General features: G+C 61.4%; 98 protein-coding genes, 2 tRNA genes and 1 other RNA gene (1 of these 101 running past the window's edge). 53 read left to right on the forward strand and 48 right to left on the reverse strand.

Annotated elements, in window-relative coordinates; all coding sequences use genetic code 11:
• Window positions 1-682 precede the first annotated feature (682 nt).
• Window positions 683-1,300, forward strand: a complete 618-nt coding sequence (locus tag AC1RTQ_RS12475; RefSeq protein ID WP_492876138.1) for a flavin reductase family protein — start codon at window positions 683-685, stop codon at window positions 1,298-1,300.
• A gap of 380 nt (window positions 1,301-1,680) precedes the next feature.
• Here AC1RTQ_RS12475 and AC1RTQ_RS12480 read toward each other — a convergent pair whose 3' ends face one another.
• From AC1RTQ_RS12480 to AC1RTQ_RS12510, 7 genes are all read right to left on the reverse strand, one after another.
• Window positions 1,681-2,025, reverse strand: a complete 345-nt coding sequence (locus AC1RTQ_RS12480) for a DUF4148 domain-containing protein (RefSeq protein WP_492876140.1) — start codon at window positions 2,023-2,025, stop codon at window positions 1,681-1,683.
• Window positions 2,026-2,304: 279 nt separating this feature from the next.
• Window positions 2,305-3,399 carry a porin gene (locus AC1RTQ_RS12485; RefSeq protein ID WP_492876143.1) on the reverse strand — a complete coding sequence of 365 codons (1,095 nt, stop codon included), beginning with the start codon at window positions 3,397-3,399 and terminating at the stop codon, window positions 2,305-2,307.
• A gap of 107 nt (window positions 3,400-3,506) precedes the next feature.
• Complete coding sequence (locus AC1RTQ_RS12490) at window positions 3,507-4,310, reverse strand: SRPBCC family protein (protein ID WP_492876145.1); 804 nt, start codon at window positions 4,308-4,310, stop codon at window positions 3,507-3,509.
• Window positions 4,300-4,779 (reverse strand): (2Fe-2S)-binding protein, encoded by a 480-nt coding sequence (locus AC1RTQ_RS12495; RefSeq protein ID WP_492876147.1) that lies wholly within the window; start codon window positions 4,777-4,779, stop codon window positions 4,300-4,302. Before AC1RTQ_RS12495 ends, AC1RTQ_RS12490 begins: the two co-directional genes overlap by 11 nt.
• Window positions 4,776-5,657, reverse strand: a complete 882-nt coding sequence (locus AC1RTQ_RS12500) for an FAD binding domain-containing protein (protein WP_492876149.1) — start codon at window positions 5,655-5,657, stop codon at window positions 4,776-4,778. The genes AC1RTQ_RS12495 and AC1RTQ_RS12500 overlap by 4 nt, the downstream gene beginning before the upstream one ends.
• Window positions 5,650-7,956 carry a xanthine dehydrogenase family protein molybdopterin-binding subunit gene (locus AC1RTQ_RS12505; RefSeq protein WP_492876151.1) on the reverse strand — a complete coding sequence of 769 codons (2,307 nt, stop codon included), beginning with the start codon at window positions 7,954-7,956 and terminating at the stop codon, window positions 5,650-5,652. Before AC1RTQ_RS12505 ends, AC1RTQ_RS12500 begins: the two co-directional genes overlap by 8 nt.
• Window positions 7,957-8,071: 115 nt before the next feature.
• Window positions 8,072-9,055, reverse strand: coding sequence for a Bug family tripartite tricarboxylate transporter substrate binding protein (locus AC1RTQ_RS12510; RefSeq protein WP_302091510.1), 984 nt, complete (start codon window positions 9,053-9,055; stop codon window positions 8,072-8,074).
• Window positions 9,056-9,233: 178 nt separating this feature from the next.
• Between AC1RTQ_RS12510 and AC1RTQ_RS12515 the strand changes: the two genes are divergently transcribed.
• On the forward strand, window positions 9,234-9,758 hold the full coding sequence (locus AC1RTQ_RS12515; protein ID WP_409812759.1) for a MarR family winged helix-turn-helix transcriptional regulator: 525 nt from the start codon (window positions 9,234-9,236) through the stop codon (window positions 9,756-9,758).
• Between the two features lie 507 nt (window positions 9,759-10,265).
• Here the strand turns inward: AC1RTQ_RS12515 and AC1RTQ_RS12520 are convergent.
• Window positions 10,266-11,417: an FAD-dependent monooxygenase gene (locus tag AC1RTQ_RS12520; protein ID WP_492876154.1), complete on the reverse strand. Its 1,152-nt coding sequence runs from the start codon at window positions 11,415-11,417 to the stop codon at window positions 10,266-10,268.
• A 143-nt stretch (window positions 11,418-11,560) separates the two neighbouring features.
• On the opposite strand from AC1RTQ_RS12520, the gene AC1RTQ_RS12525 reads away from it, so the two are divergent.
• Entirely contained in the window at window positions 11,561-12,532 is a 972-nt protein-coding gene (locus AC1RTQ_RS12525; protein ID WP_492876155.1) for an AraC family transcriptional regulator, read from the forward strand.
• 146 nt (window positions 12,533-12,678) lie between these two features.
• Here AC1RTQ_RS12525 and AC1RTQ_RS12530 read toward each other — a convergent pair whose 3' ends face one another.
• From AC1RTQ_RS12530 to AC1RTQ_RS12550, 5 genes are all read right to left on the reverse strand, one after another.
• Window positions 12,679-14,865 (reverse strand): TonB-dependent siderophore receptor, encoded by a 2,187-nt coding sequence (locus AC1RTQ_RS12530; RefSeq protein WP_492876157.1) that lies wholly within the window; start codon window positions 14,863-14,865, stop codon window positions 12,679-12,681.
• 78 nt (window positions 14,866-14,943) lie between these two features.
• Complete coding sequence (locus AC1RTQ_RS12535) at window positions 14,944-15,660, reverse strand: TonB-dependent receptor (protein WP_492876159.1); 717 nt, start codon at window positions 15,658-15,660, stop codon at window positions 14,944-14,946.
• A 337-nt stretch (window positions 15,661-15,997) separates the two neighbouring features.
• Window positions 15,998-16,357, reverse strand: coding sequence for a DUF3325 domain-containing protein (locus tag AC1RTQ_RS12540; RefSeq protein WP_492876161.1), 360 nt, complete (start codon window positions 16,355-16,357; stop codon window positions 15,998-16,000).
• 3 nt (window positions 16,358-16,360) lie between these two features.
• Entirely contained in the window at window positions 16,361-18,073 is a 1,713-nt protein-coding gene (locus tag AC1RTQ_RS12545; RefSeq protein WP_492876163.1) for a PepSY-associated TM helix domain-containing protein, read from the reverse strand.
• Complete coding sequence (locus tag AC1RTQ_RS12550) at window positions 18,070-18,378, reverse strand: DUF3649 domain-containing protein (protein ID WP_492876165.1); 309 nt, start codon at window positions 18,376-18,378, stop codon at window positions 18,070-18,072. Before AC1RTQ_RS12550 ends, AC1RTQ_RS12545 begins: the two co-directional genes overlap by 4 nt.
• Before the next feature lie 954 nt (window positions 18,379-19,332).
• Here AC1RTQ_RS12550 and AC1RTQ_RS12555 point away from each other — a divergent pair.
• Entirely contained in the window at window positions 19,333-20,313 is a 981-nt protein-coding gene (locus tag AC1RTQ_RS12555; protein WP_492876167.1) for an alpha/beta hydrolase, read from the forward strand.
• 21 nt (window positions 20,314-20,334) lie between these two features.
• Window positions 20,335-21,192 carry a GNAT family N-acetyltransferase gene (locus tag AC1RTQ_RS12560; protein ID WP_492876169.1) on the forward strand — a complete coding sequence of 286 codons (858 nt, stop codon included), beginning with the start codon at window positions 20,335-20,337 and terminating at the stop codon, window positions 21,190-21,192.
• A gap of 280 nt (window positions 21,193-21,472) precedes the next feature.
• On the opposite strand, the gene AC1RTQ_RS12565 is transcribed toward AC1RTQ_RS12560, so the two are convergent.
• From AC1RTQ_RS12565 to ygfZ, 4 genes are all read right to left on the reverse strand, one after another.
• Complete coding sequence (locus tag AC1RTQ_RS12565) at window positions 21,473-21,979, reverse strand: GlcG/HbpS family heme-binding protein (protein WP_302091499.1); 507 nt, start codon at window positions 21,977-21,979, stop codon at window positions 21,473-21,475.
• A gap of 118 nt (window positions 21,980-22,097) precedes the next feature.
• Complete coding sequence (locus AC1RTQ_RS12570) at window positions 22,098-22,679, reverse strand: response regulator transcription factor (RefSeq protein WP_409812770.1); 582 nt, start codon at window positions 22,677-22,679, stop codon at window positions 22,098-22,100.
• 7 nt (window positions 22,680-22,686) lie between these two features.
• Window positions 22,687-24,171: a sensor histidine kinase gene (locus tag AC1RTQ_RS12575; RefSeq protein ID WP_492876172.1), complete on the reverse strand. Its 1,485-nt coding sequence runs from the start codon at window positions 24,169-24,171 to the stop codon at window positions 22,687-22,689.
• Window positions 24,172-24,220: 49 nt separating this feature from the next.
• Entirely contained in the window at window positions 24,221-25,177 is a 957-nt protein-coding gene (gene ygfZ / locus AC1RTQ_RS12580; RefSeq protein WP_492876174.1) for a CAF17-like 4Fe-4S cluster assembly/insertion protein YgfZ, read from the reverse strand.
• 44 nt (window positions 25,178-25,221) lie between these two features.
• On the opposite strand from ygfZ, the gene mltG reads away from it, so the two are divergent.
• The 6 genes from mltG to AC1RTQ_RS12610 all read left to right on the forward strand — a co-directional run bounded on the left by mltG (window position 25,222) and on the right by AC1RTQ_RS12610 (window position 30,130).
• Window positions 25,222-26,214 (forward strand): endolytic transglycosylase MltG, encoded by a 993-nt coding sequence (gene mltG / locus AC1RTQ_RS12585; protein ID WP_409812776.1) that lies wholly within the window; start codon window positions 25,222-25,224, stop codon window positions 26,212-26,214.
• A gap of 89 nt (window positions 26,215-26,303) precedes the next feature.
• On the forward strand, window positions 26,304-26,993 hold the full coding sequence (gene tmk / locus AC1RTQ_RS12590) for a dTMP kinase (protein WP_492876177.1): 690 nt from the start codon (window positions 26,304-26,306) through the stop codon (window positions 26,991-26,993).
• Window positions 26,990-28,015, forward strand: coding sequence for a DNA polymerase III subunit delta' (gene holB / locus AC1RTQ_RS12595; RefSeq protein WP_492876179.1), 1,026 nt, complete (start codon window positions 26,990-26,992; stop codon window positions 28,013-28,015). Before tmk ends, holB begins: the two co-directional genes overlap by 4 nt.
• Before the next feature lie 90 nt (window positions 28,016-28,105).
• Window positions 28,106-28,462, forward strand: a complete 357-nt coding sequence (locus AC1RTQ_RS12600; RefSeq protein WP_492876181.1) for a PilZ domain-containing protein — start codon at window positions 28,106-28,108, stop codon at window positions 28,460-28,462.
• A gap of 112 nt (window positions 28,463-28,574) precedes the next feature.
• Complete coding sequence (locus tag AC1RTQ_RS12605) at window positions 28,575-29,405, forward strand: TatD family hydrolase (protein WP_302091491.1); 831 nt, start codon at window positions 28,575-28,577, stop codon at window positions 29,403-29,405.
• Window positions 29,402-30,130, forward strand: coding sequence for an ankyrin repeat domain-containing protein (locus AC1RTQ_RS12610; protein ID WP_492876183.1), 729 nt, complete (start codon window positions 29,402-29,404; stop codon window positions 30,128-30,130). Before AC1RTQ_RS12605 ends, AC1RTQ_RS12610 begins: the two co-directional genes overlap by 4 nt.
• 113 nt (window positions 30,131-30,243) lie before the next feature.
• Here AC1RTQ_RS12610 and msbA read toward each other — a convergent pair whose 3' ends face one another.
• Window positions 30,244-32,112: a lipid A export permease/ATP-binding protein MsbA gene (gene msbA, locus AC1RTQ_RS12615; RefSeq protein WP_492876185.1), complete on the reverse strand. Its 1,869-nt coding sequence runs from the start codon at window positions 32,110-32,112 to the stop codon at window positions 30,244-30,246.
• 300 nt (window positions 32,113-32,412) lie between these two features.
• Here msbA and tolB point away from each other — a divergent pair, with 300 nt between their 5' ends.
• The 5 genes from tolB to AC1RTQ_RS12640 all read left to right on the forward strand — a co-directional run bounded on the left by tolB (window position 32,413) and on the right by AC1RTQ_RS12640 (window position 36,093).
• Complete coding sequence (gene tolB, locus AC1RTQ_RS12620) at window positions 32,413-33,732, forward strand: Tol-Pal system beta propeller repeat protein TolB (RefSeq protein WP_302091489.1); 1,320 nt, start codon at window positions 32,413-32,415, stop codon at window positions 33,730-33,732.
• Window positions 33,733-33,799: 67 nt separating this feature from the next.
• A complete protein-coding gene (gene pal, locus AC1RTQ_RS12625) occupies window positions 33,800-34,327 on the forward strand; it encodes a peptidoglycan-associated lipoprotein Pal (RefSeq protein WP_003061517.1) in 528 nt (175 codons plus the stop codon).
• The gene (ybgF, locus tag AC1RTQ_RS12630) at window positions 34,327-35,088 is read left to right on the forward strand and encodes a tol-pal system protein YbgF (RefSeq protein WP_492876189.1); all 762 of its coding nucleotides are present in this window, start codon (window positions 34,327-34,329) and stop codon (window positions 35,086-35,088) included. The genes pal and ybgF overlap by 1 nt, the downstream gene beginning before the upstream one ends.
• Window positions 35,088-35,912, forward strand: a complete 825-nt coding sequence (locus tag AC1RTQ_RS12635; RefSeq protein ID WP_302091487.1) for a tRNA threonylcarbamoyladenosine dehydratase — start codon at window positions 35,088-35,090, stop codon at window positions 35,910-35,912. Before ybgF ends, AC1RTQ_RS12635 begins: the two co-directional genes overlap by 1 nt.
• 105 nt (window positions 35,913-36,017) lie before the next feature.
• Window positions 36,018-36,093 (forward strand) — tRNA-Lys (locus AC1RTQ_RS12640).
• 767 nt (window positions 36,094-36,860) lie between these two features.
• Here the strand turns inward: AC1RTQ_RS12640 and AC1RTQ_RS12645 are convergent.
• Window positions 36,861-37,046: a hypothetical protein gene (locus tag AC1RTQ_RS12645; RefSeq protein ID WP_003070780.1), complete on the reverse strand. Its 186-nt coding sequence runs from the start codon at window positions 37,044-37,046 to the stop codon at window positions 36,861-36,863.
• 886 nt (window positions 37,047-37,932) lie between these two features.
• Between AC1RTQ_RS12645 and AC1RTQ_RS12650 the strand changes: the two genes are divergently transcribed.
• From AC1RTQ_RS12650 to AC1RTQ_RS12660, 3 genes are all read left to right on the forward strand, one after another.
• A complete protein-coding gene (locus AC1RTQ_RS12650; protein ID WP_492876192.1) occupies window positions 37,933-39,168 on the forward strand; it encodes a sensor domain-containing phosphodiesterase in 1,236 nt (411 codons plus the stop codon).
• 1,087 nt (window positions 39,169-40,255) lie between these two features.
• Window positions 40,256-41,695, forward strand: a complete 1,440-nt coding sequence (locus AC1RTQ_RS12655) for a TolC family protein (protein WP_492876194.1) — start codon at window positions 40,256-40,258, stop codon at window positions 41,693-41,695.
• Window positions 41,692-42,507 (forward strand): efflux RND transporter periplasmic adaptor subunit, encoded by an 816-nt coding sequence (locus tag AC1RTQ_RS12660; RefSeq protein ID WP_492876196.1) that lies wholly within the window; start codon window positions 41,692-41,694, stop codon window positions 42,505-42,507. Before AC1RTQ_RS12655 ends, AC1RTQ_RS12660 begins: the two co-directional genes overlap by 4 nt.
• Before the next feature lie 23 nt (window positions 42,508-42,530).
• Here the strand turns inward: AC1RTQ_RS12660 and AC1RTQ_RS12665 are convergent, their stop codons facing one another.
• Together AC1RTQ_RS12665 and cysC are read right to left on the reverse strand one after the other, a co-directional pair.
• Window positions 42,531-43,361 carry a sulfotransferase family protein gene (locus AC1RTQ_RS12665; protein ID WP_492876198.1) on the reverse strand — a complete coding sequence of 277 codons (831 nt, stop codon included), beginning with the start codon at window positions 43,359-43,361 and terminating at the stop codon, window positions 42,531-42,533.
• A gap of 9 nt (window positions 43,362-43,370) precedes the next feature.
• On the reverse strand, window positions 43,371-43,895 hold the full coding sequence (cysC, locus tag AC1RTQ_RS12670) for an adenylyl-sulfate kinase (RefSeq protein WP_492876200.1): 525 nt from the start codon (window positions 43,893-43,895) through the stop codon (window positions 43,371-43,373).
• 397 nt (window positions 43,896-44,292) lie between these two features.
• Here cysC and AC1RTQ_RS12675 point away from each other — a divergent pair, with 397 nt between their 5' ends.
• The 3 genes from AC1RTQ_RS12675 to AC1RTQ_RS12685 are packed head-to-tail and all read left to right on the forward strand — an operon-like array spanning window position 44,293 to window position 54,746.
• The gene (locus tag AC1RTQ_RS12675; RefSeq protein WP_492876202.1) at window positions 44,293-51,225 is read left to right on the forward strand and encodes an Ig-like domain-containing protein; all 6,933 of its coding nucleotides are present in this window, start codon (window positions 44,293-44,295) and stop codon (window positions 51,223-51,225) included.
• A gap of 36 nt (window positions 51,226-51,261) precedes the next feature.
• Window positions 51,262-52,626 (forward strand): efflux RND transporter periplasmic adaptor subunit, encoded by a 1,365-nt coding sequence (locus AC1RTQ_RS12680; RefSeq protein WP_492876204.1) that lies wholly within the window; start codon window positions 51,262-51,264, stop codon window positions 52,624-52,626.
• Between the two features lie 5 nt (window positions 52,627-52,631).
• Window positions 52,632-54,746 (forward strand): site-2 protease family protein, encoded by a 2,115-nt coding sequence (locus tag AC1RTQ_RS12685; protein ID WP_492876206.1) that lies wholly within the window; start codon window positions 52,632-52,634, stop codon window positions 54,744-54,746.
• 174 nt (window positions 54,747-54,920) lie between these two features.
• On the opposite strand, the gene AC1RTQ_RS12690 is transcribed toward AC1RTQ_RS12685, so the two are convergent.
• Entirely contained in the window at window positions 54,921-55,508 is a 588-nt protein-coding gene (locus AC1RTQ_RS12690) for an NAD(P)H-dependent oxidoreductase (RefSeq protein WP_492876208.1), read from the reverse strand.
• A gap of 75 nt (window positions 55,509-55,583) precedes the next feature.
• Complete coding sequence (locus AC1RTQ_RS12695) at window positions 55,584-55,967, reverse strand: MerR family transcriptional regulator (RefSeq protein ID WP_492876210.1); 384 nt, start codon at window positions 55,965-55,967, stop codon at window positions 55,584-55,586.
• 891 nt (window positions 55,968-56,858) lie between these two features.
• Between AC1RTQ_RS12695 and rimO the strand changes: the two genes are divergently transcribed.
• Window positions 56,859-58,265, forward strand: coding sequence for a 30S ribosomal protein S12 methylthiotransferase RimO (gene rimO / locus AC1RTQ_RS12700; protein ID WP_304350279.1), 1,407 nt, complete (start codon window positions 56,859-56,861; stop codon window positions 58,263-58,265).
• A gap of 313 nt (window positions 58,266-58,578) precedes the next feature.
• Here the strand turns inward: rimO and ffs are convergent.
• Window positions 58,579-58,674: signal recognition particle sRNA small type (ffs, locus tag AC1RTQ_RS12705), an RNA gene on the reverse strand.
• Window positions 58,675-58,777: 103 nt separating this feature from the next.
• Here ffs and dnaX point away from each other — a divergent pair.
• The 3 genes from dnaX to recR all read left to right on the forward strand — a co-directional run bounded on the left by dnaX (window position 58,778) and on the right by recR (window position 62,029).
• Window positions 58,778-60,949: a DNA polymerase III subunit gamma/tau gene (gene dnaX, locus AC1RTQ_RS12710; protein WP_492876212.1), complete on the forward strand. Its 2,172-nt coding sequence runs from the start codon at window positions 58,778-58,780 to the stop codon at window positions 60,947-60,949.
• 27 nt (window positions 60,950-60,976) lie between these two features.
• Window positions 60,977-61,309 carry a YbaB/EbfC family nucleoid-associated protein gene (locus AC1RTQ_RS12715; protein WP_003066189.1) on the forward strand — a complete coding sequence of 111 codons (333 nt, stop codon included), beginning with the start codon at window positions 60,977-60,979 and terminating at the stop codon, window positions 61,307-61,309.
• Window positions 61,310-61,438: 129 nt separating this feature from the next.
• Window positions 61,439-62,029 carry a recombination mediator RecR gene (recR, locus tag AC1RTQ_RS12720; protein ID WP_003066191.1) on the forward strand — a complete coding sequence of 197 codons (591 nt, stop codon included), beginning with the start codon at window positions 61,439-61,441 and terminating at the stop codon, window positions 62,027-62,029.
• A gap of 127 nt (window positions 62,030-62,156) precedes the next feature.
• Here the strand turns inward: recR and AC1RTQ_RS12725 are convergent, their stop codons facing one another.
• Together AC1RTQ_RS12725 and gloB are read right to left on the reverse strand one after the other, a co-directional pair.
• Window positions 62,157-63,683, reverse strand: a complete 1,527-nt coding sequence (locus AC1RTQ_RS12725; RefSeq protein ID WP_492876215.1) for a transglycosylase SLT domain-containing protein — start codon at window positions 63,681-63,683, stop codon at window positions 62,157-62,159.
• Window positions 63,683-64,456, reverse strand: coding sequence for a hydroxyacylglutathione hydrolase (gene gloB, locus AC1RTQ_RS12730; RefSeq protein WP_492876217.1), 774 nt, complete (start codon window positions 64,454-64,456; stop codon window positions 63,683-63,685). The genes AC1RTQ_RS12725 and gloB overlap by 1 nt, the downstream gene beginning before the upstream one ends.
• A gap of 19 nt (window positions 64,457-64,475) precedes the next feature.
• Here gloB and AC1RTQ_RS12735 point away from each other — a divergent pair, with 19 nt between their 5' ends.
• From AC1RTQ_RS12735 to AC1RTQ_RS12765, 7 genes are all read left to right on the forward strand, one after another.
• Window positions 64,476-65,309, forward strand: coding sequence for a class I SAM-dependent methyltransferase (locus AC1RTQ_RS12735; protein WP_492876649.1), 834 nt, complete (start codon window positions 64,476-64,478; stop codon window positions 65,307-65,309).
• Entirely contained in the window at window positions 65,306-65,752 is a 447-nt protein-coding gene (rnhA, locus tag AC1RTQ_RS12740; protein ID WP_492876219.1) for a ribonuclease HI, read from the forward strand. The genes AC1RTQ_RS12735 and rnhA overlap by 4 nt, the downstream gene beginning before the upstream one ends.
• A 225-nt stretch (window positions 65,753-65,977) precedes the next feature.
• On the forward strand, window positions 65,978-67,063 hold the full coding sequence (locus AC1RTQ_RS12745; RefSeq protein ID WP_492876221.1) for a porin: 1,086 nt from the start codon (window positions 65,978-65,980) through the stop codon (window positions 67,061-67,063).
• 25 nt (window positions 67,064-67,088) lie between these two features.
• Window positions 67,089-67,535, forward strand: coding sequence for a (2Fe-2S)-binding protein (locus tag AC1RTQ_RS12750; protein ID WP_492876223.1), 447 nt, complete (start codon window positions 67,089-67,091; stop codon window positions 67,533-67,535).
• Complete coding sequence (locus AC1RTQ_RS12755) at window positions 67,513-69,762, forward strand: xanthine dehydrogenase family protein molybdopterin-binding subunit (protein ID WP_492876225.1); 2,250 nt, start codon at window positions 67,513-67,515, stop codon at window positions 69,760-69,762. Before AC1RTQ_RS12750 ends, AC1RTQ_RS12755 begins: the two co-directional genes overlap by 23 nt.
• Window positions 69,763-69,812: 50 nt before the next feature.
• Window positions 69,813-70,634, forward strand: coding sequence for a TauD/TfdA dioxygenase family protein (locus AC1RTQ_RS12760; RefSeq protein ID WP_492876227.1), 822 nt, complete (start codon window positions 69,813-69,815; stop codon window positions 70,632-70,634).
• 54 nt (window positions 70,635-70,688) lie between these two features.
• Window positions 70,689-71,666 carry a Bug family tripartite tricarboxylate transporter substrate binding protein gene (locus AC1RTQ_RS12765; RefSeq protein ID WP_492876229.1) on the forward strand — a complete coding sequence of 326 codons (978 nt, stop codon included), beginning with the start codon at window positions 70,689-70,691 and terminating at the stop codon, window positions 71,664-71,666.
• Window positions 71,667-71,711: 45 nt separating this feature from the next.
• Here the strand turns inward: AC1RTQ_RS12765 and AC1RTQ_RS12770 are convergent, their stop codons facing one another.
• From AC1RTQ_RS12770 to AC1RTQ_RS12800, 7 genes are all read right to left on the reverse strand, one after another.
• The gene (locus tag AC1RTQ_RS12770; protein ID WP_492876231.1) at window positions 71,712-72,452 is read right to left on the reverse strand and encodes a TetR/AcrR family transcriptional regulator; all 741 of its coding nucleotides are present in this window, start codon (window positions 72,450-72,452) and stop codon (window positions 71,712-71,714) included.
• Window positions 72,453-72,491: 39 nt separating this feature from the next.
• A complete protein-coding gene (locus tag AC1RTQ_RS12775) occupies window positions 72,492-72,824 on the reverse strand; it encodes a thioredoxin family protein (RefSeq protein WP_492876233.1) in 333 nt (110 codons plus the stop codon).
• Window positions 72,825-72,877: 53 nt separating this feature from the next.
• Window positions 72,878-74,251: a molybdopterin molybdotransferase MoeA gene (gene moeA, locus AC1RTQ_RS12780; protein WP_492876235.1), complete on the reverse strand. Its 1,374-nt coding sequence runs from the start codon at window positions 74,249-74,251 to the stop codon at window positions 72,878-72,880.
• Between the two features lie 85 nt (window positions 74,252-74,336).
• Window positions 74,337-75,002 (reverse strand): molybdenum cofactor guanylyltransferase MobA, encoded by a 666-nt coding sequence (gene mobA / locus AC1RTQ_RS12785; RefSeq protein ID WP_492876237.1) that lies wholly within the window; start codon window positions 75,000-75,002, stop codon window positions 74,337-74,339.
• Window positions 74,995-76,137: a GTP 3',8-cyclase MoaA gene (gene moaA, locus AC1RTQ_RS12790; RefSeq protein WP_492876239.1), complete on the reverse strand. Its 1,143-nt coding sequence runs from the start codon at window positions 76,135-76,137 to the stop codon at window positions 74,995-74,997. The genes mobA and moaA overlap by 8 nt, the downstream gene beginning before the upstream one ends.
• 97 nt (window positions 76,138-76,234) lie before the next feature.
• A complete protein-coding gene (locus AC1RTQ_RS12795; RefSeq protein ID WP_492876241.1) occupies window positions 76,235-76,816 on the reverse strand; it encodes a DUF2889 domain-containing protein in 582 nt (193 codons plus the stop codon).
• Window positions 76,817-77,005: 189 nt separating this feature from the next.
• On the reverse strand, window positions 77,006-77,767 hold the full coding sequence (locus AC1RTQ_RS12800; RefSeq protein WP_492876243.1) for a Crp/Fnr family transcriptional regulator: 762 nt from the start codon (window positions 77,765-77,767) through the stop codon (window positions 77,006-77,008).
• A gap of 112 nt (window positions 77,768-77,879) precedes the next feature.
• Here AC1RTQ_RS12800 and AC1RTQ_RS12805 point away from each other — a divergent pair, with 112 nt between their 5' ends.
• The 4 genes from AC1RTQ_RS12805 (at window position 77,880) to AC1RTQ_RS12820 (ending at window position 83,263) form a co-directional block, all read left to right on the forward strand.
• Entirely contained in the window at window positions 77,880-78,404 is a 525-nt protein-coding gene (locus AC1RTQ_RS12805; RefSeq protein WP_492876244.1) for an Mpo1 family 2-hydroxy fatty acid dioxygenase, read from the forward strand.
• A 227-nt stretch (window positions 78,405-78,631) separates the two neighbouring features.
• Entirely contained in the window at window positions 78,632-79,159 is a 528-nt protein-coding gene (gene ppa, locus AC1RTQ_RS12810) for an inorganic diphosphatase (protein ID WP_182286454.1), read from the forward strand.
• A 140-nt stretch (window positions 79,160-79,299) separates the two neighbouring features.
• A complete protein-coding gene (locus AC1RTQ_RS12815; protein WP_492876246.1) occupies window positions 79,300-81,063 on the forward strand; it encodes a methyl-accepting chemotaxis protein in 1,764 nt (587 codons plus the stop codon).
• A gap of 430 nt (window positions 81,064-81,493) precedes the next feature.
• On the forward strand, window positions 81,494-83,263 hold the full coding sequence (locus AC1RTQ_RS12820; RefSeq protein WP_492876248.1) for a methyl-accepting chemotaxis protein: 1,770 nt from the start codon (window positions 81,494-81,496) through the stop codon (window positions 83,261-83,263).
• A gap of 60 nt (window positions 83,264-83,323) precedes the next feature.
• On the opposite strand, the gene AC1RTQ_RS12825 is transcribed toward AC1RTQ_RS12820, so the two are convergent.
• A complete protein-coding gene (locus AC1RTQ_RS12825) occupies window positions 83,324-84,685 on the reverse strand; it encodes a GNAT family N-acetyltransferase (RefSeq protein WP_492876250.1) in 1,362 nt (453 codons plus the stop codon).
• Between AC1RTQ_RS12825 and AC1RTQ_RS12830 the strand changes: the two genes are divergently transcribed.
• The gene (locus tag AC1RTQ_RS12830; protein ID WP_304350264.1) at window positions 84,684-86,330 is read left to right on the forward strand and encodes an NAD+ synthase; all 1,647 of its coding nucleotides are present in this window, start codon (window positions 84,684-84,686) and stop codon (window positions 86,328-86,330) included. The two genes, AC1RTQ_RS12825 and AC1RTQ_RS12830, sit on opposite strands and share 2 nt — an antisense overlap.
• Window positions 86,331-86,380: 50 nt before the next feature.
• On the forward strand, window positions 86,381-86,719 hold the full coding sequence (locus AC1RTQ_RS12835) for a P-II family nitrogen regulator (protein ID WP_003056652.1): 339 nt from the start codon (window positions 86,381-86,383) through the stop codon (window positions 86,717-86,719).
• Between the two features lie 133 nt (window positions 86,720-86,852).
• Here the strand turns inward: AC1RTQ_RS12835 and AC1RTQ_RS12840 are convergent, their stop codons facing one another.
• From AC1RTQ_RS12840 to AC1RTQ_RS12865, 6 genes are read right to left on the reverse strand one after another with little or no spacing between them, the layout of a single operon-like run.
• Window positions 86,853-87,446, reverse strand: coding sequence for an LOG family protein (locus AC1RTQ_RS12840; protein WP_034356985.1), 594 nt, complete (start codon window positions 87,444-87,446; stop codon window positions 86,853-86,855).
• A complete protein-coding gene (locus AC1RTQ_RS12845) occupies window positions 87,443-87,844 on the reverse strand; it encodes a diacylglycerol kinase (RefSeq protein ID WP_304350263.1) in 402 nt (133 codons plus the stop codon). The genes AC1RTQ_RS12840 and AC1RTQ_RS12845 overlap by 4 nt, the downstream gene beginning before the upstream one ends.
• Window positions 87,845-87,856: 12 nt before the next feature.
• On the reverse strand, window positions 87,857-88,405 hold the full coding sequence (locus AC1RTQ_RS12850; protein ID WP_304350262.1) for an RDD family protein: 549 nt from the start codon (window positions 88,403-88,405) through the stop codon (window positions 87,857-87,859).
• Between the two features lie 59 nt (window positions 88,406-88,464).
• The gene (locus tag AC1RTQ_RS12855; RefSeq protein WP_492876254.1) at window positions 88,465-89,280 is read right to left on the reverse strand and encodes a DUF3106 domain-containing protein; all 816 of its coding nucleotides are present in this window, start codon (window positions 89,278-89,280) and stop codon (window positions 88,465-88,467) included.
• 22 nt (window positions 89,281-89,302) lie between these two features.
• Window positions 89,303-89,758 (reverse strand): DUF3619 family protein, encoded by a 456-nt coding sequence (locus AC1RTQ_RS12860; protein WP_302091431.1) that lies wholly within the window; start codon window positions 89,756-89,758, stop codon window positions 89,303-89,305.
• Window positions 89,755-90,324, reverse strand: a complete 570-nt coding sequence (locus tag AC1RTQ_RS12865; RefSeq protein ID WP_492876256.1) for an RNA polymerase sigma factor — start codon at window positions 90,322-90,324, stop codon at window positions 89,755-89,757. Before AC1RTQ_RS12865 ends, AC1RTQ_RS12860 begins: the two co-directional genes overlap by 4 nt.
• A 264-nt stretch (window positions 90,325-90,588) precedes the next feature.
• Between AC1RTQ_RS12865 and AC1RTQ_RS12870 the strand changes: the two genes are divergently transcribed.
• The 7 genes from AC1RTQ_RS12870 (at window position 90,589) to pbpG (ending at window position 100,062) form a co-directional block, all read left to right on the forward strand.
• On the forward strand, window positions 90,589-92,376 hold the full coding sequence (locus tag AC1RTQ_RS12870) for an acetolactate synthase 3 catalytic subunit (protein WP_492876258.1): 1,788 nt from the start codon (window positions 90,589-90,591) through the stop codon (window positions 92,374-92,376).
• Window positions 92,377-92,533: 157 nt separating this feature from the next.
• Complete coding sequence (gene ilvN, locus AC1RTQ_RS12875) at window positions 92,534-93,025, forward strand: acetolactate synthase small subunit (protein ID WP_003056638.1); 492 nt, start codon at window positions 92,534-92,536, stop codon at window positions 93,023-93,025.
• Window positions 93,026-93,098: 73 nt separating this feature from the next.
• Window positions 93,099-94,115 carry a ketol-acid reductoisomerase gene (ilvC, locus tag AC1RTQ_RS12880; protein ID WP_003080801.1) on the forward strand — a complete coding sequence of 339 codons (1,017 nt, stop codon included), beginning with the start codon at window positions 93,099-93,101 and terminating at the stop codon, window positions 94,113-94,115.
• Between the two features lie 201 nt (window positions 94,116-94,316).
• Window positions 94,317-95,186, forward strand: coding sequence for a CDP-diacylglycerol--serine O-phosphatidyltransferase (gene pssA, locus AC1RTQ_RS12885; protein ID WP_302091428.1), 870 nt, complete (start codon window positions 94,317-94,319; stop codon window positions 95,184-95,186).
• A 231-nt stretch (window positions 95,187-95,417) separates the two neighbouring features.
• A complete protein-coding gene (gene leuA / locus AC1RTQ_RS12890) occupies window positions 95,418-97,091 on the forward strand; it encodes a 2-isopropylmalate synthase (RefSeq protein WP_302091427.1) in 1,674 nt (557 codons plus the stop codon).
• 105 nt (window positions 97,092-97,196) lie between these two features.
• Window positions 97,197-98,735: a 2-isopropylmalate synthase gene (locus AC1RTQ_RS12895; RefSeq protein WP_492876261.1), complete on the forward strand. Its 1,539-nt coding sequence runs from the start codon at window positions 97,197-97,199 to the stop codon at window positions 98,733-98,735.
• Between the two features lie 112 nt (window positions 98,736-98,847).
• On the forward strand, window positions 98,848-100,062 hold the full coding sequence (gene pbpG, locus AC1RTQ_RS12900; RefSeq protein WP_492876264.1) for a D-alanyl-D-alanine endopeptidase: 1,215 nt from the start codon (window positions 98,848-98,850) through the stop codon (window positions 100,060-100,062).
• A 110-nt stretch (window positions 100,063-100,172) separates the two neighbouring features.
• Here the strand turns inward: pbpG and AC1RTQ_RS12905 are convergent, their stop codons facing one another.
• From AC1RTQ_RS12905 to AC1RTQ_RS12930, 6 genes are all read right to left on the reverse strand, one after another.
• Entirely contained in the window at window positions 100,173-101,006 is an 834-nt protein-coding gene (locus AC1RTQ_RS12905) for an IclR family transcriptional regulator (protein WP_302091424.1), read from the reverse strand.
• Window positions 101,007-101,104: 98 nt separating this feature from the next.
• Window positions 101,105-101,875, reverse strand: a complete 771-nt coding sequence (locus AC1RTQ_RS12910; protein WP_302091423.1) for an arginyltransferase — start codon at window positions 101,873-101,875, stop codon at window positions 101,105-101,107.
• 28 nt (window positions 101,876-101,903) lie between these two features.
• Entirely contained in the window at window positions 101,904-102,653 is a 750-nt protein-coding gene (aat, locus tag AC1RTQ_RS12915) for a leucyl/phenylalanyl-tRNA--protein transferase (protein ID WP_304350256.1), read from the reverse strand.
• Window positions 102,654-102,823: 170 nt separating this feature from the next.
• On the reverse strand, window positions 102,824-103,378 hold the full coding sequence (efp, locus tag AC1RTQ_RS12920; RefSeq protein ID WP_003056627.1) for an elongation factor P: 555 nt from the start codon (window positions 103,376-103,378) through the stop codon (window positions 102,824-102,826).
• A gap of 194 nt (window positions 103,379-103,572) precedes the next feature.
• A complete protein-coding gene (gene earP, locus AC1RTQ_RS12925; RefSeq protein WP_492876268.1) occupies window positions 103,573-104,694 on the reverse strand; it encodes an elongation factor P maturation arginine rhamnosyltransferase EarP in 1,122 nt (373 codons plus the stop codon).
• A 4-nt stretch (window positions 104,695-104,698) separates the two neighbouring features.
• Window positions 104,699-105,613, reverse strand: coding sequence for a LysR family transcriptional regulator (locus AC1RTQ_RS12930; RefSeq protein WP_304350254.1), 915 nt, complete (start codon window positions 105,611-105,613; stop codon window positions 104,699-104,701).
• A 175-nt stretch (window positions 105,614-105,788) separates the two neighbouring features.
• Between AC1RTQ_RS12930 and AC1RTQ_RS12935 the strand changes: the two genes are divergently transcribed.
• From AC1RTQ_RS12935 to AC1RTQ_RS12965, 7 genes are all read left to right on the forward strand, one after another.
• Complete coding sequence (locus AC1RTQ_RS12935) at window positions 105,789-107,021, forward strand: CaiB/BaiF CoA transferase family protein (protein ID WP_492876270.1); 1,233 nt, start codon at window positions 105,789-105,791, stop codon at window positions 107,019-107,021.
• Window positions 107,018-107,998 (forward strand): hydroxymethylglutaryl-CoA lyase, encoded by a 981-nt coding sequence (locus AC1RTQ_RS12940; RefSeq protein ID WP_492876272.1) that lies wholly within the window; start codon window positions 107,018-107,020, stop codon window positions 107,996-107,998. The genes AC1RTQ_RS12935 and AC1RTQ_RS12940 overlap by 4 nt, the downstream gene beginning before the upstream one ends.
• 164 nt (window positions 107,999-108,162) lie before the next feature.
• Complete coding sequence (locus tag AC1RTQ_RS12945; protein WP_302091417.1) at window positions 108,163-109,149, forward strand: Bug family tripartite tricarboxylate transporter substrate binding protein; 987 nt, start codon at window positions 108,163-108,165, stop codon at window positions 109,147-109,149.
• A 205-nt stretch (window positions 109,150-109,354) separates the two neighbouring features.
• Window positions 109,355-111,307, forward strand: a complete 1,953-nt coding sequence (uvrC, locus tag AC1RTQ_RS12950; protein WP_492876274.1) for an excinuclease ABC subunit UvrC — start codon at window positions 109,355-109,357, stop codon at window positions 111,305-111,307.
• Window positions 111,308-111,367: 60 nt separating this feature from the next.
• Window positions 111,368-111,931: a CDP-diacylglycerol--glycerol-3-phosphate 3-phosphatidyltransferase gene (gene pgsA, locus AC1RTQ_RS12955; protein ID WP_003066269.1), complete on the forward strand. Its 564-nt coding sequence runs from the start codon at window positions 111,368-111,370 to the stop codon at window positions 111,929-111,931.
• 407 nt (window positions 111,932-112,338) lie between these two features.
• Window positions 112,339-112,611: an HU family DNA-binding protein gene (locus AC1RTQ_RS12960; RefSeq protein ID WP_003056615.1), complete on the forward strand. Its 273-nt coding sequence runs from the start codon at window positions 112,339-112,341 to the stop codon at window positions 112,609-112,611.
• A gap of 14 nt (window positions 112,612-112,625) precedes the next feature.
• Window positions 112,626-112,701: transfer RNA gene (locus AC1RTQ_RS12965), tRNA-Val, on the forward strand.
• A gap of 561 nt (window positions 112,702-113,262) precedes the next feature.
• On the opposite strand, the gene AC1RTQ_RS12970 is transcribed toward AC1RTQ_RS12965, so the two are convergent.
• Both AC1RTQ_RS12970 and AC1RTQ_RS12975 read right to left on the reverse strand, forming a co-directional pair.
• On the reverse strand, window positions 113,263-113,517 hold the full coding sequence (locus tag AC1RTQ_RS12970; RefSeq protein WP_302091358.1) for a hypothetical protein: 255 nt from the start codon (window positions 113,515-113,517) through the stop codon (window positions 113,263-113,265).
• Between the two features lie 286 nt (window positions 113,518-113,803).
• Window positions 113,804-114,359, reverse strand: the 3' portion of a protein-coding gene (locus tag AC1RTQ_RS12975) for an alpha/beta hydrolase (protein ID WP_492876278.1). It continues 398 nt past the right edge of the window; only the last 556 of its 954 coding nucleotides appear in the window; the start codon falls outside the window, past its right edge — the gene reads right to left on this strand; its stop codon occupies window positions 113,804-113,806.

Consider the following 114,359-nt stretch of genomic DNA (forward strand, 5'->3'; position numbering starts at 1 on the left):
GCCGCGCAAGACGCTCGGCTTCCATAGCCCTGCTGAGATGTTCAGCGCATGTGTTGCATCGACCGGTTGAATCCGCCGGCGGTAACGCCTGTTCATGAGCCGCAGTGCGGACTTCCAGCAAAGTCACTAGGATCCACTGATGCTCACTGTCGGCTGCTCACCTGAAACCTGCCGTTGAGCAGTCACCAGCCTTGGATCTCAGATGACCGCTATGTAGCTGTGACCGATCGGTCACGATGCAGCCATCAGCAGCAACAATCTCTGCAAAGCAGGAGTTGCTGCATGAATACATGCTTGGTTGGTTGCCAGCGGTCAAGACTTGCTTACCGTGTGGCCATCGCCTTTCAAACCGTTCCTTCTGCAGGTACGGGGGCAGGTAGCTGCTCAGCATCCAAGACCAGTCGTTCGGCCAGAATTGATCATATGCCGCCCAGGAGCGGCTACTTGCTCGGGGTAGGGGCTGGTCTCCCGATTCAAAGGGACGGCTTTTAAACGCAAAATCAGGCGCTCATCGTTTGTGCTGAGGCGCCAGCACCTTACCAGTGCGAGTCGGCTATAGCGACGGGTTAGACCTCGGAGCCACCAGCAGCCCGATCTCCTCCAGCGCGCCGTTAGACTTGCACTATCGCCCATGAATGCAGTTGGGCACTTCCCGACAGGCCAGACGCTAGAACAACCAGCGATGAAAACTGACGCGCACACCTATGAGCCCCGCAAAGGGCACGGACTACCGCATGATCCCTTCAACGCCATCGTCGGCCCGCGACCGATCGGATGGATTTCGAGCAGGAGCGCGAGTGGGCATGTCAATCTGGCACCCTACAGCTTCTTTAACGCCTTCAACTACGTCCCTCCCATCATCGGATTTTCCAGCATCGGCTGGAAAGACACGGTGCGTAATATCCAGGAGACTGGCGAGTTCGCGTGGAATCTGGCCACGCGTGAGCTAGCCGATGCCATGAACCAGACTTGTGCTGCCGTCCGTCCAGAGGTGGATGAGTTCGAGCTGGCAGGGCTGGAAGCCGTGGATTCGGAGTTGATACGGGTGCCCAGAGTCGCTCAGAGCCCGGTGACCTTCGAATGCCGATTGACCGACATCCATCAGTTGCGTGCCGCTAGCCACGAGTCAATTCCGTCTTGGCTCGTGCTTGGGGAGGTGGTGAAGGTCTACATCGATCATCGGCTTCTCAAGGACGGTGTGTTCGACACGGCCAATTCCGGGGTGATACTGCGCGCGGGGGGCCCGGCAGACTATTTCTCGATTGGCGATGAGCAGAAGTTCCGCATGTATCGTCCCTAGTAGCAGACGGTAATCCCCCGAATTTCGCAGTTCTGAGAAGTAGAGCTATGCGGCCATGGCCAGCCGCTGTTTTGGGGGTAATGCCGCCCCATGCCATTTTTGGACGTTCATGGTTGCAGCGCCGCATCCACTGCGTAGCGAACTCCCGCACCTCGTCGAAGTCGCACCAACCAGGTTTCGGGCGCCGTCAGTGGTTCAGGCTTATCACGCACCAATCGCTTACTTGGACTGGGTGATGCCGGCATTTCAAGCATTGATCATCGCAACTCGACAGGCAGCAATGGGGCAGTTGCTGCCGGTGGTCAGGTCACGCAGCCGGTCATCGCATTGCGCAATGCTGGTCAAGGAAGACCGGCTCCCCAAGAAGGCCTCTATGGGCCTCAGCGAGCGATGGACTGCAAACGAGCTTCCCGCGCTGCTGGAGATTCGCGCAGGAATTCGTTAATCACTTCTTCGCGTGTTTTACCGGGACCTGCAGGGGGTGCAAAGTTGGGAAAGTTGCTTTCTCCATACGACAGGTGGCCGTTTTTCATCGCCTCTGCAGTTTCGGCCCTGACTTGAGCACGTGTCTTCTGGCTCACGAAATGTTCCGGATGAATAGTCACACCTTGCTCGTTATTGGCTGGGTGTTCGTAGGCTGCCGAAGCTATCCCCGGCATGGCCAGTACAGCTACTGCTGCTGCGCTTGCCAATACGGACGCGATGGACAGAGGACGTTGAGACATGGTGGTAGCTCCTAAGAAAGTCGGTGAAACACAATCTCCCTGGCCTTGAGAAAGGTAAGGAGGAGATGTGTGGATCTTAGAAATCCGACCCCAACAGAAGCGGGACAGCGAGGTGACATTGTTGTCAGCTTCTTCTCGTGCCGACCTGGACTGTCCTTTAGGCAGGTAGGCATGTCCCATCTATCTTGGTGAACGAGCCCCGCATGGGGGACTGTCGCCTCTTTTGAAAAGCGGGTGCAGGTCACCAGGCTACCCGCACCCGCAGTATCGGCACCGGTTTTAGAACGTATGGCGCAAGCCTATGCCAAAGCCAGTCTGGTTGACGCCAGGCAGCGGTGTTCCACCAGCTTGAGCGCTACTTGCTCCAAAGGCAGCATTGCCGCTGTTTTTCATATAGCCCAGCGATGCATAGGCCGCAGTGCGCTTGGACAGGTTGTAGGTACCGCGCAGTACCAGCAGCTGACCCTTGTCCGCGTTGTCCTTGTACTTGAGCTGGTTGTACTGGGCGTCCACGGTCCATTGACCAAGGGGGTAGGTCAGGCCCACAAACCACAGGTCGTTGCGCGGCGATGCGATATAGCCGTCATTCTTGCGACGCATATAGCCACCACCAATCTTTGCGCCACCAAGCTTCACATAGCCGTTGAGCATGGTGCGCTTGTCGACCTTGTCGCTGCTGGTCAGTCCCGCGAAAGCACCGGGGCCGCCGCGCAGTTCGTCATGCGCCAGCGCCGCCCCCCATGTCGTGGTGTCGTACTTGAGCATGGCCGACCACTCGCGGCAGGTCTTGGCGTCGGTGCTGCTTTCACCTGCGCAGTTGGTACCGCCGGGGCTGGGGCCCGCATTGACGGCATCGCGGCCGAAGCTATAGGTCGCGCCAACGGTTAGGCCCGAAAACGTACCTTTGTAGGAGATCGCATTGTCGGCACGTGCATTGGGAAAGTAGTTGTCCAGACTGGCCATGCTGTGCAGGCTCGGACCGATCACGTCAGCGTCGAGTACGGACCAGAACAGCATGGTGTACTGACGGCCCAGCCCCAGCGATCCCCAGGGGCCATTGAGGCTTACGAAGGACTGGCGGCCGAAACCGCGACCGCCCTGGTTGAGAGCTCCGCTGTCGGGGCCGATACCCATCTCCAGCGTGAAGGATGCGCTCAATCCGCCTCCCAGATCCTCGCGGCCGCGAAAGCCCAGGCGGGAGGGAACGCTGCCCGTCAGATTGGGCATGCGTGTGAGGTTGGACTTGGTTGCGCCCACGTTGTTCATGGTTTCGACAGCCGTATCCATGATGCCGTAAATCTGTACGGACGATTGTGCATGTGCCAACCCTCCCACCCCCAGAAGCGCAATGGCGCTCGCTAGCTTCTTCAGCATGAATGTCTCCAATTTTTAATTTCGTTCAGTATTTTTTGCAGGCGTGGCTTGATGTGATTGAGCTGTTGAGTCGTGAGCCTCCTTCTTGGTCGGTGCAAAAACAGTGCTTACTTGTGCAGAGACTGGAGCCATTCCCGGCATTCAGACGCAGCTGTTGAAGGCCACTCGACACAGATCGTCTTGTCCATCTGACGCACTTCTACGCGTATGACCTGGCCGGCCCTGCGTGCATTGCGGGCACCTCCGAAGATACGGGCCCACCAGCCGGCTTCGCTGTATGTGTCCTGCGTGGAGGCTGTGATGGCTGCTTCCATCCGACCCTGCGGCACTGCGCTAGAACAGACTCTCGACGCAGGGGCAGGCTTGATCTCGGGGCTCGCGACAGCTGGCTTGGCCAATGAAGGCATGGTGGGCGCTGTCGAGGGGCCGGCGGATGAAGGTGGTGCGGCATCAACGATCAAGCCACCAGCTTCGATGCGAGCAGCCAGATTGCTGCCAAACTCTTCCCAGAGACGATCGGCCTTGGTCTTCATGACCGACAGGCCAAAGGCGCCCAGGCGGCCCAGCACATCCACCTGGACCTTGATGCGCAAATCCGTGCCTCCGTTGGCAGCGGGCGTCAGAAACACTTCGCTGGTCTGCTTGAGCGAACTGGCCACCGAGGCATCCTCGCCGGTGCCTTCCACGCGCATGTATTCCGGAGCGTTCTGCTCGACGATCTTGGTCTTGAGCTTGAACCTGGCGCTGATGAAGGAAATCTTCTGGTGCATCTCCGCCACGTATTCCGTGGGACTGATGACATCGATGGACTTCATCCCCGGCACGGCGCCGGCCATGATCTGGGGATTGAGGAGCAGATCCCAGACCTGCTGGGGAGGGGCCGAAACGGTCAGGGTTTTTTCAATTTCCATGATGCATCTCCTGTGCTGCATGCAGCACCGATTCCACGATTTGGGTGTAGCCGGTGCAGCGGCAGAGATTGCCGCTGAGGCCGTGGCGCACTTCTTCGCAACTGGGCTGCGGAGTGTTCTTGAGCAGGTCGCAAGAGGCCATGATGAAACCCGGCGTGCAGTAGCCGCACTGCAGTCCGCCGCATTGCATGAAGTTCTTTTGCAGTGGATGCAGCTTGTCCCCAGCGGCCAGCCCTTCGATGGTGGTGATGCTGCGTCCATGAACCTGTACTGCCAGCATCAGACAGGATTTGATGACTTCGCCGTCCAGCAGCACCGAGCATGCGCCGCAAGTACCGGTTTCGCAGCCTCGCTTGGTGCCTGTCAGATGCAGGTCGTCTCGCAAAAAGTCCGATAACAGCCGCCGCGCCACAACCTCAACGCTATGCGATTCGCCGTTGATCTGGCATTCGATGCGATGCGTGCTCATGCGGTAACTCCTTCATTGATATCAATTCCAAACAGCGTGGCTACCGTGCGGCGGGTTACCGTACGCACCATTTCTCGGCGGAACTCGCTGCTGCCCCGCAGGTCGGAGATCGGCTGGATGTCCTCAGCCACGATGCTTGCGACCTCTGCAGCGAGCTGCGCATTCACGGTCTTGCCTCGTAAGCAGTCCTCCGCGCGGTGCAGCCTTGCGGGAATGGGGGTGGATGCACCTACGGCCAGGCGTGCCTGATGGCATATTTGCCCGTCCATCTGGACGACCAGAGCCACGCTGGCCAGTGGGCGGTGTTCCGCGGCTGTGCGCAGGAAACGCGTATAGATCCCCTGGGTGCCAGGAGCCTGCAGCGGAACACGAATTTCAAGGAGTACCTCATCGGGCTCCATGGCCGTTGCGTAGTAGTCGACCAGGAACTCTTCCATCGACAGCACGCGTTCTCCGCGTGTGCTGCCCAGAACGACCGAGGCGTCGAGGGCCATCAGACAACCGGGCGGGTCCGTGGACGGGTCCGCATAGCAAAGATTGCCGCCTATCGTGCCCTGATTGCGCACCTGCGGATTGGCCACCTGGCCGGCCATCCGGGCAAGCACCGGTGCATGCTTGTTCACCAGTTCGGAGCGAGCCACGTCGATATGGCGGCTCATGGCCCCGATACGAAGACCTTTGCGCTGATCAAAGTCAATGCCATGCAGTCTGGGCAGCTTCGCCACTGAAATCAGGTGCGTGGGCGCGAGCATGCGTTGGCGCATGGCCAGCATCAGCGCCGATCCGCCCGCAATGATGCGTGCATCGTCGCCGTATTCAGCCAGCAGCTGGCTTGCTTCCTCGATGGAGTGAGGCTCTGCAAAATCAAATTCACGCATGGCTTGTTCCTTGTTGCTGCTTGTCGCGCAATGCAGCCAGCACTTTTTCCGGGGTGATTGGCAGATCTGTGATGCGCACGCCAATGGCGTCATAGACAGCGTTGGCAATGGCTGGTGCGCCGGGCAGGATGGCGGTTTCGCTGGCACCCTTGGCGCCATAGGGACCATTGGGGTCGTTGGATTCCACGAGGCCGCCACGCAACATTGGCACAGCATCGGCGGTGGGCATGTTGTAGTCCGCGAAATTGCCGTTCGCCAAGCGCCCGTTCTCGTAGTGCAACTGCTCATACAGCGTCCAGCCGATGGCCTGAGCGGTGGCACCATTGGTCTGACCGTGAATCGCAAGGGGGTTGAGTGCCTTGCCGCAGTCGTCGGCGACGTAACTGTCGATTACGCTGACCTGGCCGGTTTCAATGTCCACCTCCACTTCAACGGCCTGGGCGGCGTAGGAGTAAGCAGCGGCAATATTGCCGTAGAGCTTGTCGTCATGCATGACGGTCTTGGGGTCCCAGGTTCCGGTGACCTGAATGCCTCCTCCTCCGTGGCGCCAGATATGCTGGCGCGCCAGATCGGCCAGGGTGACGCGGCGTTCAGGCTCGGCACTTACACAAACAGCACCGCCTTCCAGCGTCAGTGCGTCTGAGGGGGCATTCAGGCGCTCGGCAGCCAGGCTCAGCAACTCTTGCCGCGCCTTGCGCGCGGCGATGATGGCCGCATTGCCACCCGACATGGTGACGCGTGAAGCCAGAGTACCTACGGCCACCGGCGCGACATCGGTGTCGGGCACAAGCACATGAATATCGGCCAGAGGCAAGTCCAGTTCATGGGCCACGATCTGGCTGAGCATGGTGCTTGCCCCCTGGCCCATATCGCATTCACCGCTGATGAGGAAGACGCGACCGTCCTCATTGATCTTGATGACCAATGTCGAGCCATCCCAGTTGCCGATGGTTCGGTTGCCGCTCACATGCATGGCCGCTGCCATGCCCACGCCGCGGCGCTTGACGCCGCTGGCCTTGGCGCATTGGCGTTTGTGGGTCCAGCCTATAGCCTCGGTTGCCATATCTATGCATTCCCGAAGCCCGGTGCTGCCGATATGCCAGCCGTGAATCGAGACATCACCGGCCTTGAGCGCGTTGATCTTGTGAACCTGCACCGGGTCCAGGCCCAGTTTCTCCGCCATGGTGTGGATATGGCTGTTGAGCGCAAACTGCATCTGGGTTCCGCCAAAGCCCCGGAAAGCACCGCGTGGCGGATTGTTGGTGTAGTACAGCGTCGCTTCCGAACGCACATTCGGATTGCAGTGCATGTTGTCGCTGCGCATGGCACTGACGTGCATCACATCACCGGCAAGGCCTGCATATGCACCGCATTCGGCAATGATGCGAACCTGCTTGGCGACAATGCTGCCGTCCTTGAGCATGCCTAGCTTGAGGGTGATGCGCTCGGGCACGCTGGCGCATGCGGCCTGGAAGTCCTCCAGCCGGTTGTTGACCAGTCGCACCGGACGCTGGGTATGCAAGGCCAGCAGGCTGGCAAGCAACTGGTTGTCGTCCTCTACGATCTTGCCGCCGAAGCCGCCACCGGTCGCCGCCTGCACCACGCGCACGCGGGAAATGGGCAGACCGAGGGTCATGGCCACCTGCATGCGCACCAGATTCACTGCCTGGGTTGAGGTGTAGAGCACAAGCCGGCCATCGGGGTCCAGCGAGGCCACCGTGGCCATGGGCTCCATATAGCCGGGGTATTGAGAGTGCGTGGTGTAAGTGGCTTCGTGGATCAGATCCGCGGCGGCAAAGCCTGCATCCACATCCCCGCGCTCGAACTGGATATGGTGGCCCACATTGTTGCGGCCTGGATGGATGCCGAAGGCTTCCTCATCCATGGCTTCCTCGGGCGTCAGAATGGCGGGTAGTTCTTCGTACTCCACCCGGATGAGATCCAGCGCGTCGCGTGCGATCTCATCGGAAACAGCGGCCACTGCGGCTACCTCTTCGCCGCAATAACGCACCACGCCTTTGGCCAGGACGGCACGTTCCTTGTGATGCGCCCCCCAAAGATTGGCGGGAGCATCCTCGCCGGTCAGAACCGCCTTGACGCCAGGCAGCGCGCGCGCCTCGGTGGTGTCTATGCGAGTGATGCGCGCATGCGGATAAGGGCTGCGCAGAACCTTGCCATGCAGCATGCCGGCGAGCTTGAGATCTCCTGCGTAGATGGCCCGGCCAAGTACCTTTGCCTTGGCCGTCACCTGTGGAGTGTCCATGCCCAGCGTGGATCGAGATGAAAGAGCAGATGTCATATCCGTACCTCGCGGAAGAAGACCCGGGTCACTGCGGACCACGGGCTTGTGCCACGTCAGTCATGTAGAGGTCAGTTCGAATCGCCCAGGCCTGTGCCTGCGCGATTCATCGGTTTCACTCGGCCACGATGCCGAGTTCCTTGATGGCCTTGCCCATCACCATGTACTCGCGCTGATTGAGATCGCTGAGCACCTTGGGAGAGCCGCCGGCTGGCAGGGCTCCGAAGACGGCGAGCTTTTCCACGACTTCGGGCTCTCGCAAAATGGCATTGAGGTGCTCGTTGAGCAGATTGATCACCGCTGCCGGAGTCTTTTTCGGCGCGAAGAAGCCGTTCCAGGCGCTGACCACCACATCCTTGTAGCCCAGCTCGGTCAATGTCGGCACGGTAGGTGCAAGCGATGAGCGCCTGGTATCGCCGATGGCCAGCGCCACCAGCTTGCCGGAGTCCAGATACTGGCGCACAGGGCCGAAAGTGACCCAGGCAGTATCGACATGGCCCGCCACGACATCGGTCACCGAGGGGCCGACACCGCGGTATGGAACATGGGACAACTTGACGCCAGCGGCCTTGTTCAGCCATTCGCCAGCGATGTGCATGGGCGAGCCGGCACCCGGACTGGCATAGGAGACGGTGGCCCCACTCTTGGCTCTGGCAATCAGCTCGGGCAGGTTTTTGACGCCCAGCTTGGGGCTCGTGACCAGCACCAGGGGCTGGGTGGCGGTGTTGATGATGGCTTCGTAGCCGTTGAGTACGTCGTAGGCTGCAGCGCCCGATAGCTTCATGACCAGGGGGGCGGTGGTGAAGGGGTTGGGAGTGAACAGCAATGTGTAGCCATCGGAGCGTGCACGCCCCACCATGCCGTTGCCTATCGCACCGCCAGCACCTGGACGGTTGTCAATCAGCACGGTCTGCTTGAGTCTGTGACTGAGCTTGTCGGCAAAGAGGCGGGCGATGGCATCGGTATCCCCGCCTGGCGGGTAGGACACGATCACCGTGATGGGCTTGCTGGGATAACTTTCTTCGGCAAGCACCGGCTGCGCAAGCAGCGTGCCGCAGGCAAGAGCAGTAAAGCAAAACTGGCGTCGATCAACTGACATGGTCGCCTCTCCTTGGGCCGTGGGTATAAATCTCATATGCAACCTCTGATGTTTCAATAGTGAATCAATGGATCGCAAAAGAAACAATTAATGGAGTTATACGCCTATAGTTGATTGATCAAATTGCTGTTTTCACTATTGACATTGGATTTTGTTAATTCAGATGAAACAATGGCGCATGAACAAGAAAACGAGTGAAACGCCCTGGTCGCACTTGAACGCGCAAGGTGATGGGCTGACGGTGGACGACTTCATCACCACATTGATGAGCCAGGTGGGCAATGCTCTGCGGCGCACCATTACCGTTCCCTACGCCGAGAAACACGATCTGACGGTCTCGGAGTGGCGCTTGCTGGCCTTGATTGCCCACGCCGGACGGCTGGCCTTCTCGGATCTGGTCATTCAGTCCACCTCGGACAAAGCCTTGGTGAGTCGCGCTCTCAAGCGGCTGCAGGCCAAAGGCCTGGTGGATCTGCAGGGTGAAGGCAATACGCCGCGCAAAAAGATTTTTTGTCAGGTCACCGAACAGGGCGAGGCCCTGCATGCGCAGGTCATGCCCTTGGCGCGTGCCAGCCAGGCTGCTGCCATTCGGGCATTGCCTGAAGATGAGCGCAATGCCATGTACAACGCGCTGATGCGCTTGCGTGCACATTGCGAGAGAGCAGGCGCTTTGTGCGGCGAGGATGAAGCAGGTCTGGAGTAGTTCCTGAGGCCCTGCGTTGGATAGCCGCCTGGATGCTGTTGCAACACATATAGACAGACGCACGAATTTCCGCGTGCTGCAGGCGGGGTCATCCGCACATTACATGTGCTTCGCCCGTTGATGCGCCATTTTGAGAATGAGGGCTGGAGCCGGCAACCTCCAAAGCCGTGGCCGGGTGTCACAGGCCCACACTTTCTCGCCTGGCTTCCGAGGTCGCTCGTCACCGTCCTCGGATAGGTCTCGAAAGTCTGTAGCGCTTGGCGAGATCCGGATCCGCCATGGCAGAGATGCACTCTCGCAGACTCCTGCCTTCTTGCTCATGGATGGAGGCAGGCCCCATGCAATGGGCCAAGCAGCGCATGGGCTCCTGCCAGCCATGCACCATGCTTTGCGCCAGATGCCGACAGCGCCACGATGCCCGCTCAAGGCAGAACCATCGGCCTCAGTGGCGCAGCGCAGGGCAACACTGCCGGGGTGTGCTGCCGCTCAGATGGAACAGGCAGCAGGTTAGGCCGTCAAAGCAACTTGCCACGCGTCATAGCCATAGACCCAGTCGGCATTGCCTCCGGCACGCAGCCAGTTATTGCCCCGCGAGCCGATCTGGATCTGACTGGTGCGCTGCTTGCGCATGGCCTCGTAGTTCTGCAAGGCTTGCGCAACGTCTTCGGCATCCTGCACTGCATCAAGATTGCGGGCCAGTACTACGGCGTCCTCGATCGCCATGCCGGCACCCTGGGCCATGAACGGCATCATGGGATGGCTGGCATCTCCGAGCAGCGACACTCGCCCCTGCGACCAGTGCGGCAGCGGGTCGCGCTCATATAAAGCCGTCTTGAGCACGCTGTCACACGCATCCAGCAAGGCTCGGGCATGTGGATGAAAGCCAGCATAAAAGCTGCGCAGTTCGGCCACGCTGCCCTCGGTGGTCCAGGATTCCTCATGCCAGGACTCCTGCGCCGTGGTGGCGAAGATAAAGGTGTCGCGGCCCTGATTGAGCGGAAAGGTCACGATCTGGCTGTCCGGAGTCGGTCCCCACCATTTGGTGAAGGCACCGATATCGGGAACATGGTGCACGCGCTCGGTGGGAACCACGGTGCGAAACGCCACCACACCGGTAAAGCGCGGGCTCTCTGCGCCAAACAGTGATGTGCGCACCACCGAATGAATTCCGTCCGAGCCTATCAGCGCATCCAGTCCATCGACTCGCGCACCGTCGGAAAATTCCACGGCAACATCGGCATCGGCTTGCACAATCCGGTTGACGCGTTTGGCGAACTTCACCTGCTCATGGGGAAAGGCGTCGGCCAGCGCAGCCAGCAGGTCTGCGCGATGGATAGTGAGTTGGGGCGCACCGTATTGACGCTCGGCCTCATCGCCCATGGTCAGGCGCGATGTTTCCTCGCCGTTGTCCCAGGTGCGGCTGATACGGTGCGTTGGGCGGGCAGCCGAAGCCCGCACGGCAGCCGCAATGCCGTCGCCCAGTCCGTCTAGCGCGCGTACTGCATTGGGCGTCAGATTGATGTCGGCCCCCACGCGCAGGTATTGCCGGCTCTGCTCGAACACCGTCACCTCGTGTCCGTTGCGGTGCAGCGCGTTGGCGGCGGCCAGGCCACCAATGCCGCCGCCCACAATGCCTATTTTCAATCGTGTCTTGGACATGTTTGCTCCTTGATATGGGTATGGTTTGCGCGTTCCGGGCTGCGCTGGCAGCCCGCTTACGGTGCCAGCCAGTGTCGACAAGGCCGCCTGTCACGTGAAGCGCAAAGCATCCATAAAATGACACAAATCGTCCGGAATCTTCCATGAAACAAAGCAGCGACCATTTAAGCGACGTGCTGGCCATCTGCCGAGCCGAGCGCGCGGTGACGGCCAGCTTTTCATTGGGTGAGCCTTGGGCGCTGGCGTCCGAGGGAGTGCCGGGGACCATGATCCGCGTTGCCCAGGGGCAGCCGTATTGGCTGCAAGTACAGGGCCAGTCACCGCTGCAGGTCTTGCCTGGCGATCTGGTGGTGCTGCCGCTGGGCAGTCCGCACGTAATTGCGTCGGACCTCGCGCTGGCTCCGGTTCCGTTCGCACGCATGATCGAGCGCTTTGCCCAGGGGCCGAAGGACGAGAATCCTCTGACGTTCGAGCATGGCGGAGGCGGGGCCCAGACCTGCATCGATTCGGTGCTGCTCTGGATATCGGCCTACTGCCGGCACACCATATTGACTCTGCTGCCGCCGCTGCTGCACATCCCTGCGGCGCAGGCCGCACCACCGGCCATGCTGGGCAGCATGCTGCAGACTCTGATTGAGGACTCGCTGGCGCGACGCGCCGGCTGGCGCTTGGCAGCCGCGCGCCTGGGTGAGTTGGTCCTGATCCATGTGCTCAGCAACCATTTCGCCGCACAGCAGCAGCACGCTCAAGGCTGGGTGCGCGGCCTGGCCGATGTGCAGATTGCCAGGGCCATGGCCGCCATCCACGGCCGCCCCAGCCATGGCTGGACCTTGCAGGCCCTGGCCAGGGAGGCGGCCATGTCGCGCTCACTCTTTGCCGAAAAATTCAAGATGCTGGTTGGAGAATCGCCCATGGCCTATCTGCAGCAGCAGCGCATGGCACATGCCGCCCAGCAACTGGAATCGGGTTTGCCGCTGGCCCAGATCGCCGAGGATTGCGGCTACGAGTCAGAGCGTGTTTTTGCCCGCGCCTTCAAGCGCTGGTGCGGTCTGCCGCCGCGCGCCTATCAGCGCAACACCAAGGCGCTCAGAAACGAATTTGCTGCGCTGAAATGAGATCCTCCAGCCGCTTGCGTGCGGCACCTCAATCAAGCGCAACCTGCCTCGCCAGCTGCCCTCGCAAACCAAAGAGCAGGTGCCTTTGACGCCTTCACCTCGGATTTCATAGTGGTGGCTGGACATGGTTCGCATTGCCTGTCCGCTCAATAACGATAGGTGGCCGTCAGCAGAAAGTTGCGGCGTTCGCCGTAGAAGCAGTCGCCGCGCGACAGGCATTGGGTGATCACCACCTTGTCACCGATATTGTTGGCGTGCAGAGCCAGGCGCCAGTCGCCAGCGTCATACGCCACCATCGCGTCTGCCAGCAGGGATGAGGGCGTGCTGATGGCAGAAGTACCGCTCCACTGTGGTCCGATATAGCGCAGACCGGCACCGAGACTCCAGCCTCCGCGGCCCTGAGCGGCAAATCGATGCATCAGCCAGCTGGAGGCCATATGGCGCGAGACCGAGGCCACGCGCTGCCCCTGGTCGCCAGCGTTGCTGCGGCTGATTTTTGCGTCGGTATAGGCATAGGCCAGCGTCCAGTCCCAGTTTCTGGCCAGGCTGGCGATCAGCTCGGCTTCAAAGCCCTGGGTTTTGACCTCGCCCAGCTGCAGGCTGTTGAGAGGGTTGGCCGGATCATTGGTCTTGCGATTCTGTTCACGCAGGCCGTATACCGCAGCATAGCCAGAGATGCCTTTGCCCTCAGGAATCCATTTCACGCCGGCTTCCAACTGCTTGCCGCGCTGGGGTTTGAACGGCGTGCCGTAGAAGTCCACGCCGCCCAGAGGCTGGAAGGATTCGGTGTAACTGACATACGGGCCCCAGCCGCCACCGGCCTGGTACGTCACGCCCAGGCGTTTGGTGGTGGCAGAGTCGTCGGCGGCCGCTGCCGGGCGACCTTCGGTCTCGGTTTTTGCCTTGTCGTGACGCAAGCCTACTGTCGCGGTCCAGGGGCCCCAACGCAACTGGTCCTGCAGATAGACACCGAGCTGGCGCTGTGCCACGTTGGGCGCACGTACCAGTTGGGAGGCAGAGGGCGGCGTGAACGTGCCATACACGGGGTTGTAGACATCCAGCGCTGTGCCTGGTCCGCGCCAGTTGGATTGGTTGCTGGTGTTGCGCTGCCAGTCCATGCCGGCCAGCAACTGGTGCTGAACCTCACCGGTTTGCAGCAGGCCTTCGAGCTGCGTGTCGATCAGCAGCATGCGTCCGCCATTGATCTGCCACACGGCATCGCGCTGTACGGTGCGGCCGTTGGCGTCAAACACCGGGCGCGCTGGACGGCCCGTGGCAGCGTTGGCTGCAAAACTGGTGTAGAGCGTACGGTAGTCGACTTCGCTGATGGTGCGGCGCAGGTTCTGACGCAGTGTCCATTGAGGGCTCAGACGATGGCTGAACAGATAGCCAAATGACTTGTTTTCGGAGTCGTACTTGTCCCAGCCCGGTTCGCTGATAAAGGTGCGGGTCGGAATCTGTCCGTAGGGGCTGGGCAGGCGCGTTCCCTGCCAGGGAAAGAACTGGGTGATGGAGCCGCTCTTGTCCTTTTGGTACAGGGCTTGCAGCGTCAGCGAAGTATCGGTGCTGGGACGATAGGTCAGGGAGGGCGCAATCACCACGCGGTCGTCCTTGACATGATCGACCTGGGTGTTGCTGTCGCGGCCCACGGCCACCAGGCGATACAGCCACTTGCCTTCCTCGTCCATGGCGCCGGTCATGTCGCTGGCAATCTGCTTGCGGCCGTGGCTGCCCAGCTGTATCTGCACCTCACGCATGTGCTCGGCCTGGGGCCGTTTGCTGGTCAGGCTGAGCACACCGCCCACGCTGCCCTGGCCATACAGCACGGAGGAGGGGCCGCGCAGGAATTCCACGCGCTCCAGCGTGTAGGGCTCGACCTTGATGTTGTTGTAGGTGCCGTAAGTGCGCAGCAGCCCGTCCTGGTACTGACTGACATCACCGCCGCGGGCCTTGAAAGAGTCCACGCGGTTGTCGAAATAGCTGGAGTTGATGCCCGCCGTGTAGCGCGTGGTTTCGCGCAGGGTGGTCACGCCCTGGGCTTCGAACTGGTCGCGCGTGACCACGCTGATCGATTGCGGCGTTTCGATCAGGGGCGTATCTGTCTTGGTGGCCGAAATCGCCCGCCGTGCGACAAAGCCGGTGACCGGGCCTGTGGCGGTTTCACCGGCCAGGCTGTCTTGCACGGTAACGGGGGCCAGCATGACTTCGGTACTGCCGTCTGCGCTGGATGCGGGAGGCGGGGTCTGTGCCTGAGTGCCCAGGCTCAGGCAGGCCAGAGCGCTGAGCAAGGCCAGCGAACGTCGGTCGGTCAGACCGGGATGAGAGGAGTTCATGATGCGTTTGTCAAATGGCTGGCCCTGCAAAAAGCGTCGGGGCCTTTGTGTTGGCGGGGTTCGAAGCGCGGCTGCGCATCAGGGCTTGGAGGCGGCGGGCAGGGCGGGCGATGGCATGCCGTCCTTGACGCTGAAGCTCAACGTGGTTACATAACTGGCTTCGCCATAGCGCTTGCCCTGCGCTTCGCCGCCTTGCTTGTCGCTGTGATGCACTTCGGCCACGTACAGGCCCTTCCAGGGCAGGGCAAAGTTGACCCGGCCTTGCTCGTCGCTTTGCGCCTCGCGCGACCAGCCCGAGGGGGCGACGATTTGCACTTTGGCCTTGGGCAGTGCCAGACCGTTGAAGCTCACCATGAATTGACCCGGCTGGCCCGTGGGCACCAAATCCAGGGCCTGGGCATTGACGGCCACGGCCTGTGTCGGCGTGGCTACCCAGCGGGCCGCAGGTACCCACAGCAAGGCTGGCTCATTGCGCGTGCTGCGGTCAATCAAGGGATAGGCGGCGCTGGCAAAAAGGGTTTGGGCCTGGCTTGCCGCGTTGTAGCTGAAGCCCGTGGCGTTTCGCTGGCCGCTTAGTTGTTGCGTGCCGCCGGCTGTTTGCTGGGCCAGCGTGGGCGTGGCCAGGAATTTGTCCAGCGCCCCAGGCGAGGTCTCGCGCAGGTTGTCATTGAACTCGCCAAAAAACAACTGGGCCTGGCCGCCATCGTTTTCCAGCCAGACTTGATGAGCGTGGGCTGTGCCCAGGCTGGCAAGCAGCAGAGTGGCGAGAGCTATGGGGTGATAAAAATGGCGCATGAAAATCTCCTTGGATGCTGGATAGGTGAATGCATTGCTCTGCACGAGTGAAGGTCGTCTGCCCGATATCCAGACTCAAGTGCCGGTCTGGATTCCACGAAAAGTGAGCCTGTTGATTTCTTGTATGGCCTGTGCTCTTTCCTCGCACCTCTTGTTCAATCGATGGTCCACGGCCAGCCATGCAAGGGCCGAGGCGGCTGCTGCACCGCGATGCGCATGCCATGTCCTTGCCCGGTCATGCTCGGGATTCCTGTTGCATCAATAGCTGCTTGGGTCCAGTCATTGATGCTCAGCGGCTCTCTGATTCGCGACCCCTGCGGGCTGTGAGTGCAGTCCGTCAAGGACCGAGGCAGTCGAAGGTAAAAACCAGTATTCCCAGTGTCAGTGCCATCAAGCCAAGCACGGGCAGGCGCTGCGCTTGCCAGGTCGCCATGCTGGTGGCAGCCAGAGCCGCCAGGCAAAGTGCGGCCGTCCACACCGTGGCCGACATGGCTGCGGTGGTTGCGCCCGCAAAGCCCAGAGCAATGCCCAGTGACAAGGCCAGTAGGATCCAGCCGGCTTGGAACAGGCGCTGGCGGCGCAGTACTGCGGCGGGCGCGTCACTCTCGACACCCGGCCAAGCGTCTTCATGATGCCGTTCCATGGCCAGGGCCAGGGCCGTCCAGGCAGCAAAGCACAGCAGAAAATCGAGCAGCATCTCCTAGGCCTCCTGTGCCGCGTTGTCGCCCGAGATCAACTGGGCGCTGGGCTTGTGTCCGGGAGCTGCCGCGCCCTTGGCGGGGCCTGCATGTCTGGCTGCAGGCTGGGGCCTGGCCCGCAGCAGGTGCCGGGTGAGAGCGGCAAGCATCAGCCCCATGGCTGCAAAACTCAGGTCCATGCCGGCCCAGCTCCAGTCCTTGGCGGGCAGGCTGATGCCCAGATGAGTGGAAGTGGTCAAGGCATTGACCCAAGGCAATAGCAGGTATGCGGTGGCGGCCATACCCAGCACCAGCGCCCAGCCTTGCCGCATGGGCCGTATCAGACCCAGCAGCAAGGCCAGCGCCCAGGTGCCGAAGAAGCAGGACAGTTCGGCATCGGGGCGGCCTGGCATCTCCAATGGCAGCAGCCGGTTGGCCAGCAGATAGGCCGCGATCGCCAGCGGCAGGCCGCCCATGAGGCCGATATTGAAACTTGCCACCAGCCGTTCGCCAAAGGGCAGGGGGGCAGCAGGTGTCTTGCGCAGGGCCTGGGCGCGGCGCTTGACCGACCACAGTATCAGGCCCGAGGCAATCATCAGCGAGCCCATGACGCCAAAGCCAAACAGCGCCCAGCGCATCCCGATATCGGCGAAGCGAGCCAGATGCAGGCCATAGAGCACGCCATAGGTCTTGATGGCCGGGCTTTGTGGATCGACCTGGGTTTGCAGCTGGCCGGTGCGGCCATCGAAGCGCAGCCGCGCTGGTCCGTACTGCAGCCTGTCGCCGTCGTGGCGGGTGATTTCCACCAAAGGGCCCTGGCTGTCGCTGCGCACGGTGATGCTGCCGACACGGCCGCCCCGCCACAGCTGACCGGCCTGGCTCAGCATGGGGGCCAGATCCAGCATAGGCAGGGGTTCTGCCTGTGCGTTGCTGCCACGCCTGGCGCTTCGCGCGCCGGGAGCGTCGCCCTGCAATTCGGAAAAATAGCTTTGAGTGTCCGTTCCTTTCGCGCCAGGGTAGACGGCAGCGATGCCGGCCGGCATGTACATGACGTGGAAAATCATCAGACCGCTGAACGTAATCATCAGATAGAACGGCAACACCAGTACCCCCGAGACGTTGTGTGCGTCCAGCCAGGCGCGCTGTCCTCCCTTGCGCGGGCGAAAGGTGAAGAAGTCCTTGAAGATGCGGCGATGTGTGACCACGCCAGTCAGCAAGGCAATGAACATCATCAGCGTCGCCACGCCCACCACCCAGCGGCCCTGAATCGTCCAGCGGCCCTTGTGAGCGGTGCGAAGCTCGAAATGAAAGCGGTAGAAAAATTCTCCGCCGGCGGTCTCGCGGGCTTGCAGTGTTGCGCCGGTTTGCGGGTGCAGCAGCAAAGCCTCGAAGCGGCTGTTGGGCTTGTCGCGCCACAGCACATTGACGGCCGGCGTACGTTCATCGGGCAGACGCATGATGAAGTTGCTGACGCCTGGGGCGTGCCTGTGCAGCGCAGCCTGGGCGCGTTGCGCCACATCACTGTCGGGTGGTGGCAGGCCATGAAGTTCGGGCCGCATCCACATATTGAATTCGTTCTTGAAGAAGCTCAGCGTGCCGGTGACGAAGATCGCAAACAGAAGCCAGCCCAGAATCAGCCCTGACCATGTATGCAGCCAGGACATGGCCTGGCGGAAACCCTCTTGTTCGGGCTGGCGCGTGGTTTTGGCGCTTGTCTTGGTTTGAGGTGGGGTCATGCTTCCACTCCCAACCACAATGGCCCATACAGCACTGCGCTTAGGGCTAGGGCCGGAAGGAGTACACCGGCCCAGGCAAGCCAAGCCGTGCGTGCATAGAAGGTCCAGGCAATAGCTATGGCGTAGATGACCCAGGACAGCAAGGTGGCTGTCATTGCTGCCTCCACGCGACTCATCCAGAAGTTCAGCAGCAGACTCAAGGCAGCAGTACTGACGGCGGCCAGCGCATAGCCTCCAAGCACGGCAGCCACACTGCGCGAGGCAACCGCAAGGCGGTAGTGAATCAGGGGCGATGTGGCTTTCATACCGCCTCCTGATGTGCTGGCGCCGGGCGGCAAAGATGGCCGCAGACAGGAGCTGCAACGACAAAGCGCGGGTGAATCACCCTTGGCGAGGAAAAGCAGGTAGACGGAAAGCTCAGCATGACAGACAAGCAAACGATGTGGCAGATTCGCTGGCTGGCTTGTGTCAAGAAATCATGCGGGCGTGCGAAGAAATGTAAAGTTGATTATAGATGCAATTAAGAATGATTTGTATTTATTTCCAAGATTCGACTTGCGTGGCCTAAAAAACGGCATCTGAAGTTCTTCCCATCATTGGCCATTGCCTGCCTGGCGGACGTCTCAAGGCCCTTCCTGGCGCGTTGGGCGAGTCATCGGCGGAGGGGAGGCCGTTCTTCCCCTGAGTCACAGCTGATGTGCAAGCTAGTTCTTCTTCTTCTGTTCTACACACGCTCTACTGCGATCACCACGGATGGCTGGTGAACTGGCTGAAGCGGCCCGTGCATTGTGTGAAGGATGCTTCGGATCAGGCACAGGACACCTATATGCGTCTTCTCAGCCAATGCGCCTCTGGGCTGAAAGTCCTGGGCCGATCCCGATCTGCGCGAACAGAGGGAGTGATCGGTGGCTATATCGTCACCCGGGCATACCGGCTCGGGCTTCTGGGCGCAACCCTTGGCACCTTGAACAGCTGCCGAAGCCCACTCGCCAAGCGGTGAGCGGCTGCCGCGAACTGCCAGCAGCCGCGATGTGATGCTGGCGGGCCTTGCCGATGCCATGAGCCCGCCCTGACGCTCCTTGCCGCACCCATGCATGCTGCCGACTGCCTCGGGCAGGGCTGGGAGCAAGCACCGGCATGGGCCGGCTCACGGGAATGCGTCTGCGACGGTATCGATTCCGAACAATTGCCTCCACTTGCATGCAGACTCCGAAGTTGCAACGCACAATGCCAGCCTGTGTTTTTTATTCATCGTGATCATGTCCGATTCCTCTGCGGCTTTGCCAGTCAGCCTGACACCTTCCATGCGCGATGTGCTGCGCCGCATGGAGCGGGCCGCGCGTAAGCCCATGTACCAGCTGGGGGCTGAAGCTGCCAAGGCCGCCTATGAGGCCGGCGCCGGCGTGCTGGAAATACCCAGACAGGCCTTGCCCCGTGTGGAGGACCTGCAGATTCCCGCACGCGACGGAGCGAATCTGCCTGCCCGCCTTTATGCACCGGTGGCCCGGGATGAAGCTCCCGCAGCGGGCCTGCCTGTGCTGCTGTATCTGCATGGCGGCGGCTTTACCGTGGGCAGCGTGGCCACGCATGATCCGCTTTGCCGTCAGCTCGCGCATCTGGCGGGTTGCATGGTCGTGTCGCTGGACTATCGCCTGGCGCCGCAGTTCCAGTTTCCCGTTGCACATAACGATGCCTGGGATGCGCTGCAGTGGCTGGCGGCCCATGCGGCAAGCCTGGGAGCGGACGGCAGCTGCATGGCCATCGGCGGCGACAGCGCAGGCGGTACGCTGGCGGCAGCCTGTGCGATCCAGGCACGCGATGCCGGGCTTCAGCTGGCTTTGCAACTGCTGATCTATCCAGGCACCACGGCGCATCAGGATACCGACTCCCATCGCCGCTTTGCCCACGGACTGGTGCTGGAAGAACCTTCCATCACCTGGTTTTTCGCGCAATATATTGCCAACCCCCAAGACCGCGAGGATTGGCGCTTCGCGCCCTTGCTGGCGCCCGATGTCGACCATGTCGCACCCGCCTGGATCGGTCTGGCCGAGTGCGATCCCCTGGTGGACGAGGGTGTGGAATATGCTGACAAGCTGCGCATGGCGGGCGTGCCTGTGGATTTGGAAATCTACAAGGGCGTGACCCATGAGTTCGTCAAGATGGGCCGCGTGATTGCCGAGGCGCGTCAGGCGCACCGGGATATGGCGCAGGCCTTGCGCGGTGCGTTTGGATTGAATTGAATTGCAACCAGAGTAAGAACCATGAATCGACAGGACTTTCGCAGCTTTACCCGTATCGAGGTGCGCTGGGCCGAAGTGGACGCGCAGAAGATTGTCTTCAACGCCCACTATCTGATGTATGCCGATGTGGCCATCACCAACTACTGGCGCCAGCTGGCCATTCCTTATGAGGCAGGTTTTGCATCACTGGGCGGCGAGTTGTTTGTGAAAAAGGCCAGCACGATCTATCACGGCTCGGCCACCTTGGGCGATGTGCTGGATGTCGGCATCCGCTGTGTCAAACAGGGCAATACCTCGCTGCAGTTCGAGGCCGGCATCTTCCGAGGCATGGAGCTGCTCAACACCGTGGAGCTGGTCTATGTCTTTGCCGACGCCCAGACGCAGACCCCCAGGCCCGTACCCCAGGCCATGCGGGATCTGCTCACGGCCTATGAAACTGGGCAGGAGATCGTCACGCTGCGCTCGGGCAGCTGGAACGATCTGGGGCGCGACGCCGAGCGCCTGCGCCTGGCCGTGTTTGTGCGCGAGCAGGGTGTGCCGCGCGAGATAGAAATAGACGAGTTCGACCCTGTGGCGCGCCATGTGGTCCTGTTCAATGGCCTGAACCAGCCCGTGGCCACAGGCCGGCTGGTCAGCGATGCACCGGGCGTGGCACGTATCGGCCGCATGGCCGTGGATCGCAGCGTGCGTGGCGGCCGCTGGGGGCGCATGGTGCTCGAGAGCCTGATCGATGCTGCGCGCGAGCGCGGCGACCAGGAAATCGTGCTGCATGCTCAGCGGCATGCCGAAGCCTTTTATCTGCGTGCAGGTTTTACGCCGGTAGGCGAACCTTATGAGGAGGCCGGCATTCCCCACATCACCATGTGCCGGGTGCTTTGAAACTTCTGTTTTGATAGCTTGTCACGCTTTATATATAAGCGTTCAGGCCTGATTTGATGCTTTGTTCTAAGGAGCGTCCATGGCAAGAATCATGACCGTCCTCAGTCTGATCGGGGTGGCGGCGGCCGCCTATGTGGCTTATCGCTACGGGGTTTTCTGAGTCCCAGGGGCTGAAGGTGGGCGCCACCCGCTGGCGGGAGCGCTCTGCGGCGGCCTGCTTCGCGGCCCTTGTGGCACGCAGGCTCGAGCCCTGTGCTTTCTCACCTGCGTGCGGGAGGCATTACTGCAACTGATCCTTCAGCGCGGTGATGGCCTTCTGGGCGCAGGCTTCGTCCAGGTGGCCGCCCGGCGCACCGGCCACGCCAATGGCACCAATGGTTTCATTGCCGATCTTCAGCGGCACGCCGCCGCCCAGCACCAGGAAGCCGGGGATATTCGCCATGCCGGCTGCATCGGGATTGGACTGAATGGCCTTGGCGATGCCGCTGGTGGGGTTGCGCGACGATGCCGAGGTGAAGGCCTTGGCACGCGAGGCTTCGACGGTATGAGGGCCGGCGCCGTCGGCACGCACCATGGCCAGCAGCACGCCCGAGCGGTCCAGCACCGAGGCGCTGACGTTATAGCCCTCGGCGCTGCAGGCGGCCACGGTCTGCTGGGCCAGCTGCAAGGCAGTGGCGCTGGCGATGCTGCGGGTGGAGGTGGTCGCAGCAGAGGCGGTGCTGGTGCCGGCCATGGCGGCAGTCAGGGTCAGGGTGCACAGGGCGATGTTGCGCAGGCGTTGGTTCATGTCAAAGCTCCTTGAAGACGGGGTGAACAAGCGATGACAGAACTGTAAGAACGGCCGTCCTCGGCGCCCATTCGCAAGGCAACGGATGGCCATCGGTAATCCTACCGAGTCGGGCTGTTCAGCAGGCCGCAGTCAGCAGCAGCCGCGTCTGCTCGGCGACCGATCCCGTGCCCAGCTTTTCGGCCAGCTTGGCACGGTGCGTGTCCACGGTACGCACCGATATATCGAGCGCCGCTGCGATTTCCTTGCTGCCCAGTCCCTTGGTGATCAGCTCCAGCACCTCGCGCTCGCGCTCGGTCAGGCCGCGCAGGCTTTGCCGGGCCTCGTTGCGCTCGGCCTGCTGGTCCAGCCGGGCCTGCGCCGACTCGATGGCCTGCAGCAGGGTTTGCTCTTCGATGGGTTTGGTCAGGAAGTCGGTGACCCCCGCCTTGAAGGCGCGGCGGCAGGCATGCAGATCGCCGTGGCCGGTGATCACGATCGTGGGCCAGTCCACGCCCTGGGCCATGAGCTGCTCGTGCAACTGCAGGCCGGACATCATGGGCATGCGCAGGTCGGTGATCAGGATGCCGGGCCGGCCGCGATCCAGATGGGCCAGGCAATCGGCGGGAGATTCAAAGCAGGTCACGGGCAGCTCATAGGTCTGCAGCAGCAGATGCAGAGCGTTGCGCACCGACGGGTCATCATCGATCAGATAAATCATGTGCAGGCTAATCGGTTCCATCCAGCGGCAGATGCATGACAAAGCGGGCGCCATGCGGGCCGGGCACATATTCCAGACGCCCGCCCATGCGCTCCATCAAGGTGGCGCAAAGCGGCAGGCCCAGCCCCATGCCGTCGGACTTGGTGGTGAAAAACGGCTCGAAGATGCGCTGTGCCGTGGCCGCAGTCATGCCCGGGCCGTTGTCCTGCACTACGAGCAGGGCCTCGCCACCGCTTTGCTCCAGCGTGATGCTGATGGCTGCTTGCGCGTCCTGCGTCTGGCCAAGCGCATCGAGCGCATTGCGCACCAGGTTGTGCAGCACCTGCTCCAGCGCCACGGGGTCGGCCCAGGCGCTGCAAGGCTGCAGCGGTGCCTGCCAGTGCAGCGCCACCTTGGCCTGGCGTGCCGGGCCTTCCAGCAGAAGCAGGGCCTGATCGACGACCTGGGCCAGATCCAGTCTCTGCGGCTGGCTGGGGGCGTTGCTCACATAGCTGCGCATGCGATCCAGAATGGCGCCTGCGCGCCTGGCCTCGCGCACATTGGCCTGCAGGGCCGCCGCCAGCAACTCGGTCTTGCCCAGCTCGTGGGCGCGCAGCGCGGCCTGGCTCTGGCTGAGCAGGGCGGTGACGGGCTGGGCCAGCTCATGCGCGATGCCCGAGGCCATCTCGCCCATGCCGTTGACGCGCGAGGCATGGGCCAGCTGTGCTTCATTGGCCAGCAACTGGGCGCGCCGCTGGTGGCGCCTGGCCTGCTGGCGGCTTTGCCAGACCAGTTGAACCGCACCGACCAGCGCGGCGCTGATCAGGGCGCTGATCAGCACCATGCTCCAGCTCACCAGGCTGCGGGGACGGCTGAGCAACTGCACCTGCAGAGGCTGGTCATAGCCGGCGAGAGTGAATTCGCCAAATCTGTGGCTTTGCTGCAGCTGAGCTGCCGGCTCCAGCAAGGTGCGGCCATGAAGGCGGATGCGCAGCCCGCTGTCGTCGGGCAGGATTTTGTCGTCCAGCAAGTGGGAAGCATCAATGCGAACGCAGAGCCAGCCTTCGGGGTCTGCTATCTTTTTGAGGAAAAGATAATGGCCCGGATGCACTGAGTCAGGCAGGCTGGCGCTGGCTCGCGGCGCCAGAGGAGCGGCAGTCTGAGCCACGGCCGGGTCCCGGCAGCTGCCTGTGACGGGTGTGGCCGCGGTGACCAGCTGAATTTCCTGCACGCGCGGGTAAATGGTCTGCACCGATTGCGCAATATGCTGCAGAGCCGATGACTCCTTGGCTGCATCCAGCGGTGCCACGGCAGTCAGGGCGGTAAGGTGGGCCTTGTGCTGAGCGACTTTCTCCAGCATCTGGCGTTGCACGGTCTGGGTCAACTGCAACTGCTCCTGCTGCTGCCGGACATGAGCCTGCCACCACTGCAGGGCCAGGATCAGGGCGCACAACAGCCCCCAGGCCAGGGCCAGCAGCCAGCGGTGGCGGTAGTCCGGGGGCGAGTTGCTCATGCGCCGAAGTGTAGCGGTGGCCGGGCAGGCAATGCCGGGCCCGAGAGGTTCAGATATCCGCCAGCAGCTCGTAGGGCAGGGGCAGGACCTGCAGCGCAATGCCCTTGCCCGCATCGGCGCTCTGGCCTTCGGCCAGCGCCGCGTGGGCAAACAGATCGTCGCGCGAGGCGGAGGCAATCTGCATCGAGACGATGGCATCCCAGCCGCCTTGCACAGCTGCTGCAGCCTGCACCACGGAGCCGGTTGCCTGCTCGAGGTCTTCGGCGCTGAAGACTTCCTGGCCGACGCTCAGAGCCTGCTCGGCATGCACCAGATAGGCGCGGCGCTTGAGCGTGCCGCGAAACTGGCTGCGGGCCACCACTTCCTGACCGGGGTAGCAGCCCTTCTTGAAGTTGACGCCGCCCAGGGATTCGTAGTTCAGCATCTGGGGCACGAAGGCATCCACCACGGGTGCCGACAGCGTGGCCACGCCGCTTTGGACTTCTGACCATTGCCAGAGGTCTTCGCTCAGCAACTGTCCTTCGGGAGCCTGGCCCGCAGGGCCCATCCACAGCGCACGCTGTTTGCCTGCGCCGGGGTAGAGCGCCAGCACATGGGCATCGCCTTGCTGCTTGAGCGTCCAGGCCGCCGCATTCTTGCCGACAAGTTGCTCGGCCGCCTGGCCCGTCAGTCCGTAGAGGGCGAAGTCAGCCGTCGCATCGCTGAGCTTGCACTGGGCGCGCAGCACAAACATGGACAGGCGCTTGAGCGTGGGCGCCAGCAGGCTGCGGTCACAGACCAGCACAATCTCATCAGCGCTGCGCCTGAAGCCGATGAAGCTGGCCAGCATGCGGCCCTTGGCCGTGCAAAAAGCCGCGAGGCGGGCCTGATCGAACTTGAGCAGCGCGAAATCGTTGCTCAACTGGCCATGGAGAAAGCTGGCTGCGTCGGCGCCAACGGCGCGGATGACACCAAGGTGGGAAATGGGGGTAATGCCGTTCAGGGGCAGCGTCTTGGGCTGGGTCATGGCTGAATTATGATCGTCGCTCTGTGTACTGATGGATCTAGCTTGTGCGTGCCCTTATTCGAGCACTGATATTTTTGCTGCTGCTGGCTGCCCTGGCGGCAGGAGGCGCCTGGTGGTGGCTGAACCAGCCGCTGCAACTGTCCGACTCCAGTCTGGAGCTGGAGATAGAGCCCGGCACCACGCCGCGTGGCGTGGCGCAGAACGTGGTCAAGGCCGGGGTGCAAACCGACGCGCGCCTGCTCTATGCGTGGTTTCGCCTCTCGGGCAAGGACCGCGCCATCAAGGCCGGCAACTACGAACTGAGCACGGGGCTCACGCCCTATGTGCTGCTGCAAAAGCTGGCGCGGGGCGAGGAAAGCCTGCGTGCGCTGACTCTTGTCGAAGGCTGGAACTGGCGCCAGGTGCGCGCGGCGCTGGCGCGTGAGGAGTTCCTCAAGCAAGACAGCGCAGGGCTCAGCGACGAAGCCGTGATGACGGCCCTGGGCCGGGTGGGCGTGCCGCCCGAGGGGCGTTTCTTCCCAGATACCTATACCTATGCCAAGGGCAGCTCGGACATGGCCGTGCTGCGCCGTGCGCTGCATGCCATGGATCGGCGCCTGGCCGATGCCTGGGCCATGCGGGCGGCCAATACTCCGCTCAAATCCGCCGACGAAGCCCTGACCCTGGCCAGCATCGTGGAAAAGGAAACCGGCCGCGCTGCAGACCGCGCGCAGATTGCCGGTGTTTTCTCCAACCGCCTGCGCATAGGCATGCGCCTGCAGACCGATCCTTCGGTCATCTATGGCGTGGGGGCCAGCTTTGATGGCAATCTGCGCAAGCGCGATCTGCTGGAAGACACACCCTGGAACACCTATACCCGTGCAGGCTTGCCCGTCACGCCGATTGCCATGCCCGGCAAGGCGGCGCTGATGGCGGCCGTGCAGCCTGATCAGACCAAGGCGCTGTACTTTGTCGCCAGGGGTGACGGCACCAGCCATTTCAGCGCCTCGCTGGACGAGCACAATAGGGCCGTCAACCGCTACCAGCGCGGTCAGTAAGCAATCTTTGAGGGCGGCAGGCCCTGGCCTGTGCCCTGTGTCGAATCAAACAACTGGTGCCGCCATGCGCTGCACTAGAGGAAATATCAGTGAGTACAGCTTTATCCAAGGGTCTGTTCATCAGTTTTGAAGGCATCGACGGCGCGGGCAAGTCCTCGCATATCGAGGCCCTGGCTCAGGCTTTTCGCGACCAGGGCCGGGTGGTCACGCTCACGCGCGAGCCTGGTGGCACGCCGCTGGCCGAAAAGCTGCGGGCCCTGATGCTGCATGACGCCATGGATCCGCTGACCGAGGCGCTGATCGCCTTTGCGGCCCGACGCGACCATCTGGTGCAGGTCATAGAGCCGGCGCTGGCGCGTGGCGAGGTGGTCATCAGCGACCGCTTTACCGACGCCACTTTTGCCTACCAGGGCGCTGGCCGCGGCTTCAGCTGGGAGCAACTATCGGTTCTGGAGCGCATGGCGCAGACCGGTACTGCGCTGCAGGCAGGGCAGGCCCCGGATTTCATGCGCGAGCCCGACATGACGCTATGGTTTGACCTGCCCGCCGAAGTGGCAGCCGAGCGCCTGGCCACGGCCCGTGTTCCCGACCGTTTCGAAGCCCAGCCCGGCGAGTTCTTTGCCCGTGTGGCCCAAGGCTATGCCGAGCGCGCCCGGACGGCACCTCAGCGCTTTGTGCGCATCGATGCCCATGCCAGCCGCCACGCCGTGTGGCAGCAGATCACCCAGGCCGTGGTGCGCAAGGGCTGGCTGGCCATCATGGTGGGCAGCAAGCCATGAGTGCCTCCGATCTCGAAGCACCCTGGATCGCTGCGCAGCGTGGCCGCTTGCTGGCCCAGCGCGGTCATGCCTGGCTGCTGCAAGGGCCTTCGGGTCTGGGTCAGTACGCACTGGGCTTGTCGCTGGTGCGCGCCTGGCTTTGCGAGCAGCCGTCTGCGCAAGGCGCTTGCGGCCACTGCGCCAGCTGCCATGCCATCGAGGTGCGTGCCCATGCCGATCTGTGCGTGCTCATGCCCGAGGTGCAGATGATGGCGCTGGGCTGGCCGCTGCCGGAAAAAGCCCAGGCCGACATTGACGACAAAAAGCGCAAGCCCAGCAAGGAAATCCGCGTGGATGCCATGCGCGATGCCGTGGAGTTCTGCCAGCGCACCAGCGCGCGCGGACGTGGCAAGGCCGTGCTGGTCTACCCGGCCGAGCAAATGAATGCCATTACCGCCAATGCCTTGCTCAAGACGCTGGAGGAGCCGCCCGGAGACACCCGCTTCGTGCTGGCCAGCGAGGCCGCGCACCAGTTGCTGCCCACCATTCGCAGCCGCTGCCTGACGCACACCATGACCTGGCCTGCCGCGGCCGAGGCCGCGCAGTGGCTGCAGGCGCAAGGACTGAACGAGCCCGATGCCGCAGCGGCCTTGCAGGCTGCCGGCGGTCGACCCGGCGATGCGCTGCGCATGGCGGCGGACGCGGGCAAGGCCGCCGCCTGGGCGCAGTTGCCAAGGCAGCTGGCCAAAGGGGATGTGGCTGCTCTGGCGGCTTTTGCGCCGGTGGATGCCGTGCAGGCGCTGCAGAAAATCTGCCACGACCTGATGGCTCTGGCCGGCGGCGGCGAGCCCCGGTATTTCTCGCCTGCCGATCTGCCGGGCAAGCCGCTGCCCATGGCGCTGCTGGCCGAATGGTCGCGCGAGCTGGTGCAGGCGGCGCGCACGGCCGATCACCCCTTCAATGCCGGGCTGATGACGGAGGCCCTGGCTTCCAGGGCACGGGCGGTGCTGATCTCGGGCAAAGCCGCCAGAGCCGCTCGCTAGGTAATGCGGCACGGGCTTGGTCAAAATTTTCTCGGGTGTTAACCTTGCGATTTGCGCCGCCCGGCCGTCACAAGAATTCTGCTACCCACTATGAACGCAATTACCACCCCTCGTCCCAGCGTGATGCAGCTGGCGATCAAGGAGAAGGCGGCGCTGTATGCCGCCTATATTCCGTTGTTCACCGAAGGGGGGATTTTTGTGCCCACGCAGCGCGACTATCGCTTGGGCGATGATGTCTACGTGCTGCTGACCCTGCCCGACGATCCGCAGCGCTACCCGGTCGCGGGCCGTGTGGCCTGGGTGACACCCGAGCGTGCTTCCGGCAATCGAACCCAGGGCGTGGGTATCCAGTTTCCCAAGGATGCCAAGTCCGCCGAGCTCAGGGCCAAGATCGAGCAGATTCTGGGCACGGCCCTGAACTCCGAGAAGCCGACCCAGACAATCTGATTATTAATACTGGCGCGCTCCCACATCAGAGACGCCGAGCAATAGCTGTCTCGCCGCGATGGCGTCGTTCCCTGGGGGAAGCGGCGCGGCGCTCAGGGGCGGTCCAATTTCTATGTTTACCGATTCCCACTGTCACCTGAATTTTCCCGAACTGAGTGCCAATATCGCGCAGATCCGCGAAGCCATGGCTGCTGCCAAGGTCACGCGCGCGCTGTGCATCAGCACGACGATGGAAGAGTTTCCCGAAGTGCACCAGCTGGCGCTGGACTACGACAATTTCTGGGCCACCGTGGGCGTGCACCCCGACACCGAAGACATGACCGAGCCCAGCGTGCAGGACCTGGTGGAGCGCGCGGCACTGCCGCGTGTGGTGGCGATCGGCGAGACCGGGCTCGATTACTACGGCATGGAAGATCGCAAGGGCGGTCGCACGATTGCCGATCTGGAATGGCAGCGCGAGCGTTTTCGCACGCATATCAGGGCTGCGCAGATCACGCAAAAGCCGCTGGTCATCCACACCCGCAGCAGCTCCGACGACACCCTGGGCATTTTGCGCGAGTGCGGCGAGGCGGATTCCGGCACCCAGGCCGGAGGTGTCTTTCACTGTTTCACCGAAACCGCCGAAGTGGCCCGTGCCGGTCTGGACATGGGTTACTACATCTCTTTGTCAGGCATTGTGACCTTCAAGAATGCCCAGCACCTGCGTGACGTGGCGGCGTTCGTGCCACTGGACAGGCTGTTGATAGAAACCGACAGTCCCTATCTCGCTCCCGTGCCCTATCGCGGCAAGACCAATAATCCTTCCTACGTGCCCTTTGTGGCCAAGCAGATTGCCCAGGTGCGCGGCATCTCCATCGAGGAGGTGGCTGCCGCCACCAGTGCCAACTTTGACCGCCTGTTCAAGGGAGTGACCTTGTCAGCGAACTCTGGAGCGAGTGCATGAGCCTTTTTGCTGCCCCATCGATTGCATCGTCATTGAGCCGCCGCCAGAGTCTGCGCTGGGCCGGTGCTGCTGTCGTCGGGGTGGCGGGCCTGCCAGGGCCGGCCCTGGCCAATGACTACGAGGACTATTCGCGGGCGCTGGTCAGCGACAACGCCCGTGTCATGGTGAATCTGATCTTTCGCGGCTTCAATGCCAACACCCTGGATTCGCGCGGGCGCCCGGGGCTGGTGGCGGCCCTGCATCAGGACTCGCTCCAGGTCTTCGATGTGCTGCTCAAGGCGCCTCGCATCGACGTCAATCTGGCCTCGCGCCAGAACGAGACGCCGCTGATGATGGCCTGCATCAAGGGGCACCTCGATATCGTGCGCGAGCTGATCAAGCGCGGCGCCGACGTCAATCGCGAGGGCTGGGCCCCACTGCACTATGCGGCCTCGGCCGATACGCCGCAGACGCTGGACATCATCAAGCTGCTGCTCGAAGAAAGCGCCTATATCGATGCCGCTTCGCCCAACGGCAGCACGCCGCTGATGCTGGCCGCCCAGTACAGCAGTGAAGCCGTGGTCAGACTGCTGCTGCAGGAGGGCGCGGACATCACGCTGCGCAACCAGCGCAATATGACGGCAGCGGACTTCGCCAGGCTCGTGGACCGGCAGTACATGGTCGATCTGCTGGGCAAGGCGCTGCAGCACGAGCGCCGTACCCAGCCCCCGCGCGGGAGCTGGTAGCGAATGGGGTTCAGCAACGGCTAATTCTATTTTGATAGCTGCTAGCACCCAATGAAAAAGGACTTCAGGGTCATTTGACTCTGAAGTCCTTTGTTTACATGCGGTAGCAGCTATTAAATTTGAGGATCTCCGGGGGTCGAGCTGCGCACCTGGTTGTGCAGGCGGGCATAGAGGCCGCCCAGCTCCATCAGCTGCGCATGCGAGCCTTGCTCGGCGATCTGGCCGCGCTCCATGACGACCACGCGGTCCGCATGCTCGATGGTGGACAGGCGGTGGGCGATCACCAGCGTGGTGCGGCCCTGCATCAGCCGGTTCAGGGCCTGCTGGACCAGGCGCTCGGACTCGTTGTCCAGCGCCGAGGTGGCTTCGTCCAGAATGAGGATCGGCGCGTCCTTGTAGAGCGCACGGGCAATGGCCAGGCGCTGGCGCTGACCGCCCGAGAGCTGGCTGGCATTGTGGCCCACCAGGGTGTGCAGGCCCTGAGGCAGATTGCGCACAAAGTCGCCCAGATTGGCGGCTTCCAGCGCGGACCAGACGCGGGCCTCGTCAATATCCTTGCCCAGCGCCACATTGGCCGCGACGCTGTCGTTGAGCATGACCACGTCCTGGCTGACCATGGCGAACTGCTGGCGCAGCGTGTTCAGGTCCCAGTCGGCCACGGGCACGCCTTCCAGCATGATCTGGCCGCTGGTGGGCGAGAAAAAGCGGGGCAGCAGATTGACCAGCGTGGTCTTGCCGGCACCGGACGGGCCGACCAGGGCAACGACCTCGCCGGCCTTGACATTCAGGCTCAGGTGCGAGAGGGCTGGAGCCTTGTCTGGGCCGAACTGCACGCTCACATCGCTCAGCTGCAGTGCGCCGCTGACCTTGGCGGTGGGCTTGAAGCTGCCGCCTTGCTCGTCGGTGGAGCCTTCGAGCAGGGCCAGGCCACGCTCCAGTGCGGCCACGCCGCGCGTGATGGGGTTGGCCACATCGGCCATGCGGCGGATGGGCGCAATCAGCATCAGCATGGCCGAGATGAAGGCGGCAAAGCCGCCCACGGTCACATCCTGCACGCTGGCCGAGCCGATGGCGGCGCCGCCTTCGCGGCTTTGCCACAGGGCGATGCACAGAATCACTGACAGCGCAATTGCCGCCAGCACCTGGGTCAGCGGCGTCATGGCGGCCGAGGCGATGGTGGCCTTGGTGTTCAGGCCGCGCAGCTGACGGCTCAGCTCGCCAAAGCGCGACTGCTGCGAAGCCTGGGCGCCATGCAGGCGCACCATGCGGTGGGCCAGCACGTTCTCCTCCACCACATATGCGAGTTCGTCGGTGGCTGTCTGGCTGGACTTGGTGATGCGGTACAGACGGCGCGACAGCGTCTTCATGACCCAGGCCACACCCGGCACCATGAAGGCCACGATCAGCGTGAGCTGCCAGTTCAGATAGATCAGGTAGCCGAGCAGGGCGATCAGCGTGAAGCCGTCGCGAGAGATGCTCATCATGGCCTGCACCAGCTGCTGGGCGCCGGTCTGCACCTCGTAGACGATGGTGTTGGACAGCGCGGAGGCCGATTGCCTGGAAAACAGGCTCATATCTGCGGCCAGCAGGCGCTCGAAGAGCTTCTGGCGCAGACCCAGCATGCCGTCATTGGTGATGCGTGCCAGCGCGTACTGTCCCGTGAACTGGGCCAGGCCGCGAACGACGAACAGGCCGATCAGAAACACCGGCACCGTCCACAGCGGCAGCGAGCCAGCCGTAAAACCGCTGTCGAGCAAAGGCTTGAGCAGTGCCGGCATGGCGGGCTCGGTCGCTGCCCCCACCAGCGTGGCCAGGATGGCCAGACCCCAGGCCCAGCGCTGGCCCGAGAAATAAGGCGTCAGGCGCTTGAGGCGCTGCATCAGCGGCAGCTCGGATGGATGGACGGGGGCTGCTTGAGCGGGAGCTGGGGCCGTGACGGCCTTGGAGGTCTCGCTCGGCGATGGGGGCGGTGTGGCTTGCATAAGCGCGTGATTTTAGGGCTTGTGCTTTTGGAGTCGGCAGTGATCTCAATAGATGAAATTCGGGATGAAGTTGTAACCAACTATGCCTGTTTGAATATAAAGCGCCAGCCTGCGGCAGAATCGGCGAGGGGATTGCCTCTGCGCTCATGCAGACTCTGGCATGCTCCCGTTCTGAAAATTTTGGGACACTTGCGTTTGATCACCCTACTGAGCACGTTCTTACATCAGGAATCCGTCAGTGTGTGTAACATTCGCGCTTGTGTTTGTACCCGGCAATTCCGGAAATTTTGATGGCTGCCAATGACTATTGACCGACTTCCATCCCTGACAACCTGGGCGGCAGGGCCGCGCGCTTCCCGCAGAGCCATGCTGGCAACGTTAGCCGCCACGCCGGCCCTTCCGGCACTGGCCCAGTTCAGGGTTGAGGTAACAGGCGTGGGCCTGACACAGTTGCCGATCGCAATTGCCCAGTTCAAGGGGGAAGGCTCGGCCCCACAGAAGATTTCCGCCATCATCCAGGCCGACCTGGAGCGCAGCGGACAGTTCCGCGGCGTGGATGCCTCAGGCATGGCGCTTGACGAGACCTCCCGTCCCGATGTGGCCCTGTGGCGCCAAAAGGGTGCCGATTCGCTGGCGACCGGCAGCATCACGCGTCTGGCCGATGGCCGCTGGGATGTGCGCTTCCGCCTTTGGGATGTGGTCAAGGGCCAGGACCTGGGTGGTCAGGGCTTCGCAGTCACCACCGGCGATCTGCGCCTCGTGGCCCACCGCATTGCCGACTACATCTATGAAAAGCTCACGGGCGAGAAAGGCATTTTCTCCACCCGCATTGCCTATGTGACCAAGGCCGGTGCTCATTACCGCCTGTGGATTGCCGATGCGGACGGCGAGAATGCCCAATCTGCGCTGTCCAGCCCCGAGCCCATCATTTCCCCAGCCTGGGCGCCCAACGGCACGCAACTGGCCTATGTGTCCTTCGAGTCACGCAAGCCCGTGGTCTACGTGCACGATGTTGCCAGCGGCCATCGTCGTCTGCTGGCCAACTTCCGCGGCTCCAACAGCGCTCCCGCCTGGTCGCCCGACGGCAGCCGTCTGGCCGTGACGCTGAGCCGCGACGGTGGCTCGCAGCTGTATCTGCTCAGCGCCCAGGGCGGTGAGCCCCGCCGTCTCATGCAAAGCAGCGGCATCGATACCGAGCCCTGCTTCTCCAGTGACGGCCGCACCATTTACTTCGTCAGCGATCGCGGCGGAGCGCCTCAGGTCTACAAGGTCTCGTCCTCGGGCGGCAGTGCCGAGCGAGTGACCTTCACCGGCAACTACAACATCTCGCCGGCCATCAGCCCCGACGGCAAATGGCTGGCCTATGTCTCCCGCGTGGGCGGTGGCTTCAAGCTCCAGGTCATGGATCTGGCGACAGGCACAGTGAACTCCGTCACGGACACCACGGCAGACGAAAGCCCGAGTTTTGCGCCCAATAGCCGTCTGATTGTTTACGCCACCATTCAGGGAGGCCGTGAAGCGCTCATGACCACCACGCTGGACGGCAAGATCAAGGCGCGTCTGGCAGGTGCAAGTGGAGACATACGTGAGCCCGACTGGGGCCCGTTCCAAAAACAGTGATCTGAAGTTTGCTTTCCCTCTTTCTTTCTAGTGATGAAGTCCATTGTGGACTGTTCGGAGAAATCTCATGTTGACTATCAAACGTCTTTCCCTGGCTTTGGCTGTGACCGCGCTGGTCGCAGGTTGCAGCTCTGGCGTCAAGCTGGACGACAAGCCCGTTGACGGTTCGCTGTCCAGCCAGGGTGCAGGCACCAGCGGCCAGGGCCAAAGTGGCGTGTCGGGCGTGGACCTGACAGGTTCCGCAGCGTCCAAGGCCGGCCCTCAGGGCGTCAGCCGCATCGTCTACTTCGACTTTGACAGCTACTCTGTCAAGGCTGATGCACAGCCCCAGATCGAAGCCCATGCCAAGTTCATCAAGGCCAACCCCGCGGCCAAGGTGCAGCTGGAAGGCCATACCGACGAGCGCGGCGGCCGTGAATACAACCTGGCCCTGGGTCAAAAGCGCGCTGAAGCCGTGCGCCGCTCTCTGGGCCTGCTGGGCGTGAACGACGCGCAGGTTGAAGCGGTGAGCTACGGCAAGGAAAAGCCCGCTGCTGAAGGTCATAGCGAAGACGCTTACGCCCAAAACCGTCGCGTTGAAATCAACTACCGTTAATGATGAAGCAGGCCTTGTTGACTCTCCGTCACGCAACGCTGCCTCGCCTGGTAGCGGCCGGCCTGCTGGCCGGCTCTGCCATCAGCGCCCATGCAGCCCTGTTTGGTGATGACGAGGCGCGCCGCGCCATCATCGAACTGCGCCAGCGCGTTGACAGCCTGCAGCAATCGCAGGAGCAAACCCGCCGCAGCCTGCTGGACTTGCAGTCGCAGATCGAGTCGCTCAAGTCGGACCAGGCCAAGCTGCGAGGTCAGAACGAGCAACTGACACGCGACGTCGCAGAGTTGCAGCGTGGCCAGAAAGATCTGGCCAAGGGCTTTGACGAGCGTCTGCGCCAGTTCGAGCCCGTCAGCGTGACTGTGGACGGCGTGGAGTTCACTGCCGATCGCAATGAGCAGCAGGAATTCGAGCAGGCTCTGGGCATGTTCCGTTCGGGCAAGTTCCCCGAGGCCGGTCAGGCCTTCGCCGCTTTCCTGCGCCAATGGCCCAATAGCGGCTATACGCCGTCGGTACGCTTTTGGCTGGGCAACTCGCAGTACGCCACGCGCGACTACAAGAATGCCATCGCCAATTTCCGTTCGGTCATGACCAATGCGCCCATGCATGCTCGTGCACCCGAAGCGGCCCTGTCCATCGCCAACTGTCTGGTGGAACTCAAGGACACCAAGGCAGCTCGCAAGACCCTGGAAGAGCTGCTGCAGGCCTATCCGAACTCGGAAGCCGCAGGGATTGCCAAGTCCAAGCTGGCGACACTTAAATAATGGCCGAATATTCTCAGCCTCAAGCGGAAACAGCGCCCCAATCCGGCGCTGTTTTTTCTATGGAAGAAGCAGATGTGCAGCGCCGCTTTGGCGGTTTGGAGCGCCTGTACGGCGTGCAGGGGGCAGCGCAGATTCGCGCGGCCCATGTAGTGGTGGTCGGTGTGGGCGGAGTCGGTTCATGGACGGCCGAGGCGCTGGCGCGCAGCGGCGTGAGCCGCTTGACGCTGATCGATATGGACCATGTGGCCGAGTCCAATATCAATCGCCAGATCCACGCGCTGACCAGCACTGTCGGTCAGGCCAAGATCGATGCCATGCGTGATCGCATCGCCGAGATCAATCCGGCCTGCGCGGTCAATTGCATCGATGAATTTGTCGATCCGGACAACTGGCAGCAACTCTTGCCGGCCGATGCGGATGCGGTGATTGATGCTTGCGATCAGATCAAGGCCAAGGCCGAAATGGCGGCACATGCGCGCAAAACCAAGCAGTGCTTTATCTCTGTTGGTGCTGCAGGCGGCAAGCGCATGGCCCACTTGGTGGACATCGCAGACCTGAGTGCGACGACCCATGATCCGCTTCTATCGCAGCTGCGCTACCGATTGCGCAAGCAGCATGGCGCTCCCAAGGATGGCAAGCGCATGGGGGTGACTTGTGTGTTCAGCCGCGAGGCCGTGGCACCACCTGATGCGTCTTGCTCGATCGAAGGCGGTGATGGCAGTCTCAACTGCCACGGCTATGGCTCGGTCGTGGCTGTCACAGCGACCTTTGGTCAGTGCGCAGCAGGCTGGGTACTTGATCAATTGGCTCGCAAACCCAGCTAACCTAGCTAATCCAACTAATTCAAGAATTAGGCAAAGAGCCGGGGAAAATAGATTACAATAACGTCATTCCACTGATTAGGCAACTACTGCTTTTGATGTGTGGCAGGGTCTTTAGCTCAGTCGGTAGAGCAGCGGACTTTTAATCCGTTGGTCGCGAGTTCGAATCTCGCAGGACCCACCAGAATGCATAAGCCGCTACAGCTATTAAAGTTGTAGCGGCTTTTCTGCTTTATTCCCACGGTGGGAATATTCGTGACTCCAAGGAATTGCGGTTTGCGCTCCTTGAGCGTTCATGGACACGGCTGCTCTTGCTCTGTCGGCCTACAGTTCGGGCAGCGCTCAGTATCGATTCTTGTGTCGGGCCGTGGAGTATGCGTGCAGACCTGGAACCAGGGCCGGTGCGAGATCACGCCTTTCCTCATCGCGTCGGCCACGATCCGCTGCCAGCGCGAAGTGAAGCCCGATGGGGTCGGCAGCCTTGATGATTGGTGCATTTGTGCCGCGAGGTTTCTGGGGGCGTTAATGCAGGCCGGCGAACGACCGGGATATGTGTGGACTGTGCTCTCATTTCTGCAAGGTCAGCGAACTCTGCCATCAAGGTAAACAAGGGGCGCTGCCGAGTTGCCAGTCGCGACAGGCTCGCCTGGCGTTTGCTGGCATAGATGCCAAAGCGCGCTCATGGCCCCTTGGATCAAGGCTTGCGTACTCAACGCGAGAACTTCGGGGCCGCTTAACCAACGACTTTGCCCGTCAGAGTAGCGAAGCTGCTTTCCTCTGGACGGGCTGCAGCTCAGCAGATCGGTCAGTTGAAATGATGGTCAAGCCAAGCCTTGTCTTCCGGCAGGTCAGCGGTGCTGGCGCTGCTCGCCAGGTGTTTGCCGCAAAAGCAGAACCCCGCTCAGTGAACAGTGGCGGGGTTCGTCAGGAAGATTGGAGGCCGAGTTGCTGTTACGGGGTTTTGCTTCTTCCCCGGTAGTTCAGGTCAGTGGCCGAGTAGTTCTCACGCTTGCGCCAGTCCATTTGAATCGGGCCGGCATGGTTGGCAGGATAGGTGATGCGCTCTTTTTCGCGATTGAGTTCCCACTGCTTTGCATCCACGATGCGATGGACTGTGGACTCTTTGGATTTACTCATGGAGAAGGCGGCCTTCAATCAAGTTTCTGAACCTAAAGAAGACGGTACAGCTGCCGGGATGGCGAGTCCAGCAAATTCACCTGATGAATGACGGATCGCTTGGATTGCGTTGGAATCACGACTACTAGAGGATATTTTTAGGGTAGATGCGGATAGTTGCTGCTTGGGGGATGGGCCTGTGCTCCCGTCAAGGCGTCAGCCTTGAAGCGGCCCGAGCCTTCCTTGTGTGGCAGCTCAAACGCTGCAAACAGAGCGCCGGGGAATTCTCGTTCGGCTGGGTGTTGATCTGTGTCGTGTGCAGCTTGTCGCACAGTAGTTCAAGCACTGCAGCGATATTTTGCAAAGCGGCAGCAAAAGGCACAGGACTTGGCGAGCACAAAGCCGGCCCATGCTGCGCTCAGTCTGAAGGCCGTCAATTCATGTTTGGCGTCATGGCGTGGGACTGTGAGTACTGTCGTCCTGGATGCCCAGACCGTTGTCCCATTCGCCTTGATTGCTGCTCGGCAATGTGTCCAGGTGGGCGATGTCTTGGACTGTGACTGCTCGACACCAATAAATGCAGCCTGCGATCTGTCGTCCACACTCCACCTCGATGCGTATTCCGATTGAGCTGATTGCTCGCGCCGGAGGCGAGGTATGGTCGTTGCAACGACCGGTTGAGTCCGTTCCACGAAGCCGTCATACAGAAAAACTCACCGAGGGCCCATACCTGGAGCAACAGCTGGAATCCAGGTGGATGGTGAAACTACTGGATCGATTGACATTTTTGCCACGGCCGCTGCTGAGACACTTGTTGGATATCGATGAGCATCGCTTCACATTGCATGCTTTTCCAGATTAAATGTTGACAAAAGCCGTGTGAGTCGACTGTATGTAAGAGGGGGGCATGCAGATGAACGATCTGGAGGTTGATGGGAATCGCCATCTCAATCATTTGATGAGATCAGGTGTGTGTGCAGAAGGAGTGGATCGCATACTGCGTGCTGTTCGCAAGCACCTTGGAATGGATATCGCCTTTGTCTCACACTTCGGCGCTGCCGAACGCGTGCTCAAGCATTTGGACAGTGTTTCGGGTGGGCCGCTCTATCAAGGCCAGAGCATTCCCATGCAGGAGGGATACTGCCTGAAGGTCGTTCATGGCGAGCTGCCCGAATGTATTCCGGACACAAATCATGTGCCGGCTGCTCAGCACATTTCTGCAACACATGCCATTCCAATTGGGTCCCATTTGAGTGTTCCTGTCCGTCTCACAGATGGGCATGTGTATGGGACGCTTTGCTGCTTCAGCTACCTCCCGAATCCAACGCTAGGGGAGCGCGACATGCAATTGCTGCGCGCATTTGCAGAGATACTGGCAGACCGCATCGAAGAGCAGGCTGCCGAGGAGCGAGTCAAGGCACGGTTGGTCGCAGAGGTCCAGTCCGCTTTGGCGCACGGCGATCCGAGGATGGTTTTCCAGCCGATCTGCAGTCTGCGTGACAAGTCCATCTGTGGCTTTGAGAGCCTTTCGCGTTTTGATGTCGAGCCCAGACATGCGCCGGATTATTGGTTCGATGTGGCAGACAAGGCAGGTTTGGGCATTGAGCTGGAGTTGTGCGCTGTGTCCAAGGTGCTGCCAGCGCTGGAGCGGCTTCCCGCCAACAGCAGCGTAAGTGTCAACTGCTCGCCACAACTGCTGCTTAGCAGCAAATTTCATCAACTACTTGATGGCATTGATGATCTCTCCCGTCTGGTCCTGGAAATTACAGAACATGCTGCGGTCAAGGATTACAAGGCTCTTGTCATTGGGCTGGAGCCTTACCGTCGCCGGGGCGCAAAACTGGCGGTTGACGATGCTGGTGCGGGCTATTCCAGCATGCGGCATATCCTCAATCTCGAGCCCGAGATCATCAAGCTGGATATGAGTCTTACTCACTCAATCGATAAAGATGAGAAACGGCGTGCACTGGCCAGAGGCCTCATCAGCTTCGCACATGAAATAGGAAGCCTGGTGATTGCAGAGGGCGTTGAACGGCCGGAAGAGCTGGATATGCTGCAAAGGCTTGGAGTGGATTGCGCTCAAGGGTATTTGCTTTCCAGGCCACTTGAGATTGATGCCGCAGCGGTGTTCTCGCTTCACTAGTCGGCGTGCCGTGGGATGTGTCGCTGCATGGGCGGTCGCATCGTTTAAGTGTCTGGCAACTGATTTCGTCAGCAGACCGGTGGCTTAGCTGGCTTCGTTCGCCTGCATCGAGCAGGCTTTGGCTCTTCTCGTGACTCCTTTGCACAAGGCCAGAGCCCATAAGGAGCCTCGGGTGACAGGTGCAAACATCTATCCGGTACCGTCAATCAATGGGCGCGTACTGCTTGCAAATATGAATTGAGCGAGGTTGCCATGAAATGGCTGCTTGTCAGTTTGCGCTCATGGTATTGATGCTCTGCGTCAGCCTTGTCGATTTGGTCGCGGACGACCCGAGGCAAGGTAGCGATCAGGATTGACTGCCGGGGTTTTCACAACCCCTTATGAGGCATTTCCGCACCATCGACTGTAGTTGTCACGCCCATGACGCTGCGCTCGATTTCCATTGGGCGTCCGAATCTCTCAAACTTGACGATGGAGCTGCTGTGATTGAGCTGCCTGGTTTTGCAGGGGCAGTTTGATGTGCCTGGAGCGTTGTTGTGCGTCTTCCAATGCCTCGTGATGTGTGGCAAGCGCGCTTGTGAACGGTGTTGATCTGAAATTCATAGATCAGGGCTGGAGCTTCCAATAGCAATCAGCAATCTTGCGCCAATGGCTCTTGGAGAGTACTTGAGGCGGTGTCTTGCTGTCTCCAGCTGGAAGCTGCCTCAGGCAGCTACGCACTGCATCACAAGCGAACCGCTTGACCAGTCACCGCCAAGGGCTCATTGCACCAATTGGGGGCAAAAAAGAGTGCAACAGCATGGTGCTTCTGGCAGAAGAAATACCTGATTTCAGTGATTGCCTTTGCAGTCCTTGCCCGGTTAATATCTTTGGAACACTTTTTGACAATTAAGACTTTTGCATACTTTTTGAAAGTTTGTTTTTGTTGCTGGAGCCCTCCGGTGTCTTCTTGTCAAACCGCCTTTGCCACTATCCCCCTGCAGATATGAACGTCCTTACTTACCACCGGTCTGAGACAAATTTTCGTGACCGTGTCCGGCTCACTGCCCTGCTAGGCTCGGTCATTTGGCTCAGCGGTTGCGCCAATTTGACAAGCCAGGCACTTTCCACGGAAGAAATTCAGTCGCAGGTTCAGGCTGATCGCCAGAGTCTCGGTAAGGGCGTGGCTCCTCTGGCCGGGCCCGTGAGCCTTGAAGAGGCCATTGCGAGAGCCATCAAATACAACTCAGCCCAGCGCCTGCGTGGCATGGAAGAGGCGGTGGCGCAGGGCACGGCCAATGTTGCCAAGTTCGACATGCTGCCCAAGCTGGTGGCCTCGGCCGGCTATCGCTACCGCGACAAGGACCTGATCAGCCGCAGCACGGACTCCGTCACAGGCGCGCCGTCCCTGGCCCATCCCTATATCTCGTCGGATCGTGAATCGACACTGACATCGCTGAGCTTCTCGTGGAGCCTGCTGGACTTCGGTCAAAGCTATTACGCCGCTCGTCAGCATGCGGATCGCGCCCAAATTGCGGCTGAGCGTAGCCGCAAGGCCATACACACGCTGATCCAGGATGTGCGCATCGCTTACTGGCGTGTGGCTGCGGCCCAGGCGCTGGAGTCTTCTTTGCAGACCGCAGGCCAGGATGCAGACAAGGCCCTGGAGGACTCGCGCAAGGTCGAAGCGGAAAAACTGCGCTCTCCTATGGAGCCGCTGCGCTATCAGCGTCAGTTGCTCGAGAACATCCGCCTGCTGGAGGCCATTCAGCAGGAGCTGTCCTCCTCGCGCATCGAACTGGCTTCGCTGATGGGAGTGTCTCCTGCCGAGCTGAACCAGCCGCTGCGTGTGATCGAGCCTGTAGCCTCGAATGCCCAGCGCTGGCTGGAGCAGCCCGTGGACAAGCTGGAAGACCGAGCCCTGATGCTGAACCCGGATCTGCGCGAGAGCCTGTACAACGCCCGTATCGCCAATGAAGAGACCAAGCGCGTCATGCTGCGCATGTTCCCCGGCCTTTCCTTCAACTACGGGGTCAACAAAAGCAGCGACAGCTATCTGATCAACGATCGTTGGCAGGATGCGGGCCTGCAGATCTCCTTCAATCTGCTGGGGCTGCTGTCACTGCCTGCACAGCGTCAACTGGCTGACGCAGGTGTCCAGCTGGCCGATCAGCGTCGCCTGGCTACCCAGATGGCGGTATTGACTCAGCTGCATGTGGCCCGCCTGCAATTTGCGAACGCCGTGCGCCAGTATGAAAGAGCGCAGACCATCGCGTCCGTGGACCAGCGCCTGTCTGAGCATGTAAACAACCAGGTGCAGGCCGACAAGCTCAATGCGCTTGAGCGCGTCTCCCAGCAGACCGCCACCATTCTTTCCGTGCTGCGCCGCTACCAGGCTCAATCCAATATGCAGGCCGCCAGCTCCCGCCTGCAAGCCACCCTGGGCATGGAGCCCATGATCGAAGGCTCGGACAACATGCCCTTGCCCGAACTCACGCAGGCCGTGGGCAAATCGCTGCAAAGCTGGGATGCGGGTCAATTCCAATGAAGTCTTGCGTGTCTCCTTTGATGTTGGGTCTGGTGCTGGGATTGTCTATGGGCCTGCCTCTGGGCGCTCAGGCCCAGACAGGCCCGGCAGCCCACAGTCTTCCGAGGACTCAGGCCTCCTTGCCCAGCGTGCTGGATCAGCGCGAGATCCGCGCCCAGCTCGCACCGCGCCGCTACACCACCTTGGCGGCCGAAATCGGCGCCAAGGTGCAGCGCCTGCCGGTGGTGGAGGGCGGGGCCTTTCGCCAGGGTCAACTGCTGGTGCAGTTTGACTGCAGCCTGCCGCAAGCCCAGCTGAACAAGGCCCAGGCGGGCGTGGATGCCACAGAGAAGACCTGGAAGGCCAACCAGCGCCTGGCCGAGTTGAACTCCGTTGGCAAGGTGGAGCTGGATGTCTCGCAGGCCGAATGGAACAAGGCGAGAGCCGAGGTCGCCGCCAACCGCAGCCTGCTGAGCAAATGCCAGATCACCGCGCCCTATGCGGGGCGGGTGGCCGAGCAGAAAATCCGCGAGCAGCAATATGCACAGCCGGGCCAGGCGCTGCTGGACATTCTGGACGACTCCACGCTGGAGCTGGAGTTTCTGGTGCCCTCGCGCTGGCTCAGCTGGCTGCATGCAGGCTCGGAATTCCAGGTGCGCATCGACGAGACCGGCAAAACCTATCCCGCCAAGGTGCAGCGCCTGGCCGCGCGCGTGGACCCGGTGAGCCAGTCCGTGAAAGTCAATGCGGCCATCCACGGAAAATTCAACGAGCTGATCGCCGGCATGAGCGGGCAGGTGTTGATGTCCGCGAAGGCTGACGATAGGAAATAGTCTTCTCAGGGATTCAATTGATCTCAATTTTTAACCGTAACTACATTCGCTCGACTGCTTGATTGATTATTCCAGAACGAAAGCTTTCCATATTTTTCAAATAAATCAGGTGGCAAAATTGTTGCCCTGGAATTCAGAACAACTTTTTGCTGAACTTTATGCATGCCATGAATACCTAATGCTTGATCAAATTCTGGAGCATCGTAATATACATTGGAAAAATCATGTTCAAAATACGGCTCGTCAATGAATTCATATATCAATGGGATTACTTTTTCTGGCGCCTTCGCCAAGAATTCGTAATCAACAATTAACAATGAGTTGGCATGCTTTCCATAGTACGCTTCTTTCAAAGCAGACCAAGAATATCCAACCAGTCTATTTGGCATTGCCAATGCTTCTATGCGACTATATACGGTGTTTCGCTCAACTCCGTTATTGAATAATTTTGTAATTTCAAAAGGATTTGCAGCATATAGGCGCTCGATGCTATCCATGATCCAAGCAACGTTCCTGACGCAAGCAATTACCTTTGACTGTGGAAAAATATCTGCAATCAAAGGCATGTTTGCACTCCATATTCGGTTCGTGTCAAAAATGGTTTCTTTATCTTCTTGGTCTGAGTAATAACTATCAAAAACACCTTTGACCAAACGCCGCCGTTTGTCTTTTGAAATAACCGGGCCAAATTCACTGCCGGCGCCAAATTGTTCAAGCATATTATGAATCAGTGCTCCAACTGGACTTGACATCCCGGCATAGAACTTTGGGTTCTGCAGCAATATTGCAGACAATAATGTTGAGCCTGATCGAGGAAGTCCAGTGATGAAGTGGTATTTCAAAGAGCTATTCATGAGAGAAATTTATTTGTTGATGAGGTCGATTAAATTTCGAATGGAAATGGATAAGTCTTCACGGCTTGTGTCAATTGTCAGGCTTGGTTCACGCGGGGCTTCATAGGGGGAGTGGATTCCGGTCATGAGTGTGTTTGAGCCGCTCCGAGCCCTGGCATAAAGGCCTTTGGGATCGCGCTTTTCACAAATTTCTAATGGCGTGCTTACATAAACTTCTATGCACCGGTCTTTTCCAATAATTTCATAGGCCATCTCTCGATCTTCCGCATAAGGTGAGACCATGGCGACCAAAGCATAAATTTCATTGTTATTTAGTATTTTTGCGATGTGAGCGGCTCTGCGCATATTTTCTGCACGGTCGAGCTTGTCAAAACCCAAATCTTGGCATAAGCCGGAACGTAACTCATCGCCATCTATGATGCAAACATTCTTTCCATTCTTTCGCAGACTATCTGAAAAAGCTTTTGAAATAGTGGTTTTTCCTGATCCAGGTAATCCTGTGAACCAGAGTGTCTGAAATGAATTTTTGCTCATTTTGACGATAATGAATATTAAATGACGAAGATAAATTATGATTCAAAATGTAGTCAAATTCAATAGTGCCTGGCTATTGAATTTAAGAATTCATATTAAAAATTCAATTTTATGTTTTTAAATAAATATTTTAATATGTAAAATTTGTAATTCTGTTATAAATAATTAAATTGCAATAATGATATTGGCAATTATTGAGTATTAACTATCGGTTGTTGAAATCTGAGGAAGTATTATGAATTTTATAGACAAAAATTTATGGCGGCGTGTCTCAGGCATTCTGACCTCCACAAAGAAAAGTCAAATAAAATTTGATGTAACTTCAGATGTGTTGCGCCAAAGTTCAGCATTTCGACCAAGTAGTTCTGTAAGGCCATTGGCATTAGAGCAACGCTTTATGTTTGATGGCGCTGCAGTTGCCGTCGCTGCTGACCAGTTTCACTCGGCAACTCCTGATACGGCCCTAGACCATACAGCCAAAGTTACGGACAGCTCACAGCTTCACCCTATTGCACTGGACTCCTCACCTCCAGCAACCGCCCAGCAGACCGTTGTGTTTGTGGACGACCGGGTGAGAGACTATCAGCAGCTGGTTTCCATCCTTGCTGCGGATACACAGGTGGTCGTTTTAAACAGCAGCCAGGATGGCTTGCAGCAGATCGCCAACTATCTGGCTCTGCATTCGGGCACGACCACGGCTGAAATTCTCGCTCACGGCAATGCTGGTGAACTATGGCTGGGCAGTAGTTATCTGTCGACGGCTAATCTAAGCACGCATGCGGAGAGCTTGGCACGTATCGGAAACGGTTTGGTCGCTGGCGGCGATATCCTCATTTACGCTTGCAACACGGCGGAGGGAGAGGCGGGGCTGCAATTTGTTGATTCATGGGCTGCATTGACCGGCCGCGACATTGCAGCATCTAGCAACCGCACCGGCGTGGGCGGCGACTGGGACTTGGAGATCACTACCGGCAGCATCGAAAGCGCCAATGTGCTGTCGGCCAAGTCCATGAGTGAGTACCAGTGGGGCCTTGCGACCTGGACGGCCACCAACAATGCCAACACCGGGGTCGGATCGCTGCGCGCGGCGCTGGCATCGGCGCAGAACGGCGACATCGTCACGTTCAGTTCCGGCATGACGGTGCAATTGACCGCGGAGTTGCTGATCAACAAGAACATCACGGTTGACGGCGACCTGAACAACGACGGTGTTGCTGACGTCACGCTCGATGGTCAATACCGGACGCGGGTGGTGGAAATCACCTCCGGCAGTACGGTGACCCTGGATGGTCTGGTCATTACCCGGGGCCTGGTCTCGGGCAACGGCGGCAATGGTGGCTACGGCGCAACCGGCGCCATGGGGGGCGGGATTTTCAACGCCGGCACCCTCACGTTGAACAACGTCTCGGTCACGGGCAACGCGGCAGCGGGTGGCGGTGGCGGTGGTGGCGTCACGGGCGCCAACTACGGCGGCGGCGGTGGTGGTGGCGGTGGTCTTGGCGGTCAGGGCGGCGGCCATGGCGGTACTGCCGGGCCGGGCACCGGTACGCTGGGCGGCCAGGCTGGCAGCGGTGGTGTCGGCGGCTACGGCGGTGGCTACGACGCGACGCACATGGGCGGGCGCGGCGGCTCCACCACGGGCGGCGCCGGCGGTGCCGGCGTGTCCTATTACAGCAACGGCGGCAATGGCGGCACCGCCAACAACGGCACGATTTCCATTGGCGGCGGCGGTGGCGGCTCCGGCTGGGACAAGGTCGGCGGTGTCGGTGGCAACGCGGCCGGCGGCATTTACAACGCTTCCACCGGGACCCTGAAAATCGTCGGCACCTCGGTCATCAGTAACAACATCGGCGCTGGCGGTGGTGGTGGTGGCGGCAGTGGCCAGGGCAGCAACAACCTGAACGGCGGTGACGGCGGACGAGGTGTCGGCGCGATCTGGAACCAGGGCGGCACGGTGCTGATCACGGCCTCCAACTTCAGCTCCATCACTGGCAACGCGGCGGGCAGCGGCGCCGGTGGCGCAGAACTGGGCGGCGGCGTGACGGGCTCTGTACCGTTGGCCTTCGCGGCGATCTACAACAATGGCGGCACCCTCAACACCGCTTATGTGGAACCACCGGCCGCCACCATCGTGATGTCCGATACCGCACTGAAAATCGGCGAAACCTCGTTGGTGACCATCACCTTCAGCCGCGCCGTGACCGGTTTCACCAATGCCGACCTGACGATTGCCAACGGCACGCTGTCGGCCGTCTCCAGTGCTGACGGCGGTATCACCTGGACCGCGACCTTCACCCCGACCAACAACATCACCGACTCCACTAACCTGATCACCCTCGACAACACCGGGGTGACCGCGATCAGCGACGGCGTGGCGGGCGTCGGCACGACCAGCTCCGTCAACTACGCGATCGACACCGCGCGGCCAACCGTGACCATCGTGATGTCCGACACGGCGTTGAAGATCGGCGATACCTCGCTGGTGACCTTCACGTTCAGCGAGGCGGTGACCGGTTTCACCAACGCCGACCTGACCATCGCCAACGGCACGTTGAGCGCAGTGAGCAGCAGCGATGGCGGCATCACCTGGACCGGGACCTTCACCCCGACCGCCAGCATCACCGACACCACCAACCTTATCTCCCTGGACAACACCGGTATCGCCGACCTGGCGGGCAACGCCGGCAGCGGCACGACTGATTCGGCCAATTACGTGATCGATACCGTGCGGCCGACAGCGACCATTGTTGTGGCCGACACCAATCTGGCAGTGGGTGAAACCTCACTGGTGACCATCACCTTCAGCGAAGCGGTCAGCGGCTTCACCACCGCCGACATGACAGTGGCCAACGGTACCCTGACCGGCCTGAGCAGCAGCGACGGCGGCATCACCTGGACCGCCACGTTGACGCCGACCACCAACATTACCGACACCACCAACCTGGTCACCCTGGATAACACCGGGGTCGTCGATCTCGCCGGCAACGCCGGCAGCGGCACCACCAATTCCAACAATTACGCGATCGACACCGCGCGTCCGACCGCGACCATCGTGGTGGCGGACAACGCGCTGAAAATCGGCGAGACCTCGCTGGTGACCATCACCTTCAGCGAAGCGATCACCGGTTTCACCAACGCCGACCTGACGATTGCCAACGGCACCTTGACGGCGGTCAGCAGCAGCGACGGCGGTATCACCTGGACAGCGACGTTCACGCCGACCGCCAGCATCACCGACGCGACCAACCTGATCACGCTGAACAACACCGGCATCGCGGATATGAACGGCAACGCCGGCAGCGGCACCACCGACTCCAACAACTACGCCATCGATACCGTGCGCCCGACCGCGACCATCGTGGTGGCCGACAACAACCTGCGGATCGGTGAAACCTCACTGGTGACCATCACCTTCAGCGAAGCGGTCAGCGGTTTCACCAACGCCGACCTGACGGTCGCCAACGGCACGTTGAGCGCGGTCAGCAGCAGTGATGGCGGCATCACCTGGACCGCGACGTTCACCCCGAGCGCCAGCGTCACCGATACCACCAACCTGATTACCCTGGACAACACCGGCATCGTCGACCTGTCGGGCAACACCGGCAGCGGCACTACCGACTCCAACAATTATGCAATCGATACGGTGCGGCCAACCGCGACCATCGTGGTCGCCGACAGCAACCTTACTGCCGGCGAAACCTCTTTGGTGACCATCACCTTCAGCGAAGCGGTGAGCGGCTTCACCAACGCCGACCTGATCATTGCCAACGGTACGCTGACCGCCGTGAGCAGCAGTGACGGCGGCATCACCTGGACGGCAACGTTCACACCGAACCTGGGCGTCAACGACGCGACCAACCTGATCGTGCTGGCCAACACCGGCATCGCCGACCTTTCGGGCAACGCCGGCAGCGGCACGACCAACTCCAATAACTACACCATCGACACCGTGGTGCCGACCGCGACCATCATCGTGTCCGACCCCAGTCTGAAAATCGGCGAATCCTCATTGGTGACCATCACCTTCAGCGAGGCGGTCACCGGTTTCACCAACGCTGACCTGACGATTGCCAACGGCACGCTCAGCGCGGTCAGCAGCAGCGACGGCGGCATTACCTGGACGGCAACGTTCACGCCGACCAGCAACATTACCGACGCCACCAACCTGATCACGCTGGACAATACCGGTGTGCAGAACCTGTCGGGCAATGCCGGCATCGGCACCACTGATTCGAACAATTACTCAATCGACACGGTGCGTCCGACCGCCACCATCGTGGTGGCTGACACGGCACTGGGCGTCGGCCAGACCTCACTGGTGACCATCACCTTCAGCGAAGCGGTGACCGGTTTCACCAACGCCGACCTGATCATCGCCAACGGTACGTTGAGTGCGGTCAGCAGCAGCGACGGCGGCATCACCTGGACCGCGACGTTCACGCCGGCGGCGGGTATCACCGACACCACCAACCTGATCACGCTGGACAACACCGGCATCTCCGATCTGGCGGGCAACGCCGGCAGCGGTACCACCGATTCCAACAACTACGCGGTCGACAGTCAGCGTCCGACGGCGACCATCGTCATGACCGACAGTGACTTGCGTCCCGGCGAAACCACGCTGGTGACCATCACCTTCAGCGAGGCGGTCACCGGATTCAACAATTCCGATCTGAGTGTCGCCAACGGTACCTTGAGCAATGTTTCGTCGAGCGACGGCGGCATCACCTGGACGGCCACGTTCACGCCAAACATCGGCATCACCGACCTCACCAACCTGATTGTCCTGAACAACACCGGCATCACCGACCTGGCCGGCAACACCGGCACCGGCACCACCAGTTCGGCCAACTATCAGATCCATACCCAGGTGCCGACCGCCACCATCGTGGTTGCCGACACATCGCTCAGGGCCGGGGAAACCTCGCTGGTGACCATCACCTTCAACGAAGCGGTCAGCGGTTTCGACAACAGCGACCTGACCATCGCCAACGGCACGTTGAGCAACGTCAGCAGTAGCGATGGCGGCATCACCTGGACCGCGACCTTCACGCCGACCAACAACATCACCGACAGCAGCAACCTGATCACCCTGAACAACGCCGGGGTGGCCAACCTGTCGGGCAACAGTGGCGTCGGCACCACCGATTCCAACAACTTCGCGATCGACACTGCGCTGCCGACCGCCACCATCGTGGTCGCCGACAACCGCCTGGGCATCGGTGAAACCACCACGGTGACCATTACTTTCAGCGAAGCGGTGAGCGGGTTCGATCTGTCGGACATCAGCGTCGCCAACGGTGCGCTGTCGAACCTGACCAGCAGCGACGGCGGCGTGACCTGGACCGCGACCTTCACGCCGACAGCCAACGTCAACGACCCGACCAACCTGATCCTGATCGACACCGCCGGTGTCCAGGATCTGGCCGGCAACCTCGGGGCGAGCATCGCCATCTCCAACAACTACATCCTCGACGCGACCCGGCCGACCGTGAACATCGTGGTCGCCAACCCGCATCTGGGTATCGGCCAGAGCACCACGGTGACCTTCACCTTCAGCGAGGCGGTGAGCAATTTCGACCTCTCCGACCTGAGCGTGACCAACGGTGACCTGAGCAATCTGAGCAGCAGCGATGGCGGCAAGACCTGGACCGCGACCTTCACGCCGACTGCGAATGTCACCGACCCGAGCAACTTCATTGCGCTGGACACCAGCAACGTCACCGACCTTGCGGGCAACGCCGGCAGCACGGTGGCGGTGTCGAACAACTACGCCCTCGACAGCGAACGGCCGACCGCCACGGTGGTGATCGCCAATCCGAACCTGGGCGTCGGCCAGACCTCGCAGGTAACCATCACCTTCAACGAGGCGGTGAGCGGTTTCGACCTGTCGGACCTCAGCGTGGCAAACGGCACCTTGTCCAACCTGAGCAGCAGCGACGGTGGCAAGACCTGGACCGCGACCCTGACACCGACGGCTGATATCACCGACAGCACCAACCTGATCACCCTGAGTAACGCTGGCGTCACAGATGCTGCCGGAAACGCCGGCAGTGGCACCACCGATTCCAACAGCTACGCCATCGATACCGTGCGTCCGATCGTGACCATTGTGGTAGCCGATACTGCGCTGAAAACCGGTGAGACCTCGCTGGTGACTATTACCTTCAGTGAGGCGGTAATGGGGCTGGATATCGGCGACTTCAGCGTTGAGCATGGAGCCCTGAGTAACCTGATGTCCAGCGACGGCGGCAAGACCTGGACGGCGACCTTGACACCGACGGCAGGCATCACCGACACCACCAATGTGATCACGCTGAACAACACCGGTTATGTGGATGCGGCGGGCAACAGCGGAACGGGCACTACGGCATCCAATGTCTATGCCATCGATACCCTTGATCCGGTTGCGCCAGAAATCACTCTGGATCAAGCCACGCTGGTGAATGGGCGGCAAGTCTCGCCAACGGGCGTGGTCTTCATTTCTGCTCTGGAAGCAGGAGGCAGTTGGCAGTATTCCCTGGACAATGGCGTTTCCTGGATTGAAGGCCGCGGCAACTCCGTCCAGCTACCGGGTTTCGGGGCGTTCAGCATCTGGGTTCAGCAAAGGGACGTGGCAGGCAATGCCTCCCCGGTGACGTCACTCAACGCAGTTGTTGAGCCCCTGGTTCCTCCGGCGGTGCAGCCTCCAGGTCTCCCGGCCATGAATGATTTGCCAACGGGACTTGGTCTCGCACCATTTCAAGCTTCAGAGGTGTCAGAGCCGAATGCAGATTTTCTGCAGTCCACCTCGGCGGCGCTCAATACCTCGTCTCAACGCGGCGGGGCGCAGGGTTCTGAACATTGGTCCGGGCACGGAATTCCACAGTCAATTGCAGGCCTCAATGACTGGATAGGGATGTCTCTTTTTGCACCCACAGAAGCCATCCGCTACGGATTTGATCCGGCGCCGGCGCAGTTCTCCGTTTCGACGGGAGCCAGCATTCTGGATCTGAGGCCCGTACTCCTTGCGTCGGATAGCCCATGGGATATCGCGTCACTCCGGTTCAGCTTCGCCGACCGGCAGGAGTTGCCCGGATGGGTGCGCCTGGATCGTCAAAGCGGCCAGCTAACCATCAATGCCCCCAAGGATCTCAGCACAACGCTTGTCCTGCAGATCAAGGTCAGCGATGGAAAGGGCCACGAGTCGGTGCGTACGCTCAAAGTGGTCGTCGGCGATGCAAGGGTCACGTCCAGCGCACCCGCAGGGCGGGCTGGGCTGAGTGAGAAGATGGCCAATGCAGCGAATCAGCAGGCGGGGAAAAGGATGTCCCAGTATGTCCATGGTTGATGGAGTCATGAGTACAGCATATGAGGCGGTTGTGCGATGAATGCAGCCGTTTCTCCTCAGAACGCAAATCCGGCAATGGTGCTGCTCGAGCTTGGGCATCGAGCCAGGGCCGCACGCAGCAGCGCCGAACTGCGTTTTTTGCTGGTCAACGACAGCCGTTTGCTCGTGCCTTACCGTCAAGCATGTTTGTGGCTGGACAAGGAGGGTGTGACGGCGCTGTCCGGCGTGGTCGAGACAGACAGGAACACTCCTTATGCGCAGTGGCTGCACGGGGTTGGCCAGTTTCTCCAGGCGCAGCCATCCGTCCAGGTTCGGCGCATTGAACCGGCTCAGCTTCCTCTCGAGCTGGCCAGTTCCTGGAACGAATGGCTGGGTGCCTATGCGATATGGGTGCCTCTTGTGCAGGATGCGCAGACACCTGTTTGTTGCGGCGGGCTGTTGCTTTCAGGGGCGCAGCCTATTGAAGAGCAGCGTTTTCCGCTGCTCGCCGAATGGTGTCATATCTGGTTCCATGCGTACTCCGCATTGCAGGCAGGCCAGTCCAGGTTTTGGCGAAAGCCTGCGGTATCAATAGCTGCGGCCAGGAGCTGGTGGCAGAGAAAGCAGGTCTGGATCATTGGTGGGCTTATTGCGCTTGGTGCTGTCCCTGTACATATGAGCGTTCTTGCTCCGGGTGAACTGGTGGCAGCGCAGCCTGTGGTGTTGAGAGCGCCTTTGGATGGCGTCATTGATCAAATTCATGTCCAGCCCAATCAAATGGTCCGTAAAGGTGAGCGCTTGTTCGGACTGGATGAGGCGCAGATCAGCAGTCGGCTGGAGGTTGCCCGGCAAGCACTGCTGACCGCTGAAGCCGAGTACCGGCAATCTGCCCAGCTGGCCTTGGGCGACGCTCGCTCCAAGGCGCAACTGGCAGCGCTTGTCGGGCGCATAGGCGAGAAGCGCGCCGAGGTGCAATACCTGAGCGATCAGCGTGATCGCAGCCGGGTGCTGGCACCTGAAGATGGCATGGTTTTGTTTGACTCTCCCACCGAATGGCTAGGCAAACCTGTGCAGACCGGTGAACGGGTGATGCGTATTGCCCGGCCCGACGAGGTGGAAATCGAGGCCTGGGTTCCCATCGGTGATGCCATTCCATTGGCCCAGGGCTCCACAGTGAAGCTGTATCTGGCAGCGAATCCCATGGCAGGGCTGGAGGGCAAGCTACGGTATATGGCGTATGACGCCAATACCAGGCCAGATGGCAGCTACGCCTATCGAGTGCGTGCGTCCATGCCGCTCGCCAAGGAGGAGGCTCGTATCGGCCTCAAAGGCACCGCCAAGCTGCAAGGCGATTGGGTGCCTTTGGCCTACTGGGTTCTGCGCAAGCCCTGGGCCGTCCTGCGCCAGTTCTTTGCCTGGTAAGTCCCATGAGTAGTACCGCATGGCCTGCTTTGCGTGAAGAGCTGGATTTGCTTGCCGGTCCTGTGCTGCCCGATGGCCAGCCCAGCTGGACCTTGCATGATCCCGTACGCAACCTTTTCTTTCAGCTGGATTGGGCCAGCTTTGAGGTGTTCAGGCGCTGGCATCTGGGCGTCGCTGACGCGATTGTGCAAGATGTCTGTGCTCAAACGACATTGACGCTCCATGAGGAAGATGTGAAAGCGCTTTTGCAGTTTGCGCAGCGAAATGATCTGTTGGAGCCACCTCCCAATAGTGCCAATGCGCTGGCTGAGCGGTGGCAGGGCAGACGCTCAAGCTGGATGCAATGGCTTCTTCATAACTACCTCTTTTTCCGGGTCCCGCTGATCAGGCCTGATCGCTGGCTGACACGATGGGCGCCTTCGCTGGAATTTCTATTCAGCCGAACGTTTGGCTGGGTCAGCTTGCTGGCTCTGTTTGCTGGGGTCTGGGGCGTTTCACGCTCCTGGGGGGCTTTCACGGCCACCTTGGTTGATTCGCTGACGTGGCAAGGACTGCTGGCCTATGGTTTGACGCTAGGGTTTGTCAAGGTGCTTCATGAACTGGGGCATGGCTTGATGGCCAAGCGATTTGGATGCCGCGTTCCGACCATGGGTGTCGCCTTTCTGGTGCTTTGGCCGGTGGCATACACCGATACCAACGAGGTCTGGAAATTGACCCGGCACGATCAGCGCCTCAAGGTCGCGGGTGCAGGCATTGCAACGGAGCTGATGATTGCCGCATGGGCCTTGCTGGCGTGGGTCTGGTTGCCTGAAGGAGCCCCCAAGTCCATGGCTTTTTTGCTGGCTACTACGACATGGGTCAGCACGCTGGCTATCAATGCAAGTCCGTTCATGCGTTTTGATGGGTATTTTCTGTTGTCCGACTTTCTACAGATGCCCAATTTGCACTCACGTGCCTTTGCACTTGCACGCTGGGATATCAGAGAGAAATTATTCAAGCTCGGTGAACCTCCCCCGGAGTCTTTTACCGATGCCAAACGTCGCGGGCTCATCTTGTTTGCCTGGGCTACCTGGATTTATCGATTGGTTCTTTTTTTGGGTATTGCCGCCTTGGTCTATCACTTCTTCATCAAGGCGCTGGGCATCTTGCTGTTTCTGGTGGAGATTGTGTGGTTCATCGCCAAGCCTCTCTGGTCCGAGATTGCCGCATGGTATTTGCGCTGGCCTCAGATCGTCCGTAGTCGAAGAGCACGTTGGAGTGCCATCGGAGTCTTTGTACTTGTTGCACTTTGCTGGCTGCCCCTGCCTGCCCCAATTCGTACCGAGGGTATGTTGCAATCCAGCGAGATATGGCCTTTGCATGCGCTTGATGCATCGCAGCTGCAGCAGCAAATGTTTGGCGACGCACGCATGGTCGAGGTTGATGCCCCTGTCTTTATGCTGTACTCCCCGGCTCTCAAGGCTGCTCAGGCTCAAAACGATGCGCAGAGGACTCAGTATTCGCAGCAAATAGCGGCAGCAGGTTTCGACTCGGAGCTGCGCAGGGACTGGCAGGTTCTGCAAGAACGTCAACTACAGGCGGCCACCCAACAGCAGGCGGTGGAAACCGAAGCCAGTCGCTACCGTCTGAATGCCTTGGGCGCTGGAGTGCTGCGCGACGTGGATCCGGATCTTCGATCGGGAGACTGGCTGGCCCGAAATGAATTGCTGGGTAGAGTCGTGGGCAGCGATCGGCTGGAGGTTCTTGCCTATGTGCAGGAAGAAGATGTTCAACGCATCAGCATCGGCGACAGCGCAGTATTTATCGCTGACGCTGGCGTGGGGCCGGTATTGGATTTGACAGTGCGCAGCGTTGATCAGGATGCGAGTCGTACCCTCTCGGAGGCAGCGTTGTCTGCGGCAGCAGGAGGCATGATTCAGGTCCGAAGCATGCAAGGCACCCTATACCCGGAGCGTCCGGTCTACAGAGTGGTGCTGAATGTGGTGACACCGCTTGAAACAGACGCTGTTTTGCAACACCGTTGGCGTGGCAAAGTCAGCATTCGCGGCCAATGGGAAGCGGCTGCGGCGCAGTTTGTGAAGACTGCGACGAGTGTCTTTTGGAGGGAGGCAGGTTTTTAGCCTCAATGAATGACTGCAATGGACGGCGATTCAACCGGTCGATGCATCCGCCCCGCAGCAGGCTGTGGCCGTATTCCTTGGTCGCGCGGAGCTTCACGGAACGAAAGTAGGGTGGCTTGCCGATCCTTCCTGCCGCAGCAAAGAACGGTAGGTGAGAACTAAGGAAGGACGCTGTCAGCGCAAGCCTGCACGAGTGCCCAGCATGCGCACGCGCTCTATCCAGGCGGCGCGCTTGGCAGCACTGGATTTGACTACCGGGCCGAAACTGTGCACGTGCACGGGCCGGATCCCGCTGAATTCCAGGATGCCCTGCTTCATTTGCCGATGACCTGGTTGGCGCTGTACCCAGCGGTAGTACCAAGGAGGGAAATCCATTGTCACAAGCAGTTCAGCAGTGCGGCCGGTCAGCAGGCGGTCCCACAATGCAGAGTTGGCGCGGTATTTGAAAGCGAAACCTGGCAGGAAGATGCGATCCAGAAAGCCCTTGAGCAGCGCCGGTACTCCGCCCCACCATATCGGATAGACCCACACCAGGTGTTGCGCCCAGCTAATGTCGACCTGAGCGCCTTGCAGGTCGGTCTCCAGCGGCTGGCTATGCTCGTATCCGTGGTGCAGGACGGGGTCGAATTGCATTTCACCCAGCTCCAGCAGCCGGACCTCGGCTCCGGCGTGGCGTGCGGCATCGGCATAGGTGCTCGCCAAGGCGGCGCATAGACTGTTTGAGGAGGGTTGACCGAGGATGATGAGGATGCGACGGGACATTGTGATAGAGGGGGGCTGAGTTCGTAAGCCGTCAGCATCACCTTGTCCTTGGGGACAGAGTCAAGCCCTACAACGTCAAATGCAGAGAGGCCGTTCTAGTGAACGGCATGTCTTTGCACCGTCGCATGTGCTCAGTTCCATGGTCAATGCAGCCAGGGCGATGTCGGCAGCTTGCAGCCGCGCCAATTCGTCGGCAATGGCGCGTCGCCGGGTCTGGAGCAGCGCCTGGACGGCAGCAGCGCCGGAGGGGGTGTCGATGCTGCGTAGCGGCTGTAGCGCAGCCAGGCGAAAACCCAGCGACAGCGCCTGGCGGATCCACTGCACGCGCTGCACATCTTCCGGGTCGTAGTTGCGGTAGTTGCCCCGGCGTGCCACGGTGCCGAGCAAGCCGTGCGCCTCATACAGGCGTAGCGCTTTGGGCGTGCAGCCTGTGAGTGCGGCGAGTTCACCGATACGCATAGGTGACTCCCGTGCGCTTGGAAGCATGTCTCTTTCTTGCTGAAAGCGCTGTTGGCTCAGGGTGCATGGTTTCTTGGAGTCGTTTGAATGTGTTGTGGGAGTGGTTGACCCATGAATTCCGAGTGGTCGTGACAGGGGGCTCACGGTCATAGGCCTTGTCAGGAGCCATCGTGCGAATCTACGGCAATCCCATGGCGCGATTACAGCAAATTTCGGCGCGGCCCTGGCTTGTGTGCCTTGGCCTTCTGTCGGGAAAACTGATATGTCAGGTGTGCTTGCTCCGCGAGGTGATGATGTAAGCGCTGCCCAGGCGCAGTGGATTGGACGTTTGCGCCGGCCTGTCTTGATGTAACGCATACTCGACAATCGTCAGGGTTGTCGGCTTGTTCAGTGCTTTTCGGAAATCCTCCGCTAACGGCTTTGCTCTGGTGAGCAATGCCTTGCAGTCGCTCCTTTATCTGCTCATTTATCTGCTCATATTGACTGGGCACGCTGCAGCGAGCATTGAGGGGGCAACTATTGGATGCCTCTGGCTAACCAGAGGAGAGAGGTGGTTGCAAGCTTCCATCGGCATACCCTTAGCCCAGGGGAGACCTGGAGGGCGCGAGCAGCCTGGGGGCGCTGCTGGTAAAATCAACCGATTAACCTGTTTTGGGCCGTGTCAATGCTTGTTGATGACTCGGGCTTTTAATCCGTTGGTCGCGAGATTGAATCTCGTGGAACCAGCCAGAATACAGGCGCTACAGCTATAGAAGCGGTAGCGCCTTTTTCGTTTACCAGTTTTTCATCGTGCGTGTGGCTGGCTCGAACAACAGAGTCGAGTCTGCTGATCTGGCCGTTGAAATAAAATTTCTGCTTGGCGCGTAGACGCTGCGCTGCTGGAAAAATCAAATGAAATCAATCGACTCCGTTAGCCCCACGCAAACCGCAATCCCCAAAGTGGGCTTTGTTTCGTTGGGCTGCCCCAAGGCCTTGACTGATAGCGAGCTGATTCTCACGCAGCTCAGCGCCGAGGGTTACCAGACTTCCAAGACCTTTGAAGGTGCGGATTTGGTCATCGTCAACACCTGCGGCTTCATCGACGATGCCGTCAAGGAAAGCCTGGACACCATTGGCGAAGCTCTGGCAGCCAACGGCAAGGTGATCGTGACCGGTTGCCTCGGTGCCAAGGCTGGCAAAGAGGGTGGCTCCTCCATGGTGGCCGAGGTGCATCCCAGCGTGCTGGCAGTCACGGGACCCCATGCTACGCAGGAAGTGATGGATGCGGTGCATGCCCATCTGCCCAAGCCGCACGACCCGTTCGTGGACCTGGTGCCTGGCAGCTTTGGCGATGCTGGCATCAAGCTCACGCCCAAGCACTATGCCTATCTGAAGATTTCCGAAGGCTGCAACCATCGCTGCACCTTTTGCATCATCCCCAGCATGCGCGGCGATTTGGTTTCGCGTCCGATCGGTGATGTGCTCAAGGAGGCCAAGGCACTGTTCGAAGGGGGCGTGAAAGAGCTGTTGGTCATCAGCCAGGATACCTCGGCCTATGGCGTGGATGTGAAGTACCGTACCGGCTTCTGGGATGGCAAGCCCGTCAAGACCCGCATGCTGGAGCTGGCCGACGAGCTGGGCAAGCTGGCGCAGCAGCACGGTGCCTGGGTGCGTCTGCACTATGTCTACCCCTATCCCACCGTGGATGCGGTCCTGCCCTTGATGGCCGAGGGCAAGATCCTGCCTTACCTGGACGTGCCTTTGCAGCACAGCCACCCTGATGTGCTCAAGCGCATGAAGCGACCCGCATCGGGTGAAAAGAACCTGGACCGTATCCGCGAATGGCGCAAGATCTGCCCCGAGCTGGTGATTCGTTCCACCTTCATTGCCGGCTTTCCCGGTGAGACCGAGGAAGAGTTCGAGCATCTGCTTCACTTTATTCGCGAAGCCGAGATCGACCGTGCCGGCTGCTTTGCCTACAGCCCTGTCGAAGGTGCCACTGCCAACGAGCTGCCCGGCATGCTGCCCGAAGAGGTGCGCGAAGCGCGTCGTGCGCGTTTCATGGAAGTGGCTGAGGAAGTGTCCACCAAGCGTCTGCAGCGCCGCGTGGGCCAGGTCATGAAGGTGTTGGTGGACAAGGCGGTCAGCCTGGGCAAAAAGGGCGGTGTGGGCCGCACCTATGCCGATGCCCCCGAGATCGACGGCGTGGTTCACATCCAGCCGCCTGAAAAGGCCAGCAAGACCTACAAGGTGGGTGAGCTGATCAGCGTGCGCATCGTGGGCACGCAGGGGCATGATCTGGTGGGCGTTCCGGTTTGAGTTTCCATGGCACCGCTGTGCGGTGCCCTGTCAATCCGGTAAGAGAACCAAAAGGCCGCAATTGCGGCCTTTTTGCATCTGATTTCTTGGTTGTGGCTCTTGTCTGTCAATTGCCTGCGGGAGATCTTGAGGCAATGACGGGTTCAGCTCTGATCGGGTCGCTGCCGCCCCTGGAATCAGGTTGAGAGCCCAGACATGGGGCGTCGATGCGGAACACTTTTCCTGGGCAAAGCGCTGCAGCATGGTGTTGTGCATGGTGAAAAATGGCCTTTCTCGGAAGACAGCCTCTTGTTGTAAGAGGTTTCCATCGAAAGGTGACGAGCCTGATCTCGGCACTGTATCTACAGTTAGGGCTGCTTGGTTCCCCACCTGACCCGGTTGGCTGCTTCCCCATGCGAGGAGGCCCGTCACGCTCGATTATAGATGCAAAACCGACACAGCTCCGCGAGCTGTGAAATGAGATTCCAGGAGCAGGCTTGTTGGCATGTCCCGGCCCCGTAGAATCAGAGGCTATGTCTTATTTAGTGCTTGCTCGCAAATACCGGCCCCGTACCTTCACCGAAATGGTGGGACAGGAGCACGTGGTTCAGGCTCTGACCAATGCGTTGACCCAGCAGCGCCTGCACCACGCCTATCTGTTCACGGGCACACGTGGCGTGGGCAAGACCACGGTGTCGCGCATTCTGGCCAAGTCTCTGAATTGCCAGGGCCTGGACGGTAACGGTGGAATCACCGCAACCCCATGCGGAGTTTGCGCAGCATGCACTGAAATCGATAGCGGGCGTTTCCCCGACTACACCGAGCTGGACGCTGCGTCCAACCGGGGTGTGGATGAGGTGCAGAGCCTGCTGGAGCAGGCGGTGTACAAGCCGGTGCAGGGGCGCTTCAAGGTCTTCATGATCGACGAGGTGCACATGCTGACAAACACCGCGTTCAACGCCATGCTCAAGACGCTGGAGGAGCCTCCGGAGTATTTGAAGTTCGTGCTTGCCACGACCGATCCGCAGAAAGTGCCGGTTACTGTGCTCTCGCGCTGCCTGCAGTTCAATCTGCGTCCGATGGCGCCCGAGACGGTTCTGGAGCACCTGACTCATGTGCTCGACAAGGAAAGCGTGCCGGCAGAGCCTCAGGCGCTACGCCTGCTGTCGCGTGCTGCGCGTGGCTCCATGCGTGATGCGCTGAGCCTGACCGACCAGGCGATTGCCTTTGGTAGCGGCCAGTTGCAGGAGGCGACGGTGCGCCAGATGCTGGGCAGCGTGGATCGTAGCCATGTGTTCCGCCTGATTGATGCCCTGGCCCAGGGTCAGGGGCGCACGGTGGTTGAAGTCTCCGAAGAGCTGCGTCACAACGGTCTGTCTGCGGCATCGACGCTGGAAGAAATGTGCGCCGTGCTGCAGCGCATGGCCGTGCTGCAGGCCGTGCCCGACATGCCGCTGGATGCCAGCGACCCCGAGGCCGCCGAAGTAGACCGGCTGGCCGGCCTGATGCCGCGCGACGAGACCCAGCTGCTCTACAGCATCTGCCTGCATGGGCGCGCCGAGCTGGGCCTGGCCCCCGATGAATATGCGGCGCTGACCATGGCGCTGCTGCGGTTGCTGGCCTTCAAGCCGGAAAATGCCGAAGCTGGCACGGCTGAAAAAAAAACTCCAGCGCTGAGGCCTAGCCGGCCTGTTGTCCAGGCTCCGAATCCGATTCAACCGCCTCCGGCTTCACCGCCCGCAGCGACGCAGGCGCCATCGCTGCGGGCTCAGTCCGTCCCGTCTGTGCCGCAGCCTGTTACGAAAGCCGCACCGGAGTCCGCACCAAAGCAGGAGCCTGCGTCTGAGGTCGGCATGGCCGAGCCAGAACATATGCAAGCGGTTGCCGAACGCTCGGGTTCAGCTGCATATTCACTAGCAGAGCCGGTGGTGCAGGCCGTCCCGGAGTCGACCCGGTCGCCAGCTCCTGCGGTGACGCCTGAGCCTGCTGCGGTTGAGCAAACCATGCCCTCGGCGAATCATGAAGCTGTCGCAGAGGCAGGCCAAATGTCCGCCGATGATGCGTCCGAGAGCGCCGAGGTCGTCGATATGGCTGATGCTCCCGAAGAGCAGGATGCCAGCGAGGCGGCCTGGGCAGGCATGCCCGATGAGGGCTGGTCTGATGATGGGCGCTGGGGTGATGATGCCGACCTGGATGTCGGCCAGCCCCTGCATGCCATGCCGCCCATGGAGTTTGACGAGCCTGCGGCCCAGAGCGCAAGCGGCGGCTATGTCAGCACGGCCCAGGATGCAGCCCCTGTGGAGTGCACCCCCGAGGGCGATCTGTGGTTTGGCGTGGTGCAGCAGTTGCTCCAGAGCGAAGCCGTGGTGGCTGTGGCGCGGCAACTGGCGCTGCAGTCGCAACTGTTGGGTCGTGAAGGTGATCTCTGGAGACTGCGCGTGGAGTCCAACTCGCTCAATCAGGCTGGCACACGTGATCGTCTGCGTGCTGCGCTGGAAGCAGCCGGTCATGCGCGACAATTGCAGGTTGAGCAAGGGCCGGTGACGGACAGTCCTGCCCGCCGGCTGGCCCTGGAAAGACAAGCCAGCCAGTTGCTGGCCGAGGACATTGTCAAAAGCAATCCGCAGGTACAAACCCTGATGCGAGACTTTGGCGCGAAAATCGTGCCCGGTAGTATCAAGCCCATATCTATTCAGCCTGAATAAGGCGTTTCAACAAAAGAAGGAATTCTCATGTTCAACAAAGGACAACTCGCCGGTTTGATGAAGCAAGCTCAGGCCATGCAGGACAACCTGAAGAAGGCTCAGGAAGAGCTGGGCAATATCGAAGTCGAAGGCGAATCCGGTGCTGGTCTGGTCAAGGTCGTGATGACCTGCAAGCATGACGTCAAGCGCATCACCATCGATCCCAGCCTGCTGGCCGAAGACAAGGACATGCTGGAAGACCTGGTGGCAGCTGCCTTCAACGCGGCTGTGCGCAAGGCCGAAGAGACCTCCAACGAGAAGATGGGCAAGATCACTGCCGGTATGCCTGGACTGCCAGGCGGGATGAAATTCCCGTTCTGACGGATTTCCCGTTGAGCGGCTATGCCGCTTCCCCCTGCTTAGGGCATGCAAGTGTTGTGGGCAGGGGAATGAATGGCGATCTGCGTAGTGGCAGATCGCCATTTTTCTGGTGACTGAAAGGACAAACCTGTGTCTGATGTGCAATCTCTGGATGCCTTGATCGAGGCCTTGCGCCGACTGCCGGGCGTGGGCATCAAGTCGGCGCAGCGTATGGCGTTTCATTTGCTGCAGCGTGATCAGGCCGGTGCGCTGCAACTGGCGCGGGCGCTGGATTCTGCGGTGAACTCGGTGCATCACTGCGAACGCTGCCATACGTTTACCGAAGGCGCTATCTGCAGCATCTGTGATGACGCCGGGCGCGACGGGGCTCGGCTGTGCGTGGTCGAGGCACCGGCCGATCTGGCTGCCATGGAGCGCACGGGCGCCTATCAGGGCTACTACTATGTGCTGATGGGGCGGTTGTCGCCGCTCGATGGCGTGGGTCCCAAGGAAATCGGCATGAAGCAGTTGCTCGAGCGTGCCTGTGACGGCGTGGTGCAGGAGGTGATTCTGGCCACCAGCTTCACGGCCGAGGGCGAGGCCACGGCCCATGCCGTCAGCGAGGCGCTCAAGTCGCGCGGCATTCTGGTCACGCGGCTGGCGCGTGGCGTGCCCATAGGCAGCGAACTTGAATATGTGGATCTGGGCACGATTGCCCACGCGCTGGTGGACAGGCGCTGAAAATATGGCTTGAATGGGCTGTCAGCGCCTTTTTATAAAGCGCGTGCTGCTATTGATTTCTTTGAATAAACAGAGAAAAAAGCCCGCTGGTTTTGCGAACAGCGGGCTTTTTTGCGGTCGGCGAGGCTTATTTGCGCTTCTTGGCAGGTGTGCCGCCGCGTGCCTTGGGTTCGCTCTTGCCGCCGCGGGCCGCGGGGGCGCTGCTGGTCTTGGCGCTCTTGCTGGTGGCGGCTGCCACCTTGCTGCCGCCACGAGTGTTGCGCGCTGAGCTGTCATTGCTTTCGGCGCGTACGCTGCGGGCTGCGCGGCTGGGCAGGTAGGCAATCAGCGACTGGCCGGGGCGCAAGGATGCCGTGGACTTGAGGTCGTTCCAGTCCGCGAGGTTGGAGACGCTGATGCCATAGCGGCTGGCCACGCTGACCAGGGTATCGCGCTTGCGCGCCTTGACCGTGGTGCGCACGGTCACGACTTCAGGTGCGAAGGAGATCTGACCGTTGTCGGCCACATGGCCGGGCACATCGGTCTTGACATTGGCATCGCGCGGCACCATCAGGGTCGAGCCGGCCTTGATCAGCATGCGCGGCGGGATGTTGTTGATGGCGCGCAGATCGGCTTCGCCCAGGCCTGCACGCTGGGCGGCTTCGGCCACGGTGATGGTGGTGGGCACGGTCCATACCGTCCAGCTGGCAAACTGGCCTTCGCTATAGGCCTGCAGATTGCGGCGGAAAACCTTGGCATTATCCCAGGGCAGCAGCACCTGTGGTGTGGCGCGCGCAAAGATCACCGGCTTGTGGAAGCTGGGGTTGAGTGCCTTGAAGTCCTTGACGCTGACATCGGCCAGCTTGGCCACCAGCTCCACGTCGATGTCGTGCGGCAGATCCACGGCCTGGAAATAAGGGTGGTTTTCGATGATGGGAAGCTCGGTGTTGAACTTCTCGGGTTCGGCCACGATGTTCTTGACGGCTTGCAGCTTGGGCACGTAGTTGCGGGTTTCGGCCGGCATCTGCAGATCAAGGTAGCCGGCGGGCTGGCCCAGCTTTTCATTGCGCTTGATGGCGCGGCCCACGCTGCCTTCGCCCCAGTTATAGGCGGCCAGTGCCAGATGCCAGTCGCCGAACATGTTGTAGAGCTTTTGCAGATAGTCGAGCGCGGCGCGGGTCGAGGCCAGCACATCGCGGCGATCATCGCGGAAGACATTCTGCTTGAGGTCGAAATAGGTGCCCGTGGCTGGCATGAACTGCCACATGCCGGCGGCCTTGGCGCTGGATACGGCCTGAGGGTTGAAGGCGCTCTCGATGAAGGGCAACAGTGCCAGCTCTGTCGGCATGTTGCGGCGCTCCAGTTCCTCGACGATGTGGAACAGGTATTTGCTCGATCGCTCCGTCATGCGCTGGATGTAGTCGGGGCGCGTGGCATACCACTGCTCTTGGTTCTGGACCAGGTCCTGCTCAAGATTGGGCATGGCAAAGCCCTTGCGGATGCGAACCCAGAGGTCGCCCGTGGCTTCCAGTTCAGCGACTTCGGAGCTGCCGACTTTGCCCTGGCCCAGGGGTTTGAGAGGGCCGTTCGGATACATGGGGTCGACGCTGCTGGTGGTTGCGCAGCCGGTTAATATCAGTGCGCTTGTCAGCAGCAGGGTGGATAGCAGCTTCATCAGAAAACGTTTTTCCATTGGCGCAGGGTAGCCAGCACGCTGGCGGGCTCCTCGGGCCTTGTTTGGGGATCATGGTGCACGGCGGCTGCGATCACATCGGACGCGCGGCTTCGCATGAACGGGTTGATGGCCAGCTCGGTCTGCAATGTGGAGGGCAGCGTGGGCAGCCCGTTCTTGCGCAGTTGCTGGCAATATTCCAGATACTGAGCCAGTTCCGGATTGTTTGGTTCCACGGCCTGCGCAAATCGCAGGTTGGAAATTGTGTACTCATGTGCGCAGCACACCAACGTGTTGGCGGGCAGGGCGGCCAGTGCGTCCAGCGAAGCCTGCATCTGCGCTGCCGTGCCTTCGAAGAGTCGGCCGCAGCCGCCCGAGAACAGCGTGTCGCCGCAGAACAGCAGGGGCTGGCTTTGCGCCCGGGTGCTGAAGAAGGCGATATGACCGCTGGTGTGCCCGGGTACATTGATGACCTGCCATGGGCCGCCGAGCGACTCGACGCAGTCGCCGCCCTGTACGCGCGTGACGGGCTCGGGCAGGGACTCGTAGGCAGGGCCCCAGACGGGAGCGCCGGTGGCCGCGCGAATGGCCTCGACGCCGCCCACATGGTCGGCATGATGGTGGGTGACTAAAATGCCCAGCAGTTTCAGGCCCCGCTGTGCCAATGTGCTCAGCACAGGCTCGGCCTGACCCGGATCGACGACCACGGCATGTTCTGCATCGTGGAGCATCCAGATGTAGTTGTCGGAAAAAGCGGGAATGGGCAACAGGTTCATGAGCTGCAAAATTATAGAGATGCATCACTGGACGGATTCAGCCCTCGGGCACTACCTCTTGGAATGGGAGCAGCAGCGCTTTGACGAGGCGGTGGCCGATATCTTTGGCTACCACGCCTTGCAACTGGGCTTGCCGCAGCTGCAAGGCCTGCGCGGCAATCGCATGCCCCATCGCTGGCTGGCGCTGGAGGGCCTCGATCCCGTTCCTGATGCAAAAGCAGGCACTGTAGCGCAAGCGGCGGTGGATCGAGTGTCGCAGGTGCAGCCTCCTGCCGATGATGCGCATAATTTTGCCCCTTTGATGCCGGCGCTCAGAACCGCCCCGGAAGCCCTGCCTTTTGCCGAGGCCAGCCTCGACCTGCTGCTGATGCCGCATACGCTGGAGGCCTCCAACGATCCGCATGCCGCACTGCGCGAGGCTGCGCGCGTGCTGGTGCCCGAAGGGCGGCTGGTGATCAGCGGGCTGAACCCCTCAAGTCTACTGGGCTTGCAGCGCCGGGTGGAGCGCAGTGCGGGTTATTTGCCAGACCTGAGCCTGGGGGTGGGCTACTGGCGTTTGCGCGATTGGCTGCGATTGCTGAGCTTCGAGATCGAAGCCGTGCAATTTGGCTGTTATCGTCCTGCCACTGAAAGTGAGAAGTGGCTGAGCCGCTGGCAGTTCATGGAGGGCCTTGGCCACCGCTGCTGGCCGGTGATGGGGGGCGTCTATTGCGTGGTGGCCGTCAAACGCGTGCAGGGCATGCGACTGATGAGCCCAAGCTGGCGCAAGAGCAGCGTGCCGACCGGCATGAAGGCGCCCGTGACCCAGAAGCAGCCGCCGGACATGTTCTGGCGTAACAAGGAAGAAAATTGAATCAAGTTGTGATCTACACCGATGGTGCCTGCAAGGGCAATCCCGGCCCGGGCGGCTGGGGAGCATTGCTGCAGGCTGGATCGGCACAGAAGGAACTCTTCGGTGGTGAACTGGGAACCACCAATAACCGCATGGAGCTCAAGGCCGTGATCGAGGCGCTGTCCGCGCTCAAGCGTCCCTGCGATGTGGTGCTGTATCTGGACAGTCAGTACGTGCGCAAAGGCATCACCGAGTGGATCCAGGGCTGGAAGGCCAAGGGCTGGGTCACTGCTTCCAAGGAGCCCGTCAAGAATGTCGAACTCTGGAAGCAGCTGGACGCGCTGGTGCAGGGCAGCGGCCACCGTATCGACTGGCGCTGGGTCAAGGGCCATGCCGGAGACCCCGGCAACGAGCGTGCCGATGCGCTGGCCAACAAGGGCGTGGAGCTGGCGCTGGGACGCTGACCGTCTCTCGGGACAGGCGGCTGGCGCCGTCCCATGGCTCTCCCGTCGCCGCGCACCTACCCCGAACACGGTAGATGAAAACCCCAGCAGCCGGAACGATGGGGCTCGTCTAATATTTCCATAAGTGGAAATTAACTCGCGCCTTGCCAGGCATCTTCCGTGGCGTGGTGTCAAAAATTGCCACTTGTGGATATTTTGACAACCTCACGATGAAAGAGACTTGCGATGAAATACAAAGCAATTGCCGCAGTGGCGATACAGGGCTGCGCGGGAGCGGCGCTGGCCCAGAGTTCGGTGACGCTGTACGGCAGCATGGACCTGACCATGCCCTGGATCAGCGATGTGCGCGGAAGCCGGCTGGCGCGCATGGATTCGGCCATCTCCCAGCCCGATCTCTGGGGCCTGCGCGGCTCCGAGGACCTGGGCGGGGGGCTGAAGGCCTCGTTTCAGCTGGAAAACGGTTTTCTCACCGACATCGGCTCTCCGATCTCGCCGACCAGCTATTTCAACCGCGCCTCCTGGGTGGGCCTGGACAGCGCCACCATGGGATCGCTGCGGCTGGGGCGGCAGGTCGATTTCACGGCGGGCACGCTGAGCCAGTGGGGCAACGGCTACCAGCTCTACAACTTCTATCTCTACCACCCCGGCAACCTGGACGGGCTGTCCAGCCAGTTTCCCGTGGACAACTCGGTGGTCTATATGACGCCGCGCATGGGGGGCATGCAGTTCGGCGCGCAATACGGCTTCGGCGAGGTCCCCGGCCATTCGCAGGCCAATCGCACCTACAGCCTCATGGGCAGCTATTCGAGTGCCAGGCTCAATCTGGCCGTGGCCTATACCGATGCACGCGGACGCGCCTTCGATATCGCGGGGCGCACGGGCCTCGCGAATGCGCTGGGCGAGGACCTGGTGGCGGGCCGGCCCCTGGTGCTCGATACCTTCCAGGTGCTGGGCATAGGCGGTGGCTACCAGCTCGATGGGCTGCCGGTCCGCCTCAACGCCTTGCTGACGCGCTCCACGCTCAAGTACGGCAGCGCCTCCAGCCACATGAGCGCCCTCGACCTGGGCATGGCCTGGCAGACCAGCCAGGCCGTGACCATCAACACGGGCTACTCCTTCAGCCGCTTCGAGCAAACGAAGTGGAATCAGGTGCACCTGGGCGCGCGCTACGCCTTCTCCAGGCGCACGCAGCTGCATGCTTCTGTGACTTACCAGCGTGCCTCGGATGGCGTGGCGGCGATGAACTCCGTCGGCGTTGCCAGTGGGCGCACGCAGACCGTGATTGCGGCAGGCATACACCACTCGTTTTGATGCATGCGGTCCCGGAGATCCCACGATGAAATTCACTCTCAATTCCCAAAGCGCGGCCTTTGACGGCGACGGGCAGACGCCGTTGCTGTGGGTGCTGCGCGATCACTTCAAGCTGCCGGGCACCAAGTTCGGCTGCGGCATCAGCATGTGCGGCGCCTGCACGGTGCATATTGATGGTCAGCCCGTGCGCTCCTGCGTGCTGCCCGTCTCCACGGTGGCGGGCAAGTCGGTCACGACGATCGAAGGCCTGTCCAAGGGCCGCTCCCACCCGATACAGCAGGCCTGGATGGACAAGGACGTGCCGCAGTGCGGCTACTGCCAGTCCGGCATGGTCATGGCCGCCGCCGCACTGCTCAATGCCCATCCGCAGCCCACCGATGCGCAGATCGACGAGGCCATGACCAATCTGTGCCGCTGCGCCACCTACCACCGCATCCGGGAGGCCATCCATGCCGCAGCATCCAAGCAATGAACGGGGCCATATGGCGGGGGCCGCTGTCTCCCTGCGCCGCAGGCAACTGCTCCAGGGCGCGGCCGCACTGCTGGTGGCACCGGCGGCCGGCAGCCTGCTGATCCCGCTGGCGCAGGCCGCACCGTCGGCAGTCGGTGCTGCGGCAGGCACGACGCAATCCATCGGCGACTGGGTGTGGATCGAGCCTTCGGGCCAGGTGGTGATCGGCGTCTCGCAGTGCGAAGTGGGGCAGGGCATCTACACGGGCCTGCCCCAGGTGCTGGCCGACGAGCTCGATGCCGACTGGGCCAGCGTGACCGTGCGCTTTGTCACGGGGCGCGATGCCTATCGCAACGACGCGGGCGAAATGCCGTTCCAGCAGTTCGTGGGTGCGTCCATGTCCATGAACTATTTCTACGAGCGCATGCGACTGGCCGGCGCCCAGGCGCGCGATGTGCTGCTGCGCGCCGGGGCGGGGCGGCTGGGCGTGCGTGCCTCCCAATGCACGGCGCGCGCCGGCCGCGTGCTGCACCCTGCGACCGGCCGCAGCGTGGGCTACGGCGAGATCGTGGCCGACGCTGCCAGGCTTCCCCTGGCCGCCAGGCCGCGCATGAAGTCGGCTTCCGAGCAGGGCCTGATAGGCGGCAACCTGCGCCGCGTGGACACGCCGTCCAAGATCGACGGCAGCGCAGTCTTCGGCATCGATGTCGAGGTGCCGGGCATGCTGATCGGTGCCGTGCGCATGGCGCCCAGCGTGACGGGGCGCATCGTGCGCATCAGCAACGAGGAGGCGGTGCGTGCGCGTCCCGGCGTGCACGCCATCGTGCGGACCACGCAATGGCCCGATGCCGAGCCCGGCACTGTGGTCGTGGTGGCCAACTCGTACTGGATCGCCAAGCAGGCCGCCGATGCACTGGACATCGAATTCGATGCCGGCGCGGCAGCCGGCGTGGACAGCGAGCGCATCCATGCGCAGTTCGTCGCTGGCCTGTCGGACGACAAGGCCGTCGTGGCCCGCAGCCTGGGCCGAGCGCGCGAACTGCTGGCGGCGGGCAAGCCGATCACGGCCGACTACCACTCGCCCTACATCACGCACGCCACTATGGAGCCGCTGGCCGCCACGGTCCATGTGCGCGACGGCGAGGTGGAGACATGGGGCCCCTACCAGGGCCAGGATTTCCTGCGCGGCGAACTCGGCAAGGCCTGCGGCGTGCCTGCGGACAAGGTGATCGTGCACACCACCTTCCTTGGCGGCAGCTTCGGGCGCAAGTACATGCCCGACTTCGCCCTGCACGCGGCTGCGGCTTCCAGGGTCGTGGGGCGGCCCGTCAAGGTCATCCGCTCGCGCGAGGACGACATACGGCATTCGTACTACCGGCCCGGTGCCTCGGGGCGCCTGAGCGCCGTGCTGGGTGCCGACGGCCTGCCGGCCGCGCTGCATGCGCGCATCTCGGGTCAGTCGCTCTATGGCGCCATCAATCCCAAGAAGATGGCCGATGCGGGGGGCTGGGACGAGACCATGGTGGAGGCCATCTACGACCTGATCTATAGCGTGCCCAACCTGCTCGTGGATGCCGTGGATGTGCAGCAGCCCATACCGCTGAGCTATCTGCGCAGCGTGGGCACCACCTCCAGCGTCTTCTTCCTGGAGAGCTTCATCAGCGAACTGGCCCACACGGCCGGGGTGGATGACTACCAGTACCGGCGCCGCCTGCTGGCAGGGCAGCCGCTGGCGTTGAGCGTGCTCGATGCGGCGGCCAGGGCGGCCCGCTGGGACCAGCCCGCGCAGCCCGGCATCTTCCGCGCCATGACCTTCAACGTCTATACGGGGCGTGGCGAGAGCTTCCAGACCTTCGTGGCGCTGGTGATGGAGTTGCGCATCGTCGAAGGCCGCGTGCGGCTGGAGCGTGCCATCTGCGCCATCGATGCGGGCCGCGTGGTCAATCCGGGCCTGGTCAAGGCGAATGTGGAAGGCGGCATCGGCTTCGCACTGACCAACACCTTCAAGAGCCGGCTGGGCTTCGACAGGGGCGCGGTGCAGCAAAGCAATTTCCACGATTACCCGCTGCTGCAGCTGTCCGAGATGCCGCGCGTGGAGGTGGTCCTGGTCGAGAGCGACCGGCCGCCCCAGGGCTGCGGCGAGGTCGCCCTGGGCCCGACCGCACCCGCCGTGGCCACGGCCATGTTCCATGCCACGGGCCGCCGGTTCCGCTCCATGCCGCTGCCGCAGGACATCACGGCCGCCTAGCCATCCGGCGAACCCGCCAGCACAACGCTTTTTTTGAGGAAAGGAACTTCATGCAAGTCGAACACATCACCCCGTCCATAGGATCGGAGATCCACGGAATCGATCTCTCGGACCCGGCGCAGGTGCAGGACCACGCGGACGCGCTGCGCAAGCTGCTGGCCGAACGCCAGGTCATCTTTTTCCGTGACCAGACGCTGGACCCTGCGCAGCAGGTGCGCGTGGCCCGGGTGTTCGGCAAGGTCGAGCCCGTGTCCTCGACCTTCCCCTCGCATCCCGACGATCCCCATGTCGAACTGCTGATCAGCCAGGGCACGCGCACGGGCACCGACATCTGGCATGCCGACCTGACCTGGCAGGCGAGGCCTCCCGCAGGCGCCTGTCTCTACGCCGTGGATGTGCCGCCCACGGGAGGCGACACCATGTGGGCCAGCATGACGGCGGCCTTCGCCTCGCTGGCCCCCGAGCTGCAGGCCTATCTGCGCAAGCTGCGCGCCACCCACAACTGGGAGGCACCGGCCCTGCGGCAAAGCCTGGCACGTCGCGATCCCTCGGGCGAGGCCTACCGCGCCACCCGGCTCAAGTACCCGCCGCTGGAGCAGCCCGTGGTCTTCGAGCACCCGGTGACGGGCCTGCCTGTGGCCTTCGTGAATGCGCTCTACACCACGCACATCGAGGGCGTCACCAGCGACGAGAGCGCGGCCCTGATCTCCATGCTCAGCGGTCTGGCCAAGGTGCCCGAGTGGCAGGTGCGCTTTCGCTGGCGCAAGGGATCGGTGGCCATCTGGGACAACCTGGCCACCCAGCACTACGCGGTCAATGACTACCACCCTGCGGCGCGGCGCATGCACCGCGTGGCAATACGCCAGGACTGAACCCCGCTCCTGTACCTGCTGAAAATGAGAAACCCCACGATGAAAGTCCACACCATGAAAGCGAGACGCGCAACGCTGGCCCTTGGCCTGGCCATGGCCACGGCACTGCTGGCCGGACCTGCCTGGGCCCAGGCCTATCCCCACAAGCCGGTCACCATCGTCGTCGCCTATCCGGCGGGCGGCGATACCGATGCGCTGGCGCGGCTGCTGGGCGAGAAGCTGTCCGCGCGCATCGGGCAGTCCGTGCTCGTGGACAACCGCGCCGGTGCCAGCGGCACCATCGGCAGCAGCTTCGTGTCCCGCGCACGGGCCGATGGCTATACGCTGCTGCTGGCGCCCAACACCTTCTCCATGGCCCAGCTCGTGCTCAAGCTGGGTCCGGGCCATGGCTATGACGTGCTCAACGGCTTCACGCCCGTGATCGAGGTGGGGTCCACCTCGCTGTTCCTGGTCGCCGGGCCGGGCGCCGGCGTGCGCACACTCAAGGATGCCGTCAAGGCCAGCCAGAGCCAGGCCCTGGGCTACGCCACGCCGGGCAATGGTTCGCCCATGCACTTCCTGGGCGAAATGGTCCGGCGCGCCACTGGTGCCCGCTTCGAATCCATACCCTACAAGGGCGTGGCGCCGGCCGTCACCGATGTCGTGGGCGGCCATGTGCCCCTGACCTATAGCACGCTGGGCTCCATCAGTCCCTATCTGCCCGGCGGCAAGCTGGTGGCCCTGGCAGTGGCCGACCACCAGCGCTCACCGCTGGCGCCCGAGGTTCCGACGCTGGCCGAGCTGGGCTACAAGGATGTGGAGCTGACGGCCTGGTATGGCCTGTTCGGCCCCAGGAACATGCCGGCCGATGTGGTCAAGCTGCTGAACACGCAGCTCAACGAGATCCTCAGGATGCCCGACGTGGTGGCTCGCATGGCCACGCTGGGAACCCTGCCCGTGGGTGGCCCGCCGCAGCGCCTGGGCAAGACCAATGCCAGCGACTTCGAGCGCTTCGGTCGGCTGGTCAAGGAGCTCGGGATACAGCCCGAATAGCCGCGGCGACTGGATGAAAGGAGAAGCAGCGTGCGACGGCGCAAGTCATTCCGGGTGGTGGCCCGGGTGTGGCGGGTGGTCTTGCGCCGGCGTGTCCTGCCGGATGCGTTCTGCCAGCAAATGGGACATGAAGCGCAGGTAGTGCTCGATCTGGCGGTCTGTCTCGGGCCCTTCGCCGAACAGTTCGGCCAGCAGCGGCCGCGCCGTGGGAAGAAAGGCCGAGATGCTGAGAATGGCCAGGTGGATGAAGCGCGGGTCCACCCGGCCGTCCTGGCCGGCAGGGGCGGCCTGCGCTCCGTCCATCAGCATGGTCGAGGTCAGCTCCAGCCCGCGCCGCGTGATGCGCTGCAGCGGCGTGCCCGACGGCGGCGGCTCGCCCAGGCTTTCGTAGTGGTAGATCTCCGACAGCGCCAGCCGCTCGAACTGCGGGTGCTCGCGCATGAAGTCCAGGCGCAACTGCAGGCGCTGGTAGACGCGCTCCTCCACCGTGCCCTGCATCTTGAGCGCCACCTCCATGCGGTTTTGCAGCTCGCGCATCAGCGATTCCGTGACCTCCCGCAGCAGGCCCTTCAGGTCGGCGAAGTAGTAGCGCACCAGGGCCCGCGTGACACCGGCTGCGGCGGCGATCTCCAGGATGCTCAGCTGCTCCGGCGTACGGGCCTTGAGCAGCTTCACCGTGGTCTGCAGGATGATGTCCCGCCCCACGGCATCGTCGGCCAGCGGGCGGCCGCTGGCGCGGCGTGGTTTCTTGGGTGCGGTTTCGGTGGAAGTCTTCTTAGACGGCATGCGGACCATTGTCGGCGAATGCCGTCGGCATGCGATGGATCAGGGTTGTGCGGCGATGCGGGCCAGTGCGTCCTCGATCTCGCGGGCCTGCTGGGGCCGCACCAGCCTCTCCACTTCCTGCCCGTCACGCAGAAAAATCAGCGTGGGCCAGAGCTTGATGCGATAGCTGCGTCCCAGCGGCCGGCCGGGACCGTCTTCCACCTTGATGTGCGCCACTTCTGGCTGGGCAGCCAGCGCAGCCTGCAACAGCGGCTGGGCGCGCTGGCAGTGGCCGCACCAGGGGGTGCCGAATTCCAGCAAATTCGCGCCCTTGAGCGCGTCGATGGCCTGCCTTGTGGGTTCTGTGGCCCAGTGGGTGGCTTGGTATGGCATGAAATTTTTCCCAGAATGGATCGAGGGTCTAAGCACAGACGGCAAGTCTGTCTTCAGATCAGGCCCTGCAGCAGCAGGACGTTGACGGATTCTCCGGGCAGGACATCGCCGCGCGCATCGTCGAGCACGATGATGCAGTCGGCTGCGACCATGGAGCTGAGCACGCCCGAGCCTTGCGGGCCTGTGGTGCGTACGGCGGCCTGGCCCTTTTCGTCGAGTTCGAGTACGCCGCGCAGATATTCGGTACGACCCGGGCGTTTGCGCAGGCGCTCGCTGCTGATCGCCTGCAGCAATGGCACGGGGGCGCCGCGCTCGCCTGCCAGCATGGCCAGGGCCGGGCGCACAAACATCAGAAAGCTCACCATGGCGGCCACCGGGTTGCCGGGCAGCCCCAGCAGCACCGCCGGGCGTTGGGTGGGTGGTGTATTGCCCTGACTTTGGGAGCCGCTTGCGCTTGTCTTGATCGGGATACCTGCCGGTCTGGTCAAGGAGATTGCGCCGGCGGGAGCGAGCAGACCCACCGCCAGTGGCCGGCCGGGACGCATGGCCACTCGCCAGAACTGCACGGTGCCCAGGCGCTGCAGGATCGCGCGGGTGTGATCGGCCTCGCCGGCGCTGATGCCGCCACTGGTCAGCACCACATCGGCCAGGGTGGCTGCTTCGCGCAGACGCTCTTCCAGCGCGGCCGGCTCATCGGGCACGGCCCCCAGGTCCAGCACATGGGCGCCCAGGCGGCGCAGTAGCGCCTGCAGGCTGAAACGGTTGCTGTCGTAGATGGCTCCCTCGCGCGGCTCGGCGCCGGGGCTCAGCAGCTCGTCGCCGGTGGAGAAATAAGCCACGCTGAGCCGGCGCCGCACGCTGACCTGGCCCAGTCCCAGACTGGCCAGCAGACCCAGGGCGGCTGGTGTGAGGCGTTGGCCGGCCCGCAGCGCCACAGAGCCTTGCTCCAGGTCTTCGCCGCGCAGGCGACGATTGGCGCCTGCGCGCAGGGCATGGCCGTCAAACTGAATGCACTCCTGCTCAGCGCTGGCTTGCTCATGGGCGACTACCGTGTCCGCACCCGCCGGCATGACCGCCCCCGTCATGATCTTCACGCATTGGCCAGAGCCAAGCCGGCCTTGCCAGGGCCCTCCTGCCAGCGCCGTCCCCACCACACGCAGCATCAGTGGCCGGTCAGGCTGCGCCTGCTCCAGTTCGCTGCCGGCAAAGGCATAGCCGTCCATGGCGCTATTGTCATGGGGGGGGACGTTGACGGGGCAGATCACATCGGCTGCCAGCACACGATCAAGAGCATCGGGCAGGGCGACGGTTTCCACCTCGGCGACCGCACCCAGCGGCTGCAGCAGGGCCTGCAGCTGTTGCAGCACCTGGTCAGTGGTCAGCGTCTGGGCGCTGGTGGAAGCGGCAGGTTGAAAAGTCGCAGTCATAACAGCAAAAATAAAAAACCTCATGACGGGATGCGGCCATGGGGCTGCGTGGCACTTTACGCTTTTGGCTTGAGGTGCCGGTGAATCAGGATTGGCGTTCGGGGGCGATTTGCTCCAGATCAAGCAACTGGGCCAGCGTGTTGGCGTTGCTGAAGGCCTGCTTGTCCCCAGGGCGGTCAAATAGGGCCTGGGCGCTGCGATGCTGGCTGGTCCAGGCGTCTATCTTGCGGCCGCCGCCGGTGATGAAGCGCTCCAGGCTGGAGGCGAGCCCTGCCCGCAGCAGGCAGAACACGGGCTGGGCGCGCAGTTGCGGCGGCTGCCCCGGCTTGGCATGCTCGGTATCCCAGCCGTGAGCGATGACGATATCGGCATCGCCGCGCGAGGCCAGCATGTGCGCAGCCAGATCGAGGGGCAGCAGCGGCGTATCGCAGGGCACGCAAAGCAGCCATGGCGTGCGGCAATGCGCGAGGCCGGCCATGAATCCCGCCAGCGGGCCGGGGTAGTCGGGAAGGCTGTCGGCGCAGACCTCGGCAGCCAGTGGCTGGCCCAGCTCGGCATAGGCCGCTGCATTGCGATTGGCATTGATGAGCAGGGGGCCGACTTGCGGGGCCAGGCGCTGCAATGCATGCAGTGCCAGTGGCAGGCCTTGAAAGCGCTGCAGGCCTTTGTCCACGCCGCCCATGCGTGCCCCGCGCCCCCCGGCCAGCACGCAGCCGGTGATCTGCTCAGGGGGGATGCGTGAGTCAGCCACCGATATAGCTCATCTCGATGCGCCGGCCTTGCCGCTGCGGCGCCACATCGGGCGGCATTTCGCTGCGCAGCTGCGAGTAGCGATCGTCGCGCTGCTGCCAGATGGGGGCGATGGCTGCAGCAATCTCGGCATCGCTGGCACCGGTGCGCAGCAAGCTGCGCAAGTCCCAGCCCTGGCTGGCGAACAGGCACAGATAGAGCTGGCCCTCGGTGGACAGGCGTGCGCGGTTGCAGTCGCCGCAGAAAGCATGGGTCACACTGCTGATGACGCCCACCTCTCCCAGCTGCGGATCATGTCGGCCGCTGGCATCGGCATAGCCCCAGCGCACGGCGGTCTCGCCAGGGGCGCTGGGCGCCAGCGGGATCAGCGGCAGCTCGGCGCGCAGACGCGCTATCACTTCGTCCGAGGGCAGCACCTCGTCCATACGCCAGCCGTTGGTTGCGCCCACGTCCATGTATTCGATGAAGCGCAGCGTGATTCCCGTGCCGCGGAAGTAGCGGGCCATGGGCAGGATCTGGTCGTCATTGGTGCCGCGCTTGACCACCATGTTGACCTTGATGTGTGACAGGCCTGCGGCCTGCGCAGCCTCGATGCCGGCCAGCACATCGGTCACGGGGAAGTCCACATCGTTCATGCGCCGGAACACGGCGTCGTCCAGCCCATCGAGGCTGACGGTCACGCGATTGAGGCCGGCATCCTTCAGAGCGCGGACCTTGCGTGCCAGCAGCGAAGCGTTGGTGGTCAGTGTCAGGTCCAGCGGCTGGCCATCGGGCGTACGCAGCTCGGCCAACTGGGCGATCAGGGCTTCGATGTTCTTGCGCAGCAGCGGTTCGCCGCCGGTCAGGCGCAGCTTGCGTACGCCATGGGCGACAAAAAGTCTGGCCAGGCGTGTAATTTCCTCGAAGCTCAACAGCGAGCTGTGGGGCAGATATTGGTAGTTCTTGTCAAAAACTTCCTTGGGCATGCAGTAGTTGCAGCGGAAGTTGCAGCGGTCGGTGACGCTGATGCGCAGGTCGCGCAAAGGCCGCCCCCATTGATCCTGCAGCAGCCCGGTAGGGGCCTGCAGGGGGCTGGGGACGATTGCGTTGCGGGTCGCCGCACGCTCATCGACCAAGGGGATCACACGTTCTGCCATGGGCTCGATTGTGCCGCAAGCGCGAAGTCCGGGCCGGCTGCGGGCTTGTTGTGGCTTATCAAATTTGATAGCTGTTAGCGCTTGATGGGATTGTGGATCAGTCTTTTGTAGTGGTTTGCGCGGGGTGCTGAGCGAGCGGCTTCCAGCCCTTGAACTCGGGGTAGAACTCGGCCACGCCGGGGCCGTTGAAGTCCCAGCCCAGGCATTGGCCCAGGTGGCGTGGCGGCAGGCCTGAGCTATTGGTACCGAACTGGTTGAGAACGGTGTGAAAGGCGGGCGTCGCCATATTGAACAGCAGCTCGCGCAGATGCGTGCAGCCCACCACACCGCCCAGATTGTCGGCAATGGCGCGGCGCCAGCCGCGGGCTATGCAGCAGCCCATCATCTTCTGCATGGACTTTGTGGCCTGGGAGCAGTGGCCCAGGGGGTGGTCGTCCATGGCAGCCTCGATGCCGTGCACCACCATGTCGGCATCGATGGTCAGGCGAATCCACATATGGTGAATCGGCTTGCCTGCCGGCACTTTGCGGCGGCCGTGCAGTTCGATGTCATAGGTTTTCTGGTCGATCAGCTCGGCTTCCACGTCCCACATGCCGTCATCACGGGCATAGCCCCGGTATTTGACGTCGCGCATGTGGATCGGGGCTGGCGTGCGGCTGGCACTGGGAGGCAAGGGCATGGGGTATCCGTTGTTATGGCGGGCGACGACGACGGCATGTCGGAGTCTGGCTGGATCGCCCGCGATGATCTTGATTCGGGTCTGGTGTCCCAGACCCGATTTCATTATCAAAGAGATAGCAGGCTTGTCCAGCACCAAGCGGACAGTGGAGCGGCAGGCCGGGGCGACCCCGAGCCCGGAGGCAAGCGCCTAGCTGCTCGTGGGTATTTGCCCGGTGAGTGCTGCGGCCTTGAGTGCGGCCAGGTCGAGAACTTCCAGTTTGCCGCGCCGCAGTTGCAACCAGCCGGCCTGCTGCAGCTCCTGCAGTATCTGGTTGGTGGTCTGGCGTGACAGGCCCAGCATGCGTGCCATCTGCTCCTGCGAGACGGCCAACTCGCGGTGAGTGCGCATGCGGTCGGCCCATTGCTCGTGGCCCATGGCCATCTGCACCAGGCGGCACATCACGCGCTGCGGGGCAGGCAGCACGGTCTGTTCCTCCAGCGCAATCAGGCTGGAGCGCAGCTTGTGGGTCAGCAGCAGGGCCATGTGGCGCCAGCAATGAGGGTTGGTATCCAGCCATTCGCGCAGCGGCGGTATAGGGATATGCAGCAGAGCGCAGGCAGTATTGGCGCAGGCGTCGTGGGTGCGGGGCTCGCCATCGAACAGGGCGATCTCGCCCAGCCAGCTCGGCGGCTCGATCAAGGTCAGCAAGGCTGTGCGGGTGTTTTCCTGAAGTGCAGCCGTGCCGGAGATGCTGAGCGAGCCCCTGGCCACCGCATACAGGCCGCAGGGCGCATCGCCGCGGCGAAACAGCCATTCGCCAGCGGTCAGCAGCCTTGGCTGGGCCAGTTGCTGCATCTGGGCGGTCAACTCCAGCGGCAGGGAGCGGAACCAGCGTCCGGCCTGCACAATGGCCCAGAGGTCATTGGCGTTGACATGCTCGAAGCTGCCGCGCTGGCGTGCAGTGGGCACTGAGGCCGGTGCAGGCCTGGGGGAAGGGTTTAGCGCTTGTGTCGGTGGCATGACAGACGGCAAGGTTGATGCTGCGCCACCATGCTCTGACAAGCGACCAGGAGATACAGCGATGAAAACCCTAATCGACCAACTGTCCAACTACGCCGACTACCACCGTGATCCGCGCAATATCGTGACGCACTACATCGGCGTACCCATGATCATGCAGGCGGTGGTCATTCTCCTGGCCAGGCTGCAATGGGGAGCGCCTGGCGGTAGCCCGATCTCGCTGGCTCTGCTGGCAGCGGTTGCCGCCGCGGTGTATTACTGGCGACTGGACGGGCGCTACGGCTTGTTCATGAGCGTGCTGCTGGCCGCCATGCTGGCGCTGGCCGCTCCCATCGCCGCGCTGCCCATGGGCAGCTGGCTGGCCTGGGGGCTGGGTTTGTTTGCGCTGGGCTGGGTGATCCAGTTCATCGGTCACTACTGGGAAGGACGCAAGCCCGCTTTTTTTGACGATGTGATGGGCCTGCTGATAGGCCCGCTGTTTGTGGCGGCCGAGCTGGGCTTTGCGCTCGGGCTGCGCAAGGAGGTACAGGCGGCGGTGGAGCAGCGCAGCGGCCCCGTGCGTCGCCGGCACCCGGCGAACGCTTGATGTGCTCTTATTTTGAGAGCTAATTCATCTATAGCTATATGGGTTTGGGTGGGTTTTCATGGGTGTCGCGGCCGGCGGCGCCTGGCGGTAATACACAACTGCGCGTGCATCTTTCAAACATGTAATGCCTGCGTTAGGGTCATGCGCCTAAAATCGCGGGCTGACCCTCAGGGGCTGATGCCTTGTTGGCTCTTGCGGGGCTTTTTGTATTACTTCACCCAACCATCATGTCTCTGAACAATGTGACCCCCGGCTCCAAGACTCCTGAAGTCTTCAACGTCGTCATCGAAATCTCGGCCAACTCGGCTCCCGTGAAGTACGAAGTGGACAAGGAAACCGGCTGCCTGTTCGTAGACCGTTTCATGGGCACGGCCATGCACTACCCCGTGAACTACGGCTATGTGCCCAAGACCCTGGCTGGCGACGGCGACCCCGTGGACGTGCTGGTGATGACACCATTTCCCCTGCCCAGCGGCGTGGTCGTGCCCTGCCGTGCCATCGGCATTCTGGAGATGGAAGACGAGTCCGGCATCGACGGCAAGGTTCTGGCCGTGCCCACACAGAAGCTGCTGCCTTCCTACGACAAGATCAACCACCTCAGCGACATCCATGAGCTGACCCTGCAGCAGATCGCTCACTTCTTCGAGCACTACAAGGATCTGGAAAAGGGCAAGTGGGTCAAGGTTCTGGGCTGGAAGGGCGTGGACGTGGCGCACAAGGAAATCGTGGACGGCATCGCGAACTACAAGGGCTGATCCAAACTAGTAAAGGGTCTCTAACCTTTACTTGCAGAGAAGCCCCGCAATCTGCATATATACAATTTGAAACGCGCCTGGCGGACCTCGCTTGGTGCGTTTTTTTTATGGCCTGCATCGATAGATACGAGGGAGAGCGCATGAGTTGGAAGATTTCGGACTGGCGCGTGGGGACCAAGTTGGGCGTCAGCTTTACGGCGCTGGTGTTTTTCTCCGCATTGCTCGGCCTGGTGGCCTGGTTGCAGCTATCGAGCATTCATGCTGCGGGCCGTGAGGTCTCCGAAGTGGCGCTGCCCAGTGTCTACAACGCAGCCTCCATGCGCTCCGAATACAACCGGCTGCGACGCCATGAGGCGGGCATCGCCACCGCGCGCACCCTGGTCGAGATCGAAGGCTATGAGCAGCAGATCCAGCAGCGCCTGAAAACCATTGCCGAGCAGGAGAAGGTGGTCAACGAGCTGATTGCCAGCCAGCCGCTGCGCCAGGCCTATGAAGGCTATCAGGTCAGCAAGGCGAACTTCCTGAAGCTGCACGAGCAGTTGCTGGCACGGGCACGCGATGGCGACTACAACACCGTAGACAGCCAGGCAGGCATGGCCGACGAGCTGGGGCTGTTTTTTGCCGGGCTGTCCGAACAGGCCTTCAGCCAGGTGGCGGAAAGCACGGGCAAGCTGATGACGCTGCAGCTCGAGAACGCGGCGCAGGCCCAGCAGGCCGAAAAGTCCAGTTTCGAGCTGGCCCGCTACTGGCTGCTCGGTACGCTGGCGCTGGTGGTGCTGTTTGCCGCTGTGGTCGGTATTGCGATGACGCGCGCCATCACGGTGCCCGTGGCCACGGCCGTGGAGCTGGCGCAGGCCGTGGCTGCCGGCAGACTGGGCATGGTGGTGAAGAACCAGCGCCGCGATGAAATGGGCTTGCTGCTCAATGCGCTGGAAGACATGCGTCGGCAGCTGTCCGCCGTGGTCCAGGATGTGCGCGGCAATGCCCATGGCGTGGCCCAGGCGTCCAACGAAATCGCTCAGGGCAATGCGGATCTTTCGGCGCGTACCGAAAACCAGGCCAGCGCCCTGGAGGAAACGGCTGCATCCATGGAGCAACTGGGCTCGACCGTGCGTCAGAACGCGGACAACGCCCAGACCGCCAATCAAATGGCAAAGAATGCCTCCGATGTGGCGGGTCGCGGCGGGGATGTGGTTGCCCAGGTGGTGGACACCATGAAGGGCATCAACGACAGCAGCCGCCAGATCGCCGACATCATCGGCGTGATCGACTCGATTGCCTTCCAGACCAATATCCTGGCGCTGAATGCGGCCGTGGAAGCCGCGCGTGCCGGCGAGCAAGGTCGTGGCTTTGCCGTGGTGGCGGGCGAGGTGCGCACGCTGGCGCAGCGCAGCGCCGAGGCGGCCAAGGAAATCAAGCAGCTTATCCATGCCAGCGTGGAGCGCGTGGAGCAAGGCTCGCAGCTGGTGGACAAGGCCGGCGCCACCATGGCCGAAATCGTGGCGGCCATCGGCCGCGTGACTGACATCATGGGTGAGATCAGCGCGGCCAGTCGCGAGCAGAGCCAGGGCGTTGCCCAGGTGGGCGAAGCCGTCACCCAGATGGATCAGACCACGCAGCAGAATGCGGCCCTGGTGGAGCAGAGCGCGGCAGCCGCCGACTCTTTGCAGCGCCAGGCCAAGGCACTGGTCGATTCGGTGGCGATTTTTCAGTTGGGCAATCAGGCACAGAGCTTTGCCACTGCGGCGCTGAAAAATCGGGTCGAGCCGGTTGCAAAGGCCGGCATGAGCGCTGGCCCCAGGGCTGCAGCGTTAGTCGATCAAGGCCCGAGCAAGGACATGCCGGCGTCGGTCAAAACGGCTCGGCCCGCTTTGACCAATGATCAGGATTGGGAGCAGTTCTGAGGGATTGCCGGTTTCAACGACTTCTGTCTCAAAACCCCGAGAGCGAACGCTGTCGGGGTTTTTTTACAAGCTTTCTTCAAACTGTCTTGATATTGATCAAGAAGAGGGGTGGCTTGACGCTTTTTCAAGGCTATGTGGGTTGCCATGGCATCGAGAATCGCTGTTGTCACTTGTTGGTAACTTTAAGTAACTTGAGTGCGGTGTAAGTATCTGCCTACATGGCTGTAAGCCTCTGAAGATAGGCAAGGAATATGAAACTTGAAACAATTGAACACATATAAGCCGGTAGCAAGGACCATTCCATCTCTGGCATGCCATCCAGAGAGATATTTCCCGATCGAGCAGAAAAATTGAATCCTTGCGCTTCGTGGGCATGGATTCAAAAGAAGTATTAATAAAAACTAATTGGTAATAGAGGGAGGTGCAATCAATGAAAAGCATCAAAATCTCCACGCGGATTCTCGGCACGTTCGGGGTTCTGGTCTTGCTGCTGGTCGTGGTGGTTGCCATGGCATTGATGCAGTTGCGCTCCATGCGCTCCAGCGCTGAAACCATCACCGGCAATGCGTTGCCCAGCGTGGAAGTGATCAATACCCTCAATACCGACCTGGCGCGCACCCGCTTGCTTGAGTTGCGGCATGTCAACAATGACGAGCCCGGTTATATGGCTCAGGTGGAGGCTCAATTCGAGCAATTGCAGAAACACCTGGCGGATGCAAAAAAGCTCTATGAACCCTTGATTGTCACTGCCGAGGAGCGCGAGCTCTACGCGCAGTTCCTGCGCGAACGGGAGCGTTATGTCGAGTTGAACAAGCAACTGTTCGAAATTTCGCGTCGAGGTGATAAAGAGCAGGCCAAGCAAGTGCTGGGAGGCGAGTCTCTCAAGCTCTATGACCAGTCTTCGGCGACTCTGCAAAAGCTGATCAAGTTCAACAGCGATGTGGCAAGGGACGAGACGCTGGCTTCGGAGAAGGTCTATGACGGGGCTGTGCGCATGCTTGCCTTGGCTGCCCTGGTTGCGGTGCTGGTGGCGGCAGGGGCAGGCATCTGGCTGGTGCGCTCCATCCGTGCGCCGCTGGAGCAGGCGGTGCAGGCCGCGGACCGCGTGGCCAATGGGGATCTGAGTGGCGTCATTCGCGTGGAGCGAGAGGACGAAACAGGCCGCTTGCTCAGCGCCTTGGAGCGCATGCAAAGCAGTCTGGTGCAGACCGTGCGCACGGTACGCCAGAACGCGGAAGGCGTGGCCTCGGCCAGTTCGCAGATTGCCTCGGGCAACGCCGATCTCTCCGGTCGCACCGAGGAGCAGGCCAGTGCGCTGGAGGAAACCGCGGCCTCGATGGAGCAATTGGGCTCTACCGTGCGCCAGAACGCCGACAACGCCCGTGCTGCCAATCAAATGGCGGTGAATGCTTCCCAGGTGGCAGCGCAGGGCGGTGCCGTGGTGGCTGAAGTGGTGGAAACCATGAAGGGCATCAACAACAGCAGCCAGCAGATTGCCGACATCATCACGGTCATCGACTCCATCGCCTTTCAGACCAATATCCTGGCGCTGAATGCGGCCGTGGAAGCGGCGCGTGCCGGTGAACAGGGCCGTGGTTTTGCCGTGGTGGCGGGCGAGGTGCGCACCCTGGCCCAGCGCAGTGCCGAGGCCGCCAAGGAAATCAAGGCCTTGATCAGCACCAGCGTGCAGCGGGTGGAGCAGGGCACGCAGCTGGTGGACAAGGCCGGTGCCACCATGGCCGACATCGTGTCGGCGATCAGCCGGGTGACGGATCTGATGGCCGAGATCAGTGCCGCCAGCCAGGAGCAGAGCCAGGGTGTGGCCCAGGTGGGCGAGGCGGTGACGCAGATGGATCAGACCACGCAGCAAAATGCGGCGCTGGTGGAGGAAAGTGCGGCTGCCGCCGGCGCGCTGCGCAAGCAGGCGCAGGATCTGGTTCAGGCCGTGGCGGTCTTCCAGCTGCCTGGCAGTGCGCTTCATGACCAGGCTCCCAAGGCTGCAGCCCGTGCAGCGGCGCCGGCCGTAGTCGCCTCTGCCGCCCCGGCGCGTCAGGCACCTGTGCGTCGTGTGGCGGCACGCTCTGCCCCCATGCCGGCAGCCCCGCGCTCTTTGATGGGGGGCGCTGTTGCCGGTGAATCTGCTGCTGCCCGCAATGCGCCCAAGTCCTCGCTGAACGAGGATGACTGGGAAACCTTCTGAATGTCTCCAGGGGTTAGGGATTGAAGGCCGCTGCAAAGCGGCCTTTTTCTGTCTTCGCCTTCAGGCCTTGCGCAGCGGGCTATGGGATTGCAGCTCTTTCACATACTGCGTCATGCCTTCGCTCTCGCGCTGCAAAAAGCGCTCGATGGCATCGGCAAAAGCCGGGTGGGCCACCCAGTGGGCGCTGGGTGTTTCCACGGGCAGCAGCGCGCGGGCCATTTTGTGCTCGCCCTGGGCCCCACCTTCGAAGCGGGAAAATCCATTGGCGATGCACCATTCGATGGGCTGGTAGTAGCAGGCTTCGAAATGCAAGCTGTCGATCCGCTCCAGAGCGCCCCAGTAGCGGCCATAGGCGACCTTACTATTGATAGCTGCTTGCGCTTGTCTGTCTTCAAAAAAAAATGGTTTTGATGCTGAATTCGTTGACTGTAAAGCGGTAATAGCTATCAAACTTGATGCAACGGGCTGTCCGTTGCGCTCGGCAATGAACATCAACCAGTTCTCGGGCATGGCCGAGGCCATGGCGGCAAAGAACTCCGGTGTCAGATACGGCGGGTTGCCGTGCTCCAGGTAGGTGCGCTCGTAGCAACGGTAGAAGAAGGACCAGTCCTGCGCACCGATGTCGCGACCCTGCAGGGCCTTGAAGCTCACGCCGGCCTCGACAATCTTGCGTCGCTCCTGGCGGATCTTCTTGCGTTTGTCCTGGTTCAGCGAGCCCAGAAAATCGTCGAAGTCCTTCCAGCAGGGCAGTGTCATTTCGGTCTCAGCGCAGGCCTGCATGCTGGCGGGTTCTGCCCCGGCGGGCACGGGGGCGCGCGCAGCAGGGGGCGTGGGCGGCGTGTTCGTCCAGTGGAACTGCACCGTGCTGCGCTGCATCCAGCCGGCCGCAGCGCAGGCGGCAAGATCATCGGCATCGCCAAACAGCAGGTGCAGCGATGACAGCTGCTGCTCGGCTGCCCAGGCCTGGACGGCATGCACCAGCGCCACGCGCAGCGCCTGGCTGCGTGCCAGCAGACGCGAGCCGGGCACAGGCGTGAAGGGGACGGCCAGCAAGCCCTTGGGGTAGTAAGGCAGGCCATGCTGCTGATAGGCGCGCGCCCAGGCCCAGTCAAACACGTATTCGCCGTAAGAGTGGGTCTTGATATAGAGGGGGCAGGCCGCCAGCAAGTCATCGCCGTCCCAGACGGTGATGACCCGGACGATCCAGCCGGTATCGGGCGTGGCGCTGCCGCTTTGCTCCATGGCCGCCAGGTATTCGTGGCGCATGAAGGGAGTAGGCGTGGATTGAGAGGTCAGCAGCACATTCCAGGTTTGTGCGTCCAGCTGCTGCACGCTGGCAAGCACGCGAGTGATAATCTTGTTTTCGGCCATGCCCTGATTGTCGCTGGGGCTGGTGGCCTCACCGCCTAGCTTGCTTTTCATGACGCTTTCCATTTGCTGTGCCCAACGCAATTTTGTTGTGGGAGACCTCTCTGGCAATGTCCAGAAAATCATCGCCGCTGCTGCTGAAGCTTATGCCAACGGTGCCCGCCTGCTGCTCACGCCCGAGCTTGCCCTGTGCGGCTACGCGGCTGAGGACCTGTATCTGCGTCCGGCATTCTTGCAGGCCTGCGACGCGGCCCTGCAGCAATTGCAGCAAGCCAGTGCCCAATGGCCGGGGCTGGCGCTGGTCATCGGTCACCCGCAGCTCGATGAGCAAGGTGAGAAACTGTTCAACGCTGCCAGCGTGCTGCGCGATGGGCAGCAGATTGCGCGCTATTTCAAACAGCTGCTGCCCAATTTTGGCGTGTTCGACGAACAGCGCTACTTTGCGGCCGGTGAGCAGAGCTGTGTCTTCGAGCTGGAGGGCATCCAGATCGGGCTGCTGATTTGCGAAGACGCCTGGCATGCCGGCCCTGCGCGGGCGGCCGTGGCCGCAGGCGCCCAGTTGCTGGCTGTCGTCAATGCCTCGCCGTTTCATAGCGGGAAATCCTCCGAGCGCGAGGCGGTGATTGCGCAGCGTGCCATGGAAAATGCGGTTCCCCTGGTGTATGCCCATCTGGTGGGCGGTCAGGACGAAGTCGTGTTCGACGGCTGCTCGTTTGCGGTGGGCGCCAGCGGTCAGGTGGCGGCTCGCGCGGCCGCTTTCGAGGAAGAGCTGCCCATGGTGGCGGCGCATCTGGTGGATGGAGGCGTGACGCTGATGGGGCAAGTCAAGCCTCAGCTGAGCCACCACCATGCGCTGTGGTCTGCGCTGGTGCTGTCCGTGCGCGACTATGTCGGCAAGAACCGTTTTCCGGGCGCGCTCATCGGCCTGTCGGGCGGCATGGACTCGGCCCTGGTGCTGGCGATCGCAGTGGATGCGCTGGGTGCGGACAAGGTGCGCACGGTGATGATGCCTTCGCCCTATACGGCCGATATCAGCTGGCTTGATGCGCGCGAGATGTCCGAGCGCGTGGGCGTGCAGCACGAAGAGATCGATATCGCGCCGCAGTTCGAAGCCTTCAAGGCTGCGCTGGCAGGCACTTTTGCCGGACGCGCCGAAGACACGACCGAGGAAAACCTGCAAGCCCGTATTCGGGGGACCTTGCTGATGGCGATGAGCAACAAGTTTGGCTCCATCGTGCTGACCACAGGCAACAAGAGCGAGATGTCCACCGGCTATTGCACGCTGTACGGCGACATGGCTGGAGGCTTTGCCGTCATCAAGGATGTGTTCAAGACCGAGGTGTTTGCGCTGGCACGCTGGCGCAATGCCAACGACCCCTTCGGCACGGGGCTCGATCCCATTCCCGAGCGCATCATCACGCGTCCGCCCAGTGCCGAGCTGCGTCCCGATCAGAAGGATCAGGACAGTCTGCCGGACTACGAGGTGCTGGATGCCATCGTGTCCCGTTACATGGAAAGCAACGAGAGCATAAGCTCTATCGTCGCCGAGGGTTTTGCGCCGGCGGATGTGGAACGGGTCACGCGTCTGATACAAATCAACGAGTACAAGCGTCGCCAGGCGCCGGTCGGTCCACGCCTGACGATGCGCAGCTTTGGCAAGGACTGGCGCTACCCCATCACCAACAAATTTCGCGCCTGAGGCTCTGCCTCCGGTGTTTGCCGATTTCAATCAATTGAGGAACCAGCCCCATGAAAATGATTACCGCCGTCATCAAGCCCTTCAAACTCGAGGAAGTGCGCGAGGCCCTGGCAGAGTGTGGGGTGAATGGTCTGACCGTGACCGAAGTCAAGGGTTTTGGCCGCCAGAAAGGCCATACCGAGCTCTATCGTGGCGCCGAGTATGTGGTGGATTTTCTGCCCAAGGTGAAGATCGAAGTCGTGGTGCGAGATGAAGATGTGGACCGCTGCGTGGATGCAGTCGTCAACGTCGCGCGCACCGGCAAGATTGGTGACGGCAAGATCTTCATCACCCCCGTGGAGCGAGTGGTGCGCATCCGCACGGGCGAGCTGGACGACACTGCTGTCTAAGTCGCCATGCCGCGCCCCAGTCATGCGCCCCAGTCAAAAAGCCAGACCTTGAGTCTGGCTTTTTTCATGGCCCGGAGCCGGGCGTGCGCTTTGCCCGCAGGCCGGCGCATTCCGCCCTGCAGGGTTTCGGGCCTCAGATCACCGAGCGCAGAGGCGGTGTATCCAGCTGGCTGCCTGCATTCTGGACGAGATTTTGCAGCAGGGCCGAGGTGTCGCTGCTGCTTTCGACCAGGCCCATCTGCCACTCGCCCATGAAGCCGTTGCCCACGCAGGACTGAAGAAACTGCAGCATGGCGTCGTAATAGCCATCCACATTGAGAATGCCGACGGGCTTGTCGTGGTAGCCCAGCTGGCGCCAGGTCCAGACTTCGAACAGCTCTTCAAACGTGCCAATGCCGCCGGGCAAGGCCACGAAGGCATCGCTGCGCTCGGCCATCATGGCCTTGCGCTCGTGCATGTTCTTGACGATGTGCAGCTCGTCGCAGGCCTGATTGGCCAGCTCCTTGTCGACCAGTGCCTGAGGGATGATGCCGACGACGCGGCCGCCAGCTTGTTGCGTGGCTTCGGCCACCACGCCCATCAGGCCGCTGCGTCCGCCGCCATAGACCAATTGGCCGCCGCGCGAGCCTATCCATTGGCCCACGGCCTTGGCGACTTCGGTGAATTGAGGATTGGTTCCGGGGCGTGAGCCGCAGTACACGCAAATGGAAAAAGCGGGTTGAGTCATACGATGAAACGGTGATAAAGAGCGGCAGCCCAGATGGCGCCGCACAGGCACAGGGCCAGAAATACAGCGGCGCTGCCCATGTCCTTGGCTTTCTTTGACAGCTCGTGCCATTCGGGGCCGATACGGTCTATGGCTGCCTCTATGCCGGTATTGAGCAATTCCACAATGAGAACCAGGATGACGCTGCCAGCCAGCAATGCTGCCTGCTCCCAGCTCTGACCCAGCCAGAGCGCCAGAGGAATCATGACAACCGCGCAGATGGCTTCTTGCTGAAATGCTTTTTCATGCCAGCCAGCCTTGAGGCCAGCCAGCGAGTAGCCGCCTGCATGCAGCACCCGGGACAGGCCGGTGCGACTCTTTTGGGGGTTGACGGGGTCGGGTGAGGAGGAGGTGCTCATGGAGAGGTCGGGTCAGCGAATGCGTTTGGGGGCGGGGGCCTGATGCACCAGTTGGGTGCCGGCCCAGGCGTCGTGCCAGAACTGCTTTCGAGGGTGAAAGCGGCTCAGCAGCGCCCAGATCAGAATCCAGCCCATGAGCAGCACCAGCACCTCCAGTGGCGGCAGGCCCAGCGGGTAGAGCAGGGCCAGCGGCGGCAGCCACCACATCCAGCTGGCTGCGTAGCGCAGCAGGGCGCGGGTCTGCGTCAGGGGGCGACCTTGGGTATCGACCACGCGGATATGCCAGGTCTTCATGGCCAGCGTCTGGCCCTTGCTCCAGAACCAGACAAAGTAAATCCCCAGCACCACCAGCATGAAAGCCTGCAGCAGATGCCGATTGTCGAGTGCATTGCGCGTCTGAGACAGCGTTCCGAACAAATAGCCGGCAATGAACACCACGCCAAACAAAAGCATTCCTTCATAAAGCCAGCAAGCCATGCGGCGGCGAAGGCTTGGTGCTATGAAGTCAGGAGTGGTTGAGGGTGCTGCACTGCCTTTGCGGATCGGGGTGTCTTGCTGCATGAGGCAATTGTAGGGCTCAGCTCAGCAGGCTTGAAACTCGGTTTGCCGCATCGGCGCTGTCATTGGTGCGAGTCTTGACCTGGCGCATCCAGTGGAGGCAGGGTGATCGGGGTGGCGCGAGGAATGTCCACGGGAGCCGTCTCCACAATCACCGAGGGCGTACGGATTGGGTGCGTCTCCACCATGGCCGGTGTTGCGGGCACGGGCGGTGGTGGGTGATGAATGGTTGCGGGTGGAATCTTGGGTAGATTGGGTACCGTATTGGGGGAGGCCGTGGCAGCAGGAATGCGCGCCAGCTTCTTGGAAGGCACAGGCTTGATGGCCGGTGCGGCACTTACCACCTTGGGGGTGGCGCGGGCCGCCAACAGTCGCTTTTCTTCATCGCTCAAAGCCTGGTAAGCCTCCCACTGGGCCTGCTTGTCTGTTGCGAGCTTGTTGGTAATGGCGAAGTTCAGCCGGGCCTGGTTGCGCTGGGCGGCACTCAGGCCGGACCAGGCTTCCATGCGGTCATGAAGCTTTTGCTGTTCGCGTTCGCTGAGTTTGTCAAAGCCATCCGCCAGGGCAATCCAGCGGCGCTTTTGTACCGAGCCGATCATGGCCCAGCGCTCTTCCAGCGGCAGCAGAATCTCGCGCTGGTGGCTGCTGAGCTCGCCCCAGCGTGGACCCGAAGCCTGTGCCGAGGCTCTTTGGCGCGTGGACGGGTCTGCATGCATGGCTCTGGATGCAGCTACCGTGGCGGGAGGCACGGAGCTGGGTGCCAGCCTGACTTGCTGTACGACATTCCATCCTGTCCAGCTCAAGGCCACCAACAACAGCGCCGCCATGATGGCGGCGGTATTGTCTGGTTTCAGGAGGGAGCGCTTCTCAGTAGGCATCAAGGCAGACGTGGCAGGCTGTTTAGTGTTCTGATGGAGTGGCTGCCGAGGTCTTGAGGTACTGGATGAAACCAGGGTCAGAGTAGGCAGCAGGGGGCAGATCATCGGTCAGCAAGGCGGTATCGACCTCGGTGACTTCGCTCAGCATACTTTGTTCGGTGTCGGAGTTGTAGATTACCAGGCCCGCAATGAGTGCAAAAACGGGGATGGCCGAGACCAAGGTGCGCCACCAGCCCTTGCCTTCGTCGGGATTGCCCAGTGTCAGGGTACCGCCCTGGGCAGATGTTGCAGCACTGGTCTGAATGCGCAGTACGGACGCTTCGCGGCGGCGTATGGATACGGCTTGCTCACGGGAGGCGCGCAGACGTTCGGTGACTTCATACGGGAGCAAGGCTTCACCCTCACTCAGTCGTGCAGTGATTTGACGGGCGATACGGTCGACGGCCTGTTCTTGCCGGAGGGTGGGCACGGATTTCATAACTCGATTCCTTTGGCCTTGAGTGCCTTGCTCAATGTTTGGATGGCGCGAAAGCAATGGGTTTTGACACTGCCTTCTGAGCAACCCATGGCAGCAGCGGTCTCCGCGACATCCATCTCTTCCCAATAACGCATGAGAAAGGCCTCGCGTTGACGCGCAGGCAGCTCCTGTATCTCTTTTTCTATGCTTTGCAGTGTCTGCTTGCGTTCCGTCAGGCTCTCGGCGTTGTTGGCGGCGGATGCGTCGCTCTGGGTGGCATAGGTTTCCAGCCAGTCGAAGTCGCTGTCCCCGTCCACGGAAGACTCCAGGTCGCTGAAGTGCGTGAAAACGGCTTTCTGGGTCTTTTGGCGGCGAAACCAGTCCAGGGTGCTGTTCGACAGAATGCGCTGGAACAGCATGGGCAGCTCGTTGGCGGGCTTGTCCCCATAGTGCTGGGCCAGCTTGAGCATGCTGTCCTGCACGATATCCAGGGCGGCCTCCTCGTCGCGGACATGGAAAACGCTGCGTTTGAAGGCGCGCTTTTCAACGTCTTTGAGGAATGCAGACAGTTCTTGTTCTGTGGCCAAGAGAGAGTAACCCTGGAGAAAACGGGAGTTAGTAGTGGCGAAAGCCGCAGATTATCGCATCCGATGATGTTTTTTTGTGTACTGCATTTGAAGGTCTTGTTGCAGTGCGATAATGATCTTCAACTTAAAGAAGCAAACGGGTCACGGTCCGGCGTATACACAAACGTCCATGGCATGTGGTCTTAAGTCCTAAACCGGCCTCACAAGGGCTTCAGGCTAAGGGCACCGAAGGTTTTTCGTTAGAGAAATTCACAAAGGTTGATCATGGAAATCTCCAAAGCCGAGCTGGCCTCTGCAGCCGCCGCATCCTCCCCCAAGGGCGCCCAGGAATTGATGGGCTCCGAAATCCTCATCAAGTCTCTTCAGGCTGAAGGTGTCAAGCACCTGTGGGGTTACCCTGGCGGGGCAGTTCTCTATATTTACGACGCGCTCTACAAGCAGGACAGCATTCAGCATGTGCTGGTGCGCCACGAGCAGGCGGCCGTGCATGCTGCCGACGGTTTTGCGCGTGCCACCGGTGAAGTGGGCGTGGCGCTGGTGACTTCCGGCCCCGGTCTGACCAATGCGGTGACGGGCATTGCTACCGCCTATACCGACTCCATCCCCATGGTGGTGATTGCGGGTCAGACTTCGACCAATTACATCGGTACCGACGCATTTCAAGAGTGCGATACCGTGGGCATCACTCGTCCCATCGTCAAGCACAACTTCCTGGTCAAGGATGTGCGTGAGCTGGCCGAGACCATGAAAAAGGCTTTCCACATCGCCCGCACCGGCCGCCCCGGCCCTGTGGTGGTGGATATTCCCAAGGACGTGTCCTTCAAGAAGGCGCTGTACACGGGCTATCCTGAAAAAGTGGAAATGCGCTCGTACAACCCCGTCAAAAAGGGGCATGCGGGCCAGATTCGCAAGGCTCTGCAGCTGCTGTTGACGGCCAAGCGCCCCTATATCTATACCGGCGGTGGCGTGTTGCTGGGCAATGCCTGCAACGAGCTGCGCCAGCTGGTGGACATGCTGGGCTACCCCGTCACTCACACCCTGATGGGTCTGGGTGCCTATCCCGCCAGCGACAAGAAGTTCCTGGGCATGCTGGGCATGCACGGCACCATCGAAGCCAACAATGCCATGCAGAACTGCGATGTGCTGCTGGCTGTGGGCGCCCGCTTTGACGACCGCGTGATCGGCAATCCCAAGCACTTCATGTCGGTGGAGCGCAAGATCATCCATATCGACATCGATCCCTCCTCCATCTCCAAGCGCGTGAAGGTGGATGTGCCCATCGTGGGCGATGTCAAGGATGTGCTGAGCGAGCTGATCGCCATGCTGCGCGAGTCGGCCCAGCGTCCCGATGAGGCAGCTTTGGGTCAATGGTGGAGCAGTATCGAAGGCTGGCGCAGCCGCGACTGCCTGAGCTACGACAAGTCCAACACCGAAGTCATCAAGCCCCAGTACGTGGTCGACACGCTGTGGAACATGACCAAGGATGCGAACGCCTACATCACCTCCGATGTGGGTCAGCACCAGATGTGGGCGGCGCAATATTACCGCTTTGATGAACCCCGTCGCTGGATCAACTCCGGCGGTCTGGGCACCATGGGCGTGGGTCTGCCTTACGCCATGGGCATCAAGCTGGCCAAGCCTGACTCCGAAGTCTTCTGCATCACGGGCGAAGGCTCGATCCAGATGAACATCCAGGAGCTTGCCACCTGCAAGCAGTACAACACCCCGGTGGTCATCTGCGCGCTGAACAACCGTTTCCTGGGCATGGTGCGCCAATGGCAGGAAATCGAATACTCGGGTCGCTACTCGAGCAGCTATATGGATTCGCTGCCCGACTTCGTGAAGCTGGCGGAGGCCTTCGGCCACCGCGGCCTGCTGATCGAAAAGCCTGCCGATGTCGAGGCTGCGCTGCGCGAGGCACGCCGTATCGTGCGCGAAGAAAGCAAGACGGTCTTCCTGGACTTCCGCACCGACCCGACCGAGAACGTGTTCCCCATGGTGCAAGCCGGCCGTGGCATCACGGAAATGCTGCTGGGTGCCGACGACCTGTGATGCCTGGGAAGCCGATTTCCAGTGAATTCGGCTCCAAGCACTTACATGTCAAGCGCAAGCAGCTATATTTTAAATAGCACTTTTTGACGAATCTATTGCCCGCCGAGCCTGGCACTTACCGGTGTCAGGGGAGGGCGGCGAAAAGAGGAATCTCCCAATGAAACACATTATTGCCGTGCTGCTCGAGAACGAGCCTGGAGCACTGTCGCGCGTCGTGGGCCTGTTTTCTGCCCGTGGCTACAACATTGAATCCCTGACAGTTGCACCGACCGAGGATCCCTCGCTGTCGCGCATGACCATCCTCACCACGGGTTCGGACGATGTGATTGAGCAAATCACAAAGCACCTGAACCGACTGATTGAAGTGGTTAAAGTGGTGGACCTGACCGAAGGTGCATACACCGAGCGCGAGCTGATGATGGTCAAGGTGCGTGCCGTGGGCAAGGAGCGCGAGGAAATGAAGCGCATGGCGGACATCTTCCGCGGCCGCATCATCGACGTGACCGAAAAGAGCTACACCGTGGAGCTCACCGGCGACCAGTCCAAGAACGATGCCTTCCTGCAAGCCATTGATCGCACTGCCATCCTCGAAACCGTTCGTACGGGTGCCTCGGGTATTGGCCGTGGCGAGCGCATTCTGCGTGTCTAATGGCTGTGTTGCACCACTTTTGAATCTGAACAAACCTTTTTAACCCCCTCAAGATAAGAGACCTGGAGCCATCATGAAAGTTTTCTACGACAAGGACTGTGACCTGAGCCTGATCAAGGGCAAGACTGTTGCCATCATCGGCTACGGCAGCCAAGGCCACGCGCATGCTCAAAACCTGAACGACAGCGGCGTGAAGGTGGTGGTCGGTCTGCGCAAGGGCGGCTCTTCCTGGGACAAGGTCGGCAAGGCCGGCCTGACCGTGATGGAAGTCAACGACGCGGTCAAGGCTGCCGACGTGGTCATGATCCTGCTGCCTGACGAGAACATCCCCGAGGTGTACAAGAACAACGTCGAGCCCAACATCAAGTCCGGCGCTACCCTGGCTTTCGCTCACGGCTTCAACGTGCACTACAACCAGGTTGTGCCCCGCGCCGATTTGGACGTGATCATGGTCGCGCCCAAGGGCCCCGGTCACACCGTGCGCTCCGAATACCTCAAGGGCGGCGGCGTGCCTTCCCTGATCGCCATCTATCAGGACCAGTCCGGCAAGGCCCGTGACGTGGCCCTGTCCTACGCTTCCGCCAATGGCGGCGGCAAGGGCGGCATCATCGAAACCAACTTCAAGGAAGAAACCGAAACCGACCTGTTCGGCGAGCAGGCCGTGCTGTGTGGCGGTGCAGTGGAGCTGGTGAAGATGGGCTTCGAGACTCTGACTGAAGCTGGCTACGCTCCCGAAATGGCTTATTTCGAGTGCCTGCACGAGCTCAAGCTGATCGTTGACCTGATGTACGAAGGCGGCATTGCCAACATGAACTACTCCATCTCCAACAACGCGGAGTATGGCGAGTACGTGACCGGCCCCGAAGTCATCAACGAAGAATCCCGCAAGGCCATGCGCAACGCCTTGAAGCGCATCCAGAGCGGTGAGTACGCCAAGATGTTCATCAGCGAAGGCCGTCTGAACTATCCTTCCATGACTGCCCGTCGTCGCCAGAACGCCGATCACGCCATCGAGCAAGTGGGCGGCCAACTGCGCTCCATGATGCCCTGGATCTCCAAGAACAAGCTGGTCGACCAGACCCGCAACTGATGCAGAGGCAAGTCATTCGGCGCGAGCCGGATGATTGCGCTTGGGCAAGAGGCCACCTTTGAGGTGGCCTTTTTTCATTCCGGAGGCGATCTGTGTGGCGGGTACACTGGTGGCAGGGACATGGTCATGATGGCCGTGCTTGAAATACTATCGTTTTAATAGCTGCATGCATCTGACATGCAAGCACTGGAGGTCTGTTTGATGCAAAACAGCAATGATTCTGCCGATCTGAGTGGAATGCCGCGCAAGCCGCGCAAAGGCATTTATGTGCTGCCCAATCTGTTCACGCTGGCAGCGCTGTTTGGCGGTTTCTACGCCATCGTCATGGCGATGAACAACAAGTTCGAACTGGCGGCCGTGGGCGTTTTCTGCGCCATGGTGCTCGACAGTCTCGACGGCCGAGTGGCGCGAATGACGCATACGCAAAGCGCGTTTGGCGAGCAGATGGATTCGCTCTCCGACATGGTGTCCTTTGGTGCCGCGCCTGCGCTGATTGCCTATGAATGGGCCTTGCGTCCCCTGGGGCGCTGGGGCTGGATTGCCGCCTTTGTGTATTGCGCCTGTGCGGCACTGCGCCTGGCTCGCTTCAACGTGAATACGGCCGTGGTGGACAAGCGCTATTTCCAGGGCATGCCTTCTCCTGCGGCAGCGGCCCTGGTGGCGGGCTTTATCTGGCTGACCAGTGCCCTGATGGTTTCCCACCGCGATGTGCCCATCTTCGGCGATGTGATTTCCTTTTTCGGCGGCTACCCCACGGATCGGGCCGATCTGTCCTGGATCATGTTCGCCATCACGCTGTTTGCAGGCCTGACCATGGTCACCAATATTCCCTACTACAGCTTCAAGGACATCGGCGGCGCCAAGAGCATGCCGTTCGTCTCGCTGGTGGTGGTGGCCCTGCTGATGGCCGTGGTGAGCATCGAGCCAGCAACCATGCTGTTCCTGGTGTTTGTCGGTTACTCGATCTCGGGATATGTGATCTACGCCTGGCGCCGTGCCAAGGGCGAGCAGGTCAGCATTGTGGCGACCTCCAAGGACGAGCCCGATGAGCGTGGTCTGCACGACGATTGACGAGCGGCCCCAAAAAATCCTGGCCCTGTCAACTTTTCTTGTGTTAAAGTGATCCGCATGCAAAACCTGTCGCTAGCTCTACTACTAATGTCCAACGGGCAGAGAAAGTAGCGCGCGCGTACAAACACACCCTACTTGGCGGCCCGTAGCATCAGCGACGGGCCGTTTTTGCTTTTGGGCGTCGCTGGAGCTGGGTTCAATTTCCTCTAATTTCGACTAAAGAGACTCACCATGTTGCAAAACCCTTCCACCAAATACCGCGCTTTCGCCCCCGTGCGTCTGACCGATCGCACCTGGCCCGACGCGGTCATCACCAAGCCCCCGGTCTGGTGCAGCGTGGATCTGCGTGACGGCAACCAGGCCTTGATCGAGCCCATGGACATCGAGCGCAAGGTGCGCATGTTCGAGCAACTGGTGAAGATCGGCTTCAAGGAAATCGAAGTGGGCTTCCCTTCGGCCTCGCAGATCGAGTTCGACTTCATGCGCAAGCTCATCGAGGAAAACCGCATTCCCGACGATGTGACCGTGCAGGTGCTGACCCAGGCGCGTGAGCACCTGATTCGTCGCACTTTCGAGGCGCTGGAAGGCGTGCCCCGCGCCATCGTCCATCTCTACAACGCCACGGCTCCCGTGATGCGCCGTGTGGTGCTGAACATGAGCGAGGACGAGATCGTGGAGCTGGCGGTGACCAATGCGCAGATGTTCAAGGACATCGCGGCCCAGCACCCCGGCACCAAGTGGACCTTCCAGTATTCGCCCGAAATGTACTCGGACACCGAGCTGGAGTTCTCCAGGCGCGTGATCGATGCCGTCACCGATGTCTGGCAACCCACGCCCGAGAACAAGTGCATCATCAATTTGCCCACCACCGTGGAGCACTCCACGCCCAATATCTTTGCCGACATGGTGGAATGGACGCATCGCAATATCAAGCGCCGTGACAGTGTGGTGATCTCGGTCCATCCTCACAACGACCGCGGCACGGGCACTGCGGCGGCCGAGCTGTCGCTGATGGCCGGTGCGGACCGTCTGGAAGGCTGCCTGTTCGGTAATGGCGAGCGCACCGGCAATCTGGACGTGGTGAATGTGGCGCTCAATATGTATATCCAAGGTGTGAACCCCGGCCTGGATTTCTCCGACATCGACGATATCCGTGCAACGGTTGAGCATTGCAACCAGTTGCCCGTGCATCCTCGTCACCCTTACGTGGGTGACTTGGTCTACACCTCCTTCTCCGGCTCCCACCAGGACGCCATCAAGAAGGCTTTCGCCGCCCACAAGGAAGGCGATATCTGGGATATGCCTTATTTGCCCATCGATCCCAAGGACCTGGGTCGCAGCTATGAGGCAGTGATTCGCGTGAACAGCCAGTCGGGCAAGGGCGGAATTGCCTATCTGCTCGAGAGCGAATACGGACTTCAGCTGCCCCGGCGCCTGCAGATCGAATTCAGCCAGGTCGTGCAGCGCGAGATGGATGCCAGCGGCAAGGAGTTGTCGGCTGCTGATCTGTGGGAGCTGTTCCAGCGCGAATATGGAGTCAACACCGTCAAGGCGCCTCAATATCGCCTGAGCGAGGCCGATGGCGTGGTCAATATGACTTCCCACATCGAGATCGCCGGGGAAAAGTATTTTTTGGAAGGCGAAGGTACGGGCCCCATTGATGCATTCGTGCAGGCGTTGTCGGCTAACGTCGGTCGCAATGTGCGCGTGCTCAACTATGCCGAACATGCGATTGGCGAGGGCGCGAATGCCAAGGCGATTGCCTATGTGGAATTGCGCGTGGATGACGCTCAGGTCTGCTACGGCGTAGGGGTGGATGCCAATATCGTTTCCGCCTCCTTGCGCGCCATCATCTCGGGAGTGCAGCGCGTTGCCGCTGTCGCTGAAGAGGCGGTAGCTGCATAAAAAAGGTTCAAAGCCGGTGTCGCCAAAAGCACACCGGCTTTTTTGTCGGCAATCCTCCAGTCAAAACAGGCGTCTACCGGCGCCCTCACATAGAGAGTCCCCACCATGTCCGATCAGCTCATTATTTTCGACACCACCTTGCGTGACGGCGAGCAATCGCCCGGCGCTTCCATGACACGCGATGAAAAGCTGCGCATTGCCCGTCAGCTGGAGCGTCTGAAGGTCGATGTGATCGAGGCGGGGTTTGCTGCGGCATCCAATGGCGACTTCGAGTCCATCCAGTCCATTGCACGAGCCATCAAGGACTCCACCGTCTGCTCGCTCTCCCGAGCCAACGACCGCGACATTGCGCGTGCGGCCGAGTCGTTGAAAGATGCCAACCGCGCTCGCATTCATACCTTTATCGCCACCAGTGCGTTGCATATGGAGAAAAAGCTGCGCATGACACCCGAGCAGGTGCTGGAGCAGGCCAGGCAGGCGGTGCGCTTCGGGCGCAATCTCATCGAAGATATCGAGTTCAGCGCGGAGGACGGCTATCGCAGCGAGCCCGATTTTCTGGCGCGTGTGATCGAGGCGGTCATCAAGGAAGGCGCAACCACCATCAACGTGCCCGACACCGTGGGTTACGCGATTCCCGAGCTCTACGGGGAATTCATTCGCAACTTGCGCGAGCGCGTGCCCAACAGCGACAAGGCGGTCTGGTCCGTGCATTGCCACAACGACCTGGGCATGGCGGTGGCCAATTCTCTGGCGGGAGTGAAGATCGGCGGCGCGCGCCAGATCGAATGCACCATCAATGGTCTTGGTGAGCGCGCGGGTAACTGCTCACTTGAAGAAGTGGTCATGGCCATCAAGACGCGCAAGGACTACTTCGATCTGGATGTGAATATCGATACCCAGCATATCGTGGCCGCCAGCCGCTTGGTCAGCCAGACCACGGGCTTTGTGGTGCAGCCCAACAAAGCTGTGGTGGGGGCCAACGCCTTTGCCCATGCCTCCGGCATTCATCAGGACGGCGTGCTCAAGGCTCGTGACACCTACGAAATCATGCGTGCCGAGGACGTGGGCTGGGCGGCCAACAAGATCGTGCTGGGCAAGCTCAGTGGTCGCAACGCCTTCAAGCAGCGCCTGCAGGAGCTGGGGGTGGAGCTGGACAGCGAAGCTGCCATCAACCAGGCCTTCACGCGCTTCAAGGAGCTCGCGGACCGCAAGAGCGAGATTTTTGACGAGGACATTCTGGCGCTGTTGAATGCCGAAGGAGCGGAGCACCAGAACAATCAGTTCCAGTTCATTTCGCTGGCCCAGCAGAGTGAAACAGGTGAGCGCCCACATGCCAGCGTGGTCTTCAGCAATGCAGGCAGGGAAATCAAGGCCAGCTCCGAAGGCAATGGCCCGGTCGATGCCTCGTTCAAGGCCATCGAGTCCGAAGTCAAGAGCGGTGCTGAAATGGTGCTGTATTCCGTCAATGCCATCAGCGGCTCGACCGAGAGTCAGGGCGAGGTGACGGTGCGCCTGCAACGCAGTGGTCGCGTCGTCAACGGAGTGGGTGCTGACCCCGATATTGTGGTCGCATCGGCCAAGGCTTATCTGAGTGCTTTGAACAAATTGCATAGCAATCAGGAAGTTGTTGCAGCACAAGGTTGACTGCTGGATTTATAATTTCACTCAGATTATCGAGAAGGTTGTGCAAGTGCTTGTCACTGCACAACTTTTTTGATTGAATTAAATCCTTACACCTTGTTGTCTGGAGTATCGCATGCAGATGCTGCGTCCATTTCGCCTTGCAAAACTCACTCAGGTCGTGTCTTTGGCTCTGTTGAGCTGCGCTCTGGCTGCTCCGGCAGTGCATGCGGCGGCGCCCAAAAAAGACTCCAAAAAGCCCGTGGCTGCTGCGGCTTCGGCTAAGAAAGCGGCCAAGGAGCCGGCTGGCAAGGTTCGTGCTGCAGCGCAGCCAAAAAGCACAAAGGTCTCCAAAGGCAAGCCGGAAAAGGCGGACGCCAAGCTTGCAAGCAAGAAGGGCGGCAAGACTGTTCTAGCAGCCAAGGCCGAAAGAGACGAGAAGAGCGGCGGCAAGAAGCGTCTGGCCAGGGCAGGAGCCGCTGGCGCTGCGGTTGCGGCAGCAGCTGCTGCCACGGCGGTCGAGCCCGCACGCCTGTCCTATGGGCAGATGGCTGGTCTTCACTCCGTCTCGGATCCCCTGGATCTGCAAAGCAGCGTGGCTTATGTGATTGACCAGGACACACATGAGGTGCTGCTGAGCAAGAACGATCAGGCAGTGCTGCCCATCGCCTCGCTGACCAAGCTGATGACGGGTCTGCTGATCTCTCAGGCTCGGCTGCCCATGGACGAGATGATCACCATCACGCAGGACGATGTGGATACCGAAAAGCACAGCAGCTCTCGCCTGCGTGTCGGTACCACCTTGACGCGTGCCGAGATGATGCATCTGGCGCTGATGTCCAGCGAGAACCGTGCTGCCCATGCCCTGGGACGCACTTATCCCGGCGGTCTGGCGCAGTTTGTGCAGCTGATGAACTCCAAGGCGCAGCAGCTGGGCATGAAGGACACGCGCTATGTCGAGCCCACCGGCCTGTCCAGCAGCAACCAGTCCAGCGCGCGTGACCTGGCGCGTCTGGTGGCGGTGGCCCACGCGGATCCGCTGATGCGCGAGTACTCCACATCGCCCGGTTATGAAGTGGCCGTGGGTCGTCGCACGCTGCAGTTCAACAACACCAACCGCCTGGTCAAGAGCGACAACTGGGATATCGGCCTGCAAAAGACCGGCTATATCTCCGAAGCCGGACGCTGCCTCGTGATGCAAGCCCATGTGGCCGGCCGCAAGCTGATCATGGTGTTCCTGGATTCTGCCGGCAAGTTCAGCCGTCTGGCAGATGCCGAGCGTGTGCGCCACTGGATGGAAAGCAAGGGACCCACTGCCAGCAATACGATGGCAAGCCGTATCAGGGGCTAAGCAGGTAAAGGTCCAGTCAAAAAGCGCTACCCAGGTAGCGCTTTTTTATGGGGTCTACACCTGAAATGGCATTGAGGCCCCTTTGCAGATTGCGAAAGGCACCCCAGTATTTAACTGTGCTGGCTGCGGCTATAGGGATTGGGGGCGGCCTGAGCCGGAGCCGGGCGTGTGCCGCTGAAGCCCAGGGCCACGGAAATCTCCTGCACCGTGGCCTGCAGTCTGGGGGCCCAGCTCTCGTCAAGCCGGTCTGCCGGGGCAGAGATGGACAGGCCTGCAATCAGCTTGCTCTGGTCGTCGTAAATGCCGGCGGCCATGCAGCGCACGCCCAATTCCAGCTCTTCGTTGTCGCGGGCAATGCCGTATTGGCGCACTTTGGCCAGCTCATGTTCCAAATCACCCAGCTGGGTGATGCTGAAATGGGTCTTGCCAGGCAGGCCGGTGCGCATGGCGTAGGCGCGCACCTGCTGGGAGTCATCGGCCGCCAGAAACAGCTTGCCGTTGGAGGTCAGATGCAAAGGAGCATGGCCGCCAATGGCGCGTACCACCTGCATGCCGGAGCGCTCGCTGTAGGCGCGCTCCACATAGACAATCTCGTCGCCCTGGCGCACGGACAGGCTGATGGGCTGCTGAATCTGCTTGTAGAGCTGGCGCATGGGCGTCAGGGCCACTTCACGCACATTCAGCCGTGCCTTGACCAGGTTGCCCAGTTCCAGAAAGCGCATGCCCAGGCGGTAGCTGCCCGATTCGGGGCGATCCACAAAGCGGCCCGTTGCAAGATCATTGAGGATGCGGTGCGTGGTCGAGGGATGCAGGCCCGTGCGTTCGCTGATCTCCTTCAAAGAAACCGCTTCCTCACGCGATGCCAGCACGTCGATCAACGTGAACATGCGTTCCAGAACCTGGACGCTGGGCTTTGCGGAGGCCGATAGGTCGTCTTTTTTCATGCGTTGGAGATACTTTGCGGGATGGGGGCATTCTAGCGGTGCTGCAGCCGTGCAGCCATGTCATCCGCTCATATATCCATGTGCTGCTTTTTGTGGCGTCACTCTTCAATGTGCGAGCGCACAATGCTTTGCCTGTCTGCGCGCTGCCATAGCTCGCCCTGGCGAATCTCATGTGGCAAGAAGCTGGCCTTGTAGCGCATCTTCTGGCTCTCGGAGATCCAGTAGCCAAGATAGACATAAGGCAGGTTCATGGCTTTCGCTTGCTGGATTTGCCACAGCACATTGAAGGTGCCGTAGCTGGCGTGGTCTTCCGGATCGTAGAAGGTGTAGACCGCCGACAGCCCGTCCTCCAGTACGTCCAGAATGGAGAGCATTTTGAGTGTGCCGGGCTGACCGTCTGCGCCCGGCTCGCGGAACTCGACCAATCGGGAGTTGACTCTGCTTTGCAGCAGAAACTGCGTGTACTGGTCCACGCTGTCGTTGTCCATGCCGCCGCCGCTATGGCGGTGCTGCTGGTAGCGCAGGTAGAGCTGGTAGTGCTCGTCGGAGTAGTGCAGGCGCTGAATGGAGGCGACAAGTTGCCCATGCTGTTTGGCAGCGCGCCGCTGGCTGCGGCTGGGGCGGAACTCCTGGGCCAGAATGCGCAGGGGAACGCAGGCCTTGCAGCCATCGCAATAGGGGCGATAGGTGAACATGCCGCTGCGCCTGAAGCCCAGCGTCACCAGTTCCGAGTAGGTGGTGTTCTGAATCAGGTGACTGGGTGTGGCGACCTGAGAACGTGCCAGTCGGCCCGGCAGGTAGCTGCAGGGATAGGCTGCCGTGGCATAGAACTGCAGGGCATGTAGCGGGAGGTCGTTCGGGTGCGTCATGATCGGACTCGGCTGCAGATGCGGTGCGTCAAGCTTCACTGTGGCTTAGCAAGTGCTCCCAGTATATGGGGCTGAATTGCCACTGCATATCGGGCAGTTGGGCCTGGGCTTGAACGGTCCGGACGAACTGCGCTCTTGTGACTTCTCGAGCGCCCATGAAAGACAGATGTGCGGTGGCCTGCTGGCAGTCGATCTGCGCAACCTGATGAGCCCGGCACAGAGCAACCAGTGCCGAGAGTGCGATCTTGGATGCATCGGTTTGCAGGGCGAACATGGACTCGCCAAACACTGCTCTGCCAAGCGCCACGCAATAGAGGCCGCCGACCAGCTGGCCGTCGATCCAGGTTTCCACGCTATGTGCAGCGCCTTGCTCATGCAGCTCGGTATAGGCATCGACGATGCTCTGCACAATCCAGGTGCCGTTCTGTCCGTCGCGAGGGGTCTGGGCGCAATGCTGCATCACCGTGGCAAAAGCGCTGTCGATGCGAATTTCACAGCGCGGATCGTTGCGAAATTTCTGCAGTCTTTTGCGCAGGCTGCGGTGCAGGCGAAACTCGTCGGGATGCAGGGCCATGCGCGGGTTGGGAGACCACCAGAGCACCGGCTGTCCCTCGCTGAACCACGGGAAAATGCCTTGACTGTAAGCGGTGCGAAGACGTGCTGCATCAAGCGTATTGCCGGCGGCCAGCAGCCCGGGGATGGGATCCCGTTCCCCCCAGGTCTGATCGATGGGGGGGAATTCTTGTTCGGGCTGCAGCCAGGGCAGGGAGTGCGTCATTGGCAGTGGGAGTGAATGGACTGCCCTTAGTCTTGCACAGACTGAAGCGGTTTTGCGCGTCGCGGCGGATGAGCGGTGCTGGCGTAATCCCGCTGTCGGAGGCAAAAATGAAAAAAGGCTTCTCGAAAGAAGCCTTTTTTGGGGGAGCAGCCGCGGCAGCTGCCGCCACATTACACGCGCTTGCGGTATTCGCCGGTGCGGGTGTCGATTTCGATCTTGTCTTCCTGGGACACGAACAGGGGCACAGCCACTTCGAAGCCGGTAGCGATCTTGGCGGGCTTCAGAACCTTGCCGGAGGTGTCGCCCTTGACGGCGGGCTCGGTCCAGGTGATTTCGCGCACGATGGTGGTGGGCAGTTCGACGGAGATGGCCTTGCCGTCGTAGAACACCACTTCGGCAGTCATGCCGTCTTCCAGGTAGTTCAGTGCGTCAGCCATGTTTTCGGCTTCGACTTCGTACTGGTTGAACTCTTCATCCATCCACACGTACATGGGGTCGGCGAAGTAGGAGTAGGTGCAATCCTTCTTGTCCAGGATCACGTTGTCGATCTTGTCGTCGGCCTTGAACACGTTTTCCGTGCCGAAGTTGCCGATCAGGCTCTTGAGCTTCATGCGCACGGTAGCAGCGCCACGGCCGCCACGAGCGTATTCGGTCTTCAGAACGATCATGGGGTCCTTGCCGAACATGATCACATTGCCTGCGCGGATTTCTTGAGCGATTTTCATGGCTTGCTTGCGTTTGAAAGGTTGGAGCCGCTCTACACGGCAGGCAAGCTGTTCGCAATGGTCGCTGGAGAAAGCAACGCATCAAAGGTGCGGCGGCGGGGCCTGCCGCATGTACCGCGGCGGGGCGCGACCCCGAAAGCAAGATCGCTCGGCATACCGGCTGCGACTGCCCTCAGAGAGGCAAAACGTGGATTTTAGCTTTTTTCGGCGACAAAAGCTTGAAGCTGCTCAATCAGTTCGGTTTGCTCCAGCAATCTGGCGCGTGCAGCCCTGATGCAGCAGGCCCATTCGTCCAACATTTTCCGGTTGAGCAAAGGCAATGTTTGCGGTGCGGTCATGCCATTCCAGGTGTGGTGAAAGCGCCTGAGGCTGTCCGGGGCCTGGAGCCAGTCCAGAAAAGCGTTCAGCTTGTCGTGGTGGGCGTTGTCATGCTGAGGGTAGATCTGCCAGACCATGGGCTGGCCGGCCCAGAGCGCACGTACCAGGGAATCCTCGCCACGCACCAGATTCAGGTCGCAGGCCCAGAGCATTTCGTCGAACCGGGCCTGAGGGCGGGCTTGCAGATAGACCGGCTGCATCTGCTGCGCTTCGGGCAGAGCCTGCACGGCAGTCGTGGCCCTTCCCGGGGTCACCAGCAGTCTCGCGTTGAGCGCCTGCTTGTCCGAGAGCTGTGCGAGCAACTGGGGCAGGGCGGCAGGCTCGTAGCAAAACAGCGAGACGGCACATTCGTCATGCTGAATGCCTTGCGCGCGGCGCCATGAGTCGCGTTGGGCCACGAAGGCCTGCTGACGCTGCGCCAGGTTCTGCTCGCGTACCAGCGAGCCGGTTGACGCCGTAAAGCCAGGGTAGAAGAACCAGCGTGTCAGCCCGGAGGCGGGGCCGCTCATGATGCGTGAGGGCAGGCGATGGCAGCGCTCCACATAGTCTTCTGCCGAGAGGTATTCGAGATTGATCCAGAGCGGGGGCTTGCTCTTGGACGCCTTGTCAGCAATGGCGCTCACAAATGCTGCGGGAATCTCGCAGCCGAAGGCCTCGATGACCACGTCGCCAACCGATGCCGGCAGGTCGGCCGCTTGCGCGGGCCAGGCATGCACGCTCAAGCCCGGCGGCCAGGGCTGAGGGGCCATCCATTGCAGGGCGCTGGCATCGTCCATCCACAGGCGTACCCGCTGGCCGCGTGCGGCCAGTTCTGCGGCCGTGCGCCAGCACACCCCCACGTCGCCAAAGTTGTCTATGACCTGGCAGAAGATGTCCCAGCTCAGTGAAGGGTGCTGTGGCGCTTGGCCGGGGGCTGGCAACGGTGCGAATTCGGGCATGGGTTCAGTCTTTGTCGGTTGAGGCGCTCTGGCACAGGTGCTCAACCAGCAGTTGTGCGACGGGCGAGAGTGCGTCCTGGGAGCGTACGCAGAGCATGAGTTGGCGCTCGGCCCAGGCTTCGTCCAGGCGGATGCAGCGCAAGGGCAGGGCGCCCATGTAGATATGGGCGCTGCCCTCGGGAAGAATGCCCACGCCCAGGCCGGCGGCCACCATCAGGCACAGGGCGTCATAGCCCGTCACCTTCATGCGCAGGCGCGGCTGCAGGCCCAGATCGGCGGCAGAGCGGGTGATGAGATGGTTGAGCGCGCTGTCGGCATGCATGCCGATCAGATCATGCTCGATGACCTGCTCCAGGCGCAGCCTGTGCTCGCCGGCCAGCGGATGGGATTGGGGCATGACCACGGCCAGCCGGTCCCGGCGATAGGGGCGCAGGCTGATCTTGCTGCCGTAGCTGCCGTTGTTGAGCAGGCCGATGTCGGCTTCGTTGTCGGCCACGGCGCGCGCGATATCGGTGCTCACGCGCTCCTGCAGCCGCACGTCCACCAGCGGGTGTCGGCTCAGAAAGCTTTGCAGCTGGGCGGGCAGAAACTGGGTGATGCTGGAAATATTGGCCATCACGCGCACATGACCGCGCAGGCCTTGCTCGCCGCCCTGGGCATAGTCCTTCATCTGCGTGGCGATGCCGTCCAGCTCGTTGAGCACGCCGCGCGCCATGTTCAGCAGGGCGTAGGCGGCGGCCGTGGGCTGGCTGCCCCGGTTGCTGCGTGTGAACAGCTCAAGCTGCAGCCGATCCTCCAGCTCGGCCAGGCGGCGGCTGGCGGCCGAGGGGGCGATGTGCTCGCGTGCAGCGGCACGCGCGATGGCGTTTTCTTCCATCACGGCCACAAACAGGCGCAGGGTGATCGGGTCCAGTTTCATGAGGCATGCATTATCCCGCCTGGCTATGCCCAAATGCGATGGCAGCTTCGCATTTCAGCGTTTTGCAGGACTGCTCTTCAAGGGCAATATGCTTGAAAAGCCGCCTTGCCTGGTGCTGGTCAACGCAAAGCGGCACAGCAAGACAGGTAGCAAGAGACCAACAAGAGACAAACGCATGACGACGATGAATATCCAAGACCCTGCCACACAGACTGCCACGCCGCGCGCGCTGGAGGGTGTGAAAGTAGTGGAAATGGGCCAGCTGATTGCCGGCCCCTTCTGCGGCAAGACCCTGGGCGAGTTTGGTGCCGATGTCATCAAGATCGAGGCGCCCGGTGCGGGCGATCCGCTGCGCAACTGGCGCTTGATCAAGGAAGGCACCTCCGTCTGGTGGCAAGTGCAGTCGCGCAACAAGCGCTCGGTCGCGCTCGATCTGCGCCAGCAGGAGGCGCAGGCCGTGGCGCGTCAGCTGATTGCCGAAGCCGATGTGCTGGTCGAGAACTTCCGTCCCGGCACGCTGGAAGGCTGGGGCATGTCGCCCGAGCAGCTGCATGCCATCAACCCCGGTCTGGTGATCCTGCGCATTTCGGGCTATGGCCAGACCGGCCCCTATCGCGATTTGCCGGGCTTTGGCGTGATCGGCGAGGCCATGGGCGGGCTGCGCCACCTGACGGCCGAGCCGGGCCGGGTGCCGGTGCGCGTGGGCGTGTCGATCGGCGATACGCTGGCTGCCCTGCACGGCGTGATCGGCGTGATGATGGCTCTGTACCACCGCAAGGTGAACGGCGGCCCCGGCCAGGTGATCGATGTGGCCCTGCATGAGGCCGTGTTCAACATCATGGAAAGTCTGATTCCCGAGTACAGCGCCTTTGGCGCCGTGCGCGAGGCCGCCGGCAGTGCGCTGCCGGGCATTGCGCCCTCGAATGCCTACCCTTGCCAGGATGGCTGGGTGCTGGTGGCGGGCAATGGCGACTCCATCTTCAAGCGGCTCATGGCGGCCATCGACCGCCAGGATCTGGCCGATGCGCCCGATCTGGCCGACAACGCGGGCCGCGTCCAGCGCGTGGCAGAGATCGATGCCGCGATTGGCGCCTGGACGCAGGCGCGCAGCGTGCAGACGGTGATGGACGAGCTGGGCGCAGCACGCGTGCCGGCCGGCAAGGTCTACACGGCCAAGGATATTGCCGAGGATCCGCATTACCGGGCACGCGAGATGATTCTGACCCAGCGCACCCGCGATGGTTTCGAGCTGCAGGTGCCCGGCGTGGTGCCCAAGCTTTCGCTGACGCCGGGCACGGTGCGCAGCAGCGCCCCCCATGTGGGCGACGACACCGATGCCGTGCTGGCCGAGATAGGTCTGAGCGCCGAGCAGGTCGCCCAGCTGCGCGAGAAAGGCATCATCCAATGAGCACGCCAAATGTCTGGAATGGTGCGGGTCGCCGCATTTTCATGAACGAAGTGGGCACGCGCGACGGTCTGCAGATGGAGCAGGCCTTTGTGCCCACCGAGGACAAGATCGCGCTGGTCAACGCGCTGTCCGAGGCGGGCCTGTCCAAGATCGAGGTCACGGCTTTTGTCTCACCCAAGGCCATCCCGGCCCTGCGCGACGGCGAGATCGTGATGCGCGAGATCGCACGCTGGCCGGGCACGGTCTACACGGCTTTGGTGCCCAATGTGCGCGGCGCGGAGCGTGCGATCGAGGCGCAGACCGACGAGCTCAATCTGGTGATGTCGGTCAGCGAGACGCACAACCTCTGCAATCTGCGCATGCAGCGCGGCCAGTCCTTCGAGGCACTCAGGCAGGTGATCGCCACGGCGCAGCAGGCGGCAACGCCCGTCAACGTGTCGCTCTCCTGCTGCTTCGGCTGCCCCATGGAGGGCGATGTGGCCGAGGCCGAAGTGCTGGCCTGGGTGCAGCGCTTTGCCGATCTGGGCGTGCAGGGCATCACGCTGTGCGACACCACGGGCATGGCCTATCCCAGCCAGGTGCATTCCATGGTCCTGGCCTTCAAGTCGCGCTGGCCGCAGCTGGGCCTGACCCTGCATTTCCACAATACGCGCGGCATGGCGCTGGCCAATGTGCTGGCCTCCATTGATGCGGGTGCGGATCGCTTTGACGCCTCGATTGGCGGTCTGGGCGGCTGCCCCTATGCGCCAGGTGCCTCGGGCAATGCCTGCACCGAAGAGATCGTGCATGCGCTGCAGCTCATGGGCTATGACACCGGCACAGACCTGGCCCGCATCGTGGCGGCTGCTCGCAGCCTGCCGGCACTGATCGGCCACGAGACGCCCAGCCAGATCGTCAAGGCCGGCGCGCGCTGGGATCTGCACCATCCGCCCGCGGATTTTGCCGAGATCAGGGAACGCGCCCAGGCCAGGGCCTGAGACGGTTTTCGCCCCGCTGCATCGGCTTTTTCGGGGGAAGGAGCCGGCGCGGCTTACAGCCCCACGGCTTGCGCAAATTCGGGCCAGACATGGTGTCTGGCCAATACAGATGCCCGCTGTACACCCTTATTTGCGCAAGTCCCCATTCCAATCAGGAGACAAACATGACTGTTCAACGTCAACGCCTTCATTTCATGCTTGCGACGGCCGCTGCCGCGGTCGGCCTTGCCAGCGCCCCGGCCATGGCCCAGGGCAGCTATCCCAGCAAAACCGTGCTGATGATCGTGCCCGCAGCCGCAGGCGGCACCACCGATCTGGCCGGCCGCATGGCCGCACAGGCGCTGGCGCCGGTGATCGGGCAATCGGTGGTGGTGGACAACAAGGGCGGCGGCAACGGCGCCATCGCCGCCAATCTGGTCAAGCGTGCCGATGCCGACGGCTACACGCTGCTGATGCAGTACTCGGGCTACCACGTCATCTCCCCGCATCTGACCAAGGCCAGAAGCTGGGAGCAAGGCGACTTTGCCCCCGTGGCCAATGTGCTGTCGGCGCCGCAGATCATCGTGGTGCGTTCCGAGCTGCCGGTGAAGACGCTGGCCGAGCTGGTGAGCTACACCAAGGCCAACCCCGGCAAGCTCAACTACGCCTCGTCGGGCAACGGCTCGCTGCAGCATGTGACGGGTGCCATGCTGGAGCAGCAGGCCGGCGTGAAGATGGTGCACGTGCCCTACAAGGGCACGGGGCCGGCGCTGCAGGACCTGCTGGGCGGCCAGGTGGACCTGACCTTCGGCACCGCGCCTCCCTTCATGCCCCATGTGCAAAGCGGCAAGCTGCGCGTGCTGGCCGTGACGGGCAAGCAGCGCCTGCCCAGCCTGCCCAATGTGCCCACCACGGCGGAAGCCGGCTACCCGGGCGTGAATGCCACCTCCTGGTTTGCCGTGTTTGCGCCCAAGGCCACGCCGCAGCCCGTGATCGACAAGCTGACGGCCGACATCAAGAAAGTGGTGCAGGACCCCGCCTTCAAGAAAAAGGCCGAAGAGCAGGGTGCCACGGCAGACTATATGAGCCCGCAGCAACTGGCGGCCATGGTCAAGACCGAATATGCCAACTGGGCACAGGTGGTGAAGTCGTCCAGGATCGAGGCCGAGTAAGCGGCAGGGCGCAGGGATTGCCTCGAATCCATTGACTCTAAAAAAGGAGCTGCTAGCGCTTGCTATATAAGGGTTTAAGATATAAAACTATCTGAAATTCAATATCAACAAGCGCTAGTAGCTCTCTTTATTGAAGCTTCGTGGCCGCAGGCCGGTTTGCACCGCTTGCTGCCGGATTGGTCCACATGCGCAGACAATAGCGCCCATGTCTTCCACGCATTCCGCCGAACTGCTGGCCCAGGTGGCCGCGCTGCCGCCATTGCCCGGCGTCTATCGCTATTTCGATGCTGCCGGTGTCCTGCTCTACGTGGGCAAGGCCATCAACCTCAAGCGTCGCGTTTCCAGCTACTTTCAAAAAGACCATGGCGGCACGCGCATAGGCCATATGGTCAGCAAGATCGTGCGGCTGGAGACCACGGTGGTGCGCTCCGAAGCCGAGGCGCTGCTGCTGGAAAACAACCTCATCAAGACGCTGTACCCCAAGTACAACATCCTGTTCAGGGACGACAAAAGCTATCCCTATCTCAAGATCACCGGCGTGGTCCACCGTGACGGCAAGGAGGGCGAACCTGCGTTCCAGGAGTTTCCGCGCATTGCCTACTACCGCGGCGCGGTGGACAAGAAGCACCGCTACTTCGGCCCCTATCCCAGTGCCTGGGCGGTCAAGGAAAGCATTCAGCTGCTGCAGAAAGTCTTCCGGCTGCGCACCTGCGAGGACACGGTGTTTGCCAACCGCAGCCGCCCCTGTCTGCTCTATCAGATCAAGCGCTGCACCGGCCCCTGCGTGGATCTGATATCGCCCGAGGCCTATGCGCTGGATGTGCGCAACGCCGAGGCCATGCTGCGCGGCGAAACCAGCGAGCTGCTGCAGCAGCTCGAAGCGCGCATGATGGCGCATTCCGACAGGCTGGAGTTCGAGCAGGCGGCCGAGGTGCGCAACCAGCTCACGGCGCTGTCGCGCGTGCTGCACCAGCAGGCGATCGAAACCACGGACGACAAGGATGTGGACATCCTGGCCGTGCGTGTGCAGGGCGGCCGTGCCTGCGTGAACCTGGCCATGGTGCGCGGCGGCCGCCACCTGGGCGACAGGCCTTACTTCCCGGCGAATCTGGGCGATGCCGCGTCGGTCTACTCCAGCGAGGAAGAGGTGGACGCTGCAGCCGAGGCGCGACCCGTGGAGCAACTGGTGCTGGAGGCCTTTATCGCCCAGCACTATGTCGGCGTGGCGGTGCCGCCCACGCTCATCGTCAGCCACCCCGTGGAGAAACGGCTGGTGGAGCTGCTGACCGAGCAGACCGGCGTGCGCATCACCGTGGTCCAGCAGCCGCGCGAGCAGCGCCGCATCTGGTTGGAGATGGCACAGAAAAATGCCGACATCCAGCTGGCCCGGCTGCTGGCCGAAGAAGGCTCGCAACAGGCGCGCACGCGTGCGCTGGCCGAGGCGCTGGACCTGCCGGTCGAGAATCTCGACGAGCTGACCATCGAATGCTTCGATATCTCGCACACCAGCGGCGAAAGCACCAAGGCCTCCTGCGTGGTGTTTCATCACCACAAGATGCAGAGCAGCGATTACCGCCGCTTCAATATCGAAGGCATCACCGGCGGCGACGACTATGCGGCCATGCGCCAGGTGCTCACGCGCCGCTACAAGCCCGTGGCCGAGGCGCAGCGCGAGGCGGGCGGCGCCGAGCTGAGCGGCAAGCAGCCGCATCTGCCCGATCTGGTGCTGGTCGACGGCGGCAAGGGCCAGGTCAGCATGGCGCGCGAGGTGTTCACGGAACTGGGCCTCGATCTGTCGCGCATCGTGGGCGTGGAAAAAGGCGAGGGCCGCAAGGTCGGCCTCGAAGAGCTGGTGTTTGCCGATGGGCGCGACAAGGTCTACCTGGGCCATGACTCGGCGGCGCTGATGCTGGTGGCACAGATCCGCGACGAGGCGCACCGTTTCGCCATCACCGGCATGCGCGCGGCCCGCGCCAAGGTGCGCACGGGCAGCAGCAGCCTGGAGGACATTGCCGGCGTGGGACCCAAGAAGCGGGCGCGATTGCTGCAGCGCTTTGGCGGTGTGCGCGGCGTGGCCGATGCCAGCGTGGACGATCTGATGACCGTGGAGGGCATTTCCGCAACGCTGGCCGAAGAAATCTACAAGGCACTGCATTGATGCAGGCTGCGCGAGCGCGAATCTGCGCTGGCGCTGCGTGCTCGTGACACAATGACACCCATGTTCTTCACCATCCCTACTGTGCTGACCCTTACGCGGATCGTGGCGATTCCGCTCATCGTGGGGGTGTTTTACGCGCCGCTGGATCAGGCGACCCGCAATCTCATCGCCACCGTGATGTTCATTGTGTTCGCCGCAACCGACTGGTTTGACGGCTATCTGGCGCGCAAGCTCAATCAGACGTCGGCATTCGGTGCTTTTCTGGATCCTGTTGCCGACAAATTCCTGGTCTGTGCATCGCTGCTGGTGCTGGTTCATCTGCAACGCGCCGATGTGTTCGTGGCGCTGATCATCATCGGCCGCGAGATCGCAATCTCGGCACTGCGTGAATGGATGGCTCAGATCGGTGCCAGCAAGAGCGTGGCCGTACACATGATCGGCAAGGCCAAGACCATGGCCCAGATGGTGGCCATCCCCTTTTTGCTCTATGACGGAGTGGCGTTTGGAGTGATCGATACCGGCGTCTGGGGGCAGTGGCTGATCTGGATTGCAGCGGTCCTGACCGTCTGGTCCATGGTCTACTACCTGCAAAAGGCATTGCCCGAAATTCGTGCCAGGCTCTGAAATCCGCCACGACTCTCTTTGAAAGCGCTTGTTCATCAAGCGCTTTTTGCTATCTGGTGAGCCGCTTTCGAAACCGCAAAAAGATTCTGCGGCGGCGCCTCGCATGACTTGATCTGACTGCAGATTTTGTCAATTGTTGTCAATCGGTGAAGCCGACACGGAAGAAGCTTGAAAAAAGCCGCTTGGGAGGGCCGAACCCGCTCAAAAACCGCATAGAATCTGGTTCTGTCGCTGGAATGCGCAGCGCGAGTTGGCGTCAAAAATGTCAGCGGCTTCAGGTAAAAATGGGCTTGCCCATACGAAAAAACTGATAGGCTGGCTTCCGTCTTCATCGCGACTGGTTTCTTGCTGCGCAAGACTTGCGTTTGCAGAGACATTCCATTCACTTATTTCTCGAGAGGCATCTTGTGAATAAAACCGAACTGATTGAGCACATCGCTAACAACGCCGATATTTCCAAGGCCGCAGCTGCGCGTGCACTGGACTCCACGATCGACGCAGTGAAGAAAACACTGAAAAAAGGTGGTACAGTATCGCTTGTTGGTTTTGGCACATTTGCTGTTGGCAAGCGTGCAGCTCGCACCGGTCGTAATCCCCGTACCGGCGATTCCATCAAGATCAAAGCGGCCAAGGTGCCTAAATTCCGTCCGGGCAAAGCATTGAAAGATGCTCTGAACTGACAACCAGTTTTAGTGGGTCCTTAGCTCAGTTGGTAGAGCGGCTCCTTTACACGGAGTAGGTCGGCGGTTCGAGACCGTCAGGACCCACCACTAAAAAACTAAAGAAATCAAGGGCTTAGAGCGATCTAAGCCCTTTTTCTTTGCCCTCTCTACCAACCCAAATAGCCGCCACAAGCCGCCTCTACCAACCGAAAATCGTGGCTGACCAACCTGTCTGAGCCTGGCGTGGCGCTCGGCAGGGGAGTTCATGGCTGCTTGAGAAAAGCCCACGACGCCTGGCCGGGGCTACATCTATTGAGAGGAAGGCACGGGCTCCAGAAAACAAGCCCGCTTGGTGGTGGGCTGTTCAGCTGGCGTTGTTGCATATAACTCCTGCGCTCAACTGCGATAGCCTCGCTCGATGAGTGAATCGGTTTGAGCGTCAAGTCGTCGAGCTCAATGTTCGCGCATCCATCCCCAATCGATTGACCGGGCTGGGCGCGCCGCAGACGGTGGCCGTTGCATAACCAGGTCTGGGGCCGGGGCTGGGGAAAGCTCCACCTCAAATGGAGCTATGCCACACCAGCCACGGCAAACTGAAAAGCGCTCATCTGCCTCAGTCTTCCTGAGTGAAGGAATGCAGCAAAGGAGTCGCTTTGGTCTTGCAGACTCTCAGTAACCTTCGATCAAAGGCATTTCCGTCCCATCGACCGCAATCATCACTCCTGTGGTGCTGGTGTCGATTTCAATGGGGACTCCCCACAACTCATTGGGCTTGCCGAAAGAGTTGACGTGATTGAACTGCCGCAGCTCTTCTGGCGGCAGTTTGATGAGCTTGGGGTAGGCATTGTTGTGGGCCTTCCAGTGACGCAGGAAGGTCTGGCAAACGCGTTTGTGGACGGTGTTGATCGGTGATTCATCGGTCATGGCGCAATTGTCTCAGAGCCAGCCGGCGTGCCTGGCGTCCAACGGGATACGGCCAAAAGCGCAATGGTGACCGGTCGACACCCACCTCGGCTTCAGGCCGATCTTGGTTGCTCGCAGCCGCAGGCTTGAGAGGCTTTGGTCATGACCGCTCCTTCAGGCCGGGATACCTTGGGCAAGCTTGGGCGGCAATGCGCCGAACGCGCAGGTCGCCGCCGGCAAGCCGGTGGGGCTGGCCGGCGCAGTGCAGCCTTGTCGTCAAGACGCGGCAGAGGATGGATGACTGCCCCTAGCCCAGCGCCCGTCGAATGCCGATGCCTGCCATGTCGAGCAGTTGGCGCGCTGCCGGGGCCAGCCCCAGCATGTGGATGCACCCATGGATCATGCCCGGCAGGCGCACGGCCGTCGCGAGCACACCATCCTCCTGCAGGCGAGCGGCATAGGCCTCGGCTTCATCGCGCAGCGGGTCATACTCGCAGCTGATCACCGTGGCTGGAGGCAATCCGGCCAGGCTTTCCGCGCGCGATGGGGATACTTGCTCCAGTCGCCCTTGCGCAGGATCCGCAAGATAGGCCTCGTAGCAATACGCCATGGTCGCCCGGGTGAGGGCGTAGCCATCGCCGAACAGATCGAAGGACGGGGAGTCCATGGCGGCGTCCAGTGCCGGGTACAGCAATAGTTGGTGGGCAATGCTTGGCGCGCCGCCCGCACCCCAACCATCTCCATGCCTGGCGGCCAGACAGGCTGCTGCAGCGAGGTTGCCGCCCGCGCTGTCTCCGGCCACAGCGATGCGGCTGCGGTCCAGTCCAAGCCTGTCGGCCTGTTCGAAGGTCCAGCTCAAGGCG

The organism is Comamonas sp. GW821-FHT11H03 (genome assembly GCF_058807955.1).

Coding starts and splice junctions, on each gene's coding strand:
- AC1RTQ_RS12475 (WP_492876138.1), top strand. CDS start 683: ATGAAAACTGACGCGCACACCTATGAGCCCCGCAAAGGGCACGGACTA.
- AC1RTQ_RS12480 (WP_492876140.1), bottom strand. CDS start 2,025: ATGTCTCAACGTCCTCTGTCCATCGCGTCCGTATTGGCAAGCGCAGCA.
- AC1RTQ_RS12485 (WP_492876143.1), bottom strand. CDS start 3,399: ATGCTGAAGAAGCTAGCGAGCGCCATTGCGCTTCTGGGGGTGGGAGGG.
- AC1RTQ_RS12490 (WP_492876145.1), bottom strand. CDS start 4,310: ATGGAAATTGAAAAAACCCTGACCGTTTCGGCCCCTCCCCAGCAGGTC.
- AC1RTQ_RS12495 (WP_492876147.1), bottom strand. CDS start 4,779: ATGAGCACGCATCGCATCGAATGCCAGATCAACGGCGAATCGCATAGC.
- AC1RTQ_RS12500 (WP_492876149.1), bottom strand. CDS start 5,657: ATGCGTGAATTTGATTTTGCAGAGCCTCACTCCATCGAGGAAGCAAGC.
- AC1RTQ_RS12505 (WP_492876151.1), bottom strand. CDS start 7,956: ATGACATCTGCTCTTTCATCTCGATCCACGCTGGGCATGGACACTCCA.
- AC1RTQ_RS12510 (WP_302091510.1), bottom strand. CDS start 9,055: ATGTCAGTTGATCGACGCCAGTTTTGCTTTACTGCTCTTGCCTGCGGC.
- AC1RTQ_RS12515 (WP_409812759.1), top strand. CDS start 9,234: ATGAACAAGAAAACGAGTGAAACGCCCTGGTCGCACTTGAACGCGCAA.
- AC1RTQ_RS12520 (WP_492876154.1), bottom strand. CDS start 11,417: ATGTCCAAGACACGATTGAAAATAGGCATTGTGGGCGGCGGCATTGGT.
- AC1RTQ_RS12525 (WP_492876155.1), top strand. CDS start 11,561: ATGAAACAAAGCAGCGACCATTTAAGCGACGTGCTGGCCATCTGCCGA.
- AC1RTQ_RS12530 (WP_492876157.1), bottom strand. CDS start 14,865: ATGAACTCCTCTCATCCCGGTCTGACCGACCGACGTTCGCTGGCCTTG.
- AC1RTQ_RS12535 (WP_492876159.1), bottom strand. CDS start 15,660: ATGCGCCATTTTTATCACCCCATAGCTCTCGCCACTCTGCTGCTTGCC.
- AC1RTQ_RS12540 (WP_492876161.1), bottom strand. CDS start 16,357: ATGCTGCTCGATTTTCTGCTGTGCTTTGCTGCCTGGACGGCCCTGGCC.
- AC1RTQ_RS12545 (WP_492876163.1), bottom strand. CDS start 18,073: ATGACCCCACCTCAAACCAAGACAAGCGCCAAAACCACGCGCCAGCCC.
- AC1RTQ_RS12550 (WP_492876165.1), bottom strand. CDS start 18,378: ATGAAAGCCACATCGCCCCTGATTCACTACCGCCTTGCGGTTGCCTCG.
- AC1RTQ_RS12555 (WP_492876167.1), top strand. CDS start 19,333: ATGTCCGATTCCTCTGCGGCTTTGCCAGTCAGCCTGACACCTTCCATG.
- AC1RTQ_RS12560 (WP_492876169.1), top strand. CDS start 20,335: ATGAATCGACAGGACTTTCGCAGCTTTACCCGTATCGAGGTGCGCTGG.
- AC1RTQ_RS12565 (WP_302091499.1), bottom strand. CDS start 21,979: ATGAACCAACGCCTGCGCAACATCGCCCTGTGCACCCTGACCCTGACT.
- AC1RTQ_RS12570 (WP_409812770.1), bottom strand. CDS start 22,679: ATGATTTATCTGATCGATGATGACCCGTCGGTGCGCAACGCTCTGCAT.
- AC1RTQ_RS12575 (WP_492876172.1), bottom strand. CDS start 24,171: ATGAGCAACTCGCCCCCGGACTACCGCCACCGCTGGCTGCTGGCCCTG.
- ygfZ (WP_492876174.1), bottom strand. CDS start 25,177: ATGACCCAGCCCAAGACGCTGCCCCTGAACGGCATTACCCCCATTTCC.
- holB (WP_492876179.1), top strand. CDS start 26,990: ATGAGTGCCTCCGATCTCGAAGCACCCTGGATCGCTGCGCAGCGTGGC.
- AC1RTQ_RS12600 (WP_492876181.1), top strand. CDS start 28,106: ATGAACGCAATTACCACCCCTCGTCCCAGCGTGATGCAGCTGGCGATC.
- AC1RTQ_RS12605 (WP_302091491.1), top strand. CDS start 28,575: ATGTTTACCGATTCCCACTGTCACCTGAATTTTCCCGAACTGAGTGCC.
- AC1RTQ_RS12610 (WP_492876183.1), top strand. CDS start 29,402: ATGAGCCTTTTTGCTGCCCCATCGATTGCATCGTCATTGAGCCGCCGC.
- msbA (WP_492876185.1), bottom strand. CDS start 32,112: ATGCAAGCCACACCGCCCCCATCGCCGAGCGAGACCTCCAAGGCCGTC.
- tolB (WP_302091489.1), top strand. CDS start 32,413: ATGACTATTGACCGACTTCCATCCCTGACAACCTGGGCGGCAGGGCCG.
- pal (WP_003061517.1), top strand. CDS start 33,800: ATGTTGACTATCAAACGTCTTTCCCTGGCTTTGGCTGTGACCGCGCTG.
- ybgF (WP_492876189.1), top strand. CDS start 34,327: ATGATGAAGCAGGCCTTGTTGACTCTCCGTCACGCAACGCTGCCTCGC.
- AC1RTQ_RS12635 (WP_302091487.1), top strand. CDS start 35,088: ATGGCCGAATATTCTCAGCCTCAAGCGGAAACAGCGCCCCAATCCGGC.
- AC1RTQ_RS12645 (WP_003070780.1), bottom strand. CDS start 37,046: ATGAGTAAATCCAAAGAGTCCACAGTCCATCGCATCGTGGATGCAAAG.
- AC1RTQ_RS12650 (WP_492876192.1), top strand. CDS start 37,933: ATGCAGATGAACGATCTGGAGGTTGATGGGAATCGCCATCTCAATCAT.
- AC1RTQ_RS12660 (WP_492876196.1), top strand. CDS start 41,692: ATGAAGTCTTGCGTGTCTCCTTTGATGTTGGGTCTGGTGCTGGGATTG.
- AC1RTQ_RS12665 (WP_492876198.1), bottom strand. CDS start 43,361: ATGAATAGCTCTTTGAAATACCACTTCATCACTGGACTTCCTCGATCA.
- cysC (WP_492876200.1), bottom strand. CDS start 43,895: ATGAGCAAAAATTCATTTCAGACACTCTGGTTCACAGGATTACCTGGA.
- AC1RTQ_RS12675 (WP_492876202.1), top strand. CDS start 44,293: ATGTTTGATGGCGCTGCAGTTGCCGTCGCTGCTGACCAGTTTCACTCG.
- AC1RTQ_RS12680 (WP_492876204.1), top strand. CDS start 51,262: ATGAATGCAGCCGTTTCTCCTCAGAACGCAAATCCGGCAATGGTGCTG.
- AC1RTQ_RS12685 (WP_492876206.1), top strand. CDS start 52,632: ATGAGTAGTACCGCATGGCCTGCTTTGCGTGAAGAGCTGGATTTGCTT.
- AC1RTQ_RS12690 (WP_492876208.1), bottom strand. CDS start 55,508: ATGTCCCGTCGCATCCTCATCATCCTCGGTCAACCCTCCTCAAACAGT.
- AC1RTQ_RS12695 (WP_492876210.1), bottom strand. CDS start 55,967: ATGCGTATCGGTGAACTCGCCGCACTCACAGGCTGCACGCCCAAAGCG.
- rimO (WP_304350279.1), top strand. CDS start 56,859: ATGAAATCAATCGACTCCGTTAGCCCCACGCAAACCGCAATCCCCAAA.
- dnaX (WP_492876212.1), top strand. CDS start 58,778: ATGTCTTATTTAGTGCTTGCTCGCAAATACCGGCCCCGTACCTTCACC.
- AC1RTQ_RS12715 (WP_003066189.1), top strand. CDS start 60,977: ATGTTCAACAAAGGACAACTCGCCGGTTTGATGAAGCAAGCTCAGGCC.
- AC1RTQ_RS12725 (WP_492876215.1), bottom strand. CDS start 63,683: ATGAAGCTGCTATCCACCCTGCTGCTGACAAGCGCACTGATATTAACC.
- gloB (WP_492876217.1), bottom strand. CDS start 64,456: ATGAACCTGTTGCCCATTCCCGCTTTTTCCGACAACTACATCTGGATG.
- AC1RTQ_RS12735 (WP_492876649.1), top strand. CDS start 64,476: ATGCATCACTGGACGGATTCAGCCCTCGGGCACTACCTCTTGGAATGG.
- AC1RTQ_RS12745 (WP_492876221.1), top strand. CDS start 65,978: ATGAAATACAAAGCAATTGCCGCAGTGGCGATACAGGGCTGCGCGGGA.
- AC1RTQ_RS12750 (WP_492876223.1), top strand. CDS start 67,089: ATGAAATTCACTCTCAATTCCCAAAGCGCGGCCTTTGACGGCGACGGG.
- AC1RTQ_RS12755 (WP_492876225.1), top strand. CDS start 67,513: ATGCCGCAGCATCCAAGCAATGAACGGGGCCATATGGCGGGGGCCGCT.
- AC1RTQ_RS12760 (WP_492876227.1), top strand. CDS start 69,813: ATGCAAGTCGAACACATCACCCCGTCCATAGGATCGGAGATCCACGGA.
- AC1RTQ_RS12765 (WP_492876229.1), top strand. CDS start 70,689: ATGAAAGCGAGACGCGCAACGCTGGCCCTTGGCCTGGCCATGGCCACG.
- AC1RTQ_RS12770 (WP_492876231.1), bottom strand. CDS start 72,452: ATGCCGTCTAAGAAGACTTCCACCGAAACCGCACCCAAGAAACCACGC.
- AC1RTQ_RS12775 (WP_492876233.1), bottom strand. CDS start 72,824: ATGCCATACCAAGCCACCCACTGGGCCACAGAACCCACAAGGCAGGCC.
- moeA (WP_492876235.1), bottom strand. CDS start 74,251: ATGACTGCGACTTTTCAACCTGCCGCTTCCACCAGCGCCCAGACGCTG.
- moaA (WP_492876239.1), bottom strand. CDS start 76,137: ATGGCAGAACGTGTGATCCCCTTGGTCGATGAGCGTGCGGCGACCCGC.
- AC1RTQ_RS12795 (WP_492876241.1), bottom strand. CDS start 76,816: ATGCCCTTGCCTCCCAGTGCCAGCCGCACGCCAGCCCCGATCCACATG.
- AC1RTQ_RS12805 (WP_492876244.1), top strand. CDS start 77,880: ATGAAAACCCTAATCGACCAACTGTCCAACTACGCCGACTACCACCGT.
- ppa (WP_182286454.1), top strand. CDS start 78,632: ATGTCTCTGAACAATGTGACCCCCGGCTCCAAGACTCCTGAAGTCTTC.
- AC1RTQ_RS12815 (WP_492876246.1), top strand. CDS start 79,300: ATGAGTTGGAAGATTTCGGACTGGCGCGTGGGGACCAAGTTGGGCGTC.
- AC1RTQ_RS12820 (WP_492876248.1), top strand. CDS start 81,494: ATGAAAAGCATCAAAATCTCCACGCGGATTCTCGGCACGTTCGGGGTT.
- AC1RTQ_RS12830 (WP_304350264.1), top strand. CDS start 84,684: ATGACGCTTTCCATTTGCTGTGCCCAACGCAATTTTGTTGTGGGAGAC.
- AC1RTQ_RS12825 (WP_492876250.1), bottom strand. CDS start 84,685: ATGAAAAGCAAGCTAGGCGGTGAGGCCACCAGCCCCAGCGACAATCAG.
- AC1RTQ_RS12835 (WP_003056652.1), top strand. CDS start 86,381: ATGAAAATGATTACCGCCGTCATCAAGCCCTTCAAACTCGAGGAAGTG.
- AC1RTQ_RS12840 (WP_034356985.1), bottom strand. CDS start 87,446: ATGACTCAACCCGCTTTTTCCATTTGCGTGTACTGCGGCTCACGCCCC.
- AC1RTQ_RS12845 (WP_304350263.1), bottom strand. CDS start 87,844: ATGAGCACCTCCTCCTCACCCGACCCCGTCAACCCCCAAAAGAGTCGC.
- AC1RTQ_RS12850 (WP_304350262.1), bottom strand. CDS start 88,405: ATGCAGCAAGACACCCCGATCCGCAAAGGCAGTGCAGCACCCTCAACC.
- AC1RTQ_RS12855 (WP_492876254.1), bottom strand. CDS start 89,280: ATGCCTACTGAGAAGCGCTCCCTCCTGAAACCAGACAATACCGCCGCC.
- AC1RTQ_RS12860 (WP_302091431.1), bottom strand. CDS start 89,758: ATGAAATCCGTGCCCACCCTCCGGCAAGAACAGGCCGTCGACCGTATC.
- AC1RTQ_RS12870 (WP_492876258.1), top strand. CDS start 90,589: ATGGAAATCTCCAAAGCCGAGCTGGCCTCTGCAGCCGCCGCATCCTCC.
- ilvN (WP_003056638.1), top strand. CDS start 92,534: ATGAAACACATTATTGCCGTGCTGCTCGAGAACGAGCCTGGAGCACTG.
- ilvC (WP_003080801.1), top strand. CDS start 93,099: ATGAAAGTTTTCTACGACAAGGACTGTGACCTGAGCCTGATCAAGGGC.
- pssA (WP_302091428.1), top strand. CDS start 94,317: ATGCAAAACAGCAATGATTCTGCCGATCTGAGTGGAATGCCGCGCAAG.
- leuA (WP_302091427.1), top strand. CDS start 95,418: ATGTTGCAAAACCCTTCCACCAAATACCGCGCTTTCGCCCCCGTGCGT.
- AC1RTQ_RS12895 (WP_492876261.1), top strand. CDS start 97,197: ATGTCCGATCAGCTCATTATTTTCGACACCACCTTGCGTGACGGCGAG.
- pbpG (WP_492876264.1), top strand. CDS start 98,848: ATGCAGATGCTGCGTCCATTTCGCCTTGCAAAACTCACTCAGGTCGTG.
- AC1RTQ_RS12905 (WP_302091424.1), bottom strand. CDS start 101,006: ATGAAAAAAGACGACCTATCGGCCTCCGCAAAGCCCAGCGTCCAGGTT.
- AC1RTQ_RS12910 (WP_302091423.1), bottom strand. CDS start 101,875: ATGACGCACCCGAACGACCTCCCGCTACATGCCCTGCAGTTCTATGCC.
- aat (WP_304350256.1), bottom strand. CDS start 102,653: ATGACGCACTCCCTGCCCTGGCTGCAGCCCGAACAAGAATTCCCCCCC.
- efp (WP_003056627.1), bottom strand. CDS start 103,378: ATGAAAATCGCTCAAGAAATCCGCGCAGGCAATGTGATCATGTTCGGC.
- earP (WP_492876268.1), bottom strand. CDS start 104,694: ATGCCCGAATTCGCACCGTTGCCAGCCCCCGGCCAAGCGCCACAGCAC.
- AC1RTQ_RS12930 (WP_304350254.1), bottom strand. CDS start 105,613: ATGAAACTGGACCCGATCACCCTGCGCCTGTTTGTGGCCGTGATGGAA.
- AC1RTQ_RS12935 (WP_492876270.1), top strand. CDS start 105,789: ATGACGACGATGAATATCCAAGACCCTGCCACACAGACTGCCACGCCG.
- AC1RTQ_RS12940 (WP_492876272.1), top strand. CDS start 107,018: ATGAGCACGCCAAATGTCTGGAATGGTGCGGGTCGCCGCATTTTCATG.
- AC1RTQ_RS12945 (WP_302091417.1), top strand. CDS start 108,163: ATGACTGTTCAACGTCAACGCCTTCATTTCATGCTTGCGACGGCCGCT.
- uvrC (WP_492876274.1), top strand. CDS start 109,355: ATGTCTTCCACGCATTCCGCCGAACTGCTGGCCCAGGTGGCCGCGCTG.
- pgsA (WP_003066269.1), top strand. CDS start 111,368: ATGTTCTTCACCATCCCTACTGTGCTGACCCTTACGCGGATCGTGGCG.
- AC1RTQ_RS12970 (WP_302091358.1), bottom strand. CDS start 113,517: ATGACCGATGAATCACCGATCAACACCGTCCACAAACGCGTTTGCCAG.